This is a genomic window from Chryseobacterium oryctis (assembly GCF_025971925.1).
Taxonomy (GTDB): domain Bacteria; phylum Bacteroidota; class Bacteroidia; order Flavobacteriales; family Weeksellaceae; genus Chryseobacterium; species Chryseobacterium oryctis.
This window is the reverse complement of the sequence record NZ_JAPDHV010000003.1, coordinates 1-115,343: the sequence shown is the minus strand read 5'-3', so window position 1 is coordinate 115,343 and position 115,343 is coordinate 1. Positions and strand designations below refer to the sequence as shown.

Here is a 115,343-nt window from a genome sequence, read left to right as displayed (position 1 = left end):
AATGATTATACATTAAATCGTTCTGCATATAATTTCGCCAATACTTTCTCGGCAGTTTATGATGACGGAAATGTAAGTGATATCAAAGGTAGTATTCAATATTTTCCGTTGGAAAATTTAATTTTGGATGGGGAAGTAAGATTTGCAAAATATGATTTAAAAAACTACGAAAATATCTATAATGTTCCTCTTTTAAATGCAAGTATTGGTGCTAAATATACTATGCTTGATAAAAAATTATTGTTAGGTTTCAAAGGTATTTTTGCAAGTGACAGAACTACCAATTCATTTGCTATTGAAGGAGTTGGCTCGCCAATGCTTTATCAATCAACAGAAGATACTAATGATAAAGTGGGTGGTTATGCGGATTTAAACCTTTCGGCAGAGTATAAAATTCACAAAAATTTCAGTATTTTCGCACTTGGAAATAACCTTCTAAGTTCAAAGTATCAAACTTATAAAGGTTACAAGGTTCTTGGAGCTCAGATTTTAGGAGGAGTGAAGATTACTTTCTAGAAAACTGATAATAGATTTTGGCTTAGAACCTATCTTTTATCTGAATCGGCTGCATAGTTTAATGGATAGAACTTCGGATTTCGGCTCCGACAGTGAGGGTTCGAATCCTTCTGCGGTCACAATGTAGCAAACCCAATCCCACAGCTGGTTTGCTACTTTTAAAGCTTTTTGGAAGCGTATTAATCAGTAACAATAACAGTAACAATTAATACGTATGAAAAATCTTAATTTCGGATGTAAAAGATCCGATTTCCTCGTAACCAACTCTAATGATGATTGGTTTATTCAGTGTCGTTTTTATGAACCAGACAGAGTGAAGCATGCTAAAATATATTAATTTATTAAGCATCTTTTAAAGTTGTGCGCTAATATAAAATTAATTCCAACACGAAAGATTTATTTTTAAAAATACCGTATTTTTACGGATATCCGTAAATAATAATAAATGCTTAATATTACATTTGCGGATTAAAAGTTATTATATGAAAAAACTTCTATTAATTCTGATTTCAAGCTGTTTGATTGCTCAGAAAATTCCTGAACCTAACAATAGTGATGTTATATCATCACCTCCTATACAAGTTGATGAATATGAAAAGCTTGACAATGAGTTTGTAGAATCTCTACGTCCATTAATTGCTACAACTAAATATGGGTTAGGAATTATTAACTATAGAGCAACAGGAGATGAATATTCAACTGGAGCAATGTTTAAAATTTATAATCCATCCAAGAAGACAATTAAATATATTTGGTTTACAGTTGGCGGTGAAAATCCTGTAGGTGATTTGGTCGGTTCAAAAGGTTCATTTTATAAAACAGTAAAAGGTATTGGTCCGGTAGAGCCGAACGGAATAGCTGAATGGGATTTTCAATATCTTTGGTTTACTAGTATAATTGAAACACTAAGAATGACCACCATAAAAATACAATACATGGATAATACGGTTAAAACTCTTAAATACAATGAAGGAATGTATATTGGTAATGAGGCTTACGAAAATTCATTATCCGCTTTATATAAAAGAAATCAGTATATAGAAACAGCCAAAAAGCAAAGTGATTCTCAAGATTATTTAAACAATAATAGTGAAATAGAACAACAGGCAGAATTTCCAGGTGGAATAATTGCATTAAGAAATTTATTTGAAAAGAAATTTGATAGTTCTCAAATTACCGAGGCTGGAAATTTTACAACGAACTTATCTTTTTATATTGAAACAGATGGTTCAATTTCGGATATAAAAGCATATGGTTTGAATGAAGAATTTAACAATCAAGCTATAATAACAATTAAATCAATTAATAATAAATGGATTCCTGCTAAAAAAGAAGGCAAATATGTTCGTTCAAAATACAATGTTCCGTTTAAGATGAACTTTGAATAAACAATACAAATCATCAAAAGTATGGCAACCATAAATAAATTGAACCCCGAGTTATTGGGGTATTTTTATACATTTAAGCGAAGAAATTCAGTAACAAAAAAAGTAAAAATCAGTAATACTTCGGATAAAATTTATTATTTTTAACCTTTGAAAACAACGATTAATACGTATAAAATTGTTATAAAGCAGATTTCGGCTCCGACAGTGAGGGTTCAAGTCCTTCTGCGGTCACATATCGCCCCTTTATTAGGGGCTTTTTTGTTTAGTTTACATTCCTTTTAAACAAGGTTTCTGGTTGAAAAGAATCTTAATAAATAAAATATTTGTTGTTTAAAAATTAGAACTTGCTTTTAATCATAATTTTATTGTAAAAAAGTGGAATTATTTAGTTTTTTACATATATCAAAAATAGATATTCTAGATTGAATTGAAAGTCGGTTTTGTTGGCTCAAATAAAAATTTAATGAAATCTTAAATGTGGAAGTCCTAAAATGGTAATTATTTACCCTTCTTTCTATGGAATACTATATATAATTGATATCACATTTGATTAACAGTTGGAATTTATAATGTAATAAATTACTAAATGAATTTACTCAAGATATACATTAAAGTACTTTAAATACTAATGTTTATTAATGTGATATCTGTGTGATACCTTATTTTTCTTACTTAAAAGTTCAAATGACTAAAATTGTTGGCTTGATTTTAAAATAGATGAAATTTTAAAAAAATAATTTTAATATTACTTTTTAACTCGTCTATTTTATAATCGACTAATAAAATTAAAAAACACAATTTAACGAATGAAAAAAACATTATCTTGCTTAATGTTCATTATCTCGCTTTATCTAAAAAGTCAGGTAGGAATAAGTACAAGTACGCCAAAGACGTCTTTACATGTTAATGGTGATTTACAAGTCACAAATGAATTTCAAGTTGGAGGATCTAAAAATACATCTGGTGATTCTGGAAGGTCAGGAAGCGTTCTTGTCTCACAGGGAGTTGGTAATAGCCCTGTATGGAAAACTTTGGATGAGGTTAATATTCCTGTTGAGACTAATTTATCTATCAAAACAACAACGTCTGCAAGTTCATCTGCAAATACCTCTACTCCAGTAATATTTGACTCTGTAGCCAGAAGTGATAATTCATATTTGACTTATAGTACCTCTACAGGAAAGTTTACAGTAGTGAAAGCTGGTTATTATTTATTTACAGCTTATCTTAAATATTCAATATCGTCAAGTGCAGCAAATGGTACTGCAGTAACAGCTGTTAAAAAGAATGGAGTAAAAATAGTAGCCTCAACGACATCACACCTTACAGGTACAACCACGATTAATCATAATTTGACTAAAACGCATTTGTTTGCTGTAGGGGATGTTATTTCTTTAGAAGGTCTTTATTCTAGTCAGTACAGTTTGCTAAATTCTTCAATATCTTTTATGTACTTAGGAAATTGATTTACGATATATAAAACACTGAAAAAAATGAAAAAAAAATACATTTGCACATTGTCATTAATGTGTTCAATATACATTTCGGCTCAAGTAGGTATAAAAACGCCGACTCCACAAGCAGAACTTCATGTAAATGGGAGCTTACAAGTGACAAAAGAATTAAGCGTAGGTGGTTCAGCCACGACTCTTGGGGAGCCAGGAACAGTAGGGGAATTTTTAACCTCACAAGGATCAGGTTTACCTCCAAAATGGAAAAAACCAGCTGATATAGATATACCACAAATAACTAATGTAGCTTTAAGGTCAAATACTAAAAGCTTTTCAGCGAATAATTGGAGTGTAGTTTCTTTTGAAACATTACCCAAAAATGATACAACATATTTAACATACAGTAGTACTACAGGATATTTTAAAGTGGTAAAATCGGGATATTATCTTCTTACTGGCTATCTAGAATATGTTATATCAGGTTCGCCAAGTGATGGTACTGCAGTGACAGGACTATATAAAAATAATGAAGCGATATCTCATTCAGATTCAGCACATCCTGTATCAGCAAGTATTATAGAACATAATATTACTGGACTTGAATATTTTAATGAGGGAGATTCAGTCAGTCTTGAAGGTACTTTCACTCGTAATTTTTCACTGCGTAATGCTTCTCTTTCTTTTATGTATTTGGGCAACTAATTATTTTATAATTCTAAAAGTTAATATAATGAAATCATATATAATAGGTCTATTCTTGTTTTTATTACCCTCTTATTTTTATTCACAAATTGGAGTGAATACAGATACACCACTTGCAACAGCACATGTAAATGGAGGATTACAGGTCACAAAAGAGTTAAGTGTTGGCGGAAATGCTAGCGTGTATGGAGATGTGGGAAGAACAAATGATGTGTTGATGTCTAATGGAACAGGAAACGCTCCTCATTGGCAAAAAATAGAAGATTTAGAAATTGTACCATTAATTGCCGGTTTAGGAATGAAAAAATCATTAAGTCCATCGGCTGCAGGAGGAGCATCGTATACGGCTAAAACTAGAACAACGGTGAAATTTGAAACGACACCTAAAGTGAAATCTGCTTATTTGACATATAATACTACCACTGGAGAATATACTGTAAATAAAGCTGGTTTTTATAAGATAATAGGATATTTAGGATATAATTTAGAAGATAATCCTACAAATACAACACATGGTACAGCCATCACCGAAATACTAAAAAATAATACAGAGACAGTTGCTGCTTATTCTACTTATCATCATGAGATAAGTGATTGGGTGGGACATAGCGTTTCAGGAACAGCCTATTTTTCTGTAGGAGATAAAATTACTATTTCAGGGTCTCATACTCAAAAATATAAGTTTGAAAAAGCAAGTATATCTATACTTTTTACAGGGAATTCTTAATATTATTCAAATTAATAGAGGTTGTGATGTTGAAATAACAAGAGAAATTATCAAACTTTACATTGAATTTGGAATAAGCGCAACTGAAATGTAAGAAATCTAATAAACTTTTCTTGTCAAAGTTGGCTGGAATCACCATAAAACCTATATTTGCAGCCTAAATTTTAACAATAATGAAAGAACTAATCGAAAAAATCAACGCAGAATTTGAAGCTTTTACAACTGAAGCAAATCAACAAGCTGAAAAAGGAAACAAGGCAGCTGGAACTAGAGCTCGTAAAGCAGCTTTGGAACTAAGTAAATTGTTTAAAGAATTCAGAAAAGTTTCTGTAGAAGAATCAAAAAAATAATTGTTCCTAAACCGACTCATTAAAGTCGGTTTTTTTATTTCGTTATTTTTAAAACTTAGATTTAAATTTTCCTTTATTTAAAGTATTTTTTCTTTTTTTATTTTACCTTCTCCTCGAATCTCTTTATCTTTAAACCAAGCAATAAAAGTTATGAAGATAAACAGGTTTTTTATAATACCGGCTGTTGTTTTAGCTACACAGTTGTCATCGGCACAGATAATTGTAGATTCAAAAGAAAAGCTCAATCCTATTGTTCAAAATTTTGTAAATGAAGTAAATACCAATTCTCAACTTGAAGGATTGGCATATGAATTATTGGATGGTATAGGTCCAAGACTGGTAGGAACTCCTGAAATGTTGGCAGCCAATGAATGGTCTGCAAATAAACTTCGTTCATGGGGAATAGAAGCCAATCTTCAACAGTTTGGAACTTGGAAAGGATGGCAAAGGGGAATTACACATGTTGATATGACGTATCCTAGAATTAAATCTTTGTCTGCAACACAATTAGCATGGAGTCCTGCCACAAAAAAAGCTGTAGAAGCAGAAGTTGTGATTCTTCCTAAAGTATCTTCAAAAGCAGAATTTGATAAATGGTTGCCTTCTGTGAAAGGAAAAATTGTCCTCATGGCACAATATCAGAAAATAGGTCGTTCGAACGAACAAATAAAAGAGTTTGCAACACCTGAACTTTACGAAAAATTGAAAAAAGAAAAAGAACAGGCAACGAAAGAATTTAATGATTACGTTAAAAATATTGGATATGACAATACTACGTTGCCAGAAGCATTAGAAAAGGCAGGAGCTGGTGCAATTGCAATTTCTAATTGGACAGGAATAATGGGAGCTAACCGAATTTTCGGGGCAAAAACAAAATCCATCCCGATGATTGATATTGATGTTGAAGATTATGGAATGTTGTATAGAATGTCCGAAAACGGAGCTAAGCCTAAAATTAAAATTGAAACTCAGTCTAAAATTCTTCCTGAAACCAAAAGCTTTAATACAATCGGAATGATTAAAGGGAAAGAAAAACCGAATGAATATGTGATTCTTTCTGCTCATTTAGATTCTTGGGATGGAGCTCAAGGTGCAACAGATAACGGAACAGGAGTTATTACAATGCTTGAAACCATGAGAATTCTTAAGAAATATTATCCCAATAATAAAAGAACTATTGTTGTCGGACTTTGGGGAAGTGAGGAACAGGGACTAAATGGTTCCAGAGGTTTTGTAGCAGATAATCCTGAAATTATTAAAGGTACACAAGCTGTTTTTAATCAGGATAATGGAACAGGAAGGGTTATTAATATCAGCGGACAAGGTTTCGTAAATTCCTACGATTATATCGGAAAATGGTTGAACGCTATTCCTAAAACGGTTAAAGATCATATAAAAACAGATTTTCCGGGAATGCCAAGTGGTGGAGGTTCTGATCACTCTTCATTTGTGGCAGCAGGAGTGCCTGGTTTTTCTTTAAGTTCATTAAATTGGGGATATTTCGGATATACTTGGCATACCACAAAAGATACCTATGATAAAATTGTTTTTGATGAGGTGAAAAACAATGTGGTTTTAACTGCAACTTTAGCTTATATGGCTTCTGAAGATCCTGAATTTACAGATAGAACTAAACGCTCAATGCCTGTGAATGAAAAAGGTGAAGTTGCAAAATGGCCCGAAGTAAAGGAGCCGAAAAGAGATTCTAAAGGATTTTAAATAAAAAATTAAGGCTACTCAAACGGGTAGCCTTTAGATAATTTTTAAAGTATCATACTTAGTTGCACTCTTTTCCTTTGTTCATCAACTTCCGTTACCTTTACCTGAACATGTTGATGGAGTTTCACTACCTCGTTTACATCAGAAACAAAACCGTCTTTTAGCTGAGAAATATGAACCAGTCCGCTTTCTTTAATTCCTAAATCTACGAAACATCCAAAAGCAGTAATATTATTAACGATTCCTGGTAAAATCATTCCAATTTTTAAATCTTTAATGCTTCTTACATTAGGATCAAACTCAAATACCTTTGCGGCTTTTCTAGGATCTAATCCAGGTTTTTCAAGCTCTTTTAAAATATCTTGAATTCCTAAAATTCCAATATCTTCGGTAATGTATTTTTCAGGCTGAATTTGCTTAATTTTATCTTTATTGGCGATTAGTTCATTGGTTTTAATTCCTAAATCTTTTGCCATTTTTTCTACGATTCCATAGGCTTCAGGATGAACTGCTGAGTTGTCTAAAGGGTTTTTAGCATTGGTAATTCTAACAAATGCAGCAGCTTGTTGAAAGGCTTTTTCTCCTAACCTTGGAACTCTTTTGAGTTGTTTTCTGTCTTCAAAAGCTCCGTTTTCTGCTCTATAGTTTACGATGTTTTCTGCCATTTTTTCTCCAATCCCAGAAACATAACTTAATAGAGATTTGCTTGCTGTATTCAAATTAATTCCAACAGAATTTACGCATTTCATCACGGTAGAATCCAGTTCGTTTTTCAATTGAGTTTGATCTACATCATGTTGATATTGTCCGACTCCTATTGATTTGGGATCAATTTTTACCAATTCAGCCAACGGATCTGAAAGTCTTCTCCCGATGGAAACTGCTCCACGAACAGTTACATCATAATTCGGAAATTCATCTCTTGCGATTTTACTTGCCGAGTAAACGGAAGCTCCCGCTTCTGAAACTACGAAAACCTGTAATGGCTTATCAAAGGCGATTTTTTTAATGAAAAATTCGGTTTCTCGACTTGCTGTTCCGTTTCCGATAGAGATGGCTTCAATATTATAAGCATTTACCATAGAACGGATTTTTTTCATTGCCATTCCGCTTTCATGTTGCGGAGCATGAGGATATATCGTTTCATTGTGCAATAAATCTCCTTTTTCGTCCAGACAAACAACTTTACAGCCACTTCTATATCCTGGATCTATAGCTAAAATTCTTTTTTCTCCCAAAGGCGGAGCAAGTAATAGCTGACTTAGATTTTCAGAGAAAATTTCAATGGCTTTTTTGTCTGCTTTTTCTTTAGCTTCCTGTAATGTTTCGTTAGAAATAGCAGGTTCTAGTAATCTTTTATAACTATCTTTTATAGCTAAAGAAATCTGTTCCGAACTTTCGTTGTTGGATTTTATAATGGTTTTTTCAATAAAATCAGTGGCTTCTTCTTTGTCAATTACGATATTAATTTTAACAAAACCTTCGGTTTCTGCTCTTAGCATTGCAAGTAATCTGTGAGATGGAGTTCTGTTTAAACTTTCTTCCCATTCGAAATATTGAGAAAACTTTTGAGCTTCTTCTTCCTCTTTTTTAGCTTTTACTACTTTTGAAGTAATGACAGCTTTCCGTTGAAATAATCGGCGAAGATTTTTTCTGACATACATATTTTCGTTAATCCATTCCGCCATGATATCTCTGGCTCCCTGCAAAGCCTCTTCCTCGGACGCAACCTGATTATTAATATATTTTGAAGCTAAAAACTGAATGTCCTGAGCTTTTTGGCTCATAATAATTTTTGCCAGAGGCTCTAAGCCTTTTTCTTTTGCGGTATCAGCTTTAGTTTTCTTACGTTTTTTAAATGGTAAATATAAATCTTCCAGTTCCTGAATATCAAAGCTTTCACCTATTCTTTGTTTCAATTCCGGACTTAAGGCATTTTGCTCTTCAATAGATTTGAGGATTGTTTCCTTTCTCTTTAAAATTTCTTCAAATTGTTTATTGAGTTTTAAAATTTGTTCAATTTGTGTTTCATCAAGATTTCCTGTTTTGTCTTTTCTATATCTTGCAATAAAGGGAATTGTGCAATCTTCAGAAAGTAATTCTAGCGTTGCATTAATGCTTTTTTCAGAAATATTGAGAGTTTGCTTTATATAGTTAATAGTGTTCATTCTTCATTTTTGAATGGCTAAAATAGGCATTTTTCGTCTTGATTAAAATAATAAGGCTTACTGTACATGATTTAATTCATGGTTTGAAAGGGGGTTGTTTTTTCATTTCTTGATGTATGTTAAGATGGTACAAAATTCTTTTTTTCTATTTTTGCTTGTCTGAAATCAAGAATTTAAATAATTTAAAATAAATTTTTACAAACAAATTAGTATGAAAAAACTTAGTGTAATTGGATTAATGAGTGTTGGGTTACTTTTAGCATCTTGTAATAAGGAAAAATCAGCAGATGCGGCTGCTACAAATTCTGAGCAGACTGTTGCAGAAGCAAAAGGAGATGCTTTTGCGGTAGATACAGTAACTTCAGTTGTAAACTGGAAAGCATTTCATAAAGGTGGTTTTGCACCAAGATGGGGAGCTATTCATGTGAAATCAGGTGAATTAAATGTTGAAGGAGGGCAACTTTCTGCAGGTAATTTTATTATAGACATGACTTCTATTAAAGTAGATCCGGCTTCAGTAACGGAGGCTGATAAAAAACCTGAAGATTTGGAAGCTCACTTAAAGAATGAAGATTTCTTTAATGTAACTAAAAATCCTACTTCTGATTTTAAAATAACAAGTGTTGCAGATTTAGCGGAGGCTCCAAAAGATGCTGTTGCAGGTGCTAATAAAACAATAAGCGGAAATCTTACTTTATTAGGAAAAACAGTAAATGTTACTTTCCCTGCAAAAGTTGATATTGTTGACAATTCAGCTTCTATTCAGGCTAAATTTACTGTAAACAGAGCAGACTGGGGAATTCAGTTTGGTACTTCTGAAGCAGATCCTGCAGAATGGATGATTAGTAAAGATATCGAAATTGCTGTAGATGTGAAAGCTGGAAAATAAATATTTTATTTCAAAGTATAATAGAAGGTCACCTTGAAAAAGGTGACCTTCATTTTAGCTATTATGTATAGCAAAGAATTTATTATTATGCCAATGTTCCATCGGGTTTCACCCATTGTGATCCTTGCCAATAAATTGGCATTCCTATGGTTGAATCAAAATAATGTTGTCCTTTGTAAAGATTGGTTGTAGGACGTTCTGAAGTTATTCCGAAAGTTTTATCAATAATGTATCTTCTTTCTACATCTACAAATTGTTCATTTGAGCCATCACAAATAAACTTAGGAGCATTTTCTTTCCAATTATTATTTATGAATTCATCGAATTCATTTTGATTTTGTGAAATGAATTTATCCAGTTGATCTTTAGTTGTTAGCTCAAAAACGTTTCCCGAAGATGTGTTTCTGTAATGTGTAAAGAATTTATGAGCCGGAGAAAGTGTTTCAGTTGTATCAGAACTTAAATAATAATTATTTATGAACTTATTATCAGATGCATTGTTTCCATAGAACCAGACTAAGTAAGGTGATATGAGAGCTCCTTCCATAAATATTCCAGCTGCAGGAGCAAAGAAACAATTGCTAAATACATTAGATTGAGACGAATATAGTACAATAGTAACTAAATGTGCTTCAAAATAACAATTTGAAAAATTAATATTTTGACAGTTCTTTAAAGTTACAGCTATACTTTTGGATGAGTCTGGAGATTGGCTAAAATCAATCGTATCTGAATAATTTGCAATATTAGTTTCTACTAAACAATTAGTAAAATAACCCCCATAAGAATCAGTCATTATAATGCCTGTCGAATTAAGTCTTATTTCTGTATTAACTGCAGAAACAGAAGTAGTAGCAATAGGGGCTTTAGTTGTTAATAAACCAATTCTGTTATTAATTAAAATAGTATCACTTATACAAGTGTAATAACTTTCATTGCAATGTATTCCCGCTGTTTCAAATCCATCAATAGCAACATTTTGAATACAGACTTTTACCATTTTATCAAGTAAAATTCCTTTCCCAAAACTATTTGAAACGGCTGGTCTATCACCATAGGGGTCAACTTTATAAAAATTTCCCCCAATTGTTAGATCTCTTATAATTGTATATTCTTTGTTTTTTCTATAAATATCGACTTTAGGATTATCATGGGTATTAAATGCCGTACCATCATAAGTTGGGAAAAGAACGGCAATATCGTTTCTTTCTGTGAATAATATTGTGCCATTTTCAGAAGCTCCCTTTAAAGTACAGGATGTAGGGAACAATAGCATACTGGAAATTTTGTATTTTCCATCTGGGATAAAACAGCAAAGATTACAGCTTGAATTACTATTTTCTCTTACATCTCTCATGCTTAGCAAGAAATTAAATGCAGATTGAATATTTATTGTATCATCATGAACCCCATCTCCTACAGCCCCAAACCACTTTACATTAATATGGTCTTCAATGTATCTTTTGTAATAAAGATCAGGGTCTTCAATTGTTCCCTTGAAATAAATAATTTCATCACATTTTGAATCTGTCATAATGGTTCCATCATACCATTTGGTAACAGGGATTAAACTGATAACTTCACCAGTTTGAGGATCTTGAATTTGTTTTGTACTCATTTAATTTTTTTTAGGTTGATAATTAATTGTATAGATTCTTGCAAGAACTTTAGTTAAACAAATGTAACAGTAGGTAGCGTCAAAACTTGACGTATAATTTTTTTCTCTATTTATTTTACTAAACATTCAAAAAAATATCATGAAAAAATTGAAAATATTTTATGAAGTGAAATGAAAACAATTAAAGCGGAATTACGAAAGGAATTATAAGTTGTAAAGATCCAAATACTTGTATTGTTTATTAGGTATGGGGTATAGGTTAATCAAGCAATTGTGAAAAAACAAAAACATAAGACTCTTGTGAATTAATACAATGAGTATAATCTAAAAAAAAGGTGTTTTTAACAGTCATTTTATTTAGATTTGTTGGATGTTTTATTTAATATTTATTAATTTTTTTACGTTCATTATTTTTGGAATAGATAAAAGAAAAGCACTCAAAAATAAAAGAAGAATTTCTGAAAATACATTATTAATAATCACTTTTTTAGGTGGAACAATTGGTTCTGTTTTAGGAATGTTTGTTTTTAGACATAAAATTTCTAAAAATTCATTTCTATTGAAATTTGGTGGGGTTGTTTTGTTGCAGATTGTTATGGGGTATTTTCTCTTCAATACTCTGAATTATAAATAGTATTCAATTTGGATATCCCTGATTCTTTTGATTTAACTCGTTAATTTAAATCTACATATAATTAAAATAAGTAACGTATTTTTTTCAATTTCCTCATTATGAATTTGTTAATTAATCAAACTTATTGCTTATTTTTTCGTTAGAAATCATTACTTTTGCACCCGTAAAAATCTTATATGCAAAACATTAGAAATATTGCGATTATCGCACACGTTGACCACGGTAAGACTACTTTGGTTGACAAAATCATCCACGCTACCAATATTTTCAGAGAAAATCAGGAGAGTGGAGAATTAATTATGGATAATAATGACCTTGAAAGAGAAAGAGGTATTACCATTTTATCTAAGAATATTTCTGTTACTTATAAAGACACTAAAATTAACGTAATAGATACTCCTGGTCACGCCGATTTTGGAGGTGAGGTAGAAAGAGTATTGAAAATGGCAGATGGTGTGATTTTGTTAGTAGATGCCTTTGAAGGACCAATGCCACAAACAAGATTTGTACTTCAAAAAGCTTTAGAATTGGGTCTTAAGCCAATTGTTGTTATTAATAAAGTTGATAAAGAAAACTGTCGTCCTGATGAAGTTCATGATAAAGTATTCGATTTATTCTTTGCTTTAGATGCAACTGAGGAGCAATTAGATTTCCCAACGTATTATGGATCTTCTAAACAAGGATGGTTCAATACTTCATTAGAGCCAACAGACAATATTTTGCCAATTCTTGATGGTGTTTTGGAACACGTTCCGGCTCCAAAAACAGAAGAAGGTAACCTGCAAATGCAAATTACATCTTTAGACTTTTCATCTTTCTTGGGTAGAATTGCAATCGGAAAAGTAACAAGAGGAGAGATTAAAGAATCTCAATGGATTGGTCTTGCTCAAGATGGAGGTAAGGTTGTAAAAGGTAAAGTTAAAGAATTATACGTATTCGAAGGACTTGGTAAGAAGAAAGTAACTGAAGTACAGGCAGGAGATATCTGTGCTGTGGTAGGTTTCGATGCTTTCCAGATTGGAGATTCTTTTGTTGATTTTGAAAATCCTGAACCATTAGAAAGAACTGCGATTGATGAACCAACGTTGAATATGACATTCTCAATCAACAATTCGCCTTTCTTTGGTAAAGACGGTAAATATGTAACTTCTAATCACCTTAAAGAAAGATTAGAAAAAGAATTGGAGAAAAATCTGGCATTAAGAGTTCAACCGGGAGAAGATGCTAATACATTCGTCGTGTTTGGTAGAGGTATTCTTCACTTATCTGTTCTTATTGAAACAATGAGAAGAGAAGGTTATGAGATGACAATAGGGCAACCACAAGTTATCTACAGAGAAATTGATGGTGAACAATGTGAACCTTATGAATCTTTAGTAGTTGATGTTCCGGAAGAATATGCTTCTAGAGTTATTGATTTGGCTACTCAGAGAAAAGGAGATCTTTTGGTAATGGAAACTAAAGGAGAAATGCAGCATATGGAATTTGATATCCCATCAAGAGGTTTGATCGGATTGCGTTCTCAAATGTTGACAGCTACAGCTGGAGAAGCTATTATGGCACACCGTTTTTCAGAATATAAACCATTCAAAGGTGCTATTCCGGGAAGAAATAATGGTGTTTTAGTTTCTAAAACTCAAGGTCCGGCTACGGCATATTCAATTGAAAAATTACAAGACAGAGGTAAATTCTTCGTTGATCCGGGTGAGGAAATTTACACAGGTATGATTATTGGAGAGCAAAATAAACCTGGTGATCTGGTTGTGAATATTGTTGAAGCAAAACAATTGAACAACATGCGTGCTGCAGGTAAAGATAAAGACGGAGGTATTGCTCCAAAAGTATTATTCTCTCTTGAAGAGTGTATGGAATATATTCAGGCAGATGAAGCAATTGAGGTTACTCCAAACTTCATCCGTATGAGAAAGAAAATACTTTCTGAGGAAGAACGAAAAAGAGTTGAAAGACAAGCTAAAGCTTAATTTTCATCCTTTAATAGCTATACAAGCCTCGATTTTTCGGGGCTTTTTTATCATGTATTAGAGTAAAAATGTGTATTTTTTTCTTTGATATTTGAAATGAAATAATAATTTAAAGTAGTTTTGTAGACTATGAAATTAAATACATTAAAGCTAGTTGCTTTATTAGGCGTTTTTGCATCATATACCAATTGTTCTGTTCAGAATAATTCTGTAAAAGCAACCACTCCTGCAAAAAACACAACAAAATCAGGCAATAATACAACAAAGCCAAAAGATCCGGTTGCAACGACAAAGCCGGTTGTAACTCCTTCAACTGAGGAAACATTCAGAACTAATCTTCCTGAAATCAAGAGAGAATTTCGTGGAGCATGGATTGCAAGTGTCGCAAATATCAACTGGCCTTCAAGAAATAATCTAACAGTCGATCAACAAAAGGTAGAAGCAATCAATATGTTGGATATGTTGAAAGATAATAATTTCAATGCTGTAATTTTCCAAATCCGTCCTTCTGCAGATGCTTTATATACAAGTAATATTGAACCTTGGTCGTATTTTTTAACGGGTGAAACAGGAAAACCTCCATATCCTAATTACGATCCTTTACAATTTTGGATTGATGAGGCTCATAAACGAGGTCTTGAGCTTCATGTATGGCTAAATCCTTATCGTGCACACCATACAAATGGAGGCTCGGTTACATCCCAGTCTATGGTTAACAAACTTCCTGACATGATTGTAAGGCTGAGAAACGGAATGTATTGGTTTGATCCTGCAAATCCTAAAACTCAAGGTCATGTTTCCAATATTGTGAAAGATATCGTAAAGAGATATGATATTGATGCAGTGCATTTTGATGATTATTTTTATCCATATGCAACATATAATGGAGGTAAAGATTTTCCGGATAATGCAACCTGGAATGAATATGTAAGAAACGGAGGAACTTTATCTAGAGCAGATTGGAGAAGAGATAATGTCAATAGATTTGTCGAAAGAATTTATAAAGAAATTCATGCAGAGAAAAATCATGTGAGATTTGGTATTAGTCCTTTCGGAATTTGGAAGCCAGGTTATCCAGCAGGAATTGTTGGTTCTTCGCAATATGATGAGTTGTATGCAGATGCTAAATTATGGCTGAATAAAGGTTGGGTTGATTATTTTTCACCACAATTATATTGGCCTATTGAATCAAAAGGGCAAGGTTTTGAACCATTGTTGAATTGGTGGAAATCAGAAAACACGATGAATCGTCATCTTTGGCCCGGACTAAATACTGTTGAGGTTAAAGTCTCGGACAAGCCGACAGAAATTAAAAATCAGATTGAAATTTCCAGACAGGTTTTAGGGAAAAATGCCGGAGAAATCCATTGGAGTATTGCGGGATTAACGAAAAATGCCAATATGCTTCCTACTCTGAAAAACGGTCCGTATAAAGAAAAAGCATTAGTTCCGAAAACTCCATGGATAAAAGCTGTTCCGTTACAAACGCCAACATTGTTTATTAATGACAACGGAAGTTTTGCCCAATTAAATTGGAGTACAAAAAATATCGGAGATGTATTTCAATGGGTACTATTTATTCAATATAATGGGGTGTGGGAAACTGAAATTTTACCTTTAGATAAGATTTCAAAAGATGTACCTAAATATAAAGATGGAAAAACTTTGAATGCTGTAGCCATAAAAGCTATTGATAGACTTGGTAATGAAAGTGATTATATTGCTAAGAAAATTAAATAAAAGATATTATTTCTAGCAGTTGTAGAGTTTTAGATTTCATTATTTGAAAAATTGTATAATAAATCTGTTCTTTTCTGGACAGATTTTTTTATTATGAAACTCTGTTTAAAATCACTATCTTTGCGCACCTTTAAAAATAAAAAAGTTTCATTATGAAATGTGGAATCGTAGGCTTACCAAACGTAGGTAAATCAACTCTTTTTAACTGTTTGAGCAATGCAAAAGCACAATCAGCAAACTATCCTTTCTGTACAATCGAGCCAAATTTAGGTACAGTTTCTGTGCCTGACCAAAGATTGTTTGAATTGGAGAAAATAGTAAAACCTGAGAGAGTTTTACCGGCTGTGGTTGAGATTGTTGATATTGCTGGTCTTGTAAAAGGAGCGAGTAAAGGAGAAGGTTTAGGAAACCAGTTTTTGGCAAATATCCGCGAATGTGAGGCAATTATCCATGTTTTAAGATGTTTTGATAATGGTAATATTGTTCACGTTGAAGGTTCGGTTGATCCGTTAAGAGATAAAGAAATTATTGATATAGAACTTCAGTTAAAAGATCTTGAAACTGTTGGGAAAGCTGTTGAAAAAGCTAAAAAATTCATCAAATCCGGAAAGAAAGATGATATTTTAACTTACGAAACGCTTCAGAATCTTCAAAAATTCTTGGAAGATGGGAAAAATGCAAGAGAATTTGCTGTAGATGATTTTTCAAAATCTGTTATTTCAGAAGTTCAGCTTTTAACTAATAAGCCGGTTCTTTATGTTTGTAATGTTGATGAAAATTCAATTAAAAACGGAAACGAATGGATTGGGAAAATTGAAGAAATGGCTAAAAATGAAGGAGCTGAAGTTGTGGTTTTAGCTGCTCAGATTGAAGCTGATATCAATGAACTTGAAACTTTTGAAGAAAGAGAAATTTTCCTTGAAGAACTGGGTCTTACAGAGCCAGGAGTTAACCGTTTGATTAGAAAAGCTTATGATTTATTGAAGCTTCAGACCTATTTTACGGCAGGAGTGAAAGAGGTAAGAGCTTGGACAATCGGGCAGGGTTGGACTGCTCCTCAAGCAGCAGGAGTTATCCATACAGATTTTGAAAAAGGATTTATTCGTGCTGAGGTTATTAAGTATGCAGATTTTATCAATTACGGTTCTGAAGTAAAGGTAAAAGAAGCGGGGAAACTTTCTGTAGAAGGTAAAGAATATGTAGTTCAGGATGGAGACATCATGCATTTCAGATTCAATGTATAGAAAATATTAAAGTTCGTTATATATGAAAACGCTTCCAGAATTATACTTGGAAGCGTTTTTTGTATAGATTCTAATGCTATGGTACAATTTCCGGTCGGCATTCTAATTGTGCACAGCCAATTGATATTTTTTTGCAAAGTCCTGTGAACGGGTCGATACAATCCATAAGACCTCCTTTAATTACTCTAAGCTCTTTTTTGTTCAGCTTTTTTCCTTTTTGTACATTTTGATTTTTCATAGTGATGATTTTGAATGATTTATGTAAAACTAATGTACAAAAATATTTATTAATATATCACTTTGTGAAGATAATTTTAAAGAGATTATAGTTTAGATAAATTTTCCAAAGCTTTTTCTAATGTTTCTTGTTTTTTTGCAAAGCAGAGACGTATTACATTTTCATTCAGTTTATTTTTATAAAAAGATGAAAAAGGTACACTGGCTACTTTATGAGTGATTGTAAGTTCGGTTGCAAAATCGAAATCATTTTTATCTGAAATTTTATCATATTTAATAGCCTGAAAGTAAGTCCCTTCACAATCTAATAACTCGAAAGAAGTATTTTCAAGCCCTTTTCTTAAAAAATCTCTTTTTTCCTGAAAGAATTGGTTTAGATGATTGTAATGCTCGTCATTTTTCATGTATTCAGCCAAAGCTAGTTGAATAGGTGTATTGACAGAAAAAACATTGAATTGATGAATTTTTCTGAATTCGTCAGTCAGGTTTTTAGGAGCAGCACAATACCCTATTTTCCATCCTGTGACATGAAAAAGTTTTCCAAAAGAAGCAATTAAAAGGCTTCTTTTCTTTAATTCAGGATATTTACAGATGCTTAAATGCTTTTTCCCGTCAAAGACAATATTTTCGTATACCTCGTCACTTAAAATTAGAATTGAAGTGTCTTTTACGATATTAATGAGTTCTTGAATGTCATTTTCTTTTAAAATCTTTCCTGAAGGGTTATTTGGGTTGTTCAGGATAATCATTTTTGTTTTTTCTGAAACTAAATTTTTAACAGAGTTCCAATCGATTGTGTAATCTGGAACTGTCATTTCAAATCTTTTTACAATTCCGCCAAAAAGCTCAACAGTAGGTTCGTAGCAATCATATGCAGGTTCAAAAATAATCACTTCATCATCTTTTTTTACAAAAGTTGCAATAGCTGTAAAAATAGCTTGGGTTCCTCCTGCTGTTATAGTAATTTCAGAGTCAGGATGATAATTTGTTTGATGGCTGTTTTCAATTTTTCTGGCAATTTCTTCCTTTAAACCCATCATTCCACCCATTGGAGCATATTGATTAAAGCCTTTTTTAATGAAATAATCGACATTGTTCAATAGCTCAGAATCAGGCATGAAATCAGGAAAACCTTGTGAGAGGTTAATCGCTTCGTTTTCATTGGCGAGCTGGGTCATCTGACTGAAAATCGTTGTTCCTATGTTGGAAAGTTTGGATAAAGGAAGTTGTATCATTAGCTGAATTTTTTAATCATTATCGAATTTAAATTATTTTTTCAAAATTGAGCTTAAAAAATATTAATATTGTAGCCGATAATTTTAATACTGAAAAAATGAAAAATCATGAAATAGATTATAAGATTTACGGGGAGGAAATGCAATGCGTAGAAATAGAGCTTGACCCCCAGGAAAGCGTAGTTGCTGAACCCGGAAGTTTTATGATGATGACAGAAGGAATTCAAATGGAAACCTTATTTGGTGACGGTACCGAAAAAGGATTGATGGGAAAATTATTTTCTGCAGGAAAAAGAATGTTAACTGGTGAAAATCTTTTTATGACTGTTTTTACAAATGTTTCTTCGGGTAAAAAACAGGTGTCTTTTGCCGCGCCTTATTCGGGAAAGATTATTCCTTTTGATTTGAGTCAATTAGGCGGAAAGGTAATTTGCCAGAAAGACAGTTTCCTTTGTGCTGCAAAAGGCGTTTCAGTAGGAATAGAGTTTCAGAGAAAATTAGGGACAGGTTTATTTGGGGGAGAAGGCTTTATCATGCAGAAATTAGAAGGTGATGGTATGACCTTTGTGCACAGTGGAGGACATGTGATTGAAAAAGAGCTTCAACCGGGAGAAATCTTAAAAATTGATACAGGTTGTATTGTTGCTTTTACGCATACAGTTGATTATGACATTCAGTTTGTGGGTGGAATTAAAAATACGATTTTCGGAGGAGAAGGATTATTCTTTGCACAGCTTCGAGGTCCCGGAAAAGTTTGGATTCAGACTTTACCGATTTCTAGATTGGCAAGCAGAATTTTACAATACGGAACAACGAAGAAGGGAGAGCAGGGTAGTATTTTAGGCGGTTTAGGAAATCTTCTGGATGGTGACGGTTTTTAAAGAATAGATTTTAAATATAAAATGCGGCGTCTGAAAGACGCCGCATTTTTGTTTAATTATAAAAATTACTTTTGAATTAGTAGCTTTTGGGAATTTGTTTTGTCCCCGGATTTGATTTCAACAATATAAGTTCCTTCGATAAGTTTTTCAGTATCAATTCTTATATTTTGACGTCCGCTTTCAATAGTTTCAGATTTATTTGCTACAACTTTGCCTGAAATATCAAAGATTCTTACTGAAACCAATTCTTTTTTTGATAGATTAGTCTGCAGGTCTACATAATTTTTTGCGGGGTTTGGAACTAAAAGATAGTTGGAAACTTTTGCTGTCCCGATTTCTGCCTTGGCAATTGCTGAAATATCTTTAAGAGGTGAAGCTGCATTATTTTTTTGAACGATATTAGAATCCATTGGCTTTACACAAAATAAGATGCATGTTGTACATTTTGGTTTTCCGTTTTCGTATTGTGTGACGCATACTTTATAGCTTCCAGGGTTGGTATACACGTGAGATGTTAGAACTCCTGAAACAGTGCCATCTCCCCAATCTACAGAATATAAACTTGGTGAATTTGTGCTTTCAAGGAATACCTGTGCGGTTGTGATATGGCTTGAAGTGCTTGTTGTAGCTTGAATTTTAAAATTAGAATTACACTCATTGCAATCACTGCATGGTTTTATGCAGATATTGTCAAAATATACAACTTCTTGTTGTGTAGAAGTCATATCTGGGGTGATTGACAAAGTAGTAGAGTTCATCATTATATTATCAAAAATTGCGGCATTAGGAGTTGTCATTGTCCATGCTCCTTCAGAGTTGCTGGGAAGTATGCCTCCACTTGATAATTCTATTGGAGCTTTTATTCGAACCCAACCGCTTCCCGGCGTTACGGCTACTGTTGCAACAAAAGTCGTACTGTTGGTTCCGTCGGATAAAGTAATATTTGGATGATAAGGAGCTCCAAAACCACTGTCATTTTCAATATAAAAATCAAAGTATAGACATTGTCCACGGAATTTTTCACCAATATTTTTGAAGTCATTATTGTTTTCATACCACGAACTTCCAGATAAGTCTTTAAGGATAAGGTATTGTGTGCCGTCAAGAGCATTAGGTGAACCAAATCCGACACTTACATTGCCGTTTGGTGGTGCTGCAGGAGCCCAATTTCCTGCAGGATTTCCTGGATCATTGAAATCTGAACAGGGAGCTTGTGCGTGAAAGCCGAAAGATCCTAGAAGCATGTAAAATGCTAAAAAGTACATTCTTATCATAATGTAATTTGGTTTTATAGATCAAAAGCCAAGAAAAACTTTAATGATTAATGGTTTTTATATAATAATTGTACTATATCGAGAAGAATGGATGATATTATTTTATCCATTCAAATATTTTGTTGATTTGACGAGAATTTTCAAACCCATCTACCGGAAAATAGGTTAATGTATCTCTGTCAAGAGCTTGTTTTGCTATTCCACTTATTGGTTTAGTGTTGTTTTTCATGATATGCACACCAGATTCTTCTAATTTTTTGGCGACAAATTCTGAGCAATAGTAGTTGTTGTTGTCTTCTTTAAAAATAAAATCAAAAAGGATATTTTCTTTTTCTGATTGAATTAATGACTTTTTAATAGATTCGAATTTTTGCGGATTTATTTCTTGTAATCTCCATACACATAAATAGTTTATATCTTCTGGCTGAATAAATTCTTCAAGACTTTCAATATACAAATTGTTGTTTTTTTGGTTTTTATCTACATATACATGATAAATTGATAATTTGTTATTATGTATAAAACCAATTCCTATATGAGAGGCATATTTATTTTTGATATTAAAATCTTTCGCAATATTTCCAAGTTTTCCTGTTGTGCCCCTTTGTATTAAATAGACTGTTTGGTTGTCGAAGTTTATGTGATGTATTCTTTCATACAAAGAATTAAAATGATTAAAGGAGAAAACTACTATTATGAGTGCAATACCCATAATAGTAATTAATATAAGGGGATATTTTTTTTTATAAAAAAGCATCTTATTTTTTACCTGTAACGGCTCCGACTACAGAACCTACCAAAACCCCAATTCCTGCTCCGACTACCATACCAACTGGTCCTCCAACTAAAAATCCTACACCTGCGCCAACTCCCCAACCAGCCATTCCTCCCCAAATAAAAGGAGGTGTTTTTGAGGCTACATTTTTATTGATAGAATACTGATCCTTTTCAATATTATATTTAAAATCATTTAAATTTTTGATAAGCATTTTTTCATTGTCTGAAAGTATTTTATAAATTGAATTTTGTTCAATATTAATGATTGATGCTTGATCAATTTGTAATGCTAATGATTTTGCATTATCTGAAATTTGTAGTTGATTAAGGATTTCTGCAAAAGGTAGTTGCAAAGAACTTAATGTTTTACTGATAATAGAATTTACTTGGTCTAATGACATTCTTTCGGATAGAGAAATACCTGCTTTATCATAGAAAATGTTCAGATCATCTTGCGTAAGTACGTAAGATATTCCTTGTTGTAAAATTTTAGACTGAATGTAGTTTACAGCGCTGTTAAATGTGTCAGGAGCCGTAAAATAATTACCACTTTTAAAATTCAGACCGTTTACACCATCTGCACCGTTAATAATGCTCTCTGTTAATGATGGTAAATTAGAAATGCTTTGTGAATCTCTGTTGTCTTCATTACATGAGTAAAATAAAGTTTGTGAAGTCACTAAACCAATTACAGTTAAAAAAGTTTTTGTTTTCATAATAGTTTAAAGTTTTTCCTAAAATTATTATCATAAACTATAACTTAATATCTTTAATGAGTAAGTGTTATTATTTCATAGATAAGTGTTGTTTTTTTTCTCTTAAATGTGATTAATTACTACTGTCCATTTTGTATAGGAAATCATTCTTTTTTCTTACAGATACGTCTACTACTGAGTTGTCTGTCATGATTACCTGACCTCCTTTTCCTTTAATATATTCTCTTAAATGATCTAAATTGATAAGATGCTTGTGATGTACCCTGAAAAAATTATGTTCGGAAAAATAATTTTCAAATTCTTGAAGCGTTTTACAGACCAGAACTTTAGTTTTGTCAAGCAAATGAATGAATGTATAATTTGAATCTGCTTCACAACGTATAATTTCATCAATATTAATACGTTTAAAACCCTGTATGGTAGGAATATTAATTTTGTTTTGAAGAGAGTTTGAGTAAGTAAATGTTTTTTGATAATTAATAGCTTCTAAAGCTTTATTTATTAAAATCACAAAATCTAAGTTTTTTATAGGCTTTAAGAGGTAATCTGTTACTCCTTTTTTTATGGCTTCTATGGCTTCTCTTTCAGATTCGGCGATGAAAATTATCTGGGACAAATTTCTTCTTATTTTACGGAAGATTTTTATACCATTTTCATCTATGAATTTCATGTTTAAAAATAGAAGATGTGGTGAGTTTTTACTTAAATAAATATAAGCATCTTCTATATTGTTTGTATAGAAAGCTACTTTAAATTCAGGAAATTCTCTCTTTAATAATTTAGTTAGATTTTCTATATCATCATGTTCGTCAATGATGCAGATTTGTAGTTTTGTTTTCATATAATTTGGTGATTAGTTTTTTATTTGTTATCGGCTTTTCAATTTAAAATAAAACTTATTAATTTCACTTAGTATTGAATAATGTAAATATAGAGTTTCATTAATAAAAATGCAATAAAATATATAAAATGGTAAGCAAAATGCATTGATTTTGTTCGTGTATTTTTTCAAAAATTCGTATTTTTGTGTGTTTGCTGAAATATATATGTCACAAGAAATAAATCCTACTTATTCAGAAGATAATATCAGAACCCTCGATTGGCAGGAGCATATTCGTTTACGTCCCGGAATGTATATCGGGAAATTGGGCGATGGCTCATCTGCAGATGATGGTATTTATATTTTACTTAAAGAAATTCTAGACAACTCTATTGATGAGTTTAGAATGAAAGCGGGTAAAAGAATTGAAATAAAACTAGACGACGGTAAAGTTACAATTCGTGATTTTGGTCGTGGTATTCCGTTGGGAAAAGTAGTCGATGCTGTTTCTAAAATGAATACCGGAGGTAAATACGACAGTAAAGCCTTCAAAAAATCAGTAGGTTTAAATGGTGTTGGTACAAAAGCCGTAAATGCATTATCAGATTATTTCCGTGTACGTTCTTTTCGTGATGGAAAAATGAAGGTTGCCGAGTTTTCTCGCGGGATTATCACTGAAAATTTTGACGAAAAGGATACCTCAGACAGAAACGGAACTGAAATATCGTTCATTCCGGATGCCGATATTTTCCTTAATTTCAAATATCGAAAAGAATATATCGAAAGGATGCTTCGTAATTATGCGTATCTGAATCCTGGATTGAAAATTCTTTTTAATGGTGAAACGTATTTTTCTGAAAACGGGTTGAAAGATTTGTTGGAAGAAGAGTTAGAAAGTGAAATTCTTTACCCGATTGTTCATTTGAAAGATGATGATATTGAAGTAGCAATTACACATTCTGATAAATCACAAACTGAAACCTATTTTTCATTTGTAAACGGACAAAATACAACGCAGGGAGGTACACATTTGAATGCTTTTCGTGAGGCTTACGTGAAAACAATTCGAGAGTTTTTTAATAAAAATTTCGATGCATCTGATATTAGAAAATCAATCATTGCAGCGGTTTCCATCAATGTTGAAGAACCTGTATTTGAGTCTCAAACCAAGACTAAATTAGGTTCGAATGATATGGGGCCAAATGGACCTACCGTGAGAACTTTTATTATTGATTTCCTGAAAAGCAAGTTAGATAATTTCCTACATAAAAATCCTGAAATTGCAGAAGCAGTTCAGAGAAAAATTTTGATTTCTGAGAGGGAGAGAAAAGAGCTTTCTGGAATCCAAAAATTGGCAAGAGAAAGAGCTAAAAAGGTTTCTCTTCATAATAAAAAGCTTCGTGATTGCAGACAGCATTATAATGATCAGAAAGCTGAAAGAAAGGCTGAAACACAGATTTTCATTACCGAGGGAGATTCCGCATCTGGTTCAATTACCAAATCGAGAGATGTGGAAACACAAGCGGTGTTTTCTTTAAAAGGTAAACCTCTGAATTGTTATGGACTGACGAAAAAAGTCGTTTATGAAAATGAAGAATTTAACTTACTTCAGGCGGCTTTAAACATCGAAGAAAGTCTTGAAGATTTAAGATATAATCAGGTGATTATTGCAACGGATGCCGATGTTGACGGGATGCATATTCGTTTATTAATGATTACTTTCTTTTTACAATTCTTCCCTGATGTTATTAAGAACGGCCATCTATATATTCTTCAAACTCCTTTGTTTAGGGTGAGAAATAAAAAAGAAACAAGATATTGTTATTCGGAAGCGGAGAGAATCAAGGCATTGAATGAATTAGGTAAAAATCCGGAAATTACCCGATTTAAAGGGCTTGGAGAGATTTCACCTGACGAATTTAAGCACTTCATAGGAAAAGATATTCGTTTGGAACCTGTTGTAACAGGAAAAGATCAGACAATTGATCAGCTTTTAGAATTTTATATGGGAAAAAATACACCGGACAGACAGACTTTTATTCTTGAAAATCTGGTTGTAGAAGATCCTGATATTGATAAGAAAGAAATTTTAAGCGACGCTGAAAATTAAATAATAAAATAAAACACATAAAAAACACTCGCATGAAAAAAACAAATTACCTACATTATGAGATTGAGTAACAGAAGCAAGGCTCCGGTTTATAACTTCATCAATACACTTTTGTTAATGACACTTGCAGGTGGAGTTTTAGTATTTTTATTAGAGGAATATAGATTTAATGTTTTAGGAAAGGAAAGCTATTTATTTTTAATTGTTCCAGTTTTACTGTTGTTGCTTTTTTTTCTTAGAGGGAGACAGATTTTTGAATACGATAGTGATGGAGAAGCGATTAATTTTAAAAACAGAAATATAATTCCTTTTTTAAGTAAACCTTTACATGATGAATTTCCGAAATATAAACTTGTAAAATATGAAATAGTAAATTTACCCTTTATCAAAAGATTGTATGTTACTGTTTCCAGTAAAAATAACGGAACAACGATGTTGAAATATGAAATTTCTTTTCTGACTAAAAAAGAAATTAATGATTTAAGATTATCTTTAAGTAAAGTAGTGAAAGCTAACAACCAGAATAAGGATTAAATATAAATGATGACAGAAGAACACTCGCATGAAGGAGAGAGCCTGAGGAAAGTTTCCGGATTATACAAAGACTGGTTTCTTGATTATGCCTCTTATGTAATATTAGATAGAGCAATTCCGTCTGTTTATGACGGTTTTAAGCCTGTTCAGAGAAGAATCATGCATTCCATGCGGGAGCTGGAAGACGGACGATACAATAAAGTTGCAAATATTGTAGGTAATACCATGAAATATCACCCTCATGGTGATGCTTCTATTACCGATGCAATGGTGGGAATCGGGCAGAAAGAACTTTTGATAGATACTCAGGGAAACTGGGGAAATATTTATACAGGAGACTCTGCTGCTGCTGCGAGATATATTGAAGCAAGACTTACTCCATTTGCTTTGGAGGTAGTTTTCAATCCTAAAACAACAGAATGGGCAAAATCTTATGACGGAAGAAATAATGAGCCCATCGATTTACCGGTAAAATTTCCTTTGCTTCTTGCTCAGGGAGTTGAAGGTATCGGAGTTGGTCTTTCCACAAAAATTCTCCCGCATAATTTTAATGAATTAATCAACGCTTCTGTTGCTTACTTAAAGGGTAAAAAGTTTGAGCTTTATCCTGATTTCCTTACAGCCGGCTTTCTAGATGTTTCTGAATATAATGATGGGCAAAGAGGTGGTAAAGTAAGAGCCAGAGCCAGAATTACCCAAACAGATAAGCATACTTTGGTTATTTCTGAGCTTCCTTTTTCTAAAAATACGGGAGATTTAATTGATTCTATCCTGAAAGCTAACGAAAAAGGTAAGATTAAAATCAAGAAAATTGAAGATAACACATCCGATAAGGTTGAAATTTTAGTTCATCTTCATAATGATATGTCGCCGGATAAAACAATCGATGCATTGTATGCATTTACAGACTGTCAGGTGACAATTTCGCCAAATGCTTGTGTAATTGTAGGCGATAAGCCAATGTTCCTAAATGTTTCTGAGATTTTAAGAATGAATACAGATCATACTGTCTCGTTGCTTAAAAAAGAATTGGAAATTGAGCTTCACGAATTGCAGGAAAATTGGCACTTTTCTTCTTTGGAAAGAATTTTCATTGAAAACAGAATTTACCACGATATTGAAGAAGTTAAAACTTGGGATGAAGTTTTAAAAACAATTGATGAAGGGTTGAAGCCGCATACGAAACACCTTTTAAGAGCGGTAACAGAAGAAGATATTTTAAAACTTACAGAAATCAGAATCAAGAGAATTTCGAGATTCGATTTAGATAAATTTAAAGAAAATATTGCTGCTCTTGAAGGTAAAATCGAGCAGGTAAAATACCATTTAGAAAATCTTATCCAGTATGCTATTGATTATTATCTAAATATTCAAAAGAAATACGGAAAGGATAAAACGAGAAGAACAGAATTAAGAATTTTTGATACAATTGATGCAACAAAAGTAGCGGTAGCCAATGAAAAATTCTATGCCAATTTTGAAGAAGGATTTATTGGAACTTCTTTAAGGAAAGATCAATATTTATTTGATTGTTCAGATATTGATGATATTATCACTTTCAGAAAAGATGGTAGTATGAAGGTTGTAAAAGTGGAAGCCAAAACTTTCATCGGAAAAGATATTCTTCATGTTGCTGTATGGAAGAAAAATGATAAAAGAACTGTATATAATATGATTTACCGTGAAGGTAGAGAAGGACCATATTATATGAAACGTTTTTCAGTAACAGGAGTTACCAGAAATACAGACTATCCTTTAGCTTCAGATAAAAAAGGCTCAGAAGTTCTTTATTTTTCGGCTAATCCGAATGGTGAAGCAGAAACTGTAACAGTTCTTTTAAAGCCAAATCCTAGAATCAGAAAAAACAAAATGGATATTGATTTCTCTGAATTAGCGATTAAAGGACGCGATTCTAAAGGGAATTTGGTTACCAAATATTCTGTGAAAAAAGTCGATTTGAAGGAAGAAGGTGTTTCTACATTAGCTCCTAGAAAAATTTGGTTTGATGATACGGTAAGAAGATTAAATGTTGACGGAAGAGGTACGCTATTGGGTAGCTTTAAAGGAGATGATAAGATATTAACTATCAATACGAATGGAGAAGCTAAATTGGTGAGTTTTGATCTTGGAAACCGTTTTGATGATGAATACTTAGTTCTTGAAAAATGGAAACCTGAACAACCTGTAACCTGTATTTATTTTGATGGCGAAAAGGAAATCTATTTCATTAAGAGATTCTTATTTGAAAATACAACCAACGTACAGACCTTCATGCCGTCTGAACATTCAAAATCGTTTATTGAAAATGTAATTGTGGCAAATAATGCTACAGCAGAGATTATTTTTGCAAAAGATAAAGGAAAAGAAAGAGAACCTGAGGAAATAAATATAGATGAGTTTATTGCAGTGAAGGGTATAAAAGCAATTGGCAATCAGTTTACTAAGTTTAAGGTGAAGTCTATTAATATTACCATTCCTGAACCAGAACCTGAAGTGGAAGAAATTTATGAAGCTCCGGAATTGAATTCTCCTATTATGGATGAAGATGCCGGTGTTATCGGAGACTTATTCCAAGAATAAAACTGGTTATGAAAAAAATTATTATTGTTTTACTGCTTGTTGTCGTGGGATTGGGGGGATACTATTATTATAATCATTATGATAATAAAGAACAACCAATTCATAACAAAAGTGTAGAAAATAAAAGTAATAATATAAAGCCAGTAGATAAAGCTACTCAGAATTTAGAAATAAAACCTGAAGGAGATTATGCAGAATGGAATGGAGAATATTATGTAAAGGGAATAGAAGCTCAGGGAGAAGGAGAATACTACTATCATATTAAAATAACTGTTGATTCATCTGTAGGGGTACACTTCCATATTTGGTATGAGGATTTTGATGGAAGTGTAACAGAAGGGTACAAAATGTATGGAAATTTTGAGCAATTGAAAGAGAAAAATGCTGTAAAATTTTTACCAGAAGTATTATATGAAGGCGAAGATAATTATTTAAATCATGACTTTGTACTTTCAAAAATAGATGATAAATATTATTTGAAAACCGAAATGGTAGCTCCAGTAGGTAATGAGTACGGAGAAATTCTTATTTCTAAAAAATAAACTAAACACTAATCACAACAATATACAATATGTCATTTTTTAAAAAACTCTTTGGATTTTTTAAGAAAAAAGAAGTTACTAAACCTGAAATTACTGAAGAAACTCAGGAAGAAGTAGCTTCAACTGAAACAGTTCAGAAAGAAGAAAAGAAGAAAGATGAGTTACCCTGGATTGAGGCTTCTGATAATGAATGGGGAGTAAAGATTTTAGATTTACGTTCAGTAAGTAAAAATGTAATTTCCACATCACGAGATTCTAAAATGGCAGAAAATGCTGTTTCTTATGGAGGAAAAAACGGAACGGAATTTTGGGGAATTAAACCGGATAACGATAAAACTATTTCAACAGATATTTCCTTTCCTATTGACGCAATATTAGAACCGGGGGTATTATTTATTCCGGATGTAATGGAGAAGAAATGGGCAATTTATTTTGATGGAATGTATCTTATTTTTGTGAGAAGCTGGTTAAGAGAAGTTTTTGTGATTGCCAAAACTTCACAAAAAAATAATCAGTTAATCATAGAAAATGTCATAGGTGAATTTACTCCAAATGAAAGCCCTGAATTTACTCAGGCTGTTTTGAGATTTTTACTGATTAGCCATGTAATGAGAGAAGAATTTCCTGCTCCATTATCCAAAGATTTTGTAGAAGACACGAATCAGGCTGCGATATGGGCATTTTCATTATACGGAAATATGGCAGATTTTGGGATTTTTGATGAAAATTTTGTTCCTAAACCTAAAGGCATATTAAGATCAGATTCTTTATTACATATTGCCGTTGCAAAATCTGAGGAGAATGAAATTGTAAACTTAATAAGAAAAGGATTGGCAATAGATGGTTGGGCAAGTGACGGATTATCGCCTTTACACTGGTCTATTATAACAGAAAATACTGATTCTCTATCAAAATTACTTGAGTTAGGAGCAGATCCTAATGTGAGATCTTATCAAGGAGCTACTCCTATTATGAATGCGGTTCAAGCCAATAAGAAAGAGCATTTGGCTTTACTTTTAAAATCCGGAGCTTTTGTAAATGCAAAGGATAATAGAGGGTATACAGCCTTGCACAGAGCAGCAGAAATAAATCATTTGGAAATTGTAAAAATTCTTTTAGATAACAGAGCAGATAAAAACATTGAAGCGGAAGGAAATACGGCATTATCTTTGGCAATAACAAGAAATAATAAAGAGATAATAGAACTTCTGGGTGATTGAAAATCATTACTGAACTTTTAATTTTATTTAACAAAAAAATATGAATCCAATTATATTAGCAATAATAGCAGTTACCTGTATCATAAGTTATCAAGCACTAAATGATATAAGATTGTTTGAAAAATATAAATTCAATGTAGCAGCTATTAAAAATAAAAAGGAATATATCCGTTTAATTTCTGCAGGGTTTCTGCATGCAGATTTTACGCATTTGTTCTTTAATATGTTTACCTTATTTTTCTTTGCACCAATTGTAGTACAGGGTTTCGGAAATATTGGGTTTTTAATTATTTATTTGGGTTCAATTTTTTTAGGAAATTTATTTTCTTTATTTCTTTATCAAAAACAACCTTGGTATTCTGCTATTGGAGCGAGTGGAGGAGTTTCCGGAGTTTTATTTTCTGCAATTGCCATGTTGCCGAATATTGAGCTTTATTTTTTCTTTATTCTTCCTATTAAAGGATATGTTTTCGGTTTGCTATATTTCGCATATTCCGTTTACATGATGCTAAATCCTAAACAATATGACAATATTGGTCATGCTGCGCATTTGGGAGGGGCATTTTTCGGATTGGTTTATGCAATTGCAAATCAGCCGGAAAGAGCAATGGAGAATGCTTTGTATATTGGAATTATGGCACTTCCATTGATTTATTTGAGCTATGAAATATTCATAAATAAAAGAATTCGATAAATTCTTTCATATAATTTGAAATGAAAAAGAGCATTAAAAAAATGCTCTTTTTCATTATGTCTTAGTTTGATTATTCAACCCACGCAATCGGAATGTAAACATTTACATAACCGTCTTGTCCAACTGAAGATGGTGTCAGGGTAACTGTAGTAGAACCATAACCTACCCATCCTCCTTGTCCTTGGTACGCTGTGATTTCATAGGTTCCCGCAGGAAGATCATTAAAATATCCTGGTAATTGTGCAAATCCGTTAGAATAAGTGATATATCCGTCATAAACAGCACCTGTATTTACGTCAGTTGCATAAATTCCACCCATATCATAACTTCCACTCATACTATTTACTCCATTATAAGTAGTACCCACTTTTAACTGATAGGTTTCTTGTTTTTTGCTATTCTCACCTTTATTGGTAAGATTAGTATTATCCGTGAATGTTGTTTCGCTCGTACTGAAGCTGGTAATCGTTAATAATACTCCGAAAGCAATCACTGCATTTTTGACTAAATTTTTCATAAGAATGTAATTTTATTGTTTGGTGTTATAAAATTAAGAATATTAAAATAGTAAAGATTTCATTAATGTTAATTTTATATAAAGTTTAATATACTATTAATTTATCCCAAAAATAAAGCGATCATTCTCGCTAAGGTCTTTTATCAGCTCTGCATGAGAGAAATCTTTATATAAGTCTAAAGTTTCTTTACCTAATTTCTGATTGATTTCTAAAAACAAAAGCCCTCCTTTACTCAAATACTTCTTTGAATCATCCGCAATTTTTCTGTAAAAAATCAAAGCATCCGAAGTAGGGGAGAAAAGAGCCATTTTAGGTTCGAATTCTTTTACAGAATCATTAATTTCTACTTCTTCATCAATTCCAATATACGGTGGATTTGAGATAATGATATCAAAAGTTTCTTTTATATCCAGATTCAGATAATCTGCATGAATGAAATTGATTTCAAGCTGATGAAAATCCGAATTTTTTTTAGCAATTTTTAATGCATTTTCTGAAAAGTCAATCGCATGAACTTCTGCTTCAGGAAAATGTTTTTTTAAAACCAGAGGAATTATTCCGCTTCCCGTTCCAATGTCGAGGATTTTTAAAGTTTTGTTTTTCGATGAATGACTTTTAATTTTTCCGATGGCAAATTCAAGTAATTCTTCTGTTTCAGGACGTGGAATCAATACATTTTCATCCACAAAAAAAGACATCCCATAGAATTCGGTTTCGCCTAAAATATATTGATAAGGTTTACCTGTTTTTAGTTCGGAAATAATTGCAGAAAGTTTCTCTTCATCATCAATTAATAATTCCTGATGTAAAAATTTCCTTTGAAGATACGAATTGAAACCAACAATTTTTTCTACAAAAATAGAGTATAACAAGGCACTTTCAGAATCGGAATAAATTTCCGAAAGTTCTGCCTTAAAATGTCTTTTGAATTCTAAAATCGTCATTTATCTTGTGAAAACCAGTTTAGTATCAGTTGATTTTTCCTCATCAATTCGGTAACCTTCATAGTTGAAAGCTTTTACATCATCTAATGTCTGGGCATTGGTTTCTGCACAGAACCTTACAACCAACCCTCTTGCGTGTTTTGTATAGACAACAATGGTTTTCAGTTTTCCGTCTTTCAATTCATAAAAATCAAAATCTATTACTTTGTGATTCAGTTTTTTACGGTCAATTACTTTTCCGTATTCATTACTTGCCAAATGAAGGAGAATTTCATTTTTTTTCATCTCAGAATTAAGCTGTTCTGTGATTTTTTCTCTCCAGAATTCGTATAGATTCTTGTATTGGTCGAATTCAAAAGGACGTCCCATTTCAAGCCTGTAAAGCATTACTTTATCAGAAGGTTTTAGAAGTCCGTAAAGCCCGGAAAGCATTTTGTAGTTTTTTTGAAGATAATCTACAGCATTTTTATCCAGTGTTTTGGCGTCTAATCCTCTGTACACTTCTCCCGTAAAAGCAAACATTGCAGGAGCGGATTCTTTTGCAGTAGGCCTTGCTTTCCATTTTTGATTTCTTTCCCAATTTTCGTCTGCCAGTTTTGGAGATATTTCCATTAATTCAGATAAATATTTTGGAGATTTTTGCTTTAAAAATGATTGTATAAACTCTGCTTCTTCAATGAATTTTGGTGTTGTGGATTTTAAAAACTCCGTTGAGTTTTCAATGTTCATTAATTTGGCAGGAGATGTAACTATTTTCATGAAAAAATTGAATATATATGTTGTGAATTATAAGTAGTCAGTAAAACTTATAATCATATTTCCACGATTGATTTTTAATTAAATAATACCTTTTCCTTGTCTGATAACTTCAGGTTCTCCTGAAGTAAGGTCAACGATGGTAGAAGCAACATTATCTCCGTAACCCGAATCTATAACGATATCCACCAAATGATCATATTTCTCAGCAATGAGTTCAGGATCGGTAGAGTATTCAATAATTTCATCATCATCTTTGATGGATGTAGAAGCAATTGGGTGTCCCAGTTTTTCAACAATAAGCTGAGGAATCGGATGATCCGGAACACGAATACCAATTGTTTTATGACCTTTATAAGCCAATGGTAAATTTTTATTAGCTTCTAAAATAAAAGTATAAGGACCGGGCAAATGACTTTTAAGAAACCTGAAAATTGAAGTATCAATAGGTCTTGTAAAGTCTGAGAGATGGCTTAAATTATTACATATAATTGAAAATTTTGCTTTTTCCAGCTTTATTTTTTTGAGTTGAGCCAGTTTTTCCATGGCTTTTATATCAAAAATATTACAACCTAGAGCATAAATTGTATCGGAAGGATATATAATCAGCCCTCCATTGTTTAAAGTTTTAATGACCTCATTAATAAGATTTTCCTGTGGATTGTCTGGGTAAATTTTTAATATTTTTGCCATAAAACAAAGATACAAATAATTGGATAGTTTTTATAAAAGTCCTTTATTTAAAAGAAAAATTAGGATTTTAAAAAAATAGTCGTATATTTGCAATCCAATATCGCGGGATGGAGCAGTAGGTAGCTCGTCGGGCTCATAACCCGAAGGTCATCGGTTCGAGTCCGGTTCCCGCTACTAAGTAAAATGAACGTTTGTCGGTATGCGTTCTGAAAAATATACCGCGGGGTGGAGCAGTAGGTAGCTCGTCGGGCTCATAACCCGAAGGTCGCACGTTCGAGTCGTGTCCCCGCTACTAAGTTAGCGTTTTCGGTAAACGCTCTAAAAATATACCGCGGGATGGAGCAGTAGGTAGCTCGTCGGGCTCATAACCCGAAGGTCATCGGTTCGAGTCCGGTTCCCGCTACTAAAGAAAAAGAATCACAATTTGTGATTCTTTTTTTGTTTTCATCTACAAAGTTATTTATATTGAATACTTCATTTTATCTGATAACTTCTAGTTCTGTTTTTCCCTTTGGAATATAGAAATATAGATAAAACACTTTCATCTCTTCATTTTTATTATTCTTATTAACATACTCTCCAGCTAAAATAGGATCTCCTACATAGTCACTCCTTTCTAAAGTAGCCAATTTCCCATTACCAAAAAATTTAATTTTATAATTTTCTAAAGGATATACTTTTAAGCCTTCAGCACCCCATCCATTAATGTAATTATTATTGATGATTGATTGATTAGTTTGTTTATCATAAAATAGAGCCTGAGATTCTTCTTTTTCTGAATTTAGATTAGATTTTGCTATTTTTTCTAAATTTCTATTTTGAATCCAATTACTATATTCCTTATACTTATTAAGCAACTGCTTTTCAAGAGTTGATTTGTCAAGTTTATACAAATCTTCTCCTTCTTCCCAACCTGCTAACTGATAAGGAACATCAGCTTGAAAAGTTCCGCTATATTCAATATAAGGTTTTCCTGCTTCTGCAAAAATATTTTTTCCTGTCTTATCATCTTTCTTTAATGGAGCTTTAAAATCTACTACTTTTCCAAAACGTTTTTCTATATCTCCATTTTCTTTAAACTGAATTCCCTCAATTGCTATCTCAACTCTTGCTCCTTCTTGTATTGTATTTCTAGGCAGCATTGTTACCTTTCCGTTAATTTCTTTTATATCATGAATAGGATAGATTCTAATTTTCCATGTTTGTAGACCTGATTTTAAAATAGCTCGGTTGATTGGAGCACTACCACTTGCAGCTCCGTTCCCTTCTCCAAAATAGCGATCCACAGGAAAGTCATTGATTAATACCTCATAATTACACCCTCCAATAAATATCATTGCATGATAATTAATACGTTGGTCATAATTTTTTACATCTTTATATAAGTTACCTAAAATTTCATTTACTTCTTTATCCAGAGCTTTGTTATTTTGCCCACAACTTTGTAGGAAAAACAACAAACTGAAAAGTATTGATATTGAATATTTCATATTATCTAATGACTTCTAAAGGAGCTCCTGGTTTGGGGCGATGAAAGTATAATGGAATTAAAATATAACTGTTGTCATTTTCTTCATCAATATAGCTTGCCCATAAAGGAGAATCATTATACGATTTATTGATTAATGTTATTACTCTGTTATTTCCATAATATTTTATTTCAATATTTTCTAATGCCTGTGTTTTAAGCCCTTTCTTTCCCCACATATCAAGAAAATCAATTATATACTCTTCATTTGTTTTTTTATTATAAAAAAAAGCTTGGGCATCCTCTTTTTTTCCAATTAATTTACTCAACGCAATTTTGTCTAATTCACGATTTTGTAGCCATTCTTTATATTTTTCATATTCTTTAAGAAGTTCGGCAGTTAGCTGTTCTTTATTTTCTTTTGATACATCAACACTGTTTTTCCAACCATTCAGCTCATAAGGAACATCGGCTTGAAAAGTTCCACTGTATTCAACATAAGGTTTTCCAGCATCCGCAAAAATATTTTCTCCTGTTTTTTCATCTTTCTTTAATGGAGCTTCAAATTTTAAAATTTTTCCAAATTCTTTTTCGATATCACCGTTCTCTTTAAATCGTAAACCTTCAATGCTAATTTTAGCTCGTGCTCCTTTTTCAATTGCTGTTTTTTTTGTAGAAACTATTTTTCCATTAATTTCGTTACGGTCATATATTGGGTATATTCTGACTTTCCAAGTCTGTTCTCCTTTCCCTAGAATTGCCATATTAATAGGGATATTAGTATTCAAAGAACCTTTTATAGGACCAAAATATTGGTGGACTAGAAAATCATTAATTAACACTTCATAATTACAACCACCAATGAAAATATCGGCATGATAATTAATACGTTGGTCATAATTTTTTACATCTTTATATAAGTTACCTAAAATTTCATTTACTTTTTCGTCCATAGCTTTATTATTTTGCCCACAACTTTGTAGGCAAAACAACAAACTGAAAAGTATTGATATTGAATACTTCATATTATCTGATGACTTCTAATTCTGTTTTACCTTTGGGAATGTGAAAATAAAGCAAATAAGTATTGTGTTTATACTTGTTTTTATTGACTTCATAATTCCCCCAAAGTGGAGAGCCTCCATCTATTGTGTCTATTAGAGTAACTATTTTACCATTACCATAAATCCCCATTTTATAATTTTCTAAAGGCTGCATTTCTAGTCCTTCTTGCCCCCACATTTTAATAAAGGAAGATATGTATTCATCGTTTATATTTTTATCATAAAATAAGGCTTGAGCTTCTTCTTTTTTTGCATTTAATTTACTCAACGCTATTTTGTTTAAATCTCTATTTTGAAGCCAGCCATGAAATTTTTGATATTCTTTCAATATTTTTTGTTTAAGAGTATTACTATCTATTTTCGTTAAATCTTCACTATTATTCCATCCTTCAATTTGATAGGGAACATCAGCTTGAAATGTTCCACTGTATTCAATGTAAGGTTTTCCTGCGTCTGCAAAAATATTGCTTCCATTTTGAGGATCTTTTTTTAAGGGTGCTTCAAATTTGAGAACTTTACCAAAATTTTCCTCAATTCCTCCACTTTCTTTAAATCTAACACCTTCAATATCTATTTCAACTCTAGCTCCTTCTTGTATAGTGGGACTAACATTAGAAATTGTCTTACCATTAATTTCTTTTATATTATGAATAGGAAATACTTTTATTTTCCATGTTTGTTGACCCTTATTTAAAATAGCAGAGTTTATAGGTATGCTTGTTGTTATGGCTCCATTTCCAGGTCCATAATATTTGAATACAGGAAAATCATTAATGAAAACCTCAAAATTACAACCACCAATGAAAATATCGGCATGATAATTAATACGTTGGTCATAATTCTTTACATCTTTATATAAGTTACCTAAAATTTCATTTACTTCTTTATCCATAGTTTTGTTATTTTGAGCGCAGCTTTGTAAACTGATTAAACTGATTAGTAATATTAAAAATTTGTACATGATTTTATGATTTTATGAAATACGTTTTTTCAAATTTTTTGGGTTCTTTCCATGCATCAATTGCTTGCCATTTAAGCTCGTTATTACTAGAGATTGAACCATATTTTGATTTACCACTATGACTTGTAGCCTCTCCTTCAATATTTAGTTGTCCTATGATTTCCAACCCTTCAAAACTTAGTTCGGGAGCAATGTACCAACCGTAATCATCCGCATCTAATGGAGCTTTTCCTGTCCATTTGGCTGTTGCAGATGCTTCTGCTTCAGCTTTAATAACTACTTTGGCAAAAACAGCCTTAACTTTGGTGTTTATTTTTATAGCAATCTTCAACTTAAACTCCAAATCACATTTTAACTCTGCGAGCTGTTTGCTGTTAGCATTTCTGTCATCTTTATTAAAGCTGTTTTCTTTGGTCGTGGTATTTAGAAATCCTTGTATCTTTCCCCCAAAAGTTCCTTCGGCAGTAAGTTCGCAGGTAATCTCGCTTCCGTCTCCTATAATTGCCATAGTAATATCTGCGGCAGCAATTACTGCCAAAGCTACGGGGTGTGCCCTTTGTGCCAAAGCCAAAAAGTCTAGCGTGGCTTTCAGCCCAACTAAAGGAGAGAGCTGCAAAGCGCCTTCTAAAACAACACCAGTCTGGTTATAATAAGGGCCGTGCTGGTCTATATTTTCGCGACTCCAGTTGAACTCGGCTTCTATCTGTGGCCATTGTATTTCTATACTTGCTACAGAACGAGTGAGTTTAAGGTCTAGCTCTTTTGATCTGCTGTCTAATTTTCTTTGTAAAGATTTTATGTTATCATTTGCTGCCTTTATTTCTTTTTCTGTTGTAGCCTGATTGCGTTTTGCTTTTGCACTGTTGAGGTTGTCTCTTAGTTTTTTTAGTTCCTTTTCTTTAGTTGCTTCTGCCGCTTTTGCCTTTTCTTCCTGCTGTTTTTTTATTTTTTCTAAGGCTTCTTTATTCTCCGGCTTGGCATGTTGGTTGTTTTTATCTCCTTTATTTTCCTTGCCCAAAAATGCATTGTTGACAAACTTGCCTATTACACCAAGTTTATCAACCAGTTCTCTCACTTTTTCGGTGATGTCTGCAGTGGCATCATATTCTGTTTCTTTATCCCATTTTGCACCCAATGAGAGCCCCAAACTTTTATCACCCACCGACATCCATTTTTGAGGAGGTCTCTTGAACTTGGCTTTTTTGGTGTCTTTATATGTTTGGTTGCTTACAAGTTCTTTTTGCTCGGTAGAGTTTGTATAAGAAAGTTTCAGGCTCCATGCCACATCGGGATAGGTAAGTATATTTACATCCTGTTGGTATCTGCATGTTTTGGTTTGTATGAGGTAGGTGTTGGTTTTTACCCCTTTACCCAACCAAAGATATTGTATGATGGGGTGTACTGAAATACCATTATAGATAAGAGGTTGATAATCATAAATATATCTGGCTTTAAATTTTAGGCTTTTATCATTATGCTCGGAAATTTCCAATCCTCCGGTAAAGCCCAATTCTGTTTTGTATTTTACATTATTTTTATCTCCAGCCTTTACCTCCAATTTACTACTGAAAGATGTACTGCTTTTCTTTTCTTCTTCTTGCGGTTTTTCCTCTCCTATTTCTTTTTCAGGATATTGGGAAAGTGTAATTACCTTATCTGTATGGTCTTGTGGAGAATCTTCAAAAGCGCAATTCTCCGTTTTTGTATCTAAACTGATAGTAATATCATGGGTATTCTCTTTGGGGCCGGCTACAAGCTCAAAAAGATTCAGCGGAGGAATTGATTTATCTTCTAATAAATCCACAGTTCTCTGTCCGTCATTAATTTCAAATTTATCATATCCACAGGGGTGAAACTCTTTAAAATTTGTTTCTATATTGTCTACAAACACAGGATTGTTTCCTGAGAAAGTAGTTGGGATTTCTGGAGCTTCCTGACCGTTCACCTGCAAAGTCGCATCTAAATCTTTTTTCTGCCCACTAAAATGAATGGTGGGTTTTATGATGATTTTAGGTTTACCGATGCTCCAAACTGGATCGATATAAAAATCGAGTACAGCTTTTTGCACATTCGGAGTAAGGGTTATCTGGTTTTCTGTGCTATCGTCAACAAGATGACCGGTAATAACTCCATTAGGAGGTTTTATAGCGTTAGGCTCAGAGTAGTCATAGATTTCTACCTCCGCAAGAAAAAAGTCTTTAGAGTCTATTATTTCATGTTTTGTTTCTACGGTAGTACTGTGTTTAGAATCTTTTTGTGCAGTAACAACTATAGTAGAACCATATGAGTTAGCCTTTAGAGTTTCTCCATTGGCTTTCATTTCTACTTTTATATTTATCCCATAAAGATTTTTTGTATAGATATGAAGCTGTACTTTACTCATTGGGCGTACAGGTTTATCTATTTTTACAGGCATTTGGCTTTCATCATAACCGTACCATTCAGCCGTGATGACATCAGGAGTACCCATACTTTGTACATAAAGCCCATTTTTTGTACTTCCGGTGGGTTTTTCTCCATCGTGGAAAGGTTCAATCCAAGCTAAACCACCACCATGTAGATGTGAATCTAAATTTAAATTGAGTTGTTTGTTTCCTTTAGCAATAGATTCGTTTCTGCCTATAGGTTTGTCACTTCTTTTTTTTACTAAAGTCCAAGACCAACACACATTTTCATAATCTTTCTCTATTTCTGAAAGTTTGTTTTGTAATTCATTTATTTTTTTGTCTTTATCATTTTTTAAGGATTTTACTTTTTCACTCGCCCTTCGAAGATTTTCTTTATAAGATACTTCAGCATGAGTTATTGTTTCTCCTTGATATTTTTCAGTTTTTATCCATTCACCTCCTGAGTTAAATCTTTCCTGGGCTTGCTTAAATAATCTCTGATTTTCTTGCTCTAAAGAAGTATCAATATCACTTTTCTCATTTTGTAAAGTCATGATTTGTTTTTTAATACTTTCTTGAGCTTCAAGATATTCTTTGATGGTAATAGTAAAATATTGATTTTCCTGAACCTTTAAGGCTCGGTGTTGTTCACTGAAATCATGTCTTTCAGAGTTTAAAACAATTGCGGTTAATTTATTTTTCATCTTTGTATAAATTAATTAAACACCAAATCATCTGATTTTCTGATATATTTATCAATATTCAGAATGGGGCATAGTTCCGTCACGGCTTCTTCTCTTGCATTTTTGATATTTTGGGAAGAGATTTCAGCAGTTTGTCCATGATTGATGATAGTAATACAATCTTTACTTCCTATTGGGCATGTTGCTTTGCTGTCTTCCAAAAGAGCATTTCCTTTGTTGTCTTCTAATGTAATTTTGTCGTAATATCCGCTCCATTCGGTTACGGTAACCTGACATGGATTGTTATTCATTTTAGCACAGCTTCCAAAGGTGTTTTTTTCAAAAGTTTTACCGATGTCTTTGTGTGTTGCCATCAGTTTTTCACTACCATCTTTGTCATTGATGTAGCGTTTTGTCTGTGTTTTTACTTTCAATTTGTCAGGAGTTGTTCCAAAATTGCATTGGCAAAGAGCTCCTTGGCAGACTAGGTGTTTCTGGCTCATTTTATTTGTGTTTTTTTATTAATATTTTATGGTTGTTCGTAGCACTCGAGACTTATTTTTTTCATACAATCCGGAAACTGAACGCCCAATTCGCCGTATATAGCAAAAATACTGTTGTCTTTTGAGTTGAGCTTATAAATGAAATCAAAATAACTACTGTTTTTAGGTTGTATTTTTCCATCAGTAATAGGAGAGGTATTCTCCTTTTCGATTTCATCAGATATTTTTCCGCTGGTACTTTTACCAGAAGCTTTGATGATAAATTTATGTGTTTTAGAAATTTTTTCTTCCAGCTTAAGGTCAATTTCAAATAAAGCTCTTGTACTATTCTTGAAAATAGGAATTTCAATAGATAAATTCAAGGATTTGTTTTCATCAAAGGTCTTATATAAAGGCAAAAAATATAAAGTAAAAAAGAGACTGTTATGTACCTGCTCTGTAATAGATTTTTGGGTTATCCGTTTGTTGGTACTAGCCAAAAGCTCATTGGCAATTTCACCTTTATAATATTCTTCAAGCTGGGGTTTTAAAATTTTCCAACGATTCTGAATTTCTTTAAAATTCACCAGAGTGTTTATACTCCCGTTTTCATGTAGACCTAGTTCGAAAGGGTAGAATATACTTCCGATTTTATCAGCAAGTTGTTCTATCACAAGATCAGGAACTTTATTGTTGAGGTAGACTTGTGAACGTGAAATTTGAACAGTGTTTTTATTTTTTATTATTTCTGTTTCATAATGAATTTTTAATTCTTCTTCATCGTTATGAAATATTTTTTGAATAATTCCATATCGTTTTTTATAGTTCTGTTTGTTATCTAAAGTATTTTTAGATTTAAAAGAAAGGAAATTTCCACTTTTAGGATTAAATATTTTCTCCCTCGATTCAGCATCTAAAGGTGGTACATAAATAATAGTAACATGTTCGGGTATGTCATAACCGATCAAATCATCTAGAGGACAATAGGTATTGTGGTATCTCTTTAGCTGTTCTTTGGTTAGATTAAAATGATTCGCCAATTCTTCCAGCGTAGTACCTTTCGAAATTCTACAAGTTTTCGGAAGAGAACTCATTGTTTGTGCATTTGTGTTTTCTCTGCCAAGTTAATATATTTTTTTATTATTACAAACTAGATGTATACTGTTTTATCTAGTTTGTGTGATATTTTTTTTGATTCTATATAACTGCTTTTTATGTTGTTAAGTGAAATTTTTATGAATTGGGATGTTAAATGTTAATTTTCAGTTTTGTACATAAAAAATCCCGCTTTTCAAAAAAGCGGGATTTCTTTTAATATAATCTAATTAAAATGATTATTGAACTAACTGATTAAAAGGAGTAAGTTTATTGTCATCAGACATCGTTTGATCCAAAAATGTTGTTTTTTGAGTTCCTTTCATTCTTCCAGCTGCATTATTTGCATTTTGATAAGCTTCACTTAGCTTTGTAGTAATTTCTGTTGGTTTGAAATCAAATTTAGTATCACCTTCTACACCTAAATATCCATTTTTTCTTGTAAGATTGGTGATATAATTATTATAGTTAATCATTGTACCTCTCAACATTGAAGTATGATATTGCATACATTTTTTAGCTTTTTTAGAAGAATTGTTAAGGATACAGTTTTTCATATTGTTTCTATACAAAAACCATTCAGTTTCTAAAGTACCGTATTCTTTGGCAAGAGCTTTTTTTCCGTTTATAAGAATGTTGCTGTCTCCTTCCTTGTCTACAATGGTCTGTAAATGCTGAATAACTAACGGAACTGTTTTCTCTATTTTTGATTTAGTTTGTCCCAACTCGCTCAAATCTGCAGCAGGGCTGTTCTTCTTTTGAGCTGTAGTTACATTAAAAATAAGCAGTAATAGTACAATCAGTAAATTATATCTTTTCATGAGAAATTTTTAAAGCACTAAAATAAATATAATTTCTCGGTTTAAACAAATCCATTTTAATTTTATTTAATAAAAATTAACAAGTTTTAAGAATTTTGCCCCTGATTTCAGCTTTTTCTGCCAATTATATAGATGATAAATTTACTATATTAAAAATTTAACATATTTTAATAAAATTTATCGTGTTGATTTACAATGTTTTACGGTTTAATTGTTTTTATCACTAAAAAAATAGTTGTTTGAATCAGTTTAATTTCTACATTTGTATAACTAATTTGTTAGTGATATAAGATTTTAATGATTTTATATCACAAAATGATAAAATGAACGGGATATGAAAATTCAGACTTTAACAAAAGCAGAAGAACAAGTGATGCAGTATTTATGGAAACTGGAAAAAGGATTTTTAAAAGATATTCTTGAGCTGTTTCCTGATCCTAAACCGCATACGAATACGGTTTCTACAATATTAAAAGTATTGAAAGATAAAGAATTTGTGGACTATAATGTTTACGGAAGGCAACATGAATATTTTCCTTTGGTTTCGAAAGAGCAATATTCCGGGAAAACAATGAAAAGTCTTGTGAAAAACTATTTTAAAGGTTCTTACAAAAGTGTCGTTTCGTTTTTAGTAGAAAAAAATGAAATGAGTGTGGAAGATTTGGAAATGTTACTCAATGAACTTAAAAAGAAAAGTTAGCCATGGAAGCCATTCTTATCTACTTCGGAAAAGTTTTTTTATGCTCAGGTGTAATGTTTTTGTATTATAAGTTGTCTCTTAAAGACAAGACGTTTCATCATTATAACAGATTTTATTTGTTATCGGTGCTGTTAATATCATTGCTGCTCCCTCTGATAAAAGTTGAAGACTTTACCATTGAAGTAAGTAATGACTTATATAAGTTGATTGACCAGGTACAAAATTTTAATAAAACTAATAAGATAGACAATGATTACATTTATTTTAGAATTATTCTTTCAGGTTTGGGATTGGTTTCTTTCTATTTTTTAGGAAAGTTCATCTATGGAATTTTCAGAATCAGACAACTTAAAAATCAATTTCAAAAAGAAAGTTTTGATGGAATTAATTTTTATCAAACAAACTTAACTGAAGCGCCGTTTTCATACTTCAAAAATCTTTTCTGGAAAACATCCATACAATTAAACTCGGATGTCGGAAAACAGATTTTGAAACATGAAATGGTACACATTGAACAGAAACATACCTTTGATAAGATTTTTATTGAAATCATCACTTCTGTTTTTTGGTTCAATCCGTTTTTTCATATCATAAAAAAAGAAATTAGTTTAATTCACGAATATCTGGCTGATAAAAAGGCCGTGAAACAATCGGACACAAAAGCATTTGCGCAGATGCTTTTAGCAAGTCACTTTTCCGGAACACAGTTACCTGCAACAAGTCCGTTTTTAAGTTCAAATCTAAAAAAACGATTAAAAATGTTACAAAAACCTAAAACAAAATTCGGGTATGCGCGTAGAATTTTTGCATTACCGGTTGTATTTTTAGTTGCATTTGCTTATTTGGTAAATGCTAAAAATCAGGAGATTAAAGCGATAAATATAGAAATTGAGAAAGCTGTTTCTCAAGTCAAGAAAGATACAATTACACCTGAACCTAAGGCTAAAAAACTTGAAGTAGCTCCGAAATTTTTCAAGAAATCCGAGAATCAGGAGAAAATAGCTGACTTAGGAAAGAAAATTCAGGAAAGAAGTAAGGATTTAAAAAAATTAAAACCAGAAAGTCATGAATTCCAACAAAAAGTGGACGAAATAAACAATCTTTCCGATGAAATTAATAAAATCGCTAGTTCTGAAGATTTCAAAATGGCTTACAAAGCGAACGTGATGGATGCCAAAAGGATGAGCGAGTTTTTCAATTCAAAAGAATGGAAAGATAAAATGAAAAACATTGAAAATATGGAGATTGATATCCCTGATTTTCCAGATTTAAATGTAAATTTTGATGAATTTCCTACACCTCCGACTCCTCCTAATGCACCAAATGTTAAAGTCTATAAATTTAAAAATTTACAAGACATGCAATGGAGCCCTGAAACCGATATGGCTTTCAAATCTGCCAAAGCAACTAAAGAATCAGCTGCTACAACTAGAAAAAGAGCTAAACTAGAAAGAGAAAGAGCAAAATTGGAAGAGAAAAGAGCCAAACTTGAAGGTGAAAGAGCTAAGCTGGAAGCAGAAAGAAGAGCTTTGGATGGAAATAAAAAGATTTACATTTACAGTAGTTCTTTCACACCGAATGGTTCGGGTAAAGTAATAAATGCGGATAATACTACCAAAATCGTTGTTGGAGGAGGATCAAAAAGGTTTTCCGGAGATATGAGTAACATGAAATTCTATATAGATGGAAAAGAAGTTACGAAACAGGAGATTGATGCTTTAGATTCGGCAAAAATAAGAAGTGTAAATGTCAATAAAAAGAATTCTGATGGTCAATCTTCAGGAGAAATAAGAGTAGAAACAAAAAACTAAAGTCCCAAAATAGCTTTGTTAATAGAATCACCGTTTTGTTGGCAAAGCTTTTTTATAGATTTGAAAATATAAAGAGAACATTTCTAAGTTAATAAGTAGGTTATAAAGCATGGAAGCATTATTTGCTTATTCAATCAAAACTATTGTCGGTACAGCGGTATTGTTGGGATATTATTATCTTTTTTTGAAAGATAAAACGTTTCATCATTACAACAGATTTTATTTGTTGTCGGTTTTACCTATTTCTTTGTTGATTCCGTTAATTAAAATTGAAAACTTTACTATTGAAGTTAGTAAGAACATTTATGTTTTGATCAACATGATGCAAGATTTTAATTACGTTGGAAATGATATTGACCAACAAAATATTTATTACAACATTGTATGCTTACTTTTAGGAATAATTTCTCTCTGTTTTTTAATGAAATTTTTATTAGGAATTTTCAAAATAAATAAACTAAAAAAACGATTTGAAAAGGATAAAATAAAAGGAATTAATTTTTATAAAACAGATCTTGAAGAAGCTCCATTTTCATATTTTAAGAATCTTTTCTGGAAAGACTCGATTTCGATGAATTCTGAAGTTGGAAAGCAAATTCTAAAACATGAGATGGTGCATATTGAGCAGAAACATACGATTGACAAAGTCGTCGTAGAAATTGTAACTGCAATCTTCTGGTTCAACCCTTTTTATCATATTATAAAAAAAGAATTAGGCTTAATTCACGAATATTTAGCAGATAATAAAGCAGTAAAGAATTCGGATACAAAAGAATTTGTACAGATGATTCTGGCTAGTCATTTTTCAGGCGCTCAATTATCTGCAACCAGTCCATTTCTAAGTTCAAATTTGAAAAAACGATTAATGATGTTACAAAAACCAAAAACAAAATTCGGGTACATACAAAGAGTTTCGGCATTACCTTTAATATGTACATTGGCATTTGCCTACATGGTAAACGCTAAGAATAAAGAAATTCAGGATACTAATATTGCCATTGAAAACGTAGTTTCTCAGATTAAAAAAGATACAATAATAAGCCCACAAAATGCTAAGCAATTTGAATCTAATCTTAAAGAAATAAACCAAAAAAAATCACAAAATGAAGAGAAGCAAAGCATCGTAAGTACAAAAAATGAGTATGCAAAGTTCTATGATGATGCGGAGAAATCAAGACAGGAAAATATTGCGAAGAATACGGAAAATAAGCTGAAATTAAAGAAAACGATTGAAGATGGTAGAAAACAACTGGCTTTTGATGAAAAATTTCCGAAAGATAGAGATTATGAAAAATATCCGTTAAATGATGAAGAGAAAAACCAGTTGGAACAGGAAGCACAGAGCATTAAAAACCTGTATGAGAATGAGGTTAATAAAAGAAGAAATAATTTGGGTCTTTTCAAAAGCGAGAAAACCAATACCAAAGTTTTTGATATTAGTGGAAACGAAATTAAAATAGATTATAAATCCCCTGTAGGAAATACAAAATTAATGGTAATTTCGGTAGATGGTTCAGAGTTGTTTGTTGACGGTAAAAAAGTGAGTAAAGAAGAGTTTTTAAAATATCAAACTGATTTTAAAGACGCTAAAGATGCTCCTGCTAATATCAAAGTATTTAATATTGAGAGAGTAGGTGATCAAAGAATCTCCTACGCTAAAAAAATGGAAATTATAACTAATTAAAATATAAATTATGAATAAAATTTTGGCCATTGGTTGTATCATGCTGGGAATGATTGCTCAGGCACAAATAAACCGATTTTTTTATGATTATCAATTCATTCCGGATTCTAATAATAAAGAAGATGTGAAGAAAGAAATGATGCTATTAGATATTGATAAAAATGGTTCTACTTATTATAGCCGAGATAAATTTGTTTCAGATTCCACTTCAATGGCAGAATTGCAGAAGCAGATAAAGGGAGGTTCCGGAAATATAAATATAAACAGAAGAGAAAATGCAGGGCAGGTTTCTTATAAAGTAACTAAGTCTTATCCCGATTTTAAAACCTATTTGTTTACAAAAGTTTCGATGGATCAGTATAAGGTAAAAGAAGATCAAAAACCTGAATGGAAAATCTTATCTGATAAACAAAAAGTAGGTGAATATAACGCTCAGAAAGCAATCACGAATTTTGGCGGAAGAGAATGGGTTGCTTGGTTTTCGACAGATATTCCTTTTCAGGATGGACCATATAAGTTTTATGGGCTTCCGGGTTTAATTGTGAAACTTGAAGATGTAACAGGTTCTCATGTTATGACTTTGGTTGGAAATAAAAAAATTGAAGCAGTTGCCACACAAAGCGAAATGGAACTTCCGGGAAACGTAAGAATAATGGGAATGGGAGGAAAAGAACTTGAGGTAACGAAAGACCAATACAAAAAAGCGTGGAAAGCATACGTAAATGATCCTACAAAAAATATGAGAGAAATGATGATGAGAAATGGAGGAGAGGGAAATGCAAGAGTGTCTTTTAAAGTGAAAACTGCTGATGGAAAAGAAATCACAGATCCTAATCAGGTTTTCAGAGATATTGAAAAAAGAACAAAGGAAAGCTTAGCGAAAAATAATAATCCGATTGAGCCAGACTTAGTAAAGTAAATTGTATTCAAATTATTTATCTATAAATAAAACAGGGTGAGAAATTTTTTCATCCTGTTTTTATTATCTGAATCTTATTTTTTTGTATTATTAAGAAATTAAATGCCTTAATAGAATTATATTAAAAATTACCAAATTGTTTTAAATAAAAAATATTAAATGAAAAAAATAATTGTTATTTGTGTTTTGTTTTTAGGAATTATTATAAATGCCCAAAATAAACGTTTTGTATATGAATATAAGTTCGTTGTAGATTCCACGGCTAAAGATAAAGCTGAGCAGGAAATCATGTATTTGGATATTGCTAAAAAAGGATCGAAGTTTTATAGCAAAAAAATCTTTATCGCAGATTCAATAAGAGAAGATAGACTTGTAAAAGGCATACGGGATTTCAGTGGAATAGATTATGGAAAAATATCTTTTACCGTTGAAAAATCATATCCGGATTATAAAGTTTTATTTTTTAACCCATTTGAGGTGGATTATTATAAGGTGACTGACCAGAGAAAACTGGATTGGAAAATCCTTCCGGAAAAAGAAAAAATCGGTGAATTTAATACTCAGAAAGCAAAAACAGACTTTGCAGGAAGACAATGGACAGCCTGGTTTGTCCCTGATCTTCCTATTCAGGATGGGCCTTATAAATTTCACGGACTCCCGGGAATGATTATTAAAATAGAAGATAAAACCCAATCTCATTCTTTTGTGTTGAAGGGAATTACAAAAATTCCCGATAACCAGGAATGGAAAAGTGATTCGGAAAAGAAAATTTTAGGAAGCCTTGTTGAAGTTGATCCCGAACAGTATAAAAAACAGTTTATTGATCACCGAAATAATCCAAATAAAGAGATGCGCCAAAGGATGTCTGGGAATACTAAAGTAAATATCATAGATGAAAACGGAAAACCACTGGATCCTGAAAAATTATTTAGAGAACGAGAAAAGAAAGCAAAGGAAGAAAATGCAAAAAACAATAATGTTCTTGAGCTGTATTTACTCAAATAAAAAATCGCGAAACTTTCGGTTTCGCGATTTTTGTTTATTTAAACTTAAAAGAAAAATTCTATTAAGCTAATTTCTGAGAATCTGCAATAAACTGAGCCAATCCGTTGTCTGTTAAAGGGTGTTTTAATAAGCTCAAGATTGGAGGAAGTGGTGAAGTGATAACATCTGCACCAATTTTAGCACAATCAATAATATGCATTGAATGACGAATAGAAGCTGCTAAAATTTCAGTTTCATACATATAATTATCAAAAATCAATCTGATTTCCTGAATTAGGTTTAATCCGTCAGTTGAAATATCATCCAATCTTCCCAAGAAAGGAGAAACATATGTTGCACCTGCTTTTGCAGCCAAAAGAGCTTGTCCTGCAGAGAAAATCAAAGTACAGTTAGTTTTAATTCCTTTATCTGAAAAATATTTTAAAGCTTTGATTCCGTCCTTAATCATTGGGATTTTTACAACGATATTCGGGTGGATTGCTGCCAATTCTTCACCTTCTTTTATCATTTCTTCGTACGTTGTAGAAAGTACTTCAGCAGAAATATCTCCGTCTACAATTTCGCAGATTGCTTTATAATGATTTTTGATAGCTTCAGCTCCCTGAATACCTTCTTTTGCCATCAATGAAGGGTTTGTAGTTACTCCGTCAAGGATTCCTAGGTCTTTAGCTTCTTTGATTTGCTCTAAATTAGCAGTGTCAATAAAAAATTTCATTTCTTAATTAGATTTTTGTTTTGCAAAGATAATCATTCCATTTTGAGTGGAAAATTTAATTTTATGTAAGACCTTAAATCACTAAAACTTAGTTGCCAAATATGTAAATTTGTTTGTCATGAAAAACCAATTCACTGCTAAACTTGAAATTATTGGAATAAATCCGTTCGTTTTTGTTCCCGAAGAAATTTTGAACCAAATTTTTGAAACTTCAGGAAAGAAGAAGAGTCCTATTCCTGTGAAAGGGACTGTAAATGGTAAAAATTTTAAGCAAAACTTGATGAAATATTTAGGAGAATGGCGGTTGTATATTAATTTAACGATGCTAAAAAATTCTCCGCAAAGAATTGGCGAAATGATAGACGTTTTTGTTGAATTTGATGATTCAGACAGAACAATACCTGTTCATCCTCAGTTAGATAAAAGAATTAAAGAAAGTCCTATTGCTTTACAAAATTTTGAAAACCTGATTCCTTCCAGAAAAAAAGAACTCATTAGATATATTAATAATCTGAAATCTGAAGAAAGTATCAACCGAAATATTGAGAAAATTATCAGGCATTTGCATGGTGAAACCGATTTTTTCGGAAAGAGAATTAATTAAAAACAAAAAGTTCGGGAAAAATATTCCTGAACTTTTTGTTTTTTATGAATTTAAAGCCTCTTTAAGTTTTATTGCGTCTTGATTACTTGGGTCATATTCCAAAGATTTTGCAATGTGTTCTTTAGCTTTAGCTGGGTCGGTTTGTTGTTCTGTAAAGGCTAGGAAAAAATAAGCATAAGCTAGATTCTTCTTATTTTGTTCTATTTCTTCAGGCTTTACGGTAGCGATATATTTTTCATAGGCAATTTTTGCATTCGCATCATCTTTTGCAGATTGATATGCATAGGCTTGGCTATAATATGATGGAGCCCAATCTGGTAATAAAACGGAAATTTTCTTCCATGTTTCCACTGCATTTGTCCAATCAGATGCCTCCTGATAAGCTGTAGCTAATTTTGCTAATGCTTCGGTGTCATTTGGATTTGCCTCGATTTGTTTTTTTAGACTTTCAACAGCATTTCCTCCTGCCTGGCTTGTAGCAGCTGCGTTATTTGCACTGTCTGTCTGCGTAGTTTGGGCGCTTACTAAGCTTGCGCTTCCTACAAATAATAAACCTAAAAACAGATTTTTAACATTAACTTTAGTCATTTTCATATTCTTATATTTTTCAGATTGTAAGTTTTTTTGGATTCAAGAATAATTCCACAAAAAAATAAATTTTAGAACCTTTAAGTTTTTTTTGAAAATATTAACGGGGATAAATGTTTTTTTAGCTTTATTTTTGATTCATTGCTGTTTGAGTTATCTTTGTGACTCAACAGGTATTTAATCAATATTATAACTTTATGAATATCATATTAGCTTCAACATCCACGCTTTTCGGAGGAGAATATTTAGTCTATTTAAAAGAAGAATTAATCAAACTTTATGAAGGTATAGATGAAATCGTTTTCATTCCTTTCGCAAGACCAAGTGGTATTTCCTATGATGATTACACGGCAAAAGCACAATCTTTTTTCGATATAATCAATATAAAAGTGAAAGGACTTCAAGAATTTGATAATAAAATAGAGGCTTTAAACAATGCAAAAGGCTATTTTACAGGTGGAGGAAATACATTTTTATTAGTTAAAACCTTACATGAAGAAGGTTTAATGAATGTTTTGAAAAAAAATGTTGAAGAAGGGAAACCTTATTTGGGATGCAGTGCAGGAAGTAATATTGGCGGACAAAATATGAAAACAACGAACGATATGCCTATCGTATATCCTCCAAGTTTTGATTGTATGGGCTTGGTTCCTTTTAATATCAATCCTCATTATTTAGACCCAAATCCTGATTTGAAGCATAATGGAGAAACAAGAGAAACGAGAATCAAAGAATTTTTGACTCAAAATGAATTGAAAGTTGTAGGACTTCGCGAAGGAAACTGGATTAGAAGAATTGGAGATAAAATAACTGTCGAAGGCAAGGAATTAACGAGAATTTTCGAGAAAAATAAAGAGCCTTACGAAATTGAAGCTGGTTCTGAGCTTTAATTTTATTTATATTTGAATAGTTGGTCTAAAGTGAATTTGATATTACAAACAATAGTGCAATGAAAAAAACTTTCGCAGTTATCGTCTTTTCTACACAGATTTTTTTTGCTCAAAATATAGCTCAAAAATTGGATAAAGCAACCAAAGATTTAATGAACTCTTCAGGTGCTGTTTCTTCGAATTTATCGTTTTATGTTTCAGACGAAAGCGGAAATTTTATTTATGAATATCAAGGTAATAAAGGACTTTCCACAGCTTCTACACAAAAGATATTTACGGCTGCGGCAGCTTTGGAAACTTTAGGCAAAAATTATACTTATAAAACAATTTCGGGGTACTCAGGAACGATTTCTAATGGAAATCTAAACGGGAATCTTTTCATCTCGTCCAACGGAGATCCAACGTTGGGAAGCTGGCGTTATGAGGCATATAAACCCGAAAGTTTCAAAAAGAAACTCATTGACGCAGTTAAAAAATCAGGAATTACAAAAATTTCCGGTGATTTGGTTATTGATGATAGTTATTTTGATGCTCAGACAATTCCCGGAGGTTGGCCTTGGGATGATTTAGGGAATTATTATGGAGCAGGAGTTTGGGGTGTTAATTGGAGAGAAAATCAGTTTGATATCAATATTAACGGAACAAATTTTAAAGGTTTTTCTTATCCTTTAGAAAATGTAAAATGGATTAATGAACTAAAAGTAGGAGGAAGTTCAGACCAAAGTTTGATTTTCACAGCTCCATATTCTGATGTAGCATTAATTAACGGAACTTTACCTGCAGGAAAAACGATGACGGTTTCTGGTTCTACACCCAATCCGCCGTTGCAATTAGGTGTTGAAGTAAAGCAATGGCTACATGAATCTGGAATTGATTTTTCTGGAAAAGTGATTACCAATTCTCAATTGACAATTGATGGAAAACCAACTCTGGATTTTCCGAAGAATAATACAATTCTTACTTATGAATCTCCGACTTTGGACAAAATTGTGTACTGGTTTTTAAGAAAAAGTGTTAATCTTTATGGTGAAACTTTAATTAAAACTTTAGGAAAAGAAAAGAAAGGAAATTCGAGTTTCAAAAGTGGAGTCGCTTACCTTAAAGAATTCTGGAAGTCAAAAGGAATTAATGCAAATATGATAAATTTTGCTGACGGAAGCGGACTGTCACCACAAAATTATGCTTCGGCAAAAGCTGAAGTCCAAGCATTGCTGTATGCAAAAAAACAATCTTGGTTTGATGCTTATTATGACGGATTTCCTACTCAGGACAACGGAATGAAAATGAAAAGCGGAACCATGAGAGATACAAAATCCTACGCGGGTTATCATACTGCGAAAGATGGAAAAAAATATGTATTTTCAATCATTATTAATAATTATCAGGGAAGTGGAAGCAGTGAATTGCAGAAAATCCTGAATGTTTTAAAATAAATTATTTTGAGAAGAACCATTTTTTCCAAGCTCAATAACTGGATTATTTTTACACTAATGACCTTGGTGGTGGTTATTATTGTTGTAGCTTCTATGTTGCTTATTAATTATTTACGAAAAGAAGAGGTAAAAAGGGTAGATATTTTGGTAAGTACTTTGAAATTTCAACAGGAGGTTGCAACGCCAAGTTTTGAGGTTCAGGGTCTTATTCTTCAAATTAATAGCTCGAACACTTCAATTCCGGTAATTGTTTTGGATAAAGATGATAGACCTATTGCTCATAAAAATATTCCTAGTGAAATTGAAAAAGATGCATCAAAAATTACAGCACTAGCCAAAAAAATGTCTAAAAGTTATCCTGCAATTGAATTGAAATTTCCTGACGGAAATAATCAGTTTGTTTACTATGACAACTCTCAATTACTTAATAAATTACGATATTCTCCGTTTGTTTTAGGATTTTTTATTTTGTCTTATTTTCTTTTTTCATTTTGGTTTTTGCGAACAATTAAGAAAACAGACGAAGGCTATCTTTGGGCAGGTTTGGCAAAAGAGACAGCCCATCAAATCGGAACACCTTTGTCTTCGATGATCGGATGGATAGAAATTATGAAACTTGAAAATCCTGATTCTGAAGGCGTACATGAAATAGAAAAGGATATTGAAAGGCTGAGAACGATTTCTGAAAGATTCTCAAAAATTGGCTCAGTTCCTGAAGTAAATGATTTAAATTTTAATGAAACTATTCAGGAGAATTTTAATTATCTAAAAACGAGAATTTCCAAAAAAATTGATTTTACTTTAAACCTTCCAACTTATGACATTTTAGTTCCGCATAATAAAATTTTGATGAGCTGGGTTATCGAAAATTTGGTAAAAAATGCGGTGGATGCAATGAAGGGCGAAGGGATTTTGGTAATGTCTGTTTTTGAGCGAAATAAAAATATTTTAGTTGAGGTAAAAGATACAGGAAGCGGAATGACCAAGCAACAAGCCAGAAATGCTTTTAAACCGGGATATTCAACTAAAAAAAGAGGATGGGGATTGGGGTTGTCATTAGCAAAAAGAGTAGTTCAGGAATATCATAACGGAGACATTAAAATTTCTCAAACAGAAGTTGGAAAAGGAACCACTTTCAGAATTACCATCAAGAAAGCATAAGAATAGAATTTTAATATTAAAAAAAGCGAGGAAATTTCCTCGCTTTTCATTTATTTTTTACCTGTTAACCATTGGTCTTGCAGTTTTTGTTCCGCAGGAGTTGGATTAGATCTATATTGAAGTGTTTCAATGGTCATCTTATCCAAAACAGCTTTTCCTGAAAGGTTGACTTTATCCATTTTGTCCCCATTTTTTCTTAAAACAGTCAAAGTGATATTTTGCCCTTCTTTGATGCTTCTAGTATAAGCAATAAAATCCTGAATTTTTTGAATATCAATAGATTTTCCGTTTAAAGCAAGGATTTCATCTGTGATTTTGAAGCCAATGCTTTTTGAGAAAGACGATAAAGGTGAATTTTCATCAAAAACCAATGTTTTGTTCTTATCATTATACCCTGTTTGTTGAGGGTCTTTAATGAACCAGAAAAGTGGCGGAGTTTCTTGTTTCTGTACTTCTACACCTACCATATTTAGGTATTGTTCGTAAGGGGTAGCTTGGTTTCCAGCAATATATTTGTTGTAAAAATCTTTTACCTGAGGATATCCTGTAATAGTTACAAGTTCATCAATCAGTTTATCGTCTTTAAATGGTTTGTTTTCTCCGAACCTTTGAGATAATTTTCTTATCATATCACGATAGCCCATTTCTCCGTTGGAAAGTTTTCTCAGTTCAATATCAAGACACATTGCCAAAAGAGTTCCTTTCTCATATACATTTCTGTATTGGTCTTTGTAAGGTTCTTTCAGAACATTTTTACTCATTACTGTAAACGGCATTGTGTCGTCATAGTTTTTTGAGTTGGTAATTTTTTCGGTAATTCTCTGTAAGAATTCATCTTTATTAATCAACCCTTCCTGAATTTGGAATAAATTGGCAAAATATTCTGTTCCGCCTTCATACATCCAAAGATGTTGAGACATTTTAGGGTCTGCATAATCGAAATAATGAATTTCTTCAGAGTGGGTTTTCAGAGGGTTTACCGTATGGAAAAATTCATGAGAAACAACATCTGTAATAGTTTTGTCAATGGCATCTTTCGGCATCATTTCGGGTAAAACAACACTTGTGGATTCATGATGTTCTAATGCTCCGAAACCTTTTATCTGAGGTCCGTCTCCACCAGAAAGATACAGCATGATAGCATACTTCTTATTGGTATTCATATCTCCCAAAAATTTCTTTTGGGCAAGTACCATTTTTTCTAAATTTTCTTTAAAATCAGAAGCCTTATATTTTCCTGTCGGAGAATAAACTCCCAAAACCAAATCCATTCCTCCTGCATTGAAGGTGATATAATCCGGTTTGGTATACATCAAAGGAGAATCGGTAAGTTTAGCATAGTTTGCCAATGTATAAGTGTCTGTTGATTCAGATTTATCTTGGTCTACCAAAGCTGTAGTTCCATAAAAATCAGTCGGTTTTTGAACCACTAGTTGATAAGGAACATCCTGCATATTCTCAATATAACCTACAAAACCATGAGTATTGATAAGGTAAATTTTACCTTCTTCAATGTTTGTTCCTGAAGGTGAAAATACCGCTTTATGCTTTGAAGAATCCATTTCTTCATCGAAACTATCATTTACCAAATAGGTAACTTTAGTTAGGTTTTGAGCATTTTTTAATGAATACGTATTGTCGTTAACCTTGGTGAAAGTTAGTTCTTTACCTTTATTATCATAAAACTTGATGCCTTCTACAAATCTTCCGTAATCATCAACTGAATATGTTCCGGGAACTGTTTTAGGAAAATGGAATTTTACGTCTCCGGATTTCATTTTCGGAAATTCCATAGTAACAGCAACTTTATCGTCTTTTACATTGACTAAATCAATGGTCGTTTTTATTGACTGTGCATTAACCAAAAAAGCAGTTAAAACACCTAAGCTCAGTGCTAGTTTCTTCATTGAATTTTAATTTTATAGTTAAATAGTTGCTAGAAAATTGATTTTGTTACTTAATAATGTATTAAAGTTTTCTTAAAAAAACATAAAAAAGCAAAACCGAATTTCCGATTTTGCTCTTTATCTTTTAATTATTGAATGTTTTCATAATTAATATAATAAGACTTGTTGAACTCAACAGGTTTATTTGTTTTTAGTTTTACGATTTGCCATTTTTCCGTAGGATTAATGGTTTGTTCTCCCTCAATTCTTATAGGTAGTTTCAGATTCTTAATAACATTTGTATATCTGAATTTTAGTTCATTTCCTTTTTGAGAATATTCTAATGTCGGAATTTGTATTGTTCTTAAATACTGATTAAAAACACTCGAAAAATCTATTCCCGATTTTTTTGAAATATAATTTTCAAATTGTTGTGTTGTTACGGTTTGATGATAAAAGTCTTTATTTAAACCTCTTAAAATTTGTCTGAATTTTTCGTCATCATTAATTACCTGACGGATTGTGTGAAGCATACTTGCTCCTTTTGGATACATATCTCCGCTGCCTTCATTTCTTACACCATATTTACCGATAATTGGGACGTCGTTTTGTATATTTTCTCTGATACCCAAGGCATATTTATCAGCAGATTTTTTGTCCATGTATTTTTCGGTGAAAAGTACTTCGGAATACATGGTGAAACTTTCGTGAATCCACATATCAGCTTGATCTTTAGCTGTAATATTATTGGCAAACCACTCATGACCACTTTCATGGATAATGATATAATCCCAATTTAAACCAACTCCCGTTCCTGAAAGATCTCTTCCAAGATAGCCGTTTTGATAACCGTTTCCGTACGCAACATTGCTTTGATGTTCCATTCCTAAATAAGGAGAATCAACCAATTTATAAGAGTCTTCATAAAAAGGATATGGGCCAAACCAATATTCAAATGCAGAAAGCATAGGTTTTACCTGTTGAAACTGTTTTTTTGCTTTATCTAAATTGTAATCCAAAACCCAATAATCTAAATCGAGTTTACCTTTTTCTCCGTTGAAAGAGTCTTTAAAGTTGACATATTTCCCAATATTAGGGATAATAGAATAGGCATTGATAGGATTTTTTACTTCCCAAGTATAAACTGTTTTATTACCTTCTGCTTTTTTATCGATTAATTTTCCGTTTCCAACGCCGACCAAATCTTTTGGGGTAATGATTTTCATGATAATCCCATTTTCAGGTTCGTCACTCCAAATATCTTTTGTAGGAAGCCAGATTGAAGCTCCGATTCCTTCATCGGCAACACTCATCCACGGATTTCCTTTTTCATCCTGTGTGAAAACCCAACCTCCGTCCCAAGGTGCATTTTTAGCGATTGTAGGATTGCCCGAGTAGGTAACGTCAATAGAATATTTTTCTCCTTTTTTGAAGTTTTTATTGGTTTTTATCCAAATGAAATCACCGCCTTGTTTGTATTCAATAATCGGGAAACCTGCTTCTACTTTGTCAGCTTTCATTGGTTGCTGCAAATCTATCTGAAATGTAGGGTTCGTAATGTCTTTTATAATTTCAAAGCTAATTTTGTTGTTTCCTTTAATGCTTTTTTGTTCAAAATCGGGCTCAACTGATAAATCATACTTCTTAACGTCCCAAAAATTTCGGAATGGTGTATTGGAACCTTTTAAAGTATCTTGTTTTGTAAAAACTTTATCTTTTTCGAAGAATTGACCAAAAGCAATTCCTGATACCAACAAAAGTGTGAATGGCAGTTTTTTCATTTGAAATTAAATTAATCAATCCAAAAATAGAAAATTTAATGCCAAGTAAAAGGGTTTATTTATAAAAAGGTAAAAATGTGAAAGATAGAATAGTGTTGTTTTTAAGAAAGAAAAGAAAAAATCCATTTTCCAAAATTATCATAACAATGAGGCAAAAATAAGTAGAAAACTAAGATTGGAAAATGGATTATATATTTATCAGACAGACTGTTTATTAATTAATTCAGCTCCGAAAATATCAGCGAAATGTTTTTTAATTTTAGATTTTATATCTTCCATTTCATCATGAGTTAAATCTCTTTCAAGTTCTCTTTTCAAAGAGGTTACCTGTTTGTCTTTGATACCACAAGGAATGATGTATTCAAAATATCGCATATCTGTATTCACATTCAACGCAAAACCGTGTAAAGTTACCCAGCGTGAAGCTTTTACTCCCATTGCGCAGATTTTTCTTGCGTAAGGTTTTCCTACATCCAGCCAAACTCCTGTTTCACCTTGAGAGCGTTCTCCTTTTAAGCCGTATTCAGCGATTGTTCTTATAATAACTTCCTCAAGATTTCTCATGTATAAATGAATGTCTGTGAAGAAATTTTCAAGATCTAAAATAGGATAACCAACGATTTGCCCATAACCGTGATAAGTAATATCTCCGCCACGATTTACTTTTACGAAAGTGGCTTCTATTTCCTTTAGCTTATCCATTCCGGCAAGCATATTTTCTTCGTGACCGCTTTTTCCCAATGTATAAACATGCGGATGTTCTACTAAAAGAAAATGGTTTGGTGTTGTAATATGTTGTTCAGTTGGTAAATCTCTGTTTTTAATTTTAAGGTCAATGATATCTTTCATCAGTTTTTCCTGATAATCCCAAGCGGGTTGATATTCTTTGATGCCTAAATCTTCAAATTCTACTACTTTATTTTGAATTGTATTCATATCATTTTTTGAATATACAAATTTAGTGATTTTTAGTTTTTTTAGATGTATAATATTTTTGAAGGTTTTAAACTGTTTTGTACAGCTAAATACGTTTCCTTATCTTTATTGTTTGTAGGTTTAATTATGAAAAAAATATCCTTTCTGTTACTGTTTTTTATTGGGTTTATTAATGCCCAAAAACTGACTTCAGATGAAATTTCCCTTATTAATAAAGGAGATATAAATTCTGCACTACCAATTTATCAGACGACTGATGAGAATCAGCATTTAACTTTACTGAATATATCGTCTGAGATAGACCCGCTTGACGTTAATACAGCAATTTTGGTGGAAAGAATGAAACTGTCTTTACTTTCTACTGATGGTGGAGTAGGAATTGCTGCTCCTCAGGTTGGAATTAACAGAAAGGTAATCTGGGTTCAACGTTTTGATAAAGAAGGAAAACCCTTGGAATATTTTATAAATCCTGTGATTATCTGGAAATCTGAATTACAGAATCTTGGTCCTGAAGGAGATTTGTCTATTCCTGATTTTAGGGAACAATTTTACAGAAGTAAAGTGATTCAACTTGAATATTTTGACTTAAAAGGGCAAAAACATTCTGAAATAGTAGAAGGTTTCACCGCTGTAATTTTTCAGCATGAAATCGATCATCTTTTCGGAATCTTAATTTCTGATAAAAAAGAAAAAGAGAAAAATGAATCTTATCTAAAAATAGATGCTTTTCAGAAAGTAAATGCCAATAAATAGAGTAAAATTGTTAGTTTTTGAATAAAAAAATGCTGCCTGAAAAGGCAGCCATTTTTTTATTTAATATCGTTAATCTGTTTGATGATATTAGTGTTGTTCTCAATACCAATATTATATGTTTTTCCTTTTTTATAGCTCAGATTAAGTTTTTCCAATAAAGAAGAATAATTAGGATCTTTTTTTGATACATAGAAAACCTGTTGACTTATCCCGATTGATATTCGTAAAAATTTTTCAGGATGATCAGGATCGTCAATAATCTGACTGATAGTTGAATTTTTGTACCAAGTTAGGTTTTGTGACTGTGAACTACCAAAACAAGAAGATGTCATCATAAATATCAATATATAGATCCAAGTTTTCATAATATTTTAAACTATAAAATTAAATAGACAGCTTCTGCAATTTACGTATAATATGCTGCAGAAGCTGTTTTAGATTATTAAGATGTTGTTATTCCTCCGCAATGAGATGTATCTGGAGCTGGAGATGGTGAACATCCTGAAAGTGATGAAAATGTGGTAAGTGTACAGTTGGTATTAATATAACTGTTATCATAAATATAAGATGCAGAAGGACTTCTGTAATATACATTCCCTGATGTATTAGCATAAGAAGAAACTGATGCAGAACCACATGAGGTGTTTGTACATGCATTTCTCCAAGCTGTATCTGTTACAGGACCACTTGGAAATAAAGAAGGGTCAAAAATTCTTTTTTCAACAACTCCTGAAGCATTTTTATAACTTACTAAAATGGCAACATGATATCCCCAAGATACACAACATGAACCATTAGTAGCTTTTAGGTTTCCATAAACGAACTGTTTTTCGCAATCGTAACCGTTATTAACCAAAATTTGTCTCATTTTGTGTGCTCTTGCATAGCAGCCGTCCACAGGATATCTGAACGTAATGCATGGTGATGAAGCCGTTGAGGTTCCACAAGCCTGGTTTTTGATCAAAGTAAACATATTATTCAGAGTTGTAACATTTGGAAGAACGCTTGTCAATTTATTTAGTTTATCTGTTTTTTCTTCCTTGGTAAGAATAGATTTAAAATATTGTTTACTTTCTTCGTTGCCTCTTTCTACTTTTGCTATTTTATTAGAATTTGGTTTTAAATATACACGTATAGGAGATTCGTTCTGAATGGCTTCCTTAATAATACTGATGTATTCATCATTTTCTTTGCCAGGCTTAATTTCATAAAACTGAGCACTGATAATGAACGAAACCTTCATCGTACCGTTTTCTTCCCTAATGTCTACAGGAATTGTATTTCCGTAGTCTTTTAAAGCTGCATCTTTAATTAATGTGCTTTCATTTTCGTTTAAATCTTGATTCGCATTTGAATCTGAACAGGAATTAAATGACAACATAGTCACAAATACCATTACTGATAAAAGTAGTTTTTTCATTGTTTTAATTTTTTTAATTATTCACTGATTGGTGATATTAAAATTAAATAAAAATATTTAAAGTGAGAAATATTTTTAATAAAAATTTTAATTTATTGAAAAAATAAAATTTCGCAAGATTCGGATTTTTTAGGAGAGAACCAATGACAATCTTTGTAATACTAATTTAAAAAAGAAAATAATGCAAAGATTTAAGAACAAATTTGCACTCATTACAGGTGGTACTAATGGAATGGGCTTAGCAACGGCTCAACAATACATTAATGAAGGAGGAAGTGTTATCATTACAGGAAGAAGTGATGAAACGGTAAATAAAGCCCTGAAAATATTAAGAAAAAATGCTTTTGGAATTGTTTCAAATGCGGGAAGTATGAAAGATCTACTGAATTTGCAGAATGAAGTCAAAAAATATACTTCAACTATTGATTTTGTTTTTGCCAATGCAGGATATGGAAAATTTGAGTCTATTGAAAGTGTTGATGAAAACCAATTCGATGAACTTTTTAATATGTTGGTTAAAGGATCTTTTTTTACGGTTCAGCAAATGTTACCTTTTATGAAAAGCGGAAGTTCCGTTATTTTTAATACATCAATTGCAACGGAGATTACGATGTCTAATTTTTCCATTTATTCAGCGGCAAAATCTGCTGTACAATCTTTTATCAAGACTTTTGTAGCGGAACTTACAGCAAGAGGAATCCGTGTGAATGGAATCAGTCCGGGACACATCAAAACCAATATTTTTAACAATACAGGTTTGAATGCTGAACAAGTTGAAGGTGCTATTAAGCAAATTATTTCGACGATACCTTTTAAAAGACAGGGAGAACCTTCTGAAATTGCCAATGCAGTCCTTTTTTTGGCATCAGATGAAGCATCTTATATTCATGGTGCAGAACTGAAAGTGGATGCAGGAATTTCGGTGATAAGGTAGATAGAAACCCCATCAAATGATGGGGTTGTATATTCTTTTGAATATAATAAATTATGTGATTTTACACTTTTACAGAATGTATAAAATCAATAGCTTTGGTTTTCCAATCTTTGTTTTGCAGTAAAATATTCACAAAAGCAGTTCCGATGATTCCGCCGTCTGCTTTTTCTGTTACACTTTCAAAATCTTCCTTAGATTTTATTCCAAAACCTATCATAACAGGATTTTTAAGTTTTAGTGAAGCTAGTCTTGAAAGATAATTTTCATTTTTTAATACAGCGTTTTCATTTCCTGTTGTAGAAGAAGAACTTACGGCGTATAAAAATCCTGAACTTAAAGAATCTAAATATAAAATTCTTTCATCAGAGGTTTCAGGAGTTACCAAAAAAGTGAAGTTAAGATTATATTTAGCTAAAATAGGGTGGTAGTTATTTTCAAATTCAACAGGAGGAAGGTCTGGAATAATCAAACCTGAAATTCCACTTTCCGAACATTCTTTACAGAAGTTTTCAAATCCGAAACTAAGAACAGGGTTGATGTACCCCATCAAAATTAAAGGAATTTTTATCTGATTTTTAATAGACTTTAATTGAGAAAATAATTTTGAAATCGTCATTCCGTTTTTCAGAGCCAACTCATGAGCCTGTTGAATTACAGGACCGTCTGCAACCGGGTCGGAATAAGGCATTCCTATTTCAATCATATCTGCTCCAGAATCCTGAATAAGCTGTATGATGTCTGTTGTATTTTCTAATTCCGGAATTCCTGCGGTGAAATATATGTTGAGTTTTTTCATTATTTTAAAAGGATTTTTGATATTTTAATTTTTCATTTCTCTTAAATACGTTTCCATGTCTTTATCGCCTCTTCCGCTTAAACAAATGACAATAACATCATTTTCCTCAAATTTCTTTTTATCTAAAACAGCTAAAGCGTGAGAACTTTCCAACGCAGGAATTATTCCTTCTAATTTTGTAAGCTCAAAAGCCGACTGTAAAGCTTCATCATCATTGATACTGAAAAATTCTGCACGTTTTGCTTTAAATAAATTGGCATGAAAAGGACCTATTCCCGGGTAATCCAAACCTGCGGAAATGGAATGGGGTTCTATAACCTGACCATCATTGGTTTGCATAACCAAACTTTTGCTTCCGTGTAAAACGCCTAAAGTTCCTAAAAAAGTTGTAGCAGCAGATTTCCCTGAATCTATACCTAATCCTCCCGCTTCGGCTGCTATGATTTTTACATTTTCTTCATTTACAAAATGATAAAAAGTTCCTGCTGCATTGCTTCCGCCACCTACACAAGCGATGACATAATCAGGATTTTCTCTACCGATTTGCTCGTTAAGTTGTTCTTTGATTTCTTTAGAAATTATACTTTGAAATCTGGCTACCAAATCTGGAAACGGATGAGGGCCAACTACGCTACCGATGACATAATGTGTGGTTACAGGATTATTTATCCAGTCTCTTAATGCTTCATTTACGGCATCTTTCAGTGTTTTTGAACCTGAAGTTGCAGGAACAACTTTTGCTCCCAACATTTTCATTCTTGCTACATTCGGAGCTTGTCTTTTGATATCTATTTCACCCATATAAACAATGCATTCTAAACCTAGTAAAGCACATGCTGTCGCAGTTGCAACACCGTGTTGTCCTGCCCCTGTTTCTGCAATAATTCGGTTTTTACCAAGACGTTTTGCCAATAAAACCTGTCCTAAAGCATTGTTGATTTTGTGTGCTCCGGTATGATTTAGGTCTTCTCTTTTTAGATAAATTTGAGTATTATATTTTTTGCTTATGTTTTTTGCAAAATATAATGGGGTAGAGCGACCAACGTAATTTTTTAATAAATCTTGATATTCTTTTTGAAAACTTTCAGACTCAATAATTTCAAGATAATTTTTTTGTAACTCTTCTACATTCGGATAGAGCATTTCGGGGATGAAAGCTCCTCCAAATTCTCCATAATATCCGTGTTCATCAGGGTTTCTATAATTCATTTTGTAATTTGTTTATAAATTGAATATTGTGTTCAAATTGTTGTTTTGTTATCTGTTTGTTTTTGAATAGCATTTGCAGTTTTATCGTTAAATCAACTAAAATGTTTAAGTCTAGCTTTGAGTTATACATTTCAACTGCTATTTCCAGACTATCGATTAAAAAATAGGGGTCAAATTTTTCGTACACACAAAATATTTTGCAGTAAGCGGCTCCCAAATCATGCTGTATACTTGCTTTAACATTGTTGTCAAGGAATTTATCGGCAATTATTACCAAGTGATAGCTGTTCCAAAATTTTACGGTTTTGAAAAAATATCGGAAATCATCTTGGTTAAAATCTTTAAGTATATTGATGAATTCGCCTAATATATTACTGAGTTCCCAATGTTCGGCATCACCATCATTTTTAGAAACAAATTGGTGTAATTTTTCAATTTTCTCATTTTCAAACTTTAATGGAAAAAAGGTATTATTTACAGATTTGCTTATTGATTTTAAACTAAGCTGATTTAGAAGATTTATTTTTTTCGAATAATATTTTTTCATTGTCTTTTTTTGAAAGTGACCTACGTCATCTTTAGATTTTTAATTCTGTTTAAATCTTTTATTCCTGGCTCGATTTCGAATTTTGAGTTAATATCTATGGCGAAAGGTTTTTGTTTTAGTGCTTCAATTTTATTGATGTTTTCCTCTGAGATTCCGCCACTCAAAAAGTAGGGAAGTGGCAGACTGATTTCATTTAAAATTTGCCAGTCAAACTGTTTTCCTGTACCCCCAAAATCTTTTGAATCTGTATCAAATAATAAGTATTCAATATCATTTTTGATTACCTGAATAGTATTATTAAGCCTATTTATAAACTCTTCTTTTGTAGTAATAACGTCAAAATTTCCAATTCTTATTACTTTGATGATTTTAATTTCAGAATGTATCCTTTTTCTTAATTCTGAAATATATTTTTCATCTTCATCTCCATGTAATTGTATATAATTTAAACTTGATTTTGCAATGATTTCAATAATTTCCTCTAAATTTTCATTTACAAAAACTCCGACTTTTCCATCATGTTGAATTTTTGAAATTTCATCTAAACTCAAATGGTTCAATGCATATCTGAGCGATTTTTCATAGAAAATAAAGCCTAAAAAGTCTGTATTCATAGAAATTAATTCATGAATCTGATTGGGCTTTGTTAAACCACAAACTTTGAGTTTTTGCAATTGATTTCCCATTATATTGTGTTTGAGATAAACTCTTCAAAAGCTTTATCAGGATTTTTATTTTTCATGAAATATTCACCCATCAAAAAACCGTCAAAACCTTGCTCTGTTAAATATTTAAAATTTTCAATACTGTAAATTCCGCTTTCAGCGATTGATAAAACACCTTTTGGAAGCTGATTTTTTAATTGAACCGAATGTTGTAAATCAACTTTGAAATCTTTTAAATTTCTATTGTTAATTCCCACTAAATCAATTTCTAGGTTAAAATGGTTAAGCTCTTCTTCTGTATGAATTTCCAATAAAACTTCCATTCCTAATTCATGGGCAAGAGCTGTAAATTCCTGAACCTGTTGATGTGAAAGACAGGAAGCAATCAACAAGACGACATCAGCTCCGATGCTTTTTGCTTCATAAAACTGATATTCATCTACCATGAAATCTTTTCTTAGAATAGGAATGTTTATATGATTTCTTACATTAAGAATATCTTCAAAGTTTCCACCAAAAAAATCTTTATCGGTAAGAATTGAAATACCACTTGCTCCAAAATTTTCGTAAGCTGAAACTACTTCTAAAGGGGAAGATTGGTTATTAATAATTCCTTTTGAAGGTGATTTTCTTTTAAACTCCGCAATGATTCCGTTTTTATCTTTAATGTTTTGTTTTAAAGAAAATTTTTCTTTTCCAAAAAATTCAGAATCTTTTAATTGTTGGATAGAGATATGGGACTTTGCAACGGAAATTTCTTCTTTTTTTCTCTGTATAATGCTGTCAAGTATGTTCATTGTATTTTTTATTTGAATTGTCATTTCGAACGAAATGATAATTGGAAAGTTTATTATTTCAAAAGCAACTCAAGAGATTGTAATGCTTTGCCTCCAAACAAGCTATCTTTAGCCATTGAAATACAATCTTCATAGTTTCCGAATTTGTTTGTATAATGCAGAGCAACCGCAGCGTTGACCAAAACCACAGAATTTTGTTGTTTTGTGCCTTTTCCTTCAAGAATATTTCTGAAAATATTTGCAGTTTCTTGAGCTGTTTTACCGGATTTTATATTTTCAGGACTCACATAGTCAAAGCCTAAATCTTCTGCAGAATAAATTTCCTCACCTTTTTTTGTAATAATTTTGGTATCATGAGTTAAACTTATTTCATCATATCCATCCATTCCATGAACGAGAATAAAATCGTTTTTATCTTTTTGTAAGAGATATTGATAAATTCGGGCAATTTCTAAATTGTATACTCCAATCATTGAGTATTTTGAGTTTGCAGGGTTTACCAAGGGACCCAACAAATTGAAAAATGTTCTTAAGCCTAAAGCTCTGCGTAAAGTTCCGACTGATTGGAGTGCCGGATGAAAATAAGGAGCATGTAGAAAGCAAATGTTTGCTCTTTCCAAATCTTCGTTTAGCTCATCCGAATTGTTTTTAAACTGATAGCCCAATTCTTCCAAAATATTGGAAGAGCCAATTGTGGTTGAAGCTCCATAGTTACCATGTTTTGTTACTTTTTGTCCGGCTCCGGCTATTACAAAACTTGCTAACGTTGAGATATTGATGGTGTTTTTTCCGTCACCACCCGTTCCTACAATGTCTATAGCATCACTAGTGTCTAAATTTACAGGAACTGCCATCTGTAATAGGGCTTCTCGAAAACCCTCAAGCTCTTTCAATGTGATGTCTCGCATCAAGAAAATACTTGTAAAAGCAGTGACTTCCGTTGAATTGAATTTATTTTGAGCAATTTCAATCATAATAGCTTTAGCCTCAGATTTTGATAATGTATTATGATTAAATAAGTATTGTAAGATTTCTTTCATTTGTGGAGATTTTGGTGTTGAAATAATTTCTGTTGTTTTCAATTTAAAAGAAAGTTTTTGATAATAGTTTCTCCATCAGGTGTTAAAATACTTTCCGGATGGAACTGAACGCCGTGTACATCGTATTTTTTGTGTTGTAAAGCCATGATCATTCCGTCTTTATCAACTGCTGTAATTTCCAATTCATCAGGGAAATTTTTAGGATTTACTGCCCAACTATGATATCGTCCGACTTCCAGACCGCTTGAAAGATTTTTGAAAAGTTTCGTGTCATTTTTTACTAATTCTGCGGAAGTTGCAACTCCGTGAAAAATTTCAGAAAGATTAATAAGGCTTCCTCCAAAGGCTTCAGCAATGGCTTGTTGGCCAAGACAAACACCAAGAATACTTTTAGTAGAAGTATATTTTTTAATTACATCTAATAATATACCTGCTTCTTCAGGTATTCCAGGACCGGGAGAAAGAATAATTTTATCGTATTTTTCGATTTCTTCTAATGTTATTTCATCATTTCTTACAACATCAACTTTTTTATTGAGAATTCTTTCTATGATTTGTACAAGATTGTAGGTGAAACTGTCATAATTATCAAATACTAGAATGTTTGTGTCAGTTTTTATATTGTTGCTCATTTTTTTCAATTTTAATAATTAATTTTCAGATAGTTTTTCAGCTTTTTCAACGGCTTTTTTGAGGGCGTTTAGTTTATTATTAACTTCCTGCAATTCATTTTCAGGATTTGATTTTGCCACCAAACCAGCTCCAGCCTGATAATATAATGTATTGTTTTTGCTTAAGAAAGTTCGAATCATAATTGCCTGATTGCAAGTTCCGTTTAGCCCAATCATTCCTATGCATCCGCCATAATAACCTCTGGAATCTTTTTCATATTGATTAATAAGTTCCAAAGCTCTGTATTTAGGAGCTCCGCTTAAAGTTCCTTGCGGGAAAGTAGCTGCAACGACTTCGAGAGGGTTTATTTTTTCAGGCAAATCTGCCGTAACTTCACTTACCATGTGAATGACATGAGAGAAAAGTTGTATTTCTTTGAGCTTTGTTACCGTCACATTTTTTCCTAATTTTCCTAAATCATTTCTTGCCAAATCTACCAACATGGTATGTTCTGCATTTTCTTTCGGGTCGGTTTTTAATTCTTCAATTGATTGTAAATCTGTATCAAAATTTCCTGTTCTTTTGAAAGTTCCTGCAATAGGATGTATGATAGCTTTGTTGTTTTTGATAATTAGCTGACTTTCAGGACTTGAACCGAATAATCTGTAATTTCCATAATCAAAGAAGAATAAATAGGGTGAAGGATTGATATTTCTCAATGCACGATATACATTGAATTCATCTCCTGTGAATTTTTGCTGAAACCTTCTGCTCAAAACCAATTGAAAAACATCTCCTCTCATACAATGTTTTTGAGCTGTTTTTACTAATTCTATATATTCATCATCTGTGATGTTTGAGGTCTCTTTTTCGTTTTTTTCAAAAGGATATACGACAGATGTTTTATTCTTGATGAGATTTTCTAATAAATATAATTCAGATTTTATGCCCTCTATTTGATTTTCGATGATATGCATTTCATCGTTGTAATGATTGAGTGCAATTACATATTGATATAATCTGTAACGAAGAATTGGGATTTCAACTTCAGTGCTTTGAGGTTTGAATTTTATGTTTTCAAAAAACTGAACGGCCTCAAAACTTGTATATCCGAAAAGACTTTGTGCAGTTTCTTCTATAGGATCATTGGTTTTTTCACATTGAAAAATATTAGAAAAATGTTCAAAAATATCTGATATTTTGTGATCCATTATAAATTGCTTTACAGGTTCGGCTTTAGGCATTTTGATTTCAAATTCATTCAGGTTTTTGATTTCAATTCCTGCAATAGCGTTTATGGCGATGAAGGAGAAATTGTTATCAATGTTTTTTGAATCCGAACTTTCCAAGAGAATGGTATCTCTGAATTTGTCACGAACCTGCAAATAAATATTCATTGGAGTTTGAAGATCTCCCAATGTTTTTTTTGAAATAGTTTTAATTTTTATCTTCTTATTGAACATTTGTAATTTTATTTTTTGTGATTTTTAAATAAAAAAAGACTTCAACGGTATTCGTCAAAGTCTCTGTATATTTTTTAAATTATTCCTGTTGCAAATTAACAACATGACAATAGTTTCAGACCCGACGAAGAGTTTGAAAGCCACCACCAATTGTTGTTAGTCATATTAAACATGGGACAAATGTAGAACATTTTTTTAAAATAAAGATAAAAAGTCGGTGAAATTTAAAGAAAATTTTCAAAAATCATTATTCTTTAAGTTTATTAAACTCATTTTTTAGTTCAGTCTTTTTTTGCTTCATAATCTGGTTTGTCATGGTAGATTAAGAGAAAAGACAGCTATCCGAGAGGTATTCTGATGATATTTTCCATTGGTAAATTAAAGAAATTGCTATTGAAAAAAGGGTTTATATATTAAAGATCATATATTTAGATGTAAAACATCATTTTAAGTATAATCAGATTTAAATGGGAAATATTTGAATTTTGATTAAAAAAGAACAAATGGAAACAGTTTAAAAATTTATTTTTTATATTTTTGTCAGCAAATTTAGAAAACAATGAAAAAAGTATTAGCAATAGCATTTATCGGAAGTGTATTGGCAGTAAGTTGCTCTAAAAAAAATGATCATTCTTTACAAGATAGTAACACTATGCTTGAAGAACCAGAAGTGGCTACAGTTGTAGATTCTGCATCTGCTAAACCAGCTGAAACTGTTGCTGCACCAGCTCCTGAAGCTGCTAAAACGGATTCTACAGCTACTAAATAATGAAAAAGCTAATTTTAGCAGGATGTATTGGACTGTTGGCTCTGTCATGCTCTAAAAAAGAAAATACATCCGTTGAGTCTTCTTCTTCCACAGAAATTTCTAATTCCGCACCTGTTAATATGACAGGGAAGGAAATGATAGAGTCATTGGATTGTACAGGTTGTCATTCAGATACTGAACGATTAATAGGTCCTTCTTATAAAGAAATTGCCAATAAATATTCTGAAAAAGATATTGAATTATTGGCATCAAAGATAATTGAAGGAGGGAGCGGTGTTTGGGGAAGTGTACCAATGCAATCACACCCTGGTCTGTCTAAAGAAGAAGCAAAAAAAATGGTAGAGTATATTCTATCAATGAAAAAGTAAATCTCAAAAAAGAAATATTTTGAAAGACAGCAGAATCTGCTGTCTTTTTTTATTTGAAAATCCTTAAATTTGTACGCTTTTAGAAAAATAAGAAATGCAATTATCAGAACAAGAAATCATTAGAAGAGAAAAGCTTAATAAGCTTGTTGAAATGGGAATCAATGCTTTCCCTGCAGATGAATATAAAATTACAGATACTACAGCGTCTATAAAACAGGATTTTTCTGAAAGTAAACAGGTAAAGATTGCCGGTAGGTTGATGTCGCGCAGAATTCAAGGTAAGGCTTCTTTTGCTGAATTGCAGGATTCTACAGGTAGAATTCAGGTGTACTTTAACAGAGATGAGATTTGTACAGGAGAGGACAAAACTTTATATAATGAGGTTTACAAGCATCTTTTAGATATTGGTGATATCATTGGGATTGAAGGAGAATTGTTTACAACTCAGGTGGGTGAGAAAACTGTTTTAGTTAAAAATTTTACCCTGCTTACAAAAACATTACGTCCGCTTCCTCAGGCAAAAACCGATGAAAACGGAGTAGTGCATGATGCTTTTAATGATCCAGAACTAAGATATAGACAGCGTTATGTAGATTTAACGGTTAATCCTCAAGTTAAAGAAATTTTTGTGAAAAGAACAAAATTGTTCAATGCAATGAGAAATTTCTTTAATGATGCCGGATATTTCGAGGTTGAAACTCCTATCTTACAGTCAATTCCTGGTGGAGCGGCTGCAAGACCTTTTATTACGCATCACAATGCTTTAGATATTCCGTTATATTTAAGAATAGCGAACGAATTATATTTAAAAAGACTAATTGTTGGTGGTTTTGACGGAGTTTATGAATTCTCAAAAAACTTCAGAAATGAAGGAATGGACAGAACTCACAACCCTGAATTCACAGCTATGGAAATCTATGTAGCTTACAAAGATTACAATTGGATGATGGATTTCACTGAAAAACTTTTAGAATTCTGTGCTACACAAGTGAACGGAACTACAAAAGCGAAATTCGGAGAACATGAAATTGATTTCAAAGCTCCATATCCAAGAGTTTCAATGACGGAGGCTATTCAGAAGTTTACAGGATATGATATTACAGGAAAAACTGAACAAGAATTGTTTGATTTTGCTAAATCTATCGGTGTTGAAGTAAACGAGACAATGGGTAAAGGTAAATTGATTGATGAAATTTTTGGTGAAAAATGTGAAGGAAACTTCATTCAGCCAACCTTCATTACAGACTACCCGATTGAAATGTCTCCACTTACTAAAAAACATAGAAGTAAAGAAGGTCTTACAGAACGTTTCGAATTAATGGTTTGCGGAAAAGAAATTGCCAATGCGTATTCTGAGCTTAATGACCCGATTGACCAGAGAGAGCGTTTTGAAGAGCAGTTGAGATTATCTGAAAAAGGAGATGATGAAGCAGGACAGTTTATTGATGAAGATTTCTTGAGAGCACTTGAATACGGTATGCCTCCGACTTCAGGATTAGGAATCGGAATGGACAGATTAATCATGTTCTTGACAAATAATGCATCTATTCAGGAAGTATTGTTCTTCCCTCAAATGAAGCCAGAAAAAGCAACTCCTCAAATTGAATTAGGAGAAGATGAGAAAATCATTCTTGAAATCTTAAAATCGGGTGAGCAAATTGCTTTAGCAACGGTAAAAGAACAATCTAAACTTTCGGGTAAGAAGTGGGATAAAGCTTCTAAAACTCTAACGAAAGCTAACTTAGTGAAAGTTGAGAAAATTGACGAAAATCTTTTGATGAAGTTAGTTTAAACTAGAATTTATTTTTAATATAAATAAAAAACGAACATGATTGTTCGTTTTTTATTGTTTTAAGAGGATTTGTTGCTAACTTTGCCATAGAAAAACACATATATATTTTATGAAAAAAATTATTGCTACTGTAATAGTATTAGTATTTTCAACGGCTAATGCTAAGGTCTCTATTTCTTTAGACCCCAATTTCAGAAACAATAGTATTGTTTAGGTTGCCAATATCCATTCTCTGGGATTTTACTAAATTATTTTATGGAATAATGTATTTTAATATTATCATACAAAGTAGATGGTGATTTTCAAATAAGAATTTATATCTAGATAAAAAACAAAAAAACAATATGACAAAAACAAAATTATTTTTTGCTATTTCTCTTTTAATAGCGCAATTATCTTTTTCCCAAAATATTACTATTACTGATAATTATTTTAAGCAATTTCTTCTAAATGCAGATTATAGTAATACTTATGCAAAAGATCTTGCAGGGAATTTTACAAAAATAGATCTCAATGGAGATGGAGAAATACAAATTACAGAAGCTGTAAATATAAAGGAGATTTCTACTAGTAAATTTCCACAACGTACATTGATAAATGAGATTGATGTGAGACCATTTTCTAATTTAGAGGAATTAAATTGTACTGTTGGAACGCTTTCTCCTGTAGCCCCAGATGTTTTTAGTAATCTTCAGTATATTAAGGCAAATGGCTTAAGTAAATTAAAATCAATCTATGCTTATCATAATTCTTTGATTTCTGTTGATGCTTCTTATTGTCCGTTACTTACTATTTTGGAAATTAGAGATAACTTTGTGATGGGTGTAACTTCTTCTAATAATAATACTATTAAAAGTATAAACTTAGAAGGTTGTACTTCCCTTGCTGATTATTCAATTTATGAGACTTCTTTAGAGAGCCTTAATGTAAAGAATTGTACAGCTTTAACTAATCTATCTGTTGGGAATAATAAACTAAATAATCTTGACATGACTGGTTGTATCAATTTAGAAATGTTGAATTGTTCATTTAATAAATTAACAAATTGGGATTTTTCAGATTTAGTAAAACTAGACGAAGTAAGCTGTATGGGAAATTTATACACAGAATTAGATTTTAGTAATCAGCCTTTATTACTGTTTTTGGAATGTGCAGACAACCCATTACTGACAAAGATAAATATCCAAAATGGATCTGAATTATTTGATTTTCATTTTCAAGAAACTCCGGCTTTACAACTCATTTGCTGTGACGTAAATGAAATTGCTTCTGTGCAATATTTGGTTAATTTCTACGGATATACAAATACTGTGGTATCTTCCACTTGTGGTTTAGCTTTAAATACAAACGAGAATCTAATAACTAAAGAGAATGAAATTAGTTTTAACAATCCATTTTCAAATGAATTAATTTTAAACTCTAAAGAAAAAATAAAAAAAGTAGAAATATATGATGAAAGTGGTAGAGTTGTTTTAAAAGGTAATGGTTCAAGGTTAAATACTTCTTCAATCGTAAAAGGTACTTACTTTATTAAAATTACTACTGATTCTAATAAAATGATTTCTAAAAAGGGAATTAAAAACTAAAATAAAAAATCCCGCCAATTCAAGTGGTGGGATTGATTTTTAAAAATTACTTTCTTAGTTAAAATTCTTTGTTTTATAAACTATAATTCTTTGTTTTTCGTTTTTAGGAAAACTTAGAATCGATGAAAGTTCTTATTGTATTTATTATAATTTTCTGTTGTGTAAATTGTAATGCACAAATGCTCACTTCTATTTATTTTGCTTATGATAATTATGAGCTTAGTAAAGAATCCGAGAAAAAACTGGATAGCTTGTCTCAGTTAAAAAGTAGTTTGAGATTTAGAATTTTTGGAAATTGTGATTCTACGGGGAGTTCAGCATATAATAAGAGATTATCCGAAAACAGAGCACAAGTAGTACTGAAATATTTACAAGCAAAAGTAGGGAATAATATAAAGTTGGAAAGTGTAGTTGGGCTAGGAGAAGAAAAGCAAATAAACGATAACAGTACAGAAGAATTTCGAGGAAAAAACAGAAGAGTAGATATATTTATTGATAAAGAATTCAATTCAAAGGAAAAGATTTCAAGAAAAGTTTATCCTAGTTTTTTCAGTAAAGAAGTTTCTGAAATGAAAGTGAGAGATACTTTTTCTTTACCTAATGTTAATTTTGTAGGAGGTCGGCATGTATGGCTTCCCAAAGCAAATGAAGTACTTTCTCAGCTTGTTACAGTTTTAAAAAATAATCCAACGATGGAAGTGGAATTACAAGGGCATATTTGCTGTGATTATGATAATTTTGACGGGAAAGACCTTGATTTGGGAACCTTCAATCTGTCTTGGACAAGAGCTAATGCTATAAAAGAATTTCTTGAAAAACAAGGAATTAATTCAAAGAGAATAAAAGCATCAGGTCAAGGTCATCTCAATCCTATAGTGTATACTGAACAGACTGAAGCCCACCGAACTAAAAATAGGAGGGTTGAAATTGTTTTACTTAAAAAATAGATTGATATTAATTGAAACAGTTTCTTTTGTTAATCATAAACCTAAACGTATCTTTTGTGATATATTGAATTATAGCAATTAAACATAAATAATTGTGTGATTTTTCTTAATCCTAAATCTCCTTCATTTTTGTAAAGCAAAATTTCTTCATCATTAAGTTTGAACCATATATTTCACTTGTTTCAAATAATTTGATTATTTTCTCAATTTACTAAATGAAGCCATCAGATAAAACAAAAACGGAAGAATAAATACCGAACCCAATATCAAAGCCCAGCCTAATACTGAAATAGTTTTTGGCGAAGCTATATGTTGAGTCAAAGAAAGGTGCAATCCGTTTCCTAATAAAATGATATTCGGGTTGTGCTGATAAGTTGCCGCAACCAAAATCATTACAATTTGAAATCCAGCTAAAGCTCTTACAGGTAATAGTTTTTTGTTTCTCATTGCTTTTAAAATTAACAGCAGACAAATTGTAGCAAAAACTGTTGCCATAATTCCTAAAGGTTTTGAGAAAATCCACATTAATAAAGGTATATCTGAAACATAAGCTGTGAAAAATACCAGAATTCCTGTAATAACCACAAAAATCATGGTTTGCTTTGATTTTTTTATCATTAAATCTAATTCATGACTGTCGGTTGTTTCTCTTAAAGCAAAAATTGAAGCCAAATAAGCACAAATAGAAATGGTGAAAAGACCGACTGCTATTCCGAACCAATTGAGCCAACTGAAAACATATAGGTCCAAAAAAGTCGATGCAATCGGATTAATAGAACGAGAAATAGTTGCAGCTGCAATCAATCCAAGAAAAAACGGAGTGAGTAGGCTTGAAAAATAGAATATTTGAGTATAAACCTGTTGCCAATCATCCTTCACAGCATCATAATGTCTGAAAGTAAACGCTGTTCCTCTTGCAATGATACCTATAAGCATTAAAACTAAAGGAATGTGAAGATAAGTCGATAAGGTTGTGTAGATTTCAGGAAACCCGACAAACAAAATTACAATTGCAATAATCAACCACATATGATTGGCTTCCCAAACCGGAGCAATAGATTCATACATAATGTTTTTAGTCTTTGGCCTGGCTTTTTTATTGGTGAAAAGTTCCACAATTCCAGCTCCAAAATCAGCTCCTCCCAAAATCACATACAAACAGATTGATAACCAAAGAAATCCTATAACAACGTAAATCATGATTTTTTGTTTTTAGCGTTAAACTCAGAATCTGTTGGGTCATAAAGTTTAGGAACCATTTGAATCTGCCTTCTCAAAAGAAAAATGATAATTAATGATAACGAAACAAAAATTGCCGTGAAAAAATAGAATGAATACTGTATTCCGGGCATTGGAGTTACGGCATCTGCGGTTTTCATTATTCCGTAAATAATCCAGGGTTGTCGCCCCACTTCAGTGACTGTCCATCCTGCTTCTAAAGCAATATAGCCGAAAGGTGTTGCTATAAAAAAGGTTTTTAAAAGCCAATTTTTAGTTAACCATTCTTTCTTAAAAAATGTAGCATATAAATAAACAGTACCGATGATAATCATTACAACACCGAAGAAAATCATTATTTGAAAAGAATAATGAACAACAGCAACAGGAGGCCATTCATCTTTTGGAAAATCATTGAGACCTTTTACCTCTGAATCAAAATCATTACTTACCAAGAAACTTAAAACCTTCGGGATTTTAATAGCATATTTTATTTCGCCTTTTTCTTCATCCGGAATTCCGCCAATGACAAATGATGCACCTTTTTCGGTTTCAAAATGAGCTTCCATTGCTGCTAATTTGATGGGCTGTCTTTCTGCAACAGATTTTGCTGCAATATCACCGCTTAAAGGCGCTCCGAAAGCTCCTATTAAAGCAAATCCTGCTGCAATTTTAAATGCTTTTGTATGAAATTCAATATTCTTTTTTTTCATGATTAAATAAGCATGTACTCCAGCAACTGCGAATCCTGTCGCACAGAAGGCAGCAACAGTCATATGTAAAGCCTGAGGAAACCAAGCTTCGTTAAACATGGCTTTAATTGGGTCTATGTTTACATATTGTCCGTTGATATAATCAAATCCGGAAGGAGAATTCATCCATGCATTGGCTGCAACGACTAAAATTCCGGAAGCTAAACCACTCAAGCCGACTAAAAATCCGCAAAACCAATGAAACCATTTATTAAATCTGTCCCAACCATACAAGAAAAATCCGATAGCAATGGCTTCAATAAAAAATGCCGTTCCTTCGAGAGAGAAAGGCATTCCGAAAATGGGTCCTGCATGTTTCATAAATTGCGGCCAAAGAAGTCCAAGTTCAAAAGAAAGCATTGTTCCTGAAACAGCTCCGGTTGCAAAAAGTATTGCCACACCTTTGCTCCATGCTTTGGTAAGACCTTTATAAACTTCGTTTTTGGTTTTTAAGTATTTCCAATGGGCAAAAGCCATAAGGAAAGGCATTACCATACCCACACAGGAGAATATGATATGAAACCCAAGCGACATTGCCATCTGTGCTCGAGCGGCGAGAAAATCATCCATAATAATCAACTTTGACTGAATAAAATTAAGCATAAATAAATGATAATCGGTATGATTTACAACAGTTTTGATTTAAAAAATAGGTTTTAACTTTGATATTTTTTAGGTTAATTTGTTTTCTTTTAAAATTGGAGTAATCCATATTTTTTTGACATTTTTTAACTTTCACAAGTCGAAAAAAATCACGATATTTGTGGGTCTTTGCATATAGCAAGATTTTAATATTTAATATGAGTCAAAAACAATATACAGCTAGTAGTATACAGGCATTGGAAGGGATGGAACACGTTCGTATGCGTCCTTCAATGTACATTGGTGATGTAGGAGTAAGAGGTCTTCATCATTTGGTTTATGAAGTAGTAGATAACTCTATTGACGAGGCATTAGCAGGATACTGCGACACAATCACTGTTACCATAAAAGAAGGAAACGGAATTGAAGTAACCGACAACGGTAGAGGTATCCCTGTTGATTTCCATGAAAAAGAACAAAAATCTGCTCTTGAGGTTGTAATGACAAAAATTGGAGCCGGAGGTAAGTTTGATAAAGATTCTTATAAGGTTTCGGGGGGACTTCACGGGGTTGGGGTTTCTTGTGTGAACGCACTTTCTAATGAAATGATTACTACCGTTTATAGAGATGGAAACGTTTATCAGCAGGTATATTCCAGAGGAAAAGCTCAAACAGATGTAGAAGTAGTTGGTAACAGTGATAAAAGAGGAACGAAGCAGTTTTTCCAGCCGGATGATACTATTTTTACAGAATTAGTTTATAATTACGATACTTTAGCAAATCGTTTAAGGGAACTTTCTTACCTTAATAAAGGAATTACGATTACCCTTACCGATGAAAGAGAAGCATTAGAAGATGGAACTTTCAAGACAGAAAAATTTCATTCTGAAGGAGGTCTGAAAGAGTTTGTTGCTTATATCGACGGAAACCGTGAATCTATCATGGAACATGTGATTTTCATGGAAGGAGAGCGTGATGATATTCCTGTGGAAGTAGCAATGCGTTACAACACTTCATTTAATGAAAATTTACATTCTTATGTAAATAATATTAATACTCACGAAGGAGGAACTCACTTAGCCGGTTTCAGAAGAGCTTTAACGAGAACTCTAAAGAAATTCGCTGATGAATTAGGGCTTCCTGCAAAAGAAAAAGTAGAAGTTACAGGAGATGACTTCCGTGAAGGTCTTACGGCTGTTATTTCTGTAAAAGTAATGGAGCCTCAGTTTGAAGGGCAAACTAAAACTAAATTAGGAAATTCTGAAGTTTCGGGGGCTGTAGATAAAATTGTTGGTGAAATGCTTACCAACTTCTTGGAAGAAAACCCTGCTGAAGCCAAACAAATAGTACAGAAAGTTGTTTTGGCTGCAAAAGCAAGACAGGCTGCGAAAAAAGCTCGTGAAATGGTTCAGAGAAAATCTCCAATGGGAGGTTCAGGACTTCCGGGAAAACTTTCTGATTGTTCTTCTAAAAACCCTGAAGAATCTGAGATTTTCCTTGTAGAGGGAGATTCTGCGGGTGGAACAGCAAAGCAGGGACGTGACAGATTTTTCCAAGCTATTCTTCCGTTAAGAGGTAAGATTTTGAACGTAGAAAAGTCTATGCTTCATAAAGTATATGATAACGAGGAAATTAAAAATATTTACACTGCTCTTGGAGTTTCTGTAGGTACAGAAGAAGATAGCAAGGCATTGAATATGTCTAAACTGAGATATCATAAAATCGTAATCATGACCGATGCCGATATCGATGGTTCTCACATTTCGACCCTGATTCTTACGTTCTTCTTTAGATATATGAAAGAACTGATTGAGAACGGATATATTTATATCGCTCAACCACCTTTGTATTTATTGAAAAAAGGAAATAAAAAAGTTTATGCTTACAACGAAAAAGAACGTGAAGAATTCACTTTAGAAATGTCTCCGGATGGTAAAGGTGTTGAAGTTCAGCGTTATAAAGGTCTTGGAGAAATGAACCCTGAACAACTTTGGGAAACAACTTTAAATCCTGAAAACAGAATTCTAAAGCAGGTAACTATTGAAAATGCAGTAGAAGCTGATAGCGTTTTCTCAATGTTGATGGGAGATGAGGTACCACCGAGAAGAGAATTTATTGAAAAGAATGCCAAATATGCTAAAATTGATGCATAATTTGAATTTATAGTTAAAAAAGACTTCAGCAATGAAGTCTTTTTTGTTTATTATTTTTCAGATAGAAAACTGTTCAATCCTTCCAAAAGTTGTAATTGATTTCGAGTTCTGTCTAAATTATGTTCGGGATATTTTGTTGAATAATAAATGCTTCCGTTCAAATAATCGGTTAAAAATCTGATAGCCTGAATATAAATCACAACTTTCGCGGCATAATCTAAGTTTTCGAGTTCCGTATGAGTAAGTTTATCTTTTAAATGAAATAGAAAACCTTCTTTTACAGCTTTGTAAATTTCTGGATTGAAATTATTTTCTGTTTTTCCGTCATCTTCATTAGTTGTATTGGTGTAAGAACGAATCATATCTCCGAAATCATACAAAATTGTGGAAATCATAATGGTGTCCAAATCAATTACAGCCAATGGTTTTTGATGTTGGTTGAAAAGAATATTACTTATTTTAGGGTCGGCGTGAATGATTCTTTTAGGGAGAAGATTATTCTTTTCAAGCTCAATCCATTTATCAGGAAGTGATAAAAATTGATTTGTTTGTTCTATTTCACGTTTTGCCTTTTCAATAAGGCTTGAATCAGTATTTTTTAAAGAAGTCTGATAGTCAAAAATTCTTTTTTCAAAATTGATAAAATCAGGCAAAGTTTCTTCAATATTCACTGAATTTTCAATATTAATAATATCTAAAAAATGACTGAATGCTTTCGCTGCTTCATAAGCAATTTCGTGGGATGGAATTTTAAGAAAAGTAAGGCTATTCTCAATAAAATTTTGAATTCTCCAAACATCATCATTTTCATCAGGTATTAAAAATTCATTTTCGGAAGTACAAACAGGTCTAATGACTTCTAATTGATAATTATTGGAAATCAGTTTTTTATTGATTGTTAAATGGTTTTTTATGATAGAAACAGGATTCTTAAAAATCTGTTTGTTGATTTTTTGAAGGATAAATTTTTCACTTGTATCTTTATTTTCTAGAAGAAAAGTAGAATTAATCAGACCATTTGTAATAGGAGTGATTTCGTAGTTTTCTGTTGCAATAAATTTTTTTATAATGGTATTCAACTCCATAAATCAGTGGGGTATCTTTTTGAGAAAGTTTCTTCTCGTAAAAAATCTTTTAAAATCTCTTTGTCGTTGGCATAGGTCATTCCCATCCATTGAGATGGAGAAGGCTTTACCAAAACTTGTATTTCTTTCTCATTAATCATTTTTTGTACAACAGAAGGTATATAAAACTCTTGTGTTGATGATGGTTTAGAATTAATAAATTCATTGAAAGACTTTTCAAGAAAACTGAAAATTTTAGGATGAAAAATGAAGAAATTCATAGAAACTAAGGTTTTAGGTTTGATTTCAACATCTTTCTCTTTTTCGGTGTAAATAATAAAATCTCCTTCTTGACGAATAGATGTTTGCTCTTCGATTTTTATTAAAAAATTCTCAGAATCCATTGTGCAGATTCCTCTTGCAACGGTTCCGTTTTCGCTCAGAGTGCTTTCAACAGGGTAAGCAATCAACTCGAATTGCTTCTCTGAAATATTTCCTTTGTCAATCTCTTTTGAAGCTAGTTGATAGGCTTCTTTTCCATAAAAATCGTCTGCATTTATCATAATGAAAGGCTCATTAATGATATTTTGAGCGCATAAAATGGCATGACCCGTTCCCCAGGGTTTTTGTCTCTCGGAAATATCGAAATTTTCAGGAAGATAATTTTTTATATCTTGATAAACCCAATGCAATTCAAAATTCTTATCAGCTGATATTTTTTGGAGTCTTTCAAGATAACTTTCAGGAATAAAGCGGTTGATAATAACCACAATTTTGTTGAATCCCGCTTCCAGAGCATCGTAAATTGAATACTCTAGAAGCGGAGAATTATTTTCTAAAATTCCGTCTATTTGTTTTAATCCTTTGTATCTACTTCCAAGTCCGCCGGCTAAAATGAGAAGTGTTTTTTTAGAATTCATCGGTCATTCCAAATACGGGTTTGCGATTTTTCCAGGCACCTTTGGTGAAATCGGGAATATTAACAGCTTTTCCTCCTTTTGCAATAGATTTTTCGCTGAGCGGAGTTATTGAATACCATGTCGCCAAATCGTACACATCCATCGGGAACTCAATATTTCGTTTGATGCATTCTATAAAAGTGTTCATTACGAAGAAATCCATTCCTCCGTGTCCTGCTCCGGTTGCTTTATCTGCAAACCGTTTCCACATAGGGTGGTCGTATTCTGTGAGCCATTTTTCGGTACTGTCCCATTTATGCGAATGATTCATTGCTTTTTCAAAATAAATATGACCTTGATCGAATTCTCCCCACCCAAAATCCTGCCAGATTCCTTCTGTTCCCTGAACTCTAAATCCTAAATCATAAGGTCTTTGTAAACTTGTATCATGGGTTAGAAGTATGGTTTCTCCATTGGCACAAGCAATTTGAGTGGTTACAATATCTCCTTGGTTGAATTTTACTTTTGCATTAGGATGATTTTCTCCGCCTTTAGGATGTTCTACAATATATTTATGCAATCCTACAGCTTTTGATGAGAATGAGGATAGCCTTGTTAATCTGTTTCCTCTGTTAATATCCATCATTACGGCAACAGGTCCGAGTCCGTGAGTAGGGTAGAGTTCTCCGTTTCTTTTTACATAATGTTCGGTTCTCCATTTGGCTTCACTAAAGCCTTTTTCTCCAAATTCAGCTCCAGAGTTATATGGAGTAATTCCATCGTTAAATAATACACCTCTCAAATCATGTTGATAACCTCCTCGTCCATGAACTAACTCTCCAAACATGTTTTTACGAACCATATTTAAAACAGCCATTAAGTCTCGTCGATAACAGACATTTTCCATCATGAAAATCGGAACTTTTGTTTCTTCATATACTTTTACAAACTCCCAGCAATCATTGAGATTAATAGCTCCGGAAACTTCCATTCCGACAATTTTTTTAGCACGCATAGCTTCAACACCTTGCGTAAGATGCCATTCCCATGGGGTTGCAATAACTACAGCATCAATGGTATTTAGTTTTAAGAGATTTCTGTAATCATATTCTCCGTTTGAGAATTCCTGAGCTGCAGGTTTATTATTTTTAGCTAATATTTTTTGAGAAGCAGAAAGCATAATTTTACTAGGATCAGCAAAAGCTATAATTTCTACATCATCACGTTGTGCAAGAAGTTTTACATGTTCCTGACCTCTAAGTCCGACACCAATAAATCCTACGCGAACTTTTTTGTCTGTTTTATAACCTTTAGAATAAGCAAATAAAGAATTGGGTAACACAAGAGCTCCAAAACTTGCCAAAGCAGCAGTTTTGATGAAATCCCGACGGGTTGTATCCATTTTAATATATTTTGTATGATTTGTTTTGATAAAGGTATTAAATTATAAATTTTTAAAAATATTTTGAGTGAAAAATATTGAATAAATTTAATTAATTCTACTTTTTTTCTTCAAAATTTTAATGGAAATAGTATGTAATCAGATGGTTATTTTTTTATGTATTCAGTTTTTATATTCATTTTAAATAAGTTAAATAAGACTTGACAAAGGGGTGTTCAATGTCGTATATTTGCACCTTGAAAATTACAGCCTGTAATTTTAATAAATTTTTAAACCGTAATTTAAAAAATGAAGACATCCGATTTTAATTTCGACCTTCCTGCAGAATTACTAGCAGAACACCCTTCCGAGCATAGAGATGAGGCTAGATTAATGGTATTAAACCGTAAAACTGAAACAATTGAGCACAAATTGTTTAAAGATGTGGTAGATTATTTTGATGAAGATGATTTGTTTATTTTCAACAATACTAAAGTTTTCCCGGCTCGCCTTTATGGAAATAAAGAAAAAACGGGTGCTAAAATTGAAGTTTTCCTTTTGAGAGAGCTAGATAAAGAAACTCGTGTTTGGGACGTTTTGGTAGATCCTGCAAGAAAAATCAGAATTGGTAACAAATTATTCTTTACAGAAGATGAATCTTTAGTTGCAGAGGTTATTGATAATACAACTTCAAGAGGTAGAACCTTGAGATTTTTATTCGATGGTTCTTATGAAGAATTCAGAAGCAAACTAAAGGAACTTGGTGAAACTCCGCTTCCAAAATATATAAAAAGAGCTGTAGAGCCTGAAGATGCTGAAAGATACCAGACAATCTATGCTAAAGTAGAAGGAGCTGTTGCTGCACCTACCGCAGGTCTTCACTTCTCAAAACATTTGATGAAGAGATTGGAAATCAAAGGAATCAACTTTGCTGAAGTAACTCTTCACGTTGGTTTAGGAACTTTCAATCCTATTGAAGTGGAAGATCTTTCTAAGCATAAAATGGAATCTGAAGAAATCATTATTGATGAAAAAAATGCTGAAATCATCAATAAAGCAGTAGAAGCTAACAGAAGAGTTTGTGCTGTAGGAACAACTACAATGAGAGCTTTGGAAACTTCTGTTTCTTCAAACAAAAAAATCTCTGCATTCAACGGATGGACAAATAAATTTATTTATCCACCTCATGATTTTGGTGTTGCAAATACAATGATTACTAACTTCCATACGCCAAAATCTACATTAATTATGATGATTGCAGCGTTTGCCGGAAAAGATTTTATCATGCATGCGTATGAAGAAGCTGTGAAAGAGAAGTATAAATTCTACTCTTACGGTGACGCAATGTTAATTATATAAGATTTTTAATATCAATAATATAAAAAAACCTTCAGTAAAAGCTGAAGGTTTTTTTATAATTAAAGCTTTCCTTGATTTGTTGTTGTGTTAATTTTTATAGCTTTTTTAAAAGCTGTATCTTTGCAAAATATTTAAAATAAAAAATAACATTGAAAGATATTCGTACTTTATCACTAGATCAGCTTAAAGATTATTTTGTGTCTTTGGGAGAAAAACCATTCCGTGCGAAACAGGTTTATGATTGGTTGTGGAGTAAAAATCTCCATTCGATTGATGAAATGACGAATCTTTCGAAACCTCTTCGTGAAAGAATTTCAGAGGAATATACTATTAACCCTGTTTCTGTGGATTTACTTCAAAAAAGTAAAGATGGAACTATTAAAAACGGGGTGAAACTTCATGACGGATTATTAGTAGAATCTGTATTGATTCCTACAGAAACAAGAACAACAGCTTGTGTATCTTCTCAAGTCGGCTGTTCGCTAAACTGTGAATTTTGTGCAACAGCTAGACTCAAAAGAATGAGAAATCTTGAGGTTGCAGAAATTGTAGATCAGGTAGCTTTAATTGACAGCCAAAGTAGAATGTATTTCGATAGACCTCTTTCCAATATTGTATTTATGGGAATGGGAGAGCCAATGATGAACTACAAAAATGTGGTTGAAGCTATCCGAAAAATTACACAACCTGAAGGCTTGGGAATGTCTCCTCGAAGAATTACCGTTTCTACTTCAGGGATTCCGAAAATGATTAAAATGCTTGCAGATGACGATTTGCGTGTGAAATTGGCTTTGTCACTTCACTCAGCGATTGAATCTAAGCGTAATGAAATAATGCCTTTCTCAGATAAATTTCCTTTAACGGAAATTATGGAATCTCTACAATACTGGTACAAAAAAACAGGTTCTGTTATTACTTTTGAATATTGTGTTTGGAAGGGAATTAATGATGGAGATGAAGATATTAAAGCTTTAATAAAATATTGTAAACAAGTTCCTTCTAAGGTTAATTTAATTCAATATAATCCTATTGGAGACGGGAAATATGACCAATGTAATAAACAGGCTGAAGAAAACTATATTCGTCAGCTTGAAAATGCAGGAATTGTTTGTGTTATAAGAAAAAGCCGAGGTGGAGATATTGATGCTGCCTGTGGTCAGTTAGCAAATAAAACAGCGGATTAAAATTTCATTAAAAATCTTTATATTTTTCTTAAAAAACTCTTAAAGTCATACCTTTGTGTCTTAAATTAAAAGATGATGATGGATTTCTTTATGGGTGAAGATGGATTGGAGAATGTATACGCTTGGTCCATTCCTCTGCACATCACAGTTATTTTGGCGGAAATGATCTATAGTCATATTTCTCAAGCTAAATTATATAGTGGTAAAGATGTAGCAACCAATGTTTATCTTGCATTGATGAATTTCGGACTAGATCTTATTATGAAGGCTTTTGCGATGGGAGTAATGTTTTTCTTCTATAATCATAGGCTTTTTACTTGGGATTTTACAATTTGGTATTGGATCATTTGTTTCATCGTTACAGATTTTGCCTATTATGTTTTACATTATGTAGATCATCATTCAAGAGCTTTTTGGGCGGTTCATATCACACATCACAATTCAGAATTTTTTAATCTTACAACTGGATTTAGAAGTCCTGTTTTACAGCCACTTTATAGGTATTTATATTTTTCTCCATTAGCATTTTTAGGGTTTAATCCTTGGCATATTATGGTTGTTTATGCAATCGGACAGGTTTACGGAACTTGGGTACATACGCAGACTGTAAAAAGCATGGGTATTTTAGAATATATCTTGGTAACTCCATCTCATCATCGCGTTCATCATGCTTGTAATATTAAGTATTTGGATAGAAATATGGGAATGTGTTTAATTATTTGGGATAAAATTTTCGGAACATTTGAAAAGGAAGATCCAAACGTACCTGTAAAATTTGGAATTTATCCAAAAATGCCGAACGAGAGACCAGATACAGTTCTGTTTTATGAATGGAGAAAAATTTGGAAAGATATAAAGCAACCGGGGTTAAAATTCACTGATAGAATTAATTATATCTTCAATTCTCCTGGATGGAGACATGATGGAACTGGTAAAACTGTAAGGCAATATCAGAAAGAATATCTTGAGAAGAAAGCCGGAAAGAAGGGCAAGGTTCAAAAACAATCAGCTTAAAAAAATTTTCAATAAAATCTATATAATCACTGAGGCGGACATTTGTCCGCTTTTTTTGTTTGATTTTTTAATTGAAATTGATTTAAAAATAAAACTTTAATTTTACTTTATGAAAAAGCTTTTTCAAGTTTTAATCTTTGCAATTTCTGCATTTTCGTTTGCACAACAAGTTGATTTTCTAAAAATTAGAAAATACCGAGTCAATTATTTGAATGAAAAAATTCAGGAAACTTCAGGATTAAGTATTTTTAATGATAAACTGTATACGTTTAATGACAGCGGAAATGCTCCCGAACTTTTTGAACTGGACAAAACCACTGGTGAAATTTTAAAAACGATTAAAATCAATGCCAAGAATACAGATTGGGAAGCTTTAGCAAATGATGGGAGTAATTTCTACATCGGAGATTTTGGAAATGCTTCAGGAAAAAGAAAAGATTTAAAGGTTTATAAAGTTCCTTTTCAAAATAATGAAGCAAAAAATGATTCTATTGAAACCATTTCTTTTTTTTATCCTGAACAGACAGATTTTTCTACAAAAGAATTGAATACGAATTTTGATGGTGAAGCTATGATTTATTTAAACGGAAAACTTCATATTTTTACTAAAGAGTGGGCTTCGAAATCAACGACACATTATGTCATTAATCCGGATATTTCAGAAAACCAAAAGGCGGAGAAAATAGAAACCTTTAAAGCCGATTTTATTGTAACAGATGCTGCTTATTTTGATGGAAAATTATATTTAATAGGCTATACAAAGAAAACTGAGGTATTTCTAAGTATATTTAATGAAACTGAAGCTGGTGTCTTTTTTAATACTAATCCTAAACGTTATTATTTGGGGAGTGCTTTATCAATAGGTCAGATTGAAGGGGTTACTGTAAATGAATTGGGTATGTATATTTCGGGAGAAAAATTGAGTTCTCCGTTGGGAAGTACAAAACCAAGTCTGTATTTTATTCCAAAAGATAAATTTGGGAACTAATTTTTGCCCTAAAATTGCCTGAAAAAAATTATCTTTGTGAGAATTAATAATTATTTATTCATCATTCGAAGACTGTGGGCAACACTGTAGAAGAAATCAAGCGACCAATCAATGAGGAAATGAAACTTTTTGAACAAAAGTTTTATGAATCAATGCAAAGTAAAGTTCCTTTATTAGATAAAGTAACTCGTTTTATAGTTACTACAAAAGGAAAGCAAATGCGACCTATGTTTGTGTTTCTTTGTGCAAAACTCGTAGGGGAGGTCAACGAAAAAACATATCGTGGGGCATCAATGATTGAGTTGATTCATACTGCTACTTTGGTGCATGATGATGTAGTTGATGAGAGTTTCAAACGTCGTAATTTCTTCTCTATTAATGCTTTGTGGAAGAATAAAATTGCGGTTTTGGTAGGAGATTACCTTCTTTCTAAGTCTGTTTTATTATCTACAGACTATAAAGACTACGATTTGTTAAGTGTTATTTCCCGAACTATTCGTGAAATGTCTGAAGGAGAGCTGCTTCAGTTGGAGAAAGCAAGAAAGCTGGATATTACGGAAGATGTTTACTACGAAATTATTCGTCAGAAAACTGCAACTTTAATTGCCGCTTGTTGTGAAATCGGAGTTTTATCAAATAATGCTGATGAAACGTTAGCAAAAAAAATGATGGATTTTGGAACATATACCGGAATGGCTTTCCAAATCAAAGATGATTTATTTGATTATTTAAGTTCGAATGTTATCGGCAAACCTGTCGGAATCGATATTAAAGAGCAAAAAATGACCCTGCCTTTGATTCATACTTTGAAAACAGCTAATGAGACTGATCGAAAATATTATTTTAATACAATAAAGCGTTATAATAACGACCAAAAACGAGTAAAAGAATTGATTTCTTTCGTTAAAAGTTCAGGAGGTCTGGATTACGCAATTAAAATAATGAAAGATTTTCAACAAAAAGCTAAAGATATCCTGAATGAATTTCCTGATTCTGAGGCAAGAAAATCATTACACATTATGCTGGATTATGTGATTGAGAGAAAATTTTAGATATAATAAAAGGATGGTTTTTTTAGCCATCCTTTTTATATTTTAAGTTAAATTTTTTGTATTGTCACATTGGTTACATTTCCGCTACCAGTACTTCCTGATTCAGTAGCTAAAACAGTGCAACTTTGATTGGGTGCCGCAGTAAATCGGATTTGATAACCAGCGGTAGGAATGACTAACATTGTAGTATAGTTCATTAATTCTCCGACTGTAGCGCTAGTTGCTGTAGCGTTGTAATGACTTCCTCTACCTAAATAATTACCATCAGGATTGGGTCTTACACCTAGGAGTAATTGCGTTCCGGCAGGAGCACTTGCAAAACTTGCTTGTAAAGTTATTAGGTAGTTTCCGGCTTTGTTAAATGTTAATACTCCTGTTCCTGTATTGTAAGAGTAGAATGGAGAAGTTGCCAATGGCGTTGAAAATAATAATGTTGTAATAGTAGCATTAGTAAGATTCTGATTTGCAGCCAAACGTGCGTGAAATAATGAATAAGCACTAAAATCAATTGTTTTTAAAACTCCGTCTGCGTCGGCAACAACTACCCTGTCACTTCCTCCTACACCTACATTGCTGTTTATATTTCGAATTCTTGCATTTCCCGTTGCAATATCGAGTTTCTCAGTTGGAGTAGTTGTCCCAATACCTAGGTTAGCAGTGTTAGTCACCACAAAATCATTAGTTTGTTGTGCTGCTGATGGAATACCTGATGTTGGATTATCTTTTCCTGCATCAATATGGAATACTGCTTGTGGATTACTTGTGTTAATCCCTAGTTGAGCGGATAAAGAATTGAAAAAACTTGACATGACAATAACGCCAACTATTGGAGTAATTTTTTTTCTCATTTTTCTCTGTTTTTTGTTTTTTTTATATAAGTTTTAGTTAATATTCAATTTTTATGCCAATATAATTTTGCTGTCATTTGTTTTGTTTATTAATGATGTAAGGCGTTATTTGGTAAGTATTTCTTATGTATTATTTCTATTTAATGTGAATAATTTAATTATTTGAATTAGTCAAAGAATGGGCATGTCATAGATTACTGAACATATTTTCTTGATGATTTGTCTAATCATAAAAGTATAATAGCTTTATACTCATAATGTGTCAGATGCATTTTTAATATAAGAATTGTAAATGGATAATTTTGATTAAAGATTTTTATTTTTTGTGATATTAATTGTTTTATAATTTAAAATAATGTATTTATTTGTGATTAATTTGTAATTTTTAGATTGCTACTTATATGCTTATGTTTTATTTTGTTTTGCTTAGGTTATAGTGGATGAAAAGAATTAATTTGAGTTAAAAAATAAATTACCTACTTATGTTGTTTCTTATAAATAGCTTCTGTGATTAGTTTTATAGGATTTGAAAGAGATGATGATTGCCGAAGAAAAGGTTGGGAAATCTCACTATAAGATTAAAATAGGTGTTGTTTTTTTGATATTATTACGATTTTCTTTCGAGTAAAACACAATTTTTTAATTATCAAATTTTTAAAAAAGATGAATAAAAATTAAAATTAATTTAAAAAGTGTATATTAGCAAAATACTTCAAGAACAAAAAACTTTTATTAGGCTATGCAAACAACCTATATTGAAACACAACAAATTTCTTTTCAAGATTTTAAAAATCAAATACTTGAAGACTATAAGTTGGGAAGGATTTCTCGCGAAATGTCTTATTTAGGAAGAAGAGAAGTACTTACAGGAAAAGCTAAATTTGGAATTTTTGGGGATGGTAAAGAGCTTCCTCAATTAGCGATGGCGAAGGTTTTCCGAAATGGGGACTTTCGTTCAGGATATTATAGAGACCAGACTTTTTCATTAGCCATCAATGCGTTGACAGTTGAAAGTTTCTTTGCACAATTGTATGCCGATACGAATGTTGAAAGAGAACCAGCATCAGCAGGAAGACAAATGAATGGCCATTTTGCAACAAGAAGTTTAAATGAAGATGGAAGCTGGAAAGACTTAACTGCTCAAAAAAATATTTCTTCTGATATTTCGCCTACAGCAGGTCAAATGCCAAGGTTATTAGGCTTAGCTCAGGCTTCCAAGGTTTATAAATCAGTAAAATTTGAAGGCTCTGAAAAATTTTCAAAAGATGGTAATGAAATTGCTTTTGGAACAATTGGAGATGCTTCTACTGCGGAAGGGCATTTTTGGGAAACTTTAAATGCGGCTTGTGCTCTGCAGGTTCCTATGGTTGTTTCAATTTGGGATGATGGTTATGGAATTTCAGTTCCTACAAAAAATCAGAGAGCTAAAGCTGATATTGCTGAAATGTTGAGCGGCTTCCAAAGAAAAGAAGGACAGAATCAGGGCTGTGAAATTATTCAGGTAAAAGCTTGGGATTATCCGTCTTTGCTTGACGCATATGCTAAAGCAGAGCAATTTGCCAGAGTAGAAAGTATTCCGGTTGTGGTTCATGTGATTGAAGTTACCCAGCCTCAAGGTCACTCAACTTCAGGTTCGCACGAAAGATATAAAAATGAAGAGCGTTTGGCTTGGGAATCTCAATTTGACGGATTAGTGAAATTCAAAGAATGGATTTTGAATTATTCAATCGAAATTGATGGTAAGGAAGAAGTTATAGCAACTGCTGAAGAGCTTGATGCTATTGATGAAGAAGCTAAAAAAACAGTGAAAGCCGGACAAAAGTCTGCTTGGGAAAGTTATCAGAAAACAATTACGGATTTAATAAATTCAGTTTTACCTTTGGTTGAAAACCTGAAGGCTCAAAATTCTGAAATTGAAGCATATATCAATCAGTTCAATAAGTTAGTTTCAAAAGCTAAAAAAGATATTTTCCACTTAGTAAGAAAGTCTTTATTGGTAACAAGAGGAACAAATTCTGCAGAAAGAAACCAATTGATGCAGAAATATAATGAGATTTTTGAGGTTGAAAAAGACAATTATTCTTCTCATTTATACTCTCAGTCTCAGTGGAAAGCTGAAAACGTACAAGAAATCAAACCTATCTATTCTGATGCTTCTGAAGATGTTGACGGAAGAGTAGTGGTAAGAAATAATTTCGATAAAATTTTCGAAAAATATCCTGAAACTTTAGTATTTGGAGAAGATGCCGGAAATATTGGAGACGTAAACCAAGGTCTTGAAGGTATGCAGGAGAAATACGGAGATGTTCGTGTTGCAGATACAGGAATTCGTGAAGCTACGATTTTAGGTCAGGGAATTGGTATGGCGATGAGAGGTTTGAGACCGATTGCTGAAATCCAATACTTAGATTATATTCTGTACTGTTTGCAAGGAATGAGCGACGATTTGGCAACTGTTCAATACAGAACAAAAGGAGGTCAGAAAGCACCTGTAATCATTAGAACCAGAGGACATAGATTGGAAGGTGTTTGGCATTCGGGTTCTCCAATGGCGGGAATTTTAAACCTTTCAAAAGGAATTTTGGTATTAGTTCCAAGAAACCTGACGAAAGCTGCCGGATTCTACAATACGATGCTTCAAAGTGATGAGCCTGCTGTAATTGTTGAATGTTTGAACGGTTACCGTCTGAAAGAAAAACAGCCTGATAATTTGGGAGAATTTACAGTTCCTGTTGGTAAAATTGAAGTTACAAAAGAAGGTAGTGATGTTACTTTGGTTACTTATGGTTCTACTTGGAGAATTGTGATGGAAGCAGCTGAACAATTAGAAAAACTTGGTATTTCTGCTGAAGTTATTGATGTTCAGTCATTGATTCCTTTCGATTTATCTCAAGAGATAGCTGAAAGTGTGAAGAAAACTAACAGATTGGTTGTTATTGATGAAGATGTGGAAGGTGGAACTTCAGCGTTTATTCTTCAGCAGATTTTAGAAAAACAAAAAGCATTCAGATTCTTAGATTCTGATCCTTTGACGATTTCTGCGAACGACCACAGACCTGCCTATGCAAGTGACGGAGATTATTTCTCTAAACCTTCTTCTGATGATATGGTTGAGAAGATTTACGCAATGTTTAATGAAACAAATCCTCAGAAATATCCTGCGATATTTTAATTGAGATAAAAAAAATATAAAACAGCGGCTTTCAGATTTCTGAAAGCCGCTGTTTTGATTTTGAATGTAGCCTTTTGAAATTTTGTAGCAATAAATAAACATTATAATTGTATGAACCTTTCAATGAAATTAGCAAAGCGGAATAAAATTTGCTATTTTTGGGGAAATATTTAGAATTTCAATGAAAAAGAATATTATAGCAGGTTTTGCTGCGATTTTATTATTAGCCTCATGTAACAATGATAAAAAAGTTCTTGATACTTTGGCCGATTATAATAACTCTATGGAAAGTACAGGATATCATTTTGGTGATAAATTGCAGCTTCCAAAAGAAGTTTCGGATAATGCGGAAAGTATAACTATTAGTTTTGGAGATAAAGAAACGACAAGTCTTGATATTGATCCCAAATTTTATACATTAGGTGATAATGCAGTTACTTTCAATATTAAAACAAAAGGAGGGGAGACTTTAACGCAGGATGCTACAATCAACGTTTTTGCAAAAAATCCTGAACAAAATCTTACCTATCAAATTGTAGCTGAATACCCTCATGATCCTAAAAACTTTGTGCAAGGATTTCAGATCGAAGGGAATACCATTTACGAAAGTGATGGGCAACAAGGTTCTTCACAGATTCTAAAATATACATTGGGTACAACGACTCCTTTGGCTTCTACAAAACAATCTCCAGATGACTTTTCTGAAGGAAGTACAATTATAGGAGATAAAGTATATCAATTAACCTGGCAGAGTAAAAAAGGTTATGTTTATGATAAAGCATCTTTAAAACTTTTGTCTGAATTTGCTTATCCGAATGTTTTAGGTGAAGGTTGGGGATTAACTTATGATGGGAAACATCTTATTGTATCAGACGGAAGTAAATTGCTGTATTTTTTGGATCCGGCAGATCCTTCTAAAATGGTAAAATATATTGCTGTTGCTGGTAATAAAGAAGCGTATGATCAGTTAAATGAATTAGAATATCATAAAGGATTTATCTATGCAAATGTTTGGCATAAACCAATAATTTTAAAAATAAATCCTACAAATGGTGAAGTAGTAGGTAAATTTGATTTTACAAAAATTACTGACGAAAATAGTGGAGGAGATAGTGAACATGTTCTAAACGGAATTGCTTTCAAAGGAGATAATATGTTGGTGACAGGTAAGAACTGGTCAAAAATTTATGAAGTTGCGATTAAATAAAAAAAGGTACAACTTCTATTAAAATAAATATGTAAATTGGTAGCGTTCCTTTATGGAGCGCTATCTTACTAAAATATCTTGAGAATATTATATTTGATATTTATTTCCGTTTTCTGCACATTATCTGCGCAGAGAAAGTTTCCTTTGGACTCTCTAAAGCTAAAGGAAGCCAAGGATATGCTTGCCGATGATTACGGTAATTTGTATATCTATAAAAATAAAGATTTTAGTTTTACGAAATATGATTCTTTAGGAAAGCAGATAGGGAAGTTGATGGTAACAGTTCCTTTTAAAATTCAAAGTGTTCAGAATCCGCTGAGTGTGCCTTTGTTTTCAGAAAATGCTCAGGAATTAAAGTTTGTAGATCAGAATCTTAATGAGATTCAAAAAGTTGATTTTAAGCAAAAATTCGGGTTTATTAAGATGGCATATGCAGAAGATTTGCAACAGTTATGGTTGCTGGATGAAAGTAGCAAACGTCTGATTCAGTATAATTTTCGAAACGAAACTACGATAAATTCTTATCCGTTTTTTACAAGTTTTGATGATTTGACAGATCTTCTGGTACACGAAAATAAAGTTTATATCTTAACAAAAAAAAATATTCAGGTTTATACTTTGAAGTTTGAAAAGATTTTTGAAGCTGAAATTCAGAATGGGAAAAGATTCAGAAGAGAAAATGATGTTGTTTTGGTCATTACTGATAATTCAATTTTGAAATATGTTCAGGAAAAAGGAATGGTGAATATTTTTGAAGATTCAAATGCACAAATTGTGGATAAAAACACTCTTTCATATTTTGAAATCAAAGCCAACAACCTTTATCTTTACAACCTTGAAAAGAAAAAAGAAAATAAGCAATCAACCGAGACTGAAAATCAACATAAAAACATAGAAAATACAGAGGAGAAGTCTGAAAAAAATGACACTAAAAACTCTGAAAGTTTTGATATGCTAAAGCTTTTTGAAGAAATTAATGAGGTTCAGAAGTTGGGTGTTTAATCTTTATAATTAACAGAAAACATTTAAGGGGAAAAAATATGCACATTGCGGTTACAGGAAATATTGGAGCAGGAAAAACTACGTTAACGACTATGCTTTCTAAACATTATGGATGGGATGCTCAGTTTGAAGATGTAGATCACAATCCTTATTTGGAGGATTTTTATGCTGATATGAATAAGTGGAGTTTTGCTTTGCAGGTTTACTTTTTAGGAAGTAGATTCCGTCAGGTAAAAGAGATTAGGGAAAGCGGGAAAAATATTATTCAGGATCGTACAATATATGAAGACGCTCATATTTTTGCTGAAAACCTTAATGATATGAAACTTCTTTCAGACAGAGACTTTAATAATTATTCTTCTGTCTTTAATTTGATGAAAACCTTTGTTTCTGCACCAGATTTGTTGATCTATCTAAAATCTGATGTGCCTAATTTGGTGAAGAAAATTTACAAAAGAGGAAGAGATTATGAGGCCTCTATAAGCATTGAGTATCTTTCTAAACTCAATCAAAAATATGAAAAATGGATTTCTAATTACACTGAAGGAAAGCTTCTGATAATCGAGGTTGATGATTTGGATTTTGTTGAAAAACCTGAAGATTTTGGCTTTATCTTAGAGAAAATTGAGGCTGAACTTAATGGGTTGTTTTAACAGTTTTTTATCAAAAATTGGGAGTTTTCTAACTTGATTTATCGTTAAATTTGTAATAAGTCAGTTTAATTTTTAAATATAATTGAAAATGTTGGTTAAAGTTTTACATAACGGAAACTGTTCAAAATCAAATGCTGTTTTGGAGTATTTGGATGAGAACGGAGTGGCATTTGAGGTTATAAATATTATTGAAGATCCTCTCAGTGTTTTAGAATTGAAAACGGTTTTGAAAAAGCTAAATCAAAGTGTTTTTCATATTATTCGTAAAACTGAGAAACTGTATTCGGAAAAATTTGCTGATAATGATTATTCCGAAGAAGAATGGCTAAAAATTTTATCTGAAAATCCTTCTTTAATTCAAAGACCTATTTTAATTAAAGGTTCAGTAGCAATGTTGGGAAGGCCGCTTGAAAATGTGAAGTTTTTTATTGAAAAATAGAAAAATAACTCGAAAAATATAAAAAAGTCAGCTTAAAAGCTGACTTTTTGAGTTTTATAGTAACATTACTCCTTCTATTTTTGCTACTTCTTGATAGATATTAACGACTTGGTCGGCATCTAATACAAACGCATTGATATTGCATGCTGTATATTTTCCGTTTTTGCTTTCACGGTTTCCCAATGTGAATTTTATCCCGTCGAAAACTTTATATATCTCAGTAAGCTTTGATTGATCTGTGGGAATAATAAATTTAAATAAATAATCTTCCGGAAAATCATGATGATCTTCCAGTTTTTCCCTTAAAGAAATGTAAAAATCTTCAGGGCTTGCGTGCTGATTTCCTTGTAATATATTCATTTTTGAATCTAAATTGTATATATAAATATAGTGAAATTTTTTCTATTTTCCTAGTGATCCAAGAAGTGACTTAGAGTTTTGATGCTCATAATCTTCAATGATATTAAATAATCCGTTTACTAATTGTTCTGAAGCTAATTTGCTTAGTCCTCCAGCGTTTACAGAATTACTATTACTTCCTCCAAGCAGACTTCCTAATAAATTACTTCCTGATAAAGCTGTATTAATTGTTTTAACAATTCCGTATTCGTTTAATTTTTCATCAACCTTTGGAGCAATTGCCGCGACCAGTTGTTGAGAGGTTTTTTCTTTCAAAATTTGAGTTGCAGTTGTCCCTTGAATGATTCTTGTAACATCCTGTGAATTCAAACTGTTTACGGCTCCTTCCAAAATAGGTCTGGATGTATTTACTGTATAAGCTGCAGCTTGTGCAATATAGTCTCTTTCTTTAGCAACCAGTGATGGAGCAACTTTTTCTAACATGGAGTTGATGTCTCTTAACTGTTTTGGTAAAGCTTTGTCAACCATATTGTTCTGTAAAAAGGCTTCTTTGTTGCTGTAAACACCCATTCCTTTATCTATTCCATTTAGAAGTAGTCTTTTAATTACAGATAAGCCAAGGTCTGTTGTTGCAAGTGTAGTACAAGAGTTAATAGTTGTAGTGATAACTCCTCCTGTTCCTATAATTAATGCTGCTGCGATAATGTATTTTTTCATTTAAAAATTCTTATTCGTTTTACTTTTCAAATAATGAACCAAAGTTAAAGACTATAATCTGTTTAACAAAATATTAAAAGTTGATAGGTCAATTTGTGAATTATTTTGGAAATTAGTATAAAATTTAATTGTTCATTTTTCTATAATATATGTAATGTTTTAGTTATTTTTAGTTAAATTGTTGTTATGATTATTTTAATGTTTGTTTAAATTTATTTTTTTAGAATTTTTAAGAAATATTAAAATGTTAGATATATTTTTATATTTTTGAGTAATGTCTTTTTTTGAGAAATTAGATTGTTTCTAGAATAAAAGCATTAAAAAAGGTTTGATACCTTTTTTTAAATTGATTGTACGAATAAAATTAAACTATATGAAACAAAGTAATTTAAAGTATTCATGCCTCATTGCTGCTTTGTACTTCGGTATGAATGTCAGTGCACAGACTACTCCAAAAGATACTGTTACTAAAGAACAGAAAATAGAGGAAGTGGTGATGATTGGGTATGGAGCGAGAAAAGCTGTAGATAATACTACTGCTGTGACTTCTTTAAAATCAGAAGAAGTTGCAAAAACAAAGGTTTTAAATGCTTCACAAGCGATTCAAGGAAAAGTTGCTGGAGTGCAAGTTACGGCATCTGATTTACCAGGTTCTACACCCACAATATTAATTAGGGGGTTAGGTACTGTAGAAGGAGGAAGAACTCCATTATATGTTGTAGATGGATTATTTGCTGATAACATAAATAATATTAATACTAACGATATTCTTAGTTATGATATTTTAAAAGACGCTTCAGCTTTGGCAATTTATGGTAATAGAGGAGCAAACGGAGTTGTTATTATCACAACAAAAAGTGGAAGAGGAAAAGGTATAAATGTGGAGTATGACGGTTTTGTTGGAGTGAGAACTCCACTGAAAAAAGTGAAAATGGCAGGAAGTAATCTGTTTAGTTATTATAATAATTTAGCATTAGGAACAACACGTTTTTCTCAAGATCAACCAGTAAATACAGATTGGTTTGATACGGTTACTAGAACGGGAGTCTATAATCAACATAATATTAGTGTTTCTGGAGCCTCTGAAAAAGCAAAATATTTTTTAAGTTTAAATAATTATGATGAGAAAGCAATTTTAAGAGGCACTGATTATAACAGGGCAACTATAAGAACAAATAATGAATTCAAAATTTCTAAAAAAATAACCTTAGCTCAAAATTTGAGTGTTGCATTTTCTAATATAACCCCCAAACCGTTAAGTGTATTTACATCAGCGTATAAACAATCTCCAATAGTTCCTGTACACTTTGCAGACGGGCAATATGGTGTTTCTATTGTTGGAACAGACGGATTTGCTTCTCCTAATGGTGTTACACAGTTTAATAATGTTGGGAATCCATTAGCTCAATTAGAGCTATTTAATGAAAGACAAAAATCTATGCAGATGCAAGGTGGTCTTAAATTAGATGCGGAACTTTTTAGTGGTTTGAGGCTTACTTCTCAATTTAGTGGAGAATATTATAATTTTAAGAGTTATAATTTTGATAATGGATTTAGGTTAATAGGTCAATCACCTGCAACCTTTAATAATCAATTGACGAATCAAAAGGATGATTATTATAACTGGCAACTAACAAACTATTTAACTTATACTAAAACTTTTGCTGATATTCATAACGTTGAAGCAACGGCGGGTACAGAAACAAGTTATAGATCAGGAATCAATAGGATTTATATGGTGAGGCAAAATCTTTCTAGTAACAGTAATTATTGGAACTTAAATGAGGTAGACTATGTATTAGACGGAAGTTTGAAGAAACTGAATAGCATTGATTTTAATGAAAATAAAACAGTTTCTTACTTTGGTAGAATGCAGTATAAGCTATTAAATAGGTATTTGATAACTGCTACAATAAGAAGAGATGGATCTTCACAATTTTCAGAAGGCAATAAATGGGGTAATTTTCCATCTTTCGGAGCCGGTTGGGTTGTATCAGAGGAGAGTTTCTTGAGAGGCAATAGTATAATTAACCTTTTAAAACTAAGAGGAGGTTGGGGAAGATTAGGAAATCAAAATGTTCCTCTTAATGTACCTACGCTTGCTTCTGGTGTTGATTATAATTATTCTTTTGGGGGAGCAATTAATGCAAATGGAACAACAAACAATCAATTGTTAGATCCTAATTTAGGCTGGGAAATAACAGAGGAAACCAGTGGAGGTGTAGATTTTGCTTTGCTAAGTAAAAGGCTTACAGGATCATTTGATATTTACAAGAAAATTACCAAAAATATTATTTTAGCTTCTATGCCACCATCTCCAGCCGGAATAGGAATTGCTGGTTATTCTCATCTTGGACAAGTCTCAAACAAAGGTTTTGAATTTAATTTAGGCTGGCAAGATAGATTGGGAGAAAATTTCAGCTATTCTATAAATGGAAATTACTCTTATAATAAAAATAATTTAGATAAAATTTTTGCAAACGTAAATATTAAGCAAGGAGGAAGTTTAGGGAATGGGCAATGGACAAAATATTTCGGAGAACAAGCTGTTGGTCAGCCTTTAGGTAGTTTTTATCTTTGGGAAGCTAATGGTTATGATGTTAACGGAAATATGATTTATGTAGATACTAACGGAAATGGAAGAACGGGTTCTCAAGATGCAGAAGATAGAAAATTCTTTGGTTCTTATATACCAAAATCTACGTTGGGAATAAATATAGATTTAAGATACAAAAATATTGATCTAGCAATCAATGGTTTTGGTGCATTTGGGCATAAAGTGTATAATGGTAAAAAAGCACAACGTTTTTCTGGGGAAAATATAGAGTATGATGTAGCTACAGATTTTTGGACATCAAATAATACAGGAGCTTCTAACCCAGCACCGTTCAATGCTGTTCCTATTGCATCTACTTATTATTTAGAATCAGGAGACTTCTTTAGAATCAATAATATTACCTTAGGGTTTAATTTACAAAAACCTGTAGAATATGTATCTTCATTAAGATTTTATGTAAGTGCCATCAACCCATTTATTTTCCAAAAATTCTCCGGATTTACTCCTGAACTTAATGCAAATGGTAACCCTTATGAACTGACAGGTATTGAATTGGATGCTTATCCATCTTTACGTTCGTTTGTTTTTGGGGTAAATGTTAAATTTTAATTATTAAGTTATTCCATTATGAAAAAGACTATCATATTATTATCTATATTATCACTTACTTTAGTTAATCAGAGCTGCAGTAATGATTATCTTGATACAAAACCAACAGAACAAATTGCTATAGAGGATTTGTTAAATGAATATAATAACAATGAGGGAGCTGAAAGTTTTGTAACAGCAATTTACAGTAAATATCTTGACTGGAACATTAGTTCGTTTGCATGGATTGGTGTGAGTAGTATTACTAGTGACGACGCAGATAAAGGCTCTTCTCCTGGAGATTCAGGATCGGATAAAGATGTGCTAGATGCTCTTACCTTCTCTTCTACAACACCGTCTTTCCAAGATGTTTGGGAAGGGCATTATCAAGCAATTAATAGAGCCAACCAGGCACTAAAGTATATTCCTTTATTGGATAAAGCTGATGCATCTCTTAAAAATAGGTTATTAGGCGAGGCAAAATTTTTAAGGGCTTTTTCTTATTTTATTTTAGTAAGAAGTTATGGTGATTTGCCGTTAGTAGATAAAGTTTTTGAAAATACTGAAGATGATAGAGCAATGGTATTTACCAGAAGGTCAAAAGCCGATATTTATGCATTTATTGAAAAGGATTTGCAAGAAGCAATAGATGCTTTACCAGATAAAAGTGCTTATTCTGGGAATAATATAGGTAGAGCTTCTAAAGGTGCAGCTAATGCATTATTAGCGAAGGTATTTTTATATGAAAAAAAATGGCAACAAGTTGTGGATAAATGCGATCAGGTTGTTGGGTATTCTTTAACTCCGAATTTTCAGGATATTTATAAAATTTCAGGAGAAAATAATTCAGAATCTATTTTTGAAATTCAAGGAAAAGGAGGTCCTGGTCAGCCAGGAATTCAACAATATTCTCAGGTTCAAGGTGCTAGAGGCGCAGGAGGTTGGGGTTGGGGGTTTAATACACCCTCTCAAAGTTTAGTTGATGCTTTTAATGTAGAAGGAGACACAGAAAGAAGAGATGCTACAATTATTTTTAAGTCATCAACACTTTATGATGGTAGGGTTGTTCCTTCAACGGTAGAAAATAATTACTATAATTATAAAGCTTATTCGTCGGCATATACAGGAGATGATGATTCAGATGCAAATATTCGCTATCTAAGATACTCAGAGGTTCTTTTGATGAAAGCTGAAGCATTAAATGAGCTTGGGCAAACCTCAAATGCAGCTACTTATTTAAATCAGGTTAGAAATCGTGCTGGATTAGCTAATACAACTGCTAATACACAGATTGAAATGAGAAATGCGATTTATAAAGAGAGAAGATTAGAGTTAGCTATGGAACATGACAGATGGTTTGATTTGGTAAGAACAGGACAAGCGCAAGCTGCTATGGCTGCAAATGGAAAAGTATTTAAAGTAGGAATTCATGAAGTTTTTCCAGTCCCGAATAAATTTATTCTTGAAGCAAAAGGTTTAGCAACACAAAATCATGGCTATTAATTGAAAAATAATCAATATGAAAAATAATTTAATACAATATATTAGTGCAGCTTTTTTAGTTGGAATTTTTACAACAAGCTGTGAAGATAGTATAGATAAAGATAATTCTCCTATTCCTTATACAGAAATTGGTGGATATACAAGTTCTGATGAAATTGCTGCAAGCAACTTAGTAGCAAAATTAAGCTTTGATAATAATTTAAATGATTCTAAAAATAATATTACAAGTGCTACTCCAACAAATGTAAAATATGTAGCGGGTGTTAAAGGAAATGCTTATGATGGTTCAAGCAGTGAAATGAGATATGCTGTTGCCAATGCCGCCAATGCCATTACAAGCTTGAATGATTTTACGATATGTTTTTGGATGAAAAGTGCTAATACGGTTGACCCTGCTACACCTGGTCAAGGTAAAGGAGCACAAGGGATTTTTACAATTGTAAGACCTACTGAATTTTGGGGTGGTATAAATGTTTTTATTGAAAATCCAGACTCCTCAAAACCTGACAGGATTAGATTGAAGTTAGGTGTTGAAAATAGCAGAACTGGTGTTCAATGGAATGGGCAAGGAGTGATTATGAACATTGATGGCCAAAAAAATAATTGGATTCATGTTACTCTATCATACAATTCATCAACAAGTAGAGTGAGTTGTTATTTAAATGGGGAACCAGCAGCGAATCTGACAGGGTTTGCTTATGCCCCAGCAAACGGACTTCAGGGATCAGCACCATGGTACGCTAGTGATCCGGGAGATATAAATAACTCTAGTGGTGCAGCTCAAGGTTATGGAATATTTCAAATGGCAGGAACTAATGGGAAGGTTGTTTTTGGTTCACATCAATTTGAAACAGTTCCTTCTCAAAATAATGGAGGACAGGAAGATTGGGCTACAAGTTTTGCAGGTCAACTTGATGAGTTCAGAATTTATAACACTTCATTATCAAGTTCAGATGTTATTGCATTATATAAACTTGAAAAAGATAATAGATAATTACTAAAAGGCCTTTTTAGGCCTTTTTTTACAAACACATTTATGAATAAAGTAATAACAACATTAGTATTTGTAGGATTGATGTTTAGCTCTTGCTCTTCGGAAGATCCTACTTCAGGTGGAACACCATTAGGAGGAGGAAATAATATAGAAACTCCTAATAACTACACCGACTCCCAACTAATAGAAATGGTTCAGAAAGATGCTCTTAAATATTTTTGGGATTATGCTGAATCAAATTCAAAATTAGCTAGAGAAAGATATCACACAGATAACCCGGGACAAGATGCGAATATTGTAACAACAGGAGGTTCTGGTTTTGGATTAATGACAATTTTAATAGGTGTTAAAAATGGATATATTTCTAAATCAGAAGCTATTTCAAGGTTAACAACCTCGCTTAATTTTTTGCAAAATGCTGATCGGTTTCATGGTGCATGGTCACATTGGATAAATGGAACTAATGGTCAGGTCGTACCATTCAGTCCCACGGATAATGGAGGTGATTTGGTGGAAACAGCATTTTTAGCTCAAGGATTAATTTGTGTAAGGGAGTTTTTTAAAAATTCTTCTGATGCTTCGGAATTAGCTCTTTCCCAAAAAGCAGACAGTCTTTGGAAAGGAATAGAGTGGAATTGGTATACAAAAGGTGAAAACGTATTGTATTGGCATTGGTCACTAAATTATGATTTTCAAATGAATATGCAACTTAGAGGTTATGATGAAACACTTATTACGTATGTATTAGCTGCTGCTTCACCCAATTATTCAATTGAAAAATCTGTTTATCAGCAGGGTTGGGCGAGAAACGGAAATATTAAAAGTACATCAACTCAATACGGAATTCCGGTTGTAGTTAATCATAACGGAGTAAATGGAAATGTTGGTCCTATGTTTTGGTCACATTATTCTTTTTTAGGATTAGATCCTCGAGGTTTATCAGACGAATATGTAAATTATGGTAATGTAACGACAAATCATGCTAAAATCATGTATCAGTATTGTATAACAAACCCGAAGGGATGGCAGGGGTATAATTCAAAAAGTTGGGGTCTTACTGCTAGTTATTCCAGAAATACTGATGGTTCTACGGGATATTCGGCTCATCAGCCAAATAATGATTTAGGTGTGATTTCTCCTACAGCAGCTCTTTCCAATATGCCTTATACGTCTACAGAAAGTATGAATATGCTGAAATTTTTATATAACGAAAATTATAATAAATATATAGGAGTTGCAGGTCCTTATGATGCTTATTCAATTCATTATAATTGGGTTACTCCAAGATATTTAGCTATAGATCAAGGTACGATAGCTCCTATGATTGAAAATTATAAAACACAGTTTTTGTGGAATTTGTTTATGAACGCTCCAGATGTAAAACAAGGTTTGATTAAGTTAGGGTTTCATTCCACGCAATACGGATTTTAAAAAATGATATAATGAAAAGGACAATATTATCAATTCTGATGACGTCGTTACTGGCGGTATCTTGCGAAAATTTAAAAAACGCAAAGCATGAAAATTCTCAGACTCAAAAAGAAGTAGTAAAAAGTAATATTACTGATGAGCAATTAATGGATAAAGTTCAGAAAGAGGCCTTGAAATATTTTTGGGATTATGCAGAACCAAATTCAATGTTGGGAAGAGAGCGTTACCATGAAGATAATATTTATCCGCAAAATGATAAGCATGTCATTACAACAGGAGGTTCTGGTTTTGGGTTGGCTACAATCTTAGTCGGAGTTGAAAGAGGTTTTGTTCCTAGAAAAGAAGCAGTAAAACGATTGACTACAATGATGGACTTTCTTGCAAAAGCAGATCGTCATAAAGGAGCTTGGTCACATTGGATAGACGGAGAGACAGGTAAAACTGTTCCTTTCGGGAAAAAAGATAATGGAGGAGATTTGGTTGAAACTGCATTTTTGACTTCAGGAATTTTGATGGTTCGTGAATATTTCAAAAATGGAAATGAAGAAGAAAAGGCACTTGCAAAAAAATGTGATGAACTTTGGAAAGGAATTCAATGGAATTGGTACACTAAAGGAGGAGAGAAGGTACTTTATTGGCATTGGTCTCCGGAATATCAATGGGAAATGAATTTTCCTCTTGAAGGCTATAATGAATGTCTGATTACCTATATTTTGGCTGCTTCGTCACCAACTTACCCAATAGATGCAGAAACTTATTATAAAGGCTGGACAAGAAACGGTACTTATCTTTCAGCTAAAGAGAAATACGGGCTTCCCATGTATGTAAGACACAATGGAGCTGAGGAATATGGAGGGTCTTTATTCTGGGCTCAATATTCATATATAGGTTTAGACCCTACAAATCTATCCGATAAATTGATTAAAAATTATTTTGATTTAAATAAAAATCATGTTTTAATTGATTATAAATATTGCGTTGAAAATCCTAAAGAATGGAAAGGTTACGGAGTAAATTATTGGGGATTAACAGCCAGTTATTCCAGAAATCAGGACGGAAGTACAGGTTATGATGCTCATTTTCCTCAAAATGATAGAGGTGTAATCACTCCTACAGCCGCGTTGAGTAGTTTTCCGTATACACCAAAAGAATCAATGGATTTTTTAAGGTTTATTTATACCCAGAAACCCCAATTTATTGGTTCAGCCGGGCCTTACGATGCTACTTCCATTAATTATGATAATTGGTTTACACCAAGATATTTAGCGATAGATCAAGGTACAATTGCTCCAATGATTGAAAATTACAGAACAGGATTTTTATGGAAATTATTCATGAATGCTCCTGAAATTCAGAAAGGATTAAAGAAATTAAGTTTTCAGTCACCAAAATATGGAATTAAATGATTGTAATTAAAGCTTAAGTCTAAATCAAATTACAAACTAAATTATCAAATGAAAATTACACTAAAATATTTTCCGTTTTTACTTTTGCTATTTTCCGTAAGTTTAAATGCTCAGGAAATAAAAGCAGAATTAAATAAAGAATTTAAAAGACAGGAAAAAGTATCGTACATTCTTGATTATCCTAAAAATAGTAAAGGGAATGTACCGCTTATCGTTTTTCTTCATGGTTCTGGTGAAAGAGGAAACGATCTTGAAATGGTAAAGGCGCACAGTCCGTTCACATATAAAAATTTGATAAAAGAACCTGTTGCGATTTTAGCCCCACAATGTCCTGCTAATACTTGGTGGGATACGGTTACCATTTTTAATTTGATAAAAGAAATTCAAGAAAAATATAATATAGATACTTCCCGAATTTATCTTACAGGTTTGTCAATGGGAGGTTGGGGAACTTGGAAATTAGCAATGGAACACCCAGAATTATTTGCGGCGGTTGCTCCAGTTTGTGCTCCTTCAGATAGAGTGATGGAAGCAAATATAGGACAATTTAAAAATTTGCCTGTCAAAATTTTTCATGGTGGAAATGATGATATAGTTTCACCTATAAACTCAATCAACATGTATCAGGCGATAAAAAAAGTTAATCCTAATGTTAGTTTAACTATTTTCCCTGATGATAATCATAATTCTTGGGATTCCACTTATTCAGATCCTAAATTTTACGAATGGATGTTATCTCAAAAGAAAAACTAAAAAATAATTTAAGAATATAGATTCAAAAAAATCGAAAATTCACGAATACCTTAAAAATGAAGAAGTAATGAGTAAAAAATTAATTTTAATAGCAACTCTGGCGTTGGCGCCTATGTTTTCGGCACAGGAAATGGTAACGAAACCTGTTCAGTCTTATCAGACGGCACAGTATCTAGCTAAAAAGAAAGCCTTTGTGGATAATCTTTTGTCAAAAATGACTTTAGATGAAAAAATCGGACAGCTGAATTTGCCAAGCTCTGGAGATTTTACTACAGGTTTGGCACAAAGCTCAGATATAGGGAAGAAAATCGAACAGGGTTTAGTTGGAGGACTTTTCAATATAAAAGGTGCTGATAAAATTAGAGCAGTACAAAAGGTGGCTGTTGAAAAAAGCCGTTTGAAAATTCCTTTGATTTTCGGAATGGATGTTATTCATGGTTACGAAACTACTTTTCCTATTCCGTTAGGTTTGGCGGCTTCTTGGGATATGAATTTGGTTCAGCAGTCAGCAAGAATTGCAGCTAAGGAAGCTTCTTCTGATGGTATCAACTGGACCTTCTCTCCAATGGTAGATATTTCTCGTGAACCAAGATGGGGAAGGGTTTCCGAAGGTTCTGGTGAAGATCCTTATTTAGGAAGTGAAATTGCTAAAAATATGGTTTACGGATATCAGGGAAAAGATTTGGCGAATGGGACAAATATTTTGGCCTGTGTAAAACATTTTGCTTTGTATGGTGCAGGTGAAGGAGGGAGAGATTACAATACTGTTGATATGAGTCATGTGAGAATGTTTAATGAATATTTTCCACCCTATAAAGCTGCTGTTGATGCGGGTGTAGCTTCAGTGATGGCATCTTTTAATGAAGTGGATGGAGTTCCTGCAACAGGAAACAGATGGCTGCAGACAGAAGTTTTAAGAAATAAATGGAATTTTAAAGGGTTTGTAGTTACAGATTATACAGGTATCAACGAAATGGTAGATCACGGAATGGGTGATCTTCAGCAGGTTTCTGCATTAGCTTTAAAAGCCGGAATTGATATGGATATGGTGGGTGAAGGTTTTTTAACTACGCTTAAAAAGTCTTTATCTGAAGGTAAAGTTACTCAGGCGGAAATAGATATGGCAACAAGAAGAATTCTTGAAGCAAAATATGATTTAGGCTTGTTTGATAATCCTTACAAACATGGCGATGCAAAACTGGCTGCGAAAGAAGTTTACAGTCTGGAAAATAGAAATATTGCAAGAAGTGCCGCTGCTCAGTCAATGGTTTTATTGAAAAACGAAAAACAGGTTCTTCCTTTGAAAAAATCAGGAACAGTTGCAGTAATAGGTCCTTTGGTTAATAACTCATTGAATATGGCAGGAACATGGAGTGTTGCAGCTCAGCATGATAAGGCTGTTAATTTAATGCAAGGGCTTCAGGCAAATTTTGGAAAAGAAGTGAAGTTTGTTTCTGCTAAAGGTGCAAATATTGACTACGATGCAAAATTGGAGGATATTTATGCAGCGCATGGTAAGAAAACCGATAGAGACAACCGTTCAAAAGAAGAGTTATTAAAAGAAGCGGTTGACGTTGCTAATAAATCTGATGTTATTGTTCTGGCAATTGGAGAATCTGCGGAAATGAGTGGAGAATCTTCTTCAAGAACTGAAATCACAATTCCTCAGTCTCAGGTAGATTTATTAAACGAAATGAAAAAGACAGGAAAACCGATTGCAGTTGTTCTTTTCACTGGCCGTCCATTAGCTCTAACAAATATTAAAGATGTTCCGGATGCTATTTTAAATGTTTGGTTTGCAGGTTCAGAAGCAGGAAATGCCATTTCGGATGTTCTTTTCGGAAAAGTAAATCCTTCCGGAAAGCTTCCAATGACTTTCCCAAGAAGTTTAGGACAGGTTCCGATTTATTATAATGCTAAAAATACAGGGCGTCCATTAGATCAGAAGTTGGTTGGTAAATGTGAATATCAAAGATTCCGTTCAAACTATATGGATGAGTGTAATACACCACTTTATCCTTTTGGGTACGGATTGAGTTATACGAAATTTAATTATTCTGATATTACAATATCTAATGCAAATCCTAAAGGAAATCAGACAATTCAGGCTTCAGTTACGGTAACCAACGCCGGAAACTATGACGGTGCTGAAGTTGTTCAATTATACATCAGAGATATGGTGGGAAGCATTACAAGACCTGTAAAAGAGCTGAAAGGATTTCAGAAGGTGATGCTGAAAAAAGGAGAGTCTAAGAAGATTACTTTTGATATCACACCTGAAAGTTTGAAGTTCTACAACGGAGATTTGAAGTATGATTGGGAAGCCGGAGAATTTGATATTATGATTGGTACAAACTCTGAAGAGGTTAAACATTCAAAAATCAATTGGACAAAATAAATTTTATAGAGCCACTCAAAATGAGTGGTTTTTTTGTATTTTAAAATCAAATTAACTAATAATTTGATTTTTTTAGTATAATTTTAACCAACTCAAATCATTAATATTATAAAATATGAAAAAAACAATTTTACTAAGTACAATGTTTCTTTACTCATTAGTTTCCGCTCAAAAAGTTGGTGGAGACAGAGATGTTCACGGCTGCATAAGTTCGGCTGGGTATACTTATTCACAAATTAAAAATGATTGTGTGAGAGTTTTTGAGCAAAAAATAAAATTAAAAGAGGTAAGTTCGGATAAAGGTTATGAAACGATGACTGCAATTATTTTCAGTAAAGACAAGAATAAAGCTGAAGTTTTCATTCCGGATGGTAATGCCAAAAGTATTATTTTAGAAAGGCAAGGAAAAGGAAAAACCTGGAAAAGCGGAAGTCATATTAAAGAAAGCTATGTATTGACATCTTTTATAAATAAGAAGAAAAAAACTATATATAAAATTAAAAAAGATGATGTTGTAATTTATCAATAATATAGTAAAGAATAAGAAAGCCTGATTTAATCAGGCTTCTTTTATTAAATACAACGGGTTTCGTCATAAGGTCTACAAGGTCCGTTTTCCTTATATTGACAAGTTCCTTCAGGGCAACTTTGTCCTGGTGGAGGAACCCATCCTCCTGAAATCATTTTTAAATCAGACTTTGATAATTTTTTTAAATTTTTCATAATAAATTTTGTTTAATTCGTTCTCTACTCTATAAGCTTTTCGAGGTTCGCTGTTGACTAAATTATAAAAAAAATAAATATCAACTAAAAAATAAATAAATTTTTGTGTTAAATATTTGAAATAGTGGTTTGAATTATGTGAAAAGTTTAATATTTATAAATGTTGAAAAAATAAAATGTCGTTTTTATCTCTCGTTTAAAAATCTTATTTTTGTACATCTAAAAAGTAAAAAGAAAGAATGAATTCCTACAAAAATCCATTGGAAGAGCGCTACTCCAGTGAAGAAATGTTGTTTAACTTTTCGCATAATAACAAATTCCGTACTTGGAGAAAGCTTTGGATAGCTCTTGCTGAAATCGAAAAAGATCTTGGACTTGAAATTACAGACGAGCAAATCGCTGAATTGAAAGCTAATGCTGAAAACATCGATTATGATAAGGCAGCTGAATATGAAAAAAAATTCCGTCATGATGTAATGGCTCACGTTCATACATACGGAGATGTGGCTCCATCTGCAAAAGGTATTATCCATTTAGGAGCAACTTCAGCATTTGTAGGTGATAATACAGACTTAATTCAGATTCGTGACGGACTTTTAATCTTAAAGAAAAAGCTGGTTAACGTTATCAAAAATTTAGCAGATTTTGCAATTCAATATAAAGATTTACCGACTTTAGGGTTCACACATTTCCAACCTGCTCAGTTAACAACAGTTGGGAAGAGAGCTACACTTTGGTTACAAAGTTTAGTTCTTGACATCGAAGAATTAGATTTCTTCTTAGAAACATTAAGGTTTAGAGGAGTAAAAGGAACTACAGGAACAGCAGCAAGTTTCCTTGAACTTTTCAATGGAGACTATGCTAAAGTAAAACATTTAGATAAAGAACTTTCAAAAAGATTCGGTTTCGAAAAAGTTTTCGGAGTTTCAGGACAGACTTATGACAGAAAAATAGATGCTAAAGTGGTGGCTTTATTAGGAAATATAGCTCAATCTGCACATAAATTTACCAACGATTTGCGTTTACTTCAAAATCTTAAAGAGATTGAAGAACCATTCGAGAAAAACCAAATAGGTTCATCTGCAATGGCTTACAAACGTAATCCGATGAGAAGTGAAAGAATTGGAGCATTAGCAAAATATGTAATGTCTCTTACGACGAGTTCTGCAATGGTAGCTTCAACGCAATGGTTTGAAAGAACATTGGATGATTCAGCAAATAAAAGATTAACGATTCCTCAAGCGTTTTTAGCGGTTGATGCTATTTTATTGATTTGGAATAACATCATGAACGGAATCGTAGTGTATCCAAATAGAATCAATAAACATATTATGGATGAACTTCCTTTCATGGCAACAGAATACATCATCATGGAAGAAGTAAAAGCGGGTGGCGACCGTCAGGAAATCCATGAAGTGATTAGAGTTCATTCGATGGAAGCATCTAAGCAGGTAAAAGTAGAAGGTAAAGAAAACGATCTTATCGAAAGAATCCTGAATGACAGTTCATTAAAATTAGATAAATCGAAATTAAAAGAAGTTCTTGATCCTAAAAATTTCATCGGTTTTGCACCAATTCAGACGGAGGAATTCATAGCTAATGAAGTTCAACCGATTATTGACCAAAACAAAGATTTGATAGGACTGGAGGCTGACCTTAAAGTATAATACAATATGCAGTCTTTTTCGGCTGCATTTTTTTTGTGTATGTCATCTCAGTGTAGTAAAATGAAGGATTTTATTCAGATTTTTTGTTTCTGAAATGACAATTTAAAATTCAATTAAATTTAATAAATATCTGACATCTAATGTCTCAAAACAAAAGAATTTTCGTAGAAAAAAGAGGAATTTTCGATGTAGAAAGTCCCAAAATTTTTGATGAAGTAAAAGCGGTAATTCCGTCAATCCAAAACGTAAAAGTGTATAATGTTTACGATATTTTTGGGTTGAATGAAGAGGAATTTAAAAAAGTGGTAAACAGTACTTTTGTAGATCCTGTTACTGATATTTTACATGAAGAAAACCCGGCAAATGGCGTTTACTTCGCAATGGAGTTTTTACCAGGACAATATGACCAACGAGCCGATTCTGCTCAACAGTGTATCGCTTTATTGTCTGAAAATGAGAATTCTAAAGTAAGAAGTGGAAAGCTTATTGAGTTTGAAGGAGCTTCTGAATCTGATTTAGCTAAAATCAAAGAGCTTTTAATCAATAAAGTAGAGTCTCAAGAAAAAGATTTATCTGTTTTAGATATTCCAGCTGAAGAAACGCCGTCAAAAGTTCTTATTCACGAAAACTTTATCAATTTTGATGATGCTCAGCTTGAAGATTTTTACAATAATCAAGGGTTTGCATTAGGATTAGATGATTTAAAGTTTATTCAGGATTATTTCAAAACTGAAAACAGAAATCCTACAGAAACTGAATTGAAAGTTTTAGATACCTATTGGAGTGACCATTGTCGTCACACAACATTTGAAACACAATTATCAGATATTCAGTTTGAAGGGAAATTTAAGCAAACTTTAGAGACTATTTTTAATGATTATATTGAAAAAAGAAAATTCTTAGGTCGAGAATTGAAACCTATCTCTTTGATGGATTTGGCTACAGTTTGCGGAAGATATTTCCATAAAACAGGCAATTTGGAAAATCTTGTTGTTTCCGATGAGATTAATGCTTGTACCATTCAGATTGAAGCTGAATATGATGGTAAAAAAGAACCTTGGTATTTGTTGTTCAAAAATGAAACACACAATCACCCGACTGAAATTGAACCTTTTGGAGGTGCTTCAACATGTTTAGGAGGTGCAATTAGAGATCCTTTATCTGGTCGTTCTTTTGTATTTCAGGCGATGAGACTATCGGGTGCGGCAGATGTTTTGGAATCGGTAGATAAAACATTACCTGGAAAATTACCTCAAAAAACAATTACCAAACAAGCTGCAAACGGATATTCTTCTTACGGTAACCAGATCGGTTTGGCAACAACCATGGTTTCAGAAATCTATGACGAAGGCTATAAAGCGAAAAGAATGGAGGTTGGTTTCGTTGCGGGAGCTGTTCCTGTAGACTGGGTAAGACGCGAAAAGCCTGAAAATGGGGATTCTATTATTATTTTAGGAGGAGCAACAGGTCGTGATGGAGTAGGCGGAGCAAGTGGAAGTTCAAAAGAACAGGATGAAACTTCTATTCATACGATGAGTTCGGAAGTTCAGAAAGGAAATGCTGTTGAGGAAAGAAAGATTCAGAGATTATTCAGAAAACCTGAAGTAACAAAACTGATTAAAAAATCAAATGATTTTGGAGCAGGAGGGGTTTCTGTGGCCATTGGTGAAATTGCTGATTCTTTGGAAGTTAATTTGGATGTCTTACCTTTAAAATATGAAGGGTTAAACGGAACAGAACTCGCTATTTCTGAATCTCAGGAAAGAATGGCGGTTGTTGTTGACCCAAAAGATAAAGACAAGTTTATCAAGTTCTGTGAAGATGAAAATATTGTGGCTGTTGAAGTTGCAAAAGTGACAGATTCCGGAAGAATGCAGATGTTCTGGAAGGGAGATAAGATTGTTGACCTTTCAAGAGCGTTTTTAGATACCAATGGCTGTTCGAAAAGTCAGGAGGTGAAAGTAACTCACCTTGAAGAATTAAAACAGGAAAATAAAGCCTTTAACGAAGAAACCTTTTTGTCTGCATTAAGCGATAAAAACGTGGCTTCTCAAAAAGGATTGTTGGAAATGTTTGATTCTTCGGTTGGAGCAACGACAGTAGCAATGCCTTTAGGAGGGAAACATCAGCAAACTTTGATGGAAGGAAGTGTTCAAACGTTACCTGTTTTGGGAGCTAAAAATATTGAAACGGTTTCTTTGGCAAGTTGGGGATTTGATGCGGAAATTTCTAAGCAAAATTCTTTATTAGGAGCATCTTATGCTGTGGTTGAAAGTGTTGCGAAAATCGTTGCGATGGGTGGCGATTACAAAAATATAAGATTTAGTTTTCAGGAGTATTTCGAGAAACTAGGTCAGAATCCTGAAAAATGGGGTAAGCCTTTAGCTTCTCTTTTGGGAGCTTATGATGCTCAGATTAATTTTGGTTTAGCAGCTATCGGAGGTAAAGATTCGATGAGTGGAACATACCAGGATTTGAATGTTCCGCCAACGTTGATTTCTTTTGCTTGTGCCAACGGAGAAAAGAAAAATATCATCTCTCCGGAATTTAAACAGGCAGGAAATAAATTGTATTTCTTCAATCACATTCCACAGGAAAACGGACTTCCAAATTATGAAAGTTTGAAATCTATTTTTGAATTTATTTTTGAAAATATTAAAGCTGGAAAAATTGTTTCAGTTAAAACAATTAAAGATGGAGGTCTTGCGGTTGGATTAGCGAAAATGAGTTTCGGAAATCAATTGGGAGCTGAAATAAAACTTGAAAATGAAGAGGTTTTATTAACCAAGAATATAGGAAGTTTAATCATTGAATGTTCAGGAGATTTAATAAATGGTGATATTCAATTGATAGGAGAGGTAAATAATTCTAATAATTTAAAAATTAATAATTTAGAATTTTCTATCAAAAAATTACTTGAAGCTAATGCTGGAGTGTTTGAAAACCTTTTTCCTACTGTTGAAAAAGGAAAAGTTACGGTAGAGATTGATGAAAAATTCAACTCAATTCATCTTAGAAATATCATTATTAAAAAACATGAAATTGCTCATCCAAGAGTATTTTCCCCTCTGTTCCCAGGAACGAATTGTGAGTATGAAACACTAAATGCTTTTGCAAAAGAAGGAGCAATTGTTAATAGTTTACCGCTTAAAAATATCAATCATCAGTTGCTTGAAGAAAGTATCGATGCTTGGGTAAAAGAAATTAAACAGTCTCAAATTTTAGCATTCTCAGGAGGATTTTCTGCGGGTGATGAACCAGATGGTTCTGCGAAGTTTATCGTAAATGTTCTGAAGAATGAAAAGATGAAAAGTGCCGTTCATGAACTGTTGGAAAGAGACGGTATGATTATCGGAATTTGTAACGGATTCCAGGCGTTGGTAAAATCAGGTTTACTGCCTTACGGTAAAATTAAGGATTTGGATGAAAATTCTCCAACCTTAGCTCACAATGCCATCAGAAGACACATTTCCCAAATGGTGAATGTGAAAGTGGTAAATGATGAATCACCTTGGTTGAAGGGAATGAAAGACCAGGTGTTTACCATTCCTATTTCTCATGGTGAAGGTCGTTTTATGGCTTCTGAAGAAGAAATTAAGAAGTTGTATGAAAACGGACAGGTTGCTACACAATACATCGATTTTGAAGGAAATATAGCACACGGAATGCCGTTTAACCCGAACAATTCTTTATTTGGTATTGAAGGAATTACCAGCTCATGTGGAAAGATTTTTGGTAGAATGGGGCATCCTGAACGTTTTGCAGAAGGTTTAATGAAAAATATACCAACTGCAAATTATCATAATATCTTTAAAAATGGTGTTGAGTATTTTAAATAGGTAATTAATATCTCACATATATTGAAAAGCCACAAGAAATTGTGGCTTTTTTTAATGCTGTTTCACGGAAAAATGAATTAATATTGTTTGTTATTAAAAATTTGTTTAATTTGGTAGGATATAGTTTGGATAAACGCATTGCGTTTATCCAAACGTTATACGACATTTTAAAAAACTATACCGCAAAACAAATGACTGAATCACAATTATTAAATAATATAATTTTGCATGAAAATGCATATTTTTTTCTTAAAGACACTCCAGGATTTCTATCAAAAAGATTAATTAAAGAGACTTTTACAGAAGCATCTGGAGATAAACATGGACGAGCTTTATTAGAAATTGTAAAAAAGCAATACATACTTGAAGATGAAACTGAAATCTTCTACTCTGTTTTAATTTTTAAATATGTAAAAAAGCCATCATTCATTGAAGAATTAGTTCCAAATTGGGAAGAAATAAAATTGGCTTATATATGTATAATCGATTTTGAAGAACATCTAGTTGTAGCCAAGCGAAACATATCAAAAGTATCAGATTTCCTATCAAAATTTGAATCATTAGACTATGACGTTATTACATCAATCTTTTCTGGAGAAAATACATCTTTCGAAAAATTAAGTATGGATAACATGAATATCTCTGATAGAGCAATTAGGCAAAAAAGTTTGGAATCTCCAAATTTACAAGAAAACATTGCAAGTTTTGGATTACAAACTTTTATTCTTAATAATGTAAGAGTTAGTAATGAAGACCAAAAAGTTGCATTATCTGTTAATTCGTCAAGGATTAACCAACTAGGTCCAAAAAATACATTTGATAGTTTTTTAGAATGGTCAAACAATACTGTTGAAAGAATTAAAAATTATGTTCCTAAAACGAATTTTTTATCATCATTTGCAACTTCTATTGATTACTCAACTTATAAAGATGATTTAACGCCAACATCAATATTAATTGTACTAAGCAAATTATATAAGGAATTTGAGGAAAATAAAATCAAAAGATG

At 32.4% G+C, this 115,343-nt stretch carries 101 protein-coding genes and 4 tRNA genes (1 of these 105 running past the window's edge); 62 read left to right on the top strand and 43 right to left on the bottom strand.

All coding sequences use genetic code 11. The features are described from left to right. The 9 genes from OH806_RS07605 to OH806_RS07565 form a co-directional block, all read left to right on the top strand. Positions 1-516, top strand: the end of a protein-coding gene (locus OH806_RS07605) for a TonB-dependent receptor (RefSeq protein ID WP_264743081.1). It extends 1,251 nt beyond the left edge of the window; 516 of the gene's 1,767 nt are visible here — the last part of the coding sequence; its start codon lies off the left edge, out of view; it ends in the stop codon at positions 514-516. Positions 517-563: 47 nt separating this feature from the next. Then, positions 564-635 (top strand) — tRNA-Arg (locus tag OH806_RS07600). A gap of 95 nt (positions 636-730) precedes the next feature. Beyond that, the gene (locus tag OH806_RS07595; RefSeq protein ID WP_264743080.1) at positions 731-853 is read left to right on the top strand and encodes a hypothetical protein; all 123 of its coding nucleotides are present in this window, start codon (positions 731-733) and stop codon (positions 851-853) included. 145 nt (positions 854-998) lie between these two features. Continuing rightward, complete coding sequence (locus OH806_RS07590) at positions 999-1,904, top strand: energy transducer TonB (RefSeq protein ID WP_264743079.1); 906 nt, start codon at positions 999-1,001, stop codon at positions 1,902-1,904. Between the two features lie 806 nt (positions 1,905-2,710). Further along, complete coding sequence (locus OH806_RS07585) at positions 2,711-3,370, top strand: C1q-like domain-containing protein (RefSeq protein WP_264743078.1); 660 nt, start codon at positions 2,711-2,713, stop codon at positions 3,368-3,370. Between the two features lie 27 nt (positions 3,371-3,397). Continuing rightward, complete coding sequence (locus OH806_RS07580) at positions 3,398-4,057, top strand: hypothetical protein (protein ID WP_264743077.1); 660 nt, start codon at positions 3,398-3,400, stop codon at positions 4,055-4,057. Positions 4,058-4,085: 28 nt separating this feature from the next. After that, positions 4,086-4,784 carry a hypothetical protein gene (locus OH806_RS07575; RefSeq protein ID WP_264743076.1) on the top strand — a complete coding sequence of 233 codons (699 nt, stop codon included), beginning with the start codon at positions 4,086-4,088 and terminating at the stop codon, positions 4,782-4,784. Between the two features lie 173 nt (positions 4,785-4,957). Then, on the top strand, positions 4,958-5,134 hold the full coding sequence (locus OH806_RS07570) for a histone H1 (RefSeq protein WP_076394683.1): 177 nt from the start codon (positions 4,958-4,960) through the stop codon (positions 5,132-5,134). Positions 5,135-5,284: 150 nt separating this feature from the next. Further along, complete coding sequence (locus OH806_RS07565) at positions 5,285-6,853, top strand: M20/M25/M40 family metallo-hydrolase (protein ID WP_264743075.1); 1,569 nt, start codon at positions 5,285-5,287, stop codon at positions 6,851-6,853. A gap of 44 nt (positions 6,854-6,897) precedes the next feature. On the opposite strand, the gene OH806_RS07560 is transcribed toward OH806_RS07565, so the two are convergent. Further along, positions 6,898-9,021 (bottom strand): Tex family protein, encoded by a 2,124-nt coding sequence (locus OH806_RS07560; protein WP_264743074.1) that lies wholly within the window; start codon positions 9,019-9,021, stop codon positions 6,898-6,900. A gap of 211 nt (positions 9,022-9,232) precedes the next feature. Between OH806_RS07560 and OH806_RS07555 the strand changes: the two genes are divergently transcribed. Further along, positions 9,233-9,910, top strand: coding sequence for a YceI family protein (locus OH806_RS07555; RefSeq protein ID WP_264743073.1), 678 nt, complete (start codon positions 9,233-9,235; stop codon positions 9,908-9,910). 85 nt (positions 9,911-9,995) lie between these two features. Here the strand turns inward: OH806_RS07555 and OH806_RS07550 are convergent, their stop codons facing one another. Continuing rightward, positions 9,996-11,528 carry a glycoside hydrolase family 55 protein gene (locus OH806_RS07550; protein WP_264743072.1) on the bottom strand — a complete coding sequence of 511 codons (1,533 nt, stop codon included), beginning with the start codon at positions 11,526-11,528 and terminating at the stop codon, positions 9,996-9,998. Positions 11,529-11,898: 370 nt separating this feature from the next. Between OH806_RS07550 and OH806_RS07545 the strand changes: the two genes are divergently transcribed. The 4 genes from OH806_RS07545 to ychF all read left to right on the top strand — a co-directional run bounded on the left by OH806_RS07545 (position 11,899) and on the right by ychF (position 17,128). Continuing rightward, positions 11,899-12,162 carry a DUF1294 domain-containing protein gene (locus OH806_RS07545; RefSeq protein WP_264743071.1) on the top strand — a complete coding sequence of 88 codons (264 nt, stop codon included), beginning with the start codon at positions 11,899-11,901 and terminating at the stop codon, positions 12,160-12,162. Between the two features lie 176 nt (positions 12,163-12,338). After that, positions 12,339-14,144: a translational GTPase TypA gene (typA, locus tag OH806_RS07540; RefSeq protein ID WP_264743070.1), complete on the top strand. Its 1,806-nt coding sequence runs from the start codon at positions 12,339-12,341 to the stop codon at positions 14,142-14,144. A 129-nt stretch (positions 14,145-14,273) separates the two neighbouring features. Next, positions 14,274-15,884, top strand: coding sequence for a glycoside hydrolase family 10 protein (locus OH806_RS07535; RefSeq protein ID WP_264743069.1), 1,611 nt, complete (start codon positions 14,274-14,276; stop codon positions 15,882-15,884). A 152-nt stretch (positions 15,885-16,036) separates the two neighbouring features. Beyond that, a complete protein-coding gene (gene ychF, locus OH806_RS07530; protein WP_264743068.1) occupies positions 16,037-17,128 on the top strand; it encodes a redox-regulated ATPase YchF in 1,092 nt (363 codons plus the stop codon). Between the two features lie 76 nt (positions 17,129-17,204). Here the strand turns inward: ychF and OH806_RS07525 are convergent, their stop codons facing one another. After that, positions 17,205-17,366: a hypothetical protein gene (locus OH806_RS07525; protein ID WP_264743067.1), complete on the bottom strand. Its 162-nt coding sequence runs from the start codon at positions 17,364-17,366 to the stop codon at positions 17,205-17,207. Positions 17,367-17,451: 85 nt separating this feature from the next. After that, positions 17,452-18,600, bottom strand: a complete 1,149-nt coding sequence (locus OH806_RS07520) for a methionine aminotransferase (RefSeq protein ID WP_264743066.1) — start codon at positions 18,598-18,600, stop codon at positions 17,452-17,454. Between the two features lie 98 nt (positions 18,601-18,698). Here OH806_RS07520 and OH806_RS07515 point away from each other — a divergent pair, with 98 nt between their 5' ends. Beyond that, positions 18,699-19,481 carry a TIGR00266 family protein gene (locus OH806_RS07515; protein WP_264743065.1) on the top strand — a complete coding sequence of 261 codons (783 nt, stop codon included), beginning with the start codon at positions 18,699-18,701 and terminating at the stop codon, positions 19,479-19,481. A gap of 65 nt (positions 19,482-19,546) precedes the next feature. Here the strand turns inward: OH806_RS07515 and OH806_RS07510 are convergent, their stop codons facing one another. The 4 genes from OH806_RS07510 to OH806_RS07495 all read right to left on the bottom strand — a co-directional run bounded on the left by OH806_RS07510 (position 19,547) and on the right by OH806_RS07495 (position 23,089). Continuing rightward, the gene (locus OH806_RS07510; RefSeq protein WP_264743064.1) at positions 19,547-20,755 is read right to left on the bottom strand and encodes a T9SS type A sorting domain-containing protein; all 1,209 of its coding nucleotides are present in this window, start codon (positions 20,753-20,755) and stop codon (positions 19,547-19,549) included. A 97-nt stretch (positions 20,756-20,852) separates the two neighbouring features. After that, positions 20,853-21,512 (bottom strand): YiiX/YebB-like N1pC/P60 family cysteine hydrolase, encoded by a 660-nt coding sequence (locus OH806_RS07505; protein WP_264743063.1) that lies wholly within the window; start codon positions 21,510-21,512, stop codon positions 20,853-20,855. A gap of 1 nt (position 21,513) precedes the next feature. Further along, positions 21,514-22,248: a hypothetical protein gene (locus OH806_RS07500; protein WP_264743062.1), complete on the bottom strand. Its 735-nt coding sequence runs from the start codon at positions 22,246-22,248 to the stop codon at positions 21,514-21,516. Between the two features lie 112 nt (positions 22,249-22,360). Further along, positions 22,361-23,089, bottom strand: coding sequence for a LytR/AlgR family response regulator transcription factor (locus OH806_RS07495; RefSeq protein ID WP_264743061.1), 729 nt, complete (start codon positions 23,087-23,089; stop codon positions 22,361-22,363). A 205-nt stretch (positions 23,090-23,294) separates the two neighbouring features. Here OH806_RS07495 and OH806_RS07490 point away from each other — a divergent pair, with 205 nt between their 5' ends. The 6 genes from OH806_RS07490 to OH806_RS07465 are packed head-to-tail and all read left to right on the top strand — an operon-like array spanning position 23,295 to position 30,748. Further along, a complete protein-coding gene (locus OH806_RS07490; RefSeq protein WP_264743060.1) occupies positions 23,295-25,178 on the top strand; it encodes a DNA topoisomerase IV subunit B in 1,884 nt (627 codons plus the stop codon). A gap of 57 nt (positions 25,179-25,235) precedes the next feature. After that, on the top strand, positions 25,236-25,712 hold the full coding sequence (locus OH806_RS07485) for a hypothetical protein (RefSeq protein ID WP_264743059.1): 477 nt from the start codon (positions 25,236-25,238) through the stop codon (positions 25,710-25,712). A 6-nt stretch (positions 25,713-25,718) separates the two neighbouring features. After that, positions 25,719-28,292: a DNA gyrase/topoisomerase IV subunit A gene (locus OH806_RS07480; RefSeq protein ID WP_264743058.1), complete on the top strand. Its 2,574-nt coding sequence runs from the start codon at positions 25,719-25,721 to the stop codon at positions 28,290-28,292. An 8-nt stretch (positions 28,293-28,300) separates the two neighbouring features. Then, positions 28,301-28,834, top strand: coding sequence for a hypothetical protein (locus tag OH806_RS07475; protein ID WP_264743057.1), 534 nt, complete (start codon positions 28,301-28,303; stop codon positions 28,832-28,834). Positions 28,835-28,863: 29 nt separating this feature from the next. Then, a complete protein-coding gene (locus OH806_RS07470; RefSeq protein WP_264743056.1) occupies positions 28,864-30,054 on the top strand; it encodes an ankyrin repeat domain-containing protein in 1,191 nt (396 codons plus the stop codon). 40 nt (positions 30,055-30,094) lie between these two features. Further along, the gene (locus tag OH806_RS07465) at positions 30,095-30,748 is read left to right on the top strand and encodes a rhomboid family intramembrane serine protease (protein ID WP_264743055.1); all 654 of its coding nucleotides are present in this window, start codon (positions 30,095-30,097) and stop codon (positions 30,746-30,748) included. A 70-nt stretch (positions 30,749-30,818) separates the two neighbouring features. On the opposite strand, the gene OH806_RS07460 is transcribed toward OH806_RS07465, so the two are convergent. The 4 genes from OH806_RS07460 to OH806_RS07445 form a co-directional block, all read right to left on the bottom strand. After that, positions 30,819-31,265: a hypothetical protein gene (locus OH806_RS07460; RefSeq protein ID WP_264743054.1), complete on the bottom strand. Its 447-nt coding sequence runs from the start codon at positions 31,263-31,265 to the stop codon at positions 30,819-30,821. 96 nt (positions 31,266-31,361) lie between these two features. Beyond that, on the bottom strand, positions 31,362-32,210 hold the full coding sequence (gene prmC, locus OH806_RS07455; protein WP_264743053.1) for a peptide chain release factor N(5)-glutamine methyltransferase: 849 nt from the start codon (positions 32,208-32,210) through the stop codon (positions 31,362-31,364). Further along, complete coding sequence (gene yaaA, locus OH806_RS07450; protein ID WP_264743052.1) at positions 32,211-32,969, bottom strand: peroxide stress protein YaaA; 759 nt, start codon at positions 32,967-32,969, stop codon at positions 32,211-32,213. It abuts the gene before it with no gap. Positions 32,970-33,047: 78 nt separating this feature from the next. Then, positions 33,048-33,659: an L-threonylcarbamoyladenylate synthase gene (locus tag OH806_RS07445; RefSeq protein WP_264743051.1), complete on the bottom strand. Its 612-nt coding sequence runs from the start codon at positions 33,657-33,659 to the stop codon at positions 33,048-33,050. Positions 33,660-33,760: 101 nt separating this feature from the next. Between OH806_RS07445 and OH806_RS07440 the strand changes: the two genes are divergently transcribed. The 3 genes from OH806_RS07440 (at position 33,761) to OH806_RS07430 (ending at position 34,062) form a co-directional block, all read left to right on the top strand. Next, positions 33,761-33,833, top strand: a tRNA-Met gene (locus tag OH806_RS07440). A 45-nt stretch (positions 33,834-33,878) separates the two neighbouring features. Beyond that, positions 33,879-33,951, top strand: a tRNA-Met gene (locus tag OH806_RS07435). Positions 33,952-33,989: 38 nt separating this feature from the next. Further along, positions 33,990-34,062: transfer RNA gene (locus OH806_RS07430), tRNA-Met, on the top strand. Positions 34,063-34,138: 76 nt separating this feature from the next. Here OH806_RS07430 and OH806_RS07425 read toward each other — a convergent pair. The 7 genes from OH806_RS07425 to OH806_RS07395 form a co-directional block, all read right to left on the bottom strand. Next, positions 34,139-35,149 carry a hypothetical protein gene (locus tag OH806_RS07425; protein ID WP_264743050.1) on the bottom strand — a complete coding sequence of 337 codons (1,011 nt, stop codon included), beginning with the start codon at positions 35,147-35,149 and terminating at the stop codon, positions 34,139-34,141. 1 nt (position 35,150) lies between these two features. After that, complete coding sequence (locus OH806_RS07420) at positions 35,151-36,080, bottom strand: hypothetical protein (RefSeq protein ID WP_264743049.1); 930 nt, start codon at positions 36,078-36,080, stop codon at positions 35,151-35,153. Between the two features lie 73 nt (positions 36,081-36,153). Then, complete coding sequence (locus OH806_RS07415; protein WP_264743048.1) at positions 36,154-37,083, bottom strand: hypothetical protein; 930 nt, start codon at positions 37,081-37,083, stop codon at positions 36,154-36,156. A gap of 73 nt (positions 37,084-37,156) precedes the next feature. Continuing rightward, positions 37,157-40,243 (bottom strand): hypothetical protein, encoded by a 3,087-nt coding sequence (locus OH806_RS07410; protein ID WP_264743047.1) that lies wholly within the window; start codon positions 40,241-40,243, stop codon positions 37,157-37,159. Between the two features lie 11 nt (positions 40,244-40,254). Then, positions 40,255-40,725: a DUF4280 domain-containing protein gene (locus OH806_RS07405; RefSeq protein ID WP_264743046.1), complete on the bottom strand. Its 471-nt coding sequence runs from the start codon at positions 40,723-40,725 to the stop codon at positions 40,255-40,257. Positions 40,726-40,751: 26 nt separating this feature from the next. Further along, the gene (locus tag OH806_RS07400) at positions 40,752-41,798 is read right to left on the bottom strand and encodes a hypothetical protein (protein WP_264743045.1); all 1,047 of its coding nucleotides are present in this window, start codon (positions 41,796-41,798) and stop codon (positions 40,752-40,754) included. Positions 41,799-42,038: 240 nt separating this feature from the next. Next, positions 42,039-42,620, bottom strand: a complete 582-nt coding sequence (locus tag OH806_RS07395; protein ID WP_264743044.1) for a hypothetical protein — start codon at positions 42,618-42,620, stop codon at positions 42,039-42,041. A gap of 334 nt (positions 42,621-42,954) precedes the next feature. Here OH806_RS07395 and OH806_RS07390 point away from each other — a divergent pair, with 334 nt between their 5' ends. From OH806_RS07390 to OH806_RS07370, 5 genes are all read left to right on the top strand, one after another. Next, positions 42,955-43,320 carry a BlaI/MecI/CopY family transcriptional regulator gene (locus tag OH806_RS07390; protein ID WP_264743043.1) on the top strand — a complete coding sequence of 122 codons (366 nt, stop codon included), beginning with the start codon at positions 42,955-42,957 and terminating at the stop codon, positions 43,318-43,320. A 2-nt stretch (positions 43,321-43,322) separates the two neighbouring features. Next, positions 43,323-45,131, top strand: coding sequence for a M56 family metallopeptidase (locus OH806_RS07385; RefSeq protein ID WP_264743042.1), 1,809 nt, complete (start codon positions 43,323-43,325; stop codon positions 45,129-45,131). Positions 45,132-45,240: 109 nt separating this feature from the next. Continuing rightward, positions 45,241-46,815, top strand: a complete 1,575-nt coding sequence (locus OH806_RS07380) for a M56 family metallopeptidase (RefSeq protein WP_264743041.1) — start codon at positions 45,241-45,243, stop codon at positions 46,813-46,815. Positions 46,816-46,825: 10 nt separating this feature from the next. Further along, the gene (locus tag OH806_RS07375; protein ID WP_264743040.1) at positions 46,826-47,734 is read left to right on the top strand and encodes a GLPGLI family protein; all 909 of its coding nucleotides are present in this window, start codon (positions 46,826-46,828) and stop codon (positions 47,732-47,734) included. Between the two features lie 159 nt (positions 47,735-47,893). Continuing rightward, the gene (locus OH806_RS07370; protein ID WP_264743039.1) at positions 47,894-48,739 is read left to right on the top strand and encodes a GLPGLI family protein; all 846 of its coding nucleotides are present in this window, start codon (positions 47,894-47,896) and stop codon (positions 48,737-48,739) included. Positions 48,740-48,800: 61 nt separating this feature from the next. Here OH806_RS07370 and fsa read toward each other — a convergent pair whose 3' ends face one another. Continuing rightward, entirely contained in the window at positions 48,801-49,454 is a 654-nt protein-coding gene (gene fsa / locus OH806_RS07365) for a fructose-6-phosphate aldolase (protein ID WP_264743038.1), read from the bottom strand. A gap of 118 nt (positions 49,455-49,572) precedes the next feature. Here fsa and OH806_RS07360 point away from each other — a divergent pair, with 118 nt between their 5' ends. Further along, complete coding sequence (locus OH806_RS07360) at positions 49,573-50,058, top strand: YdeI/OmpD-associated family protein (protein WP_264743037.1); 486 nt, start codon at positions 49,573-49,575, stop codon at positions 50,056-50,058. Positions 50,059-50,100: 42 nt separating this feature from the next. Here OH806_RS07360 and OH806_RS07355 read toward each other — a convergent pair whose 3' ends face one another. Continuing rightward, positions 50,101-50,652 carry a tetratricopeptide repeat protein gene (locus OH806_RS07355; RefSeq protein ID WP_264743036.1) on the bottom strand — a complete coding sequence of 184 codons (552 nt, stop codon included), beginning with the start codon at positions 50,650-50,652 and terminating at the stop codon, positions 50,101-50,103. Between the two features lie 191 nt (positions 50,653-50,843). On the opposite strand from OH806_RS07355, the gene pepE reads away from it, so the two are divergent. Genes pepE through OH806_RS07340 form a run of 3 tightly spaced genes read left to right on the top strand, consistent with a single transcriptional unit; the run spans position 50,844 to position 54,130 of the window. Then, the gene (pepE, locus tag OH806_RS07350) at positions 50,844-51,536 is read left to right on the top strand and encodes a dipeptidase PepE (protein ID WP_264743035.1); all 693 of its coding nucleotides are present in this window, start codon (positions 50,844-50,846) and stop codon (positions 51,534-51,536) included. A 59-nt stretch (positions 51,537-51,595) separates the two neighbouring features. After that, positions 51,596-52,969 (top strand): D-alanyl-D-alanine carboxypeptidase/D-alanyl-D-alanine endopeptidase, encoded by a 1,374-nt coding sequence (gene dacB / locus OH806_RS07345; protein ID WP_264743034.1) that lies wholly within the window; start codon positions 51,596-51,598, stop codon positions 52,967-52,969. A 3-nt stretch (positions 52,970-52,972) separates the two neighbouring features. Then, the gene (locus tag OH806_RS07340) at positions 52,973-54,130 is read left to right on the top strand and encodes a sensor histidine kinase (protein WP_264743467.1); all 1,158 of its coding nucleotides are present in this window, start codon (positions 52,973-52,975) and stop codon (positions 54,128-54,130) included. Between the two features lie 50 nt (positions 54,131-54,180). On the opposite strand, the gene OH806_RS07335 is transcribed toward OH806_RS07340, so the two are convergent. The 3 genes from OH806_RS07335 to lipB all read right to left on the bottom strand — a co-directional run bounded on the left by OH806_RS07335 (position 54,181) and on the right by lipB (position 58,733). After that, a complete protein-coding gene (locus OH806_RS07335; RefSeq protein WP_264743033.1) occupies positions 54,181-56,037 on the bottom strand; it encodes a M61 family metallopeptidase in 1,857 nt (618 codons plus the stop codon). A gap of 128 nt (positions 56,038-56,165) precedes the next feature. Beyond that, entirely contained in the window at positions 56,166-57,797 is a 1,632-nt protein-coding gene (locus OH806_RS07330) for a M1 family metallopeptidase (RefSeq protein ID WP_264743032.1), read from the bottom strand. Positions 57,798-57,995: 198 nt separating this feature from the next. After that, positions 57,996-58,733: a lipoyl(octanoyl) transferase LipB gene (gene lipB / locus OH806_RS07325; protein WP_264743031.1), complete on the bottom strand. Its 738-nt coding sequence runs from the start codon at positions 58,731-58,733 to the stop codon at positions 57,996-57,998. 126 nt (positions 58,734-58,859) lie between these two features. Between lipB and OH806_RS07320 the strand changes: the two genes are divergently transcribed. Then, positions 58,860-59,486 (top strand): peptide deformylase, encoded by a 627-nt coding sequence (locus tag OH806_RS07320; protein WP_264743030.1) that lies wholly within the window; start codon positions 58,860-58,862, stop codon positions 59,484-59,486. A gap of 56 nt (positions 59,487-59,542) precedes the next feature. Here the strand turns inward: OH806_RS07320 and OH806_RS07315 are convergent, their stop codons facing one another. Together OH806_RS07315 and OH806_RS07310 are read right to left on the bottom strand one after the other, a co-directional pair. Next, complete coding sequence (locus tag OH806_RS07315; RefSeq protein WP_264743029.1) at positions 59,543-59,851, bottom strand: hypothetical protein; 309 nt, start codon at positions 59,849-59,851, stop codon at positions 59,543-59,545. Between the two features lie 77 nt (positions 59,852-59,928). Beyond that, a complete protein-coding gene (locus OH806_RS07310; protein WP_264743028.1) occupies positions 59,929-60,906 on the bottom strand; it encodes a protein-glutamine glutaminase in 978 nt (325 codons plus the stop codon). 181 nt (positions 60,907-61,087) lie between these two features. Between OH806_RS07310 and OH806_RS07305 the strand changes: the two genes are divergently transcribed. Continuing rightward, complete coding sequence (locus OH806_RS07305; RefSeq protein ID WP_264743027.1) at positions 61,088-61,840, top strand: SDR family oxidoreductase; 753 nt, start codon at positions 61,088-61,090, stop codon at positions 61,838-61,840. Positions 61,841-61,901: 61 nt separating this feature from the next. Here the strand turns inward: OH806_RS07305 and trpA are convergent, their stop codons facing one another. Genes trpA through OH806_RS07265 form a run of 8 tightly spaced genes read right to left on the bottom strand, consistent with a single transcriptional unit; the run spans position 61,902 to position 68,969 of the window. Continuing rightward, on the bottom strand, positions 61,902-62,636 hold the full coding sequence (gene trpA / locus OH806_RS07300; protein ID WP_264743026.1) for a tryptophan synthase subunit alpha: 735 nt from the start codon (positions 62,634-62,636) through the stop codon (positions 61,902-61,904). Between the two features lie 24 nt (positions 62,637-62,660). Then, positions 62,661-63,845, bottom strand: a complete 1,185-nt coding sequence (trpB, locus tag OH806_RS07295; protein ID WP_264743025.1) for a tryptophan synthase subunit beta — start codon at positions 63,843-63,845, stop codon at positions 62,661-62,663. After that, positions 63,835-64,392 (bottom strand): hypothetical protein, encoded by a 558-nt coding sequence (locus tag OH806_RS07290; RefSeq protein WP_264743024.1) that lies wholly within the window; start codon positions 64,390-64,392, stop codon positions 63,835-63,837. The genes trpB and OH806_RS07290 overlap by 11 nt, the downstream gene beginning before the upstream one ends. A 20-nt stretch (positions 64,393-64,412) precedes the next feature. Beyond that, the gene (locus tag OH806_RS07285) at positions 64,413-65,078 is read right to left on the bottom strand and encodes a phosphoribosylanthranilate isomerase (protein WP_264743023.1); all 666 of its coding nucleotides are present in this window, start codon (positions 65,076-65,078) and stop codon (positions 64,413-64,415) included. Beyond that, complete coding sequence (gene trpC, locus OH806_RS07280; RefSeq protein ID WP_264743022.1) at positions 65,078-65,854, bottom strand: indole-3-glycerol phosphate synthase TrpC; 777 nt, start codon at positions 65,852-65,854, stop codon at positions 65,078-65,080. Before trpC ends, OH806_RS07285 begins: the two co-directional genes overlap by 1 nt. Positions 65,855-65,907: 53 nt before the next feature. After that, a complete protein-coding gene (gene trpD / locus OH806_RS07275; RefSeq protein WP_264743466.1) occupies positions 65,908-66,894 on the bottom strand; it encodes an anthranilate phosphoribosyltransferase in 987 nt (328 codons plus the stop codon). 38 nt (positions 66,895-66,932) lie between these two features. After that, positions 66,933-67,526, bottom strand: coding sequence for an anthranilate synthase component II (locus OH806_RS07270; protein WP_264743021.1), 594 nt, complete (start codon positions 67,524-67,526; stop codon positions 66,933-66,935). Positions 67,527-67,544: 18 nt separating this feature from the next. Further along, complete coding sequence (locus tag OH806_RS07265; protein WP_264743020.1) at positions 67,545-68,969, bottom strand: anthranilate synthase component I family protein; 1,425 nt, start codon at positions 68,967-68,969, stop codon at positions 67,545-67,547. A 559-nt stretch (positions 68,970-69,528) separates the two neighbouring features. Here OH806_RS07265 and OH806_RS07260 point away from each other — a divergent pair. The 5 genes from OH806_RS07260 to OH806_RS07240 all read left to right on the top strand — a co-directional run bounded on the left by OH806_RS07260 (position 69,529) and on the right by OH806_RS07240 (position 74,431). Further along, a complete protein-coding gene (locus OH806_RS07260) occupies positions 69,529-69,738 on the top strand; it encodes a hypothetical protein (RefSeq protein ID WP_264743019.1) in 210 nt (69 codons plus the stop codon). Then, positions 69,738-70,106 (top strand): c-type cytochrome, encoded by a 369-nt coding sequence (locus OH806_RS07255; protein ID WP_264743018.1) that lies wholly within the window; start codon positions 69,738-69,740, stop codon positions 70,104-70,106. The genes OH806_RS07260 and OH806_RS07255 overlap by 1 nt, the downstream gene beginning before the upstream one ends. A 94-nt stretch (positions 70,107-70,200) precedes the next feature. Further along, complete coding sequence (gene lysS / locus OH806_RS07250) at positions 70,201-71,898, top strand: lysine--tRNA ligase (RefSeq protein WP_264743017.1); 1,698 nt, start codon at positions 70,201-70,203, stop codon at positions 71,896-71,898. Between the two features lie 344 nt (positions 71,899-72,242). Further along, positions 72,243-73,484, top strand: a complete 1,242-nt coding sequence (locus tag OH806_RS07245) for a T9SS type A sorting domain-containing protein (protein ID WP_264743016.1) — start codon at positions 72,243-72,245, stop codon at positions 73,482-73,484. A 179-nt stretch (positions 73,485-73,663) separates the two neighbouring features. Next, on the top strand, positions 73,664-74,431 hold the full coding sequence (locus OH806_RS07240; RefSeq protein ID WP_264743015.1) for an OmpA family protein: 768 nt from the start codon (positions 73,664-73,666) through the stop codon (positions 74,429-74,431). 195 nt (positions 74,432-74,626) lie between these two features. Here OH806_RS07240 and OH806_RS07235 read toward each other — a convergent pair whose 3' ends face one another. Together OH806_RS07235 and OH806_RS07230 are read right to left on the bottom strand one after the other, a co-directional pair. After that, the gene (locus OH806_RS07235; RefSeq protein ID WP_264743014.1) at positions 74,627-75,631 is read right to left on the bottom strand and encodes a cytochrome d ubiquinol oxidase subunit II; all 1,005 of its coding nucleotides are present in this window, start codon (positions 75,629-75,631) and stop codon (positions 74,627-74,629) included. Continuing rightward, positions 75,628-76,971: a cytochrome ubiquinol oxidase subunit I gene (locus tag OH806_RS07230; protein WP_264743013.1), complete on the bottom strand. Its 1,344-nt coding sequence runs from the start codon at positions 76,969-76,971 to the stop codon at positions 75,628-75,630. The genes OH806_RS07235 and OH806_RS07230 overlap by 4 nt, the downstream gene beginning before the upstream one ends. Before the next feature lie 230 nt (positions 76,972-77,201). Here OH806_RS07230 and gyrB point away from each other — a divergent pair, with 230 nt between their 5' ends. Next, positions 77,202-79,136, top strand: a complete 1,935-nt coding sequence (gene gyrB, locus OH806_RS07225) for a DNA topoisomerase (ATP-hydrolyzing) subunit B (RefSeq protein ID WP_264743012.1) — start codon at positions 77,202-77,204, stop codon at positions 79,134-79,136. A 50-nt stretch (positions 79,137-79,186) separates the two neighbouring features. Here the strand turns inward: gyrB and OH806_RS07220 are convergent, their stop codons facing one another. Genes OH806_RS07220 through OH806_RS07210 form a run of 3 tightly spaced genes read right to left on the bottom strand, consistent with a single transcriptional unit; the run spans position 79,187 to position 82,501 of the window. Then, complete coding sequence (locus tag OH806_RS07220; protein ID WP_264743011.1) at positions 79,187-80,221, bottom strand: phosphotransferase enzyme family protein; 1,035 nt, start codon at positions 80,219-80,221, stop codon at positions 79,187-79,189. After that, the gene (locus OH806_RS07215) at positions 80,212-81,120 is read right to left on the bottom strand and encodes a nucleotidyltransferase family protein (protein ID WP_264743010.1); all 909 of its coding nucleotides are present in this window, start codon (positions 81,118-81,120) and stop codon (positions 80,212-80,214) included. Before OH806_RS07215 ends, OH806_RS07220 begins: the two co-directional genes overlap by 10 nt. Continuing rightward, positions 81,110-82,501, bottom strand: coding sequence for a Gfo/Idh/MocA family protein (locus tag OH806_RS07210; protein ID WP_264743009.1), 1,392 nt, complete (start codon positions 82,499-82,501; stop codon positions 81,110-81,112). The genes OH806_RS07215 and OH806_RS07210 overlap by 11 nt, the downstream gene beginning before the upstream one ends. A gap of 288 nt (positions 82,502-82,789) precedes the next feature. Here OH806_RS07210 and queA point away from each other — a divergent pair, with 288 nt between their 5' ends. From queA to OH806_RS07185, 5 genes are all read left to right on the top strand, one after another. Further along, complete coding sequence (gene queA / locus OH806_RS07205; protein ID WP_264743008.1) at positions 82,790-83,839, top strand: tRNA preQ1(34) S-adenosylmethionine ribosyltransferase-isomerase QueA; 1,050 nt, start codon at positions 82,790-82,792, stop codon at positions 83,837-83,839. A 149-nt stretch (positions 83,840-83,988) separates the two neighbouring features. After that, a complete protein-coding gene (gene rlmN, locus OH806_RS07200; protein ID WP_264743007.1) occupies positions 83,989-85,023 on the top strand; it encodes a dual-specificity RNA methyltransferase RlmN in 1,035 nt (344 codons plus the stop codon). A gap of 75 nt (positions 85,024-85,098) precedes the next feature. Continuing rightward, the gene (locus OH806_RS07195; RefSeq protein ID WP_264743006.1) at positions 85,099-86,037 is read left to right on the top strand and encodes a sterol desaturase family protein; all 939 of its coding nucleotides are present in this window, start codon (positions 85,099-85,101) and stop codon (positions 86,035-86,037) included. A 109-nt stretch (positions 86,038-86,146) separates the two neighbouring features. Then, entirely contained in the window at positions 86,147-87,025 is an 879-nt protein-coding gene (locus tag OH806_RS07190; protein WP_264743005.1) for a hypothetical protein, read from the top strand. A 74-nt stretch (positions 87,026-87,099) separates the two neighbouring features. Then, on the top strand, positions 87,100-88,077 hold the full coding sequence (locus OH806_RS07185) for a polyprenyl synthetase family protein (RefSeq protein ID WP_264743004.1): 978 nt from the start codon (positions 87,100-87,102) through the stop codon (positions 88,075-88,077). Positions 88,078-88,124: 47 nt separating this feature from the next. On the opposite strand, the gene OH806_RS07180 is transcribed toward OH806_RS07185, so the two are convergent. Next, positions 88,125-88,925 carry a hypothetical protein gene (locus OH806_RS07180; RefSeq protein ID WP_264743003.1) on the bottom strand — a complete coding sequence of 267 codons (801 nt, stop codon included), beginning with the start codon at positions 88,923-88,925 and terminating at the stop codon, positions 88,125-88,127. A gap of 739 nt (positions 88,926-89,664) precedes the next feature. Between OH806_RS07180 and OH806_RS07175 the strand changes: the two genes are divergently transcribed. From OH806_RS07175 to OH806_RS07155, 5 genes are all read left to right on the top strand, one after another. Beyond that, positions 89,665-92,097, top strand: a complete 2,433-nt coding sequence (locus OH806_RS07175; protein ID WP_264743002.1) for an alpha-ketoacid dehydrogenase subunit alpha/beta — start codon at positions 89,665-89,667, stop codon at positions 92,095-92,097. Positions 92,098-92,278: 181 nt separating this feature from the next. Then, positions 92,279-93,304: a glutaminyl-peptide cyclotransferase gene (locus OH806_RS07170; RefSeq protein ID WP_264743001.1), complete on the top strand. Its 1,026-nt coding sequence runs from the start codon at positions 92,279-92,281 to the stop codon at positions 93,302-93,304. Between the two features lie 78 nt (positions 93,305-93,382). Further along, the gene (locus OH806_RS07165; RefSeq protein WP_264743000.1) at positions 93,383-94,306 is read left to right on the top strand and encodes a hypothetical protein; all 924 of its coding nucleotides are present in this window, start codon (positions 93,383-93,385) and stop codon (positions 94,304-94,306) included. A 38-nt stretch (positions 94,307-94,344) separates the two neighbouring features. Further along, positions 94,345-94,959: a deoxynucleoside kinase gene (locus tag OH806_RS07160; RefSeq protein WP_264742999.1), complete on the top strand. Its 615-nt coding sequence runs from the start codon at positions 94,345-94,347 to the stop codon at positions 94,957-94,959. A gap of 88 nt (positions 94,960-95,047) precedes the next feature. Further along, a complete protein-coding gene (locus OH806_RS07155; protein ID WP_264742998.1) occupies positions 95,048-95,398 on the top strand; it encodes an ArsC/Spx/MgsR family protein in 351 nt (116 codons plus the stop codon). A 54-nt stretch (positions 95,399-95,452) separates the two neighbouring features. Here OH806_RS07155 and OH806_RS07150 read toward each other — a convergent pair whose 3' ends face one another. Together OH806_RS07150 and OH806_RS07145 are read right to left on the bottom strand one after the other, a co-directional pair. After that, the gene (locus OH806_RS07150; RefSeq protein ID WP_264742997.1) at positions 95,453-95,758 is read right to left on the bottom strand and encodes a DUF493 domain-containing protein; all 306 of its coding nucleotides are present in this window, start codon (positions 95,756-95,758) and stop codon (positions 95,453-95,455) included. 42 nt (positions 95,759-95,800) lie between these two features. Continuing rightward, the gene (locus OH806_RS07145; RefSeq protein WP_264742996.1) at positions 95,801-96,475 is read right to left on the bottom strand and encodes a DUF4197 family protein; all 675 of its coding nucleotides are present in this window, start codon (positions 96,473-96,475) and stop codon (positions 95,801-95,803) included. A gap of 373 nt (positions 96,476-96,848) precedes the next feature. Here OH806_RS07145 and OH806_RS07140 point away from each other — a divergent pair, with 373 nt between their 5' ends. From OH806_RS07140 to OH806_RS07105, 8 genes are all read left to right on the top strand, one after another. Further along, the gene (locus OH806_RS07140) at positions 96,849-99,641 is read left to right on the top strand and encodes a SusC/RagA family TonB-linked outer membrane protein (protein ID WP_264742995.1); all 2,793 of its coding nucleotides are present in this window, start codon (positions 96,849-96,851) and stop codon (positions 99,639-99,641) included. 18 nt (positions 99,642-99,659) lie between these two features. Next, complete coding sequence (locus OH806_RS07135; RefSeq protein WP_264742994.1) at positions 99,660-101,123, top strand: RagB/SusD family nutrient uptake outer membrane protein; 1,464 nt, start codon at positions 99,660-99,662, stop codon at positions 101,121-101,123. 16 nt (positions 101,124-101,139) lie between these two features. Continuing rightward, positions 101,140-102,117, top strand: coding sequence for a LamG domain-containing protein (locus tag OH806_RS07130; RefSeq protein ID WP_264742993.1), 978 nt, complete (start codon positions 101,140-101,142; stop codon positions 102,115-102,117). A 42-nt stretch (positions 102,118-102,159) separates the two neighbouring features. Beyond that, on the top strand, positions 102,160-103,548 hold the full coding sequence (locus tag OH806_RS07125; RefSeq protein WP_264742992.1) for a glucoamylase family protein: 1,389 nt from the start codon (positions 102,160-102,162) through the stop codon (positions 103,546-103,548). A gap of 11 nt (positions 103,549-103,559) precedes the next feature. After that, positions 103,560-104,954 (top strand): glucoamylase family protein, encoded by a 1,395-nt coding sequence (locus OH806_RS07120; RefSeq protein ID WP_264742991.1) that lies wholly within the window; start codon positions 103,560-103,562, stop codon positions 104,952-104,954. Between the two features lie 48 nt (positions 104,955-105,002). Continuing rightward, entirely contained in the window at positions 105,003-105,707 is a 705-nt protein-coding gene (locus OH806_RS07115) for a carboxylesterase family protein (protein WP_264742990.1), read from the top strand. Positions 105,708-105,774: 67 nt separating this feature from the next. Then, a complete protein-coding gene (bglX, locus tag OH806_RS07110) occupies positions 105,775-108,105 on the top strand; it encodes a beta-glucosidase BglX (protein ID WP_264742989.1) in 2,331 nt (776 codons plus the stop codon). Positions 108,106-108,220: 115 nt separating this feature from the next. Further along, positions 108,221-108,634 carry a hypothetical protein gene (locus OH806_RS07105; protein WP_264742988.1) on the top strand — a complete coding sequence of 138 codons (414 nt, stop codon included), beginning with the start codon at positions 108,221-108,223 and terminating at the stop codon, positions 108,632-108,634. 44 nt (positions 108,635-108,678) lie between these two features. Here the strand turns inward: OH806_RS07105 and OH806_RS07100 are convergent, their stop codons facing one another. Continuing rightward, positions 108,679-108,828 carry a bacteriocin-like protein gene (locus OH806_RS07100; RefSeq protein WP_264742987.1) on the bottom strand — a complete coding sequence of 50 codons (150 nt, stop codon included), beginning with the start codon at positions 108,826-108,828 and terminating at the stop codon, positions 108,679-108,681. A gap of 239 nt (positions 108,829-109,067) precedes the next feature. Between OH806_RS07100 and purB the strand changes: the two genes are divergently transcribed. The 3 genes from purB to OH806_RS07085 form a co-directional block, all read left to right on the top strand. After that, positions 109,068-110,495 (top strand): adenylosuccinate lyase, encoded by a 1,428-nt coding sequence (gene purB / locus OH806_RS07095; protein WP_264742986.1) that lies wholly within the window; start codon positions 109,068-109,070, stop codon positions 110,493-110,495. A 140-nt stretch (positions 110,496-110,635) separates the two neighbouring features. Then, positions 110,636-114,334 (top strand): phosphoribosylformylglycinamidine synthase, encoded by a 3,699-nt coding sequence (locus OH806_RS07090; RefSeq protein ID WP_264742985.1) that lies wholly within the window; start codon positions 110,636-110,638, stop codon positions 114,332-114,334. A gap of 41 nt (positions 114,335-114,375) precedes the next feature. Next, a partial coding sequence (locus OH806_RS07085) for a hypothetical protein (RefSeq protein ID WP_264742984.1) occupies positions 114,376-115,343 on the top strand: 968 nt, incomplete at its 3' end.

Coding starts and splice junctions, on each gene's coding strand:
- OH806_RS07595 (WP_264743080.1), top strand. CDS start 731: ATGAAAAATCTTAATTTCGGATGTAAAAGATCCGATTTCCTCGTAACC.
- OH806_RS07590 (WP_264743079.1), top strand. CDS start 999: ATGAAAAAACTTCTATTAATTCTGATTTCAAGCTGTTTGATTGCTCAG.
- OH806_RS07585 (WP_264743078.1), top strand. CDS start 2,711: ATGAAAAAAACATTATCTTGCTTAATGTTCATTATCTCGCTTTATCTA.
- OH806_RS07580 (WP_264743077.1), top strand. CDS start 3,398: ATGAAAAAAAAATACATTTGCACATTGTCATTAATGTGTTCAATATAC.
- OH806_RS07575 (WP_264743076.1), top strand. CDS start 4,086: ATGAAATCATATATAATAGGTCTATTCTTGTTTTTATTACCCTCTTAT.
- OH806_RS07570 (WP_076394683.1), top strand. CDS start 4,958: ATGAAAGAACTAATCGAAAAAATCAACGCAGAATTTGAAGCTTTTACA.
- OH806_RS07565 (WP_264743075.1), top strand. CDS start 5,285: ATGAAGATAAACAGGTTTTTTATAATACCGGCTGTTGTTTTAGCTACA.
- OH806_RS07560 (WP_264743074.1), bottom strand. CDS start 9,021: ATGAACACTATTAACTATATAAAGCAAACTCTCAATATTTCTGAAAAA.
- OH806_RS07555 (WP_264743073.1), top strand. CDS start 9,233: ATGAAAAAACTTAGTGTAATTGGATTAATGAGTGTTGGGTTACTTTTA.
- OH806_RS07550 (WP_264743072.1), bottom strand. CDS start 11,528: ATGAGTACAAAACAAATTCAAGATCCTCAAACTGGTGAAGTTATCAGT.
- OH806_RS07545 (WP_264743071.1), top strand. CDS start 11,899: ATGTTTTATTTAATATTTATTAATTTTTTTACGTTCATTATTTTTGGA.
- typA (WP_264743070.1), top strand. CDS start 12,339: ATGCAAAACATTAGAAATATTGCGATTATCGCACACGTTGACCACGGT.
- OH806_RS07535 (WP_264743069.1), top strand. CDS start 14,274: ATGAAATTAAATACATTAAAGCTAGTTGCTTTATTAGGCGTTTTTGCA.
- ychF (WP_264743068.1), top strand. CDS start 16,037: ATGAAATGTGGAATCGTAGGCTTACCAAACGTAGGTAAATCAACTCTT.
- OH806_RS07525 (WP_264743067.1), bottom strand. CDS start 17,366: ATGAAAAATCAAAATGTACAAAAAGGAAAAAAGCTGAACAAAAAAGAG.
- OH806_RS07520 (WP_264743066.1), bottom strand. CDS start 18,600: ATGATACAACTTCCTTTATCCAAACTTTCCAACATAGGAACAACGATT.
- OH806_RS07515 (WP_264743065.1), top strand. CDS start 18,699: ATGAAAAATCATGAAATAGATTATAAGATTTACGGGGAGGAAATGCAA.
- OH806_RS07510 (WP_264743064.1), bottom strand. CDS start 20,755: ATGATAAGAATGTACTTTTTAGCATTTTACATGCTTCTAGGATCTTTC.
- OH806_RS07505 (WP_264743063.1), bottom strand. CDS start 21,512: ATGCTTTTTTATAAAAAAAAATATCCCCTTATATTAATTACTATTATG.
- OH806_RS07500 (WP_264743062.1), bottom strand. CDS start 22,248: ATGAAAACAAAAACTTTTTTAACTGTAATTGGTTTAGTGACTTCACAA.
- OH806_RS07495 (WP_264743061.1), bottom strand. CDS start 23,089: ATGAAAACAAAACTACAAATCTGCATCATTGACGAACATGATGATATA.
- OH806_RS07490 (WP_264743060.1), top strand. CDS start 23,295: ATGTCACAAGAAATAAATCCTACTTATTCAGAAGATAATATCAGAACC.
- OH806_RS07485 (WP_264743059.1), top strand. CDS start 25,236: ATGAGATTGAGTAACAGAAGCAAGGCTCCGGTTTATAACTTCATCAAT.
- OH806_RS07480 (WP_264743058.1), top strand. CDS start 25,719: ATGATGACAGAAGAACACTCGCATGAAGGAGAGAGCCTGAGGAAAGTT.
- OH806_RS07475 (WP_264743057.1), top strand. CDS start 28,301: ATGAAAAAAATTATTATTGTTTTACTGCTTGTTGTCGTGGGATTGGGG.
- OH806_RS07470 (WP_264743056.1), top strand. CDS start 28,864: ATGTCATTTTTTAAAAAACTCTTTGGATTTTTTAAGAAAAAAGAAGTT.
- OH806_RS07465 (WP_264743055.1), top strand. CDS start 30,095: ATGAATCCAATTATATTAGCAATAATAGCAGTTACCTGTATCATAAGT.
- OH806_RS07460 (WP_264743054.1), bottom strand. CDS start 31,265: ATGAAAAATTTAGTCAAAAATGCAGTGATTGCTTTCGGAGTATTATTA.
- prmC (WP_264743053.1), bottom strand. CDS start 32,210: ATGACGATTTTAGAATTCAAAAGACATTTTAAGGCAGAACTTTCGGAA.
- yaaA (WP_264743052.1), bottom strand. CDS start 32,969: ATGAAAATAGTTACATCTCCTGCCAAATTAATGAACATTGAAAACTCA.
- OH806_RS07445 (WP_264743051.1), bottom strand. CDS start 33,659: ATGGCAAAAATATTAAAAATTTACCCAGACAATCCACAGGAAAATCTT.
- OH806_RS07425 (WP_264743050.1), bottom strand. CDS start 35,149: ATGAAATATTCAATATCAATACTTTTCAGTTTGTTGTTTTTCCTACAA.
- OH806_RS07420 (WP_264743049.1), bottom strand. CDS start 36,080: ATGGACGAAAAAGTAAATGAAATTTTAGGTAACTTATATAAAGATGTA.
- OH806_RS07415 (WP_264743048.1), bottom strand. CDS start 37,083: ATGGATAAAGAAGTAAATGAAATTTTAGGTAACTTATATAAAGATGTA.
- OH806_RS07410 (WP_264743047.1), bottom strand. CDS start 40,243: ATGAAAAATAAATTAACCGCAATTGTTTTAAACTCTGAAAGACATGAT.
- OH806_RS07405 (WP_264743046.1), bottom strand. CDS start 40,725: ATGAGCCAGAAACACCTAGTCTGCCAAGGAGCTCTTTGCCAATGCAAT.
- OH806_RS07400 (WP_264743045.1), bottom strand. CDS start 41,798: ATGAGTTCTCTTCCGAAAACTTGTAGAATTTCGAAAGGTACTACGCTG.
- OH806_RS07395 (WP_264743044.1), bottom strand. CDS start 42,620: ATGAAAAGATATAATTTACTGATTGTACTATTACTGCTTATTTTTAAT.
- OH806_RS07390 (WP_264743043.1), top strand. CDS start 42,955: ATGAAAATTCAGACTTTAACAAAAGCAGAAGAACAAGTGATGCAGTAT.
- OH806_RS07385 (WP_264743042.1), top strand. CDS start 43,323: ATGGAAGCCATTCTTATCTACTTCGGAAAAGTTTTTTTATGCTCAGGT.
- OH806_RS07380 (WP_264743041.1), top strand. CDS start 45,241: ATGGAAGCATTATTTGCTTATTCAATCAAAACTATTGTCGGTACAGCG.
- OH806_RS07375 (WP_264743040.1), top strand. CDS start 46,826: ATGAATAAAATTTTGGCCATTGGTTGTATCATGCTGGGAATGATTGCT.
- OH806_RS07370 (WP_264743039.1), top strand. CDS start 47,894: ATGAAAAAAATAATTGTTATTTGTGTTTTGTTTTTAGGAATTATTATA.
- fsa (WP_264743038.1), bottom strand. CDS start 49,454: ATGAAATTTTTTATTGACACTGCTAATTTAGAGCAAATCAAAGAAGCT.
- OH806_RS07360 (WP_264743037.1), top strand. CDS start 49,573: ATGAAAAACCAATTCACTGCTAAACTTGAAATTATTGGAATAAATCCG.
- OH806_RS07355 (WP_264743036.1), bottom strand. CDS start 50,652: ATGAAAATGACTAAAGTTAATGTTAAAAATCTGTTTTTAGGTTTATTA.
- pepE (WP_264743035.1), top strand. CDS start 50,844: ATGAATATCATATTAGCTTCAACATCCACGCTTTTCGGAGGAGAATAT.
- dacB (WP_264743034.1), top strand. CDS start 51,596: ATGAAAAAAACTTTCGCAGTTATCGTCTTTTCTACACAGATTTTTTTT.
- OH806_RS07335 (WP_264743033.1), bottom strand. CDS start 56,037: ATGAAGAAACTAGCACTGAGCTTAGGTGTTTTAACTGCTTTTTTGGTT.
- OH806_RS07330 (WP_264743032.1), bottom strand. CDS start 57,797: ATGAAAAAACTGCCATTCACACTTTTGTTGGTATCAGGAATTGCTTTT.
- lipB (WP_264743031.1), bottom strand. CDS start 58,733: ATGAATACAATTCAAAATAAAGTAGTAGAATTTGAAGATTTAGGCATC.
- OH806_RS07320 (WP_264743030.1), top strand. CDS start 58,860: ATGAAAAAAATATCCTTTCTGTTACTGTTTTTTATTGGGTTTATTAAT.
- OH806_RS07315 (WP_264743029.1), bottom strand. CDS start 59,851: ATGAAAACTTGGATCTATATATTGATATTTATGATGACATCTTCTTGT.
- OH806_RS07310 (WP_264743028.1), bottom strand. CDS start 60,906: ATGAAAAAACTACTTTTATCAGTAATGGTATTTGTGACTATGTTGTCA.
- OH806_RS07305 (WP_264743027.1), top strand. CDS start 61,088: ATGCAAAGATTTAAGAACAAATTTGCACTCATTACAGGTGGTACTAAT.
- trpA (WP_264743026.1), bottom strand. CDS start 62,636: ATGAAAAAACTCAACATATATTTCACCGCAGGAATTCCGGAATTAGAA.
- trpB (WP_264743025.1), bottom strand. CDS start 63,845: ATGAATTATAGAAACCCTGATGAACACGGATATTATGGAGAATTTGGA.
- OH806_RS07290 (WP_264743024.1), bottom strand. CDS start 64,392: ATGAAAAAATATTATTCGAAAAAAATAAATCTTCTAAATCAGCTTAGT.
- OH806_RS07285 (WP_264743023.1), bottom strand. CDS start 65,078: ATGGGAAATCAATTGCAAAAACTCAAAGTTTGTGGTTTAACAAAGCCC.
- trpC (WP_264743022.1), bottom strand. CDS start 65,854: ATGAACATACTTGACAGCATTATACAGAGAAAAAAAGAAGAAATTTCC.
- trpD (WP_264743466.1), bottom strand. CDS start 66,894: ATGAAAGAAATCTTACAATACTTATTTAATCATAATACATTATCAAAA.
- OH806_RS07270 (WP_264743021.1), bottom strand. CDS start 67,526: ATGAGCAACAATATAAAAACTGACACAAACATTCTAGTATTTGATAAT.
- OH806_RS07265 (WP_264743020.1), bottom strand. CDS start 68,969: ATGTTCAATAAGAAGATAAAAATTAAAACTATTTCAAAAAAAACATTG.
- OH806_RS07260 (WP_264743019.1), top strand. CDS start 69,529: ATGAAAAAAGTATTAGCAATAGCATTTATCGGAAGTGTATTGGCAGTA.
- OH806_RS07255 (WP_264743018.1), top strand. CDS start 69,738: ATGAAAAAGCTAATTTTAGCAGGATGTATTGGACTGTTGGCTCTGTCA.
- lysS (WP_264743017.1), top strand. CDS start 70,201: ATGCAATTATCAGAACAAGAAATCATTAGAAGAGAAAAGCTTAATAAG.
- OH806_RS07245 (WP_264743016.1), top strand. CDS start 72,243: ATGACAAAAACAAAATTATTTTTTGCTATTTCTCTTTTAATAGCGCAA.
- OH806_RS07240 (WP_264743015.1), top strand. CDS start 73,664: ATGCTCACTTCTATTTATTTTGCTTATGATAATTATGAGCTTAGTAAA.
- OH806_RS07235 (WP_264743014.1), bottom strand. CDS start 75,631: ATGATTTACGTTGTTATAGGATTTCTTTGGTTATCAATCTGTTTGTAT.
- OH806_RS07230 (WP_264743013.1), bottom strand. CDS start 76,971: ATGGATGATTTTCTCGCCGCTCGAGCACAGATGGCAATGTCGCTTGGG.
- gyrB (WP_264743012.1), top strand. CDS start 77,202: ATGAGTCAAAAACAATATACAGCTAGTAGTATACAGGCATTGGAAGGG.
- OH806_RS07220 (WP_264743011.1), bottom strand. CDS start 80,221: ATGGAGTTGAATACCATTATAAAAAAATTTATTGCAACAGAAAACTAC.
- OH806_RS07215 (WP_264743010.1), bottom strand. CDS start 81,120: ATGAATTCTAAAAAAACACTTCTCATTTTAGCCGGCGGACTTGGAAGT.
- OH806_RS07210 (WP_264743009.1), bottom strand. CDS start 82,501: ATGGATACAACCCGTCGGGATTTCATCAAAACTGCTGCTTTGGCAAGT.
- queA (WP_264743008.1), top strand. CDS start 82,790: ATGAAGACATCCGATTTTAATTTCGACCTTCCTGCAGAATTACTAGCA.
- OH806_RS07195 (WP_264743006.1), top strand. CDS start 85,099: ATGATGGATTTCTTTATGGGTGAAGATGGATTGGAGAATGTATACGCT.
- OH806_RS07190 (WP_264743005.1), top strand. CDS start 86,147: ATGAAAAAGCTTTTTCAAGTTTTAATCTTTGCAATTTCTGCATTTTCG.
- OH806_RS07180 (WP_264743003.1), bottom strand. CDS start 88,925: ATGAGAAAAAAAATTACTCCAATAGTTGGCGTTATTGTCATGTCAAGT.
- OH806_RS07175 (WP_264743002.1), top strand. CDS start 89,665: ATGCAAACAACCTATATTGAAACACAACAAATTTCTTTTCAAGATTTT.
- OH806_RS07170 (WP_264743001.1), top strand. CDS start 92,279: ATGAAAAAGAATATTATAGCAGGTTTTGCTGCGATTTTATTATTAGCC.
- OH806_RS07160 (WP_264742999.1), top strand. CDS start 94,345: ATGCACATTGCGGTTACAGGAAATATTGGAGCAGGAAAAACTACGTTA.
- OH806_RS07155 (WP_264742998.1), top strand. CDS start 95,048: ATGTTGGTTAAAGTTTTACATAACGGAAACTGTTCAAAATCAAATGCT.
- OH806_RS07150 (WP_264742997.1), bottom strand. CDS start 95,758: ATGAATATATTACAAGGAAATCAGCACGCAAGCCCTGAAGATTTTTAC.
- OH806_RS07145 (WP_264742996.1), bottom strand. CDS start 96,475: ATGAAAAAATACATTATCGCAGCAGCATTAATTATAGGAACAGGAGGA.
- OH806_RS07140 (WP_264742995.1), top strand. CDS start 96,849: ATGAAACAAAGTAATTTAAAGTATTCATGCCTCATTGCTGCTTTGTAC.
- OH806_RS07135 (WP_264742994.1), top strand. CDS start 99,660: ATGAAAAAGACTATCATATTATTATCTATATTATCACTTACTTTAGTT.
- OH806_RS07130 (WP_264742993.1), top strand. CDS start 101,140: ATGAAAAATAATTTAATACAATATATTAGTGCAGCTTTTTTAGTTGGA.
- OH806_RS07125 (WP_264742992.1), top strand. CDS start 102,160: ATGAATAAAGTAATAACAACATTAGTATTTGTAGGATTGATGTTTAGC.
- OH806_RS07120 (WP_264742991.1), top strand. CDS start 103,560: ATGAAAAGGACAATATTATCAATTCTGATGACGTCGTTACTGGCGGTA.
- OH806_RS07115 (WP_264742990.1), top strand. CDS start 105,003: ATGAAAATTACACTAAAATATTTTCCGTTTTTACTTTTGCTATTTTCC.
- bglX (WP_264742989.1), top strand. CDS start 105,775: ATGAGTAAAAAATTAATTTTAATAGCAACTCTGGCGTTGGCGCCTATG.
- OH806_RS07105 (WP_264742988.1), top strand. CDS start 108,221: ATGAAAAAAACAATTTTACTAAGTACAATGTTTCTTTACTCATTAGTT.
- OH806_RS07100 (WP_264742987.1), bottom strand. CDS start 108,828: ATGAAAAATTTAAAAAAATTATCAAAGTCTGATTTAAAAATGATTTCA.
- purB (WP_264742986.1), top strand. CDS start 109,068: ATGAATTCCTACAAAAATCCATTGGAAGAGCGCTACTCCAGTGAAGAA.
- OH806_RS07090 (WP_264742985.1), top strand. CDS start 110,636: ATGTCTCAAAACAAAAGAATTTTCGTAGAAAAAAGAGGAATTTTCGAT.